Origin of the sequence: Streptomyces sp. NPDC086554, assembly GCF_040686095.1 — a bacterium.
Classification (GTDB): domain Bacteria; phylum Actinomycetota; class Actinomycetes; order Streptomycetales; family Streptomycetaceae; genus Streptomyces.
The window spans coordinates 1-113,824 of the sequence record NZ_JBFBJK010000024.1; the positions used below are offsets into that span (position 1 = coordinate 1).

Below are 113,824 nucleotides of genomic sequence, written 5' to 3' on the forward strand. Positions count from 1 at the left end.
CCCGGCCGGTGGCGCCACCGGCACCGACGTGACGCTGCCCGCCCTTGGCGAGTCCGTCACCGAGGGCACCGTCACCCGCTGGCTGAAGGCCGTGGGCGAAGAGGTCGCCGAGGACGAGCCGCTGCTCGAGGTCTCCACGGACAAGGTCGACACCGAGATCCCCTCCCCGGCCGCGGGCGTGCTGCTCGAGATCGTCGTGGGCGAGGACGAGACCGCCGAGGTCGGCGCCAAGCTCGCCGTCATCGGCGCCGCGGGTGCCGCTCCGGCGGCTGCGGCTCCGGCCGCCCCGGCCGCTCCGGCTCCGGCTCCGGCTCCGGCCGCGCCTGCTGCTCCGGCTGCCCCCGCCGCTCCGGCCCCGGCCCCGGCCCCGGCCGCGCCTGCTGCCCCGGTCGCGCCCGCCGCTCCGGCCCCGGTGGCCCCGGCCCCCGTCGCCCCGGCTGCTCCGGCCGCGCCCGCCGCGACCTCGCCCGCCGACGACGGCGCGTACGTCACTCCGCTGGTCCGCAAGCTCGCGGGTGAGCACGGCGTGAACCTCGCGGACGTCAAGGGCACCGGCGTCGGTGGCCGCATCCGCAAGCAGGACGTCATCGCCGCCGCCGAGGCCAGGAAGGCCGCCCCGGCTCCGGCCGCCGCCACGGGTTCTGCCGCTGGCCATGCCGCGTCGAAGGCCCCGGCCCTGGAGGTCTCTCCCCTCCGCGGCCAGACGGTCAAGATGACCCGCATGCGCAAGGTCATCGGCGACAACATGATGAAGGCGCTGCACTCGCAGGCCCAGCTGACCTCGGTCGTCGAGGTCGACATCACGAAGCTGATGAAGCTGCGCGCCAAGGCGAAGGACTCGTTCGCGGCTCGCGAGGGCGTCAAGCTCTCCCCGATGCCGTTCTTCGTCAAGGCCGCCGCCCAGGCGCTGAAGGCCCACCCGGTCGTCAACGCCCGGATCAACGACGACGAAGGCACCATCACGTACTTCGACTCGGAGAACATCGGCATCGCCGTTGACGCCGAGAAGGGTCTGATGACGCCGGTCATCAAGGGTGCGGGCGACCTGAACATCGCCGGTATCTCGAAGAAGACCGCCGAGCTGGCCGGCAAGGCCCGTGGCGGTGGCCTCACCCCGGACGACATGTCCGGCGCCACCTTCACGATCTCCAACACCGGTTCGCGCGGCGCCCTGTTCGACACGGTCATCGTGCCGCCGAACCAGGCCGCGATCCTGGGCATCGGTGCCACGGTGAAGCGTCCGGTCGTCATCAACCACCCGGACCTCGGCGAGACCATCGCCGTCCGTGACATGACGTACCTGTCGCTCTCCTACGACCACCGTCTGGTGGACGGCGCGGACGCCGCCCGTTACCTGACCGCGGTCAAGGCGATCCTGGAGGCCGGCGAGTTCGAGGTCGAGCTCGGTCTGTAGTCCTACCGCCCCGTAGGGCTGTAAGACTCGTCTCATCAGCGCGTACGCCCCCGTCCGGAGTCTTCCGGACGGGGGCGTCGCCGTATTGTCTAGGGGTCACCACGCCCTGGGGCGCTGCCCCTGCCGGAGGAGCCCACATGACCGCGCCCGTTGTTCACTCGCTGCGCGAACAGATCCGCGAGCACATCGTGGAGGGGATCGTCAGCGGGCGCTGGAAGCCGGGCGAGCGGATCGTGGAGCGCCGGATCGCCGTGGAGCTTGAGGTCTCGCAGACCCCCGTCCGTGAAGCTCTCCGGGAGCTCGAGACGCTGCGGCTCATCGAGTCCGCGCCCAACAAGGGTGTACGCGTACGCAACTTGACGGCGGCTGACCTGGAGGAGAGCTACCCGGTCCGTGCGGGCCTCGAGGCGATCGCCGCGGAGCTCGCGGCCGAGAGCCTGGCCGAGGACTGCTCGGCCCTCGAGCCCCATGTGGCCGCCCTGTACGAGGCCGACCGGGCCGCGGACGGCACCGCGCAGGTGCGGCACACGGTCGGCTTCCACCGGGAGCTGGTGCGGGCCGCGGACAACTCCGTGCTCCTGCACACCTGGGAGGGCCTCGGCATCGAGGTCTTCACCGCGCTGTCGATCCGCTGGCTGGGGACTGTGCAGCAGTCGTACGCGGAGGAGCACGAGGCCTTGGTGTCGGCCTTCCGGAGGCGTGACCCCGCGATCGCGGAGCTGGTGAAGGCGCACGTGCTCGGCTGCGCGCCGCGCGCCTGACGCCCCTCCCGTAGCGGTCCCGCTCATCCGTGGCCGCACCCCTGCAAACGTGCCCTCACCTGCGTAAACCCTTCAAATCCAAGGCACCGGGTGCCCGCTTTCCTGGCACCGGATGCCTACTTTCTGAATATGAAGGAGTTTTCGCCTTCAACCCTTTGATCGATCATCGATCACGGAGTTAGAGTCTTCGACGGGCCCTCACCAGAGCCCCAGCCCTGTCCTGCCAAAGACCTAGGGCACCCCCACCCCTTACCGAAACAGGGGACCCCCTCCGACTCAGGAAGGCGGCGACATGACCGACCCCTCCGCAATCCAGCCGAGCGAGCTCGACCAGCTCCCGGACCGCGACCCCGAGGAGACCGCCGAATGGCAGGCCTCCCTGGACGCCGTTACGCAGGCGGCCGGGCCGCACCGTGCCGCATACCTGATGCGCCGCACGCTGGAGCGCGCCGAGGGCGCGGGCCTGGCGCTGCCCAAGCTCCTTGAGACCGACTACGTCAACACCATCCCCACCTCCGCCGAGCCGTCCATCGACGGCGACGAGGAGATGGAGCGGAAGATCGCCGCGTGGAACCGCTGGAACGCGGCCGCGATGGTCACCCGGGGCAGCAAGCACGGCGTCGGCGGCCACATCGCCACCTTCGCCTCGGCCGCCTGGCTGTACGAGACCGGCTTCAACCACTTCTTCAAGGGCAAGGAGTCCGGGGAAGCCGCCGGATCGGGTGACCAGCTGTACATCCAGGGCCACGCATCCCCCGGCATCTACGCCCGCGCCTTCCTCGACGGCCGTCTGAACGAGACGCACCTCGACAACTTCCGGCAGGAGGCGGGCGGCAACGGCCTCCCCTCCTACCCGCACCCGCGCCGTCTGCCCTGGCTGTGGGAGTTCCCGACCGTGTCGATGGGTCTGGGTCCGCTCTCCGCCATCTACCAGGCGCGTTTCAACCGCTACCTCACCAACCGCGGCATCAAGGACGTCTCCGCCTCGCACGTATGGGCGTTCCTCGGTGACGGCGAGATGGACGAGCCCGAGTCGACGGCGGCCCTCGCACTGGCCGCGCGCGAGGGTCTCGACAACCTCACCTACGTCATCAACTGCAACCTGCAGCGCCTCGACGGCCCGGTCCGCGCCAACTTCCGCGTGGTGCAGGAGCTGGAGGCCCAGTTCCGCGGCGCCGGCTGGAACGTCATCAAGGTGCTGTGGGGCAACGCCTGGGACGAGCTGTTCCAGCTGGACACGACCGGTGCCCTCGTACGTCGCCTGCGCGAGGTGCCGGACGCCCAGTTCCAGACGTACGCGACGCGCGACGCCGCCTACATCCGCGAGCACTTCTTCGGCGCCGAGCCCGCGCTCGTCGCCCTCGGCCAGCTGCTCAGCGACGACAAGATCAGCGAGTGCTTCCACCTCTCGCGCGGCGGCCACGAGGCCCGCAAGGTCTACGCGGCCTACCGTGCGGCGCTGACCCACACGGGCACGCCGACCGTGATCCTCGCGCAGACGGTCAAGGGCTTCACGCTCGGCAAGGGCTTCGAGTCCAAGAACGCCAACCACCAGATGAAGAAGCTGACGGTGGACGAGTTCAAGGACATGCGTGACCTCCTTGAACTGCCCATCACCGACAGCCAGTTCATCGACGGCCAGGTGCCTTACGGCCACCCGGGCGCCGACTCCCCCGAGGTCCGCTACCTCCAGGAGCGCCGCGCGGCCCTCGGCGGTCCGGCCCCGGCCCGCCGCACGCAGCCCCTCGCGCCGCTGCCCGCCCCCGCCGACAAGGCCTTCGCCTCGTTCGACAAGGGCTCCGGCAGCCAGTCCATCGCGACGACCATGGCGTTCGTACGTCTCGTCAAGGACCTGATCCGCGACAAGGAGACCGGCAAGCGCTGGGTGCCGATCGTCCCCGACGAGGCGCGCACCTTCGGCATGGAGTCGCTCTTCCCGTCGCTCGGCATCTACTCGCCCAAGGGCCAGAACTACGAGCCGGTCGACCGCGACCAGCTGATGTACTACCGCGAGGCGAAGGACGGCCAGATCCTCAACGAGGGGATCACCGAGGCCGGGTCCATGGCGGACTTCATCGCCGCGTCGTCGTCGTACGCGACGCACGGCGAAGCCATGATCCCCTTCTACATCTTCTACTCGATGTTCGGCTGGCAGCGGACCGCCGACCAGATGTGGCAGCTCGGCGACCAGCTCGGCCGCGGCTTCCTCGTCGGCGCCACCGCAGGGCGTACGACGCTGACGGGTGAGGGTCTGCAGCACGCGGACGGCCACTCGCCGGTGATCGCCGCGACGAACCCCGCCGCGATGTCGTACGACCCTGCCTTCGCCTACGAGGTCGCGGCGATCGTCAAGGACGGTCTGCGCCGGATGTACGGCGATGCGGCCCCCGGTGAGGACCAGAACGTCTTCTACTACCTCACCGTCTACAACGAGCCGATGCCGCAGCCCGCGAAGCCCGCGGGTGTGGACGAGGGCATCGTGCGCGGTCTCTACCGGTTCAACACCGCCGAGACGGCCGGGCTCTCCCCCGCAGCCAACGCCGCGCGCATCCAGCTGCTCGGCTCGGGCACGGCCATCCACTGGACGCTTGCGGCGCAGAAACTGCTCGCCGAGGAGTGGGGCGTGGCCGCCGACGTGTGGTCCGCGACCTCCTGGACCGAGCTGCGCCGCGACGCCCTGGAGGCGGACGAGGCGATCCTGCGCGGCGAGGAGCGTACTCCCTACGTGCGTACGGCACTTGAGGGTGCGCAGGGTCCCGTGCTTGCCGTCTCCGACTACATGCGGCAGGTCCCCGACCAGATCGCTCAGTGGGTCGAGCAGGACTACTCCTCGCTCGGTGCGGACGGCTTCGGCCTCTCCGACACGCGTGACGCCGCGCGTCGCCACTTCGGCATCGACGCGGAGTCGATCGTCGTGGCCGCGCTGGCTCAGCTCGCCCGTCGTGGCGAGGTGCCCGCTGCCGCGGTGAAGGAAGCCCGGGCCAAGTACGGCCTGTAAGCCTTCGGCTTGTTGTGTGTGCGGGCCCCTGCCGGGTGGCAGGGGCCCGCGCCTGTATGCCCGCACCGGCATCATGGGTCCATGCGCGCTGCCCGCCTCATCAAAATGGTGCTGCTGCTTCAGGCACGGCCCTCCATGACCGCCGCCGAGCTTGCCGCCGAGCTCGAAGTGTCCGAGCGGACCATCACGCGGGACGCGCAGGCGCTGTCGGAGGCGGGTGTTCCGGTGTACGCCGACCGGGGCAGGACCGGTGGCTATCGGCTCATCGGCGGGTATCGCACGCGGCTGACGGGGCTCGGGCGCAGCGAGGCGGAGGCGCTGTTTCTGTCCGGAGTGCCGGGCGCACTGCGGGAGATGGGCCTTGAGGACGCGGCGTCGGCGGCCCGTCTGAAGGTGTCGGCGGCGCTGATGCCCTCGCTGCGGGACGCGTCGCAGAACGCCTCGCAGCGGTTCCATCTGGACGCGCCGGGGTGGTTCAAGGAGACGCCCGCTCCCGAACTGCTGCCCGCGATCGCGGACGCGGTGTGGGACGACCGCCGGGTCACCGCCCGCTACCGGCGCCAAGAGGCCGAGGTGGAGCGGGAGTTGGAGCCCTACGGGCTCGTACTCAAGGCGGGCGTCTGGTACTTGTGCGCGCGGGTTCCCGACTCCGGGGCGTACCGCGTGTACCGCATCGACCGGTTCGCCTCGGTCGCCGCCGGCGAGGAACGCTTCGTACGCGACGAGGAGTTCGACCTGCCGGGCTTCTGGGAGGAGCGGGCGGCACAGTTCGCGCGGGCGATCCTGCGGTCCGAGGTCGTGGTGCGGCTCTCCGAGGCGGGGGTGCGGCACCTTCCGTACGCCACCGATCCCACGTCCGCGCGCGAGGCGATGGAGTCGGCGGGCGAGCCCGACGCCGCGGGCCGGGTGCGCGTCACGCTGCCCGTCGAGAACGAGGACGTGGCGTTCACCCAGCTCATGGCGCTCGGGCCGGAGGCGGAGGTGATCGCGCCCGCTGGTCTGCGGGCGCGATTCACGCAGGCGGCGGCGCGGATGGCCGGGCTCTACGGCTCCTGAACCCTTGGTTTACCGGTAGCCGGTGACGTCGGCGGTCTTGCTCTCCTGGTCGACCTCCGTGAGGTAGCGCCAGGCGTCGGGGGCCGAACCGTCGACGTCCGTGAAGCCGTACTCCTTGGCGAGGCCGCCGCTGGAGAGCGACTTTCCGTTCCAGCGGGCCACCTCGGGGTCGGAGGCGAGCGCGGCGAGGGCGCGGCCCACGAAGGTCGGCGTCTCGGAGATCGCGAAGTGCGGGTTCTGCTTGCGGCCGTCGAGCCAGTTCTCCTCGGTGACCTTGAAGTGGGTGTCGAGCATCGCCTCGGAGCGCAGCCAGCCGGGGGTCAGACAGAGCGCCGTGCAGCCGTACTCCTTGACCTCCTCGGCGAGGCCGCGTGTCATCCGCAGCGGGGCCGACTTGGCCAGGTCGTAGTAGAAGGGCTTGCGGTAGTTGCTGCCGTTGTACTCCGCGGTGCCGTCGGTGACCTCGACGACCAGGCCGCCGGGGTTCCTGATGAGCAGCGGCAGCGCGTACCGGCTGGTGATGATGTGTGTCTCGACGCCGAGGCGCAGGGCGCGCATCCCCTTGTCGAGGTCGTGCTCCCACATCTTCTTGTCCCAGTCGACATAGCCGTCGCCGCCCCAGATGTCGTTGACCAGGATGTCGAGGCGACCCTGCTCCCGGTCGATCCGCTCGACCAGGGCTTCGACCTGCTCGGGCTCCAGATGATCGGTGGGTACGGCGATGCCCTTGCCGCCGGCAGCGTCGACAAGCTCCGCGGTCTCCTCGATGGTCTCGGTGGCGCGGCCGACCTCACTGGTGTGCTCGCGGGTCGTCCGTCCCGTCACATACACGGTGGCCCCGGCGCGGCCGAGCTCCACGGCCATGGCCCGGCCCGCGCCACGGGTGGCACCGGCGACGAGGGCGATCTTTCCGGTCAGTGCGTGCGGCAGTGCGCTTGTGTTGTCCATACTCCGAGGCTTCCACCCAATGCCGACATCTGCTGTCGGGTTTTCCATGGGCATGTGCACGCATAACGAGACAGTCGCATCCGCCGCACTCCGCGTGCGTACCCATCCCCCAGGACCGATGCTTGTCCCGTGATGGACGAGACGGAGTTCTGGGAGATCGTGGACCGCACCCGCGTGGCCGCCGAGGGCGACCCCGAGTACCACGCCGACCTGCTCACCGAGAGGTTGCTCGAACTCGAGCCGGACATGGTGCTCGACTTCGCCCGTCACTTCGAGGCGCGCTACAACCGCGCCTACCGCTGGGACCTTTGGGGCGCCGCCTGGATCCTGCTCGGCGGCGCGAGCGACGACGCCTTCGACTACTTCCGGTGCTGGCTGATCGGCCAGGGGCGTGAGGTCTTCGAGGGCGCCCTGCACGACCCCGACTCGCTTGCGGATCTCCTGGAGGACTTCGACGAGGAGATCGACGGTGACGGCGAGGAGCTCGGGTACGCCGCGGACGAGGCGTACGAGCAGCTCACCGGCGTCGTCACCCCCGACCTCGGCATCGCACCGGCCCCGCCGGAGCCGGAGGGCACACCGCTCGACTTCGAGGACGAAAGCGCGATGACACAGCGCTACCCGAAGCTCTGGGTTGCGTTCGGCGGCGTCGACTAGCCGTTGGCTTGACTGGCCCGCGGCCCGGGGCTGGCTCGTGGCCCTTGGCCCGCTGGCCCGTGGCCCGGCTGGCCCGTGGCCCGGCTGGCTCGTGCGGGGGCTTGGGCTCGTGCGGGGGCTCGGCTCGTGAATGGCTCGTGCGAGGCTCGGCCCGTGCAGGGCTCGGCCCGTGCAGCTCGGCTCGTGCGAGGCTCGGCCCGTCCGCTCGCGTTCCGCGTTATCGGCTCTGCAGTCTCGCCGCCTTCTCCCTGATCGCAGGGAGGGCAGCCGTCAGGGCCGCGCCCGGGCAGTACGTGTAGTAGCCGTCTTTGTGCGCGGAGATCGCCCGGAAGAGGCCGCTGCTGCCCGCCCGGTATTTGCTGAGGCTGTGTGTGGAGACCAGCCGCACCGTCGACCGCGGGTCGACGCCCGACAGCCCGAGCTTCCACGCGGCCAGCGCCGCCACCGCGTCGGTCATGGCCCGGGGAACCGGTGTCCCCTCCGTGAACGTCCCGATCGCCGCGATCCCCACCGACCCCCGGTTGAAGCCCTGCGTGTGCGCCCCCACCACGGCTCTGTCGATCCCGCCCGCCCTCCCCTCGTAGATGGTCCCGCACCGGTCGACCAGGAAGTTGTAACCGATGTCGTCCCAGTCCCTGCCCTCCGCCTGCCCCACGTACAGATAGCGGATGATGCGCGGGGCATCCGCGCAGTCGTAACCGTTCGGCGAGTCCGTGTGGTGCACGAAGACCGCGTCGACCCGGTCCGCGTACCGGGCGGGCGGCGGATCCTGCACCCCGTCGGCCAGCCAGTCGGCGCGGAGCACCACGGGAGGCTGCGCCGCCGGATGCCGGGCGGGCCGCCGCACCCGCGTCGCCGCCGCCGGCATCAGGGAGTCCCGCCCCTTCACGCCGACCGCCGCCCCGGTGACCCCGCCGAACTCCACCGGCCCGCCGGCCCACGCCGCTGTCCCCGGCCCCACGGACACCGCACATATCAGGAGCAGCGACACGGCCGCAGCCCCTGGCACACAGCACAGCACGACACGCGCCGCTCGGGCCGCCGGCGCCGACCGGCCTGCCGCCACCGCTCGGGCCCCCGCAGCACGCACCGAGGACGGCACGCGCCTCACGGGTATACCTCGGAAGACACGCATGGCCCGACTCTCCGCCCGGTCGGCCCCACCCGCGATCCGCGGTATGCCACTTGGCTGAACGGGCACCCGGCATGGATTGGCCGAGCGACACCCGGCGCGGCTCGTCCCGAAGCGGCTCCCGCTCGGACCCCGCCCGTGCCGCCGTCCGTCAGAAGTGGGTGCCGCCGTCGATGCGGACCTCGGTGCCGGTGATGAACTTGCCGTCCTCGGAGCCGAGCATCGCGACCACGGAGGCCACGGACTCCGGTCCCGCGAAGCCCTGGCCGATGGCCGGGGCGAGCTTCATGAACAGGCTCATGTCCGCGTCCTCGGGCAGGCCCGGGCCCACGCTCTGCCTGCTGGCGCCGCTGCCGTCGGTCATGCCGCTGGAGATGGAGCCGGGCTGGACGGCGGTGAAGCGGATGCCCTGCTTGCCGTACTCACTGGCCAGCGCGTGCGTCATGGACTGGATGCCGCCCTTGCTCGCCGCGTACGCCGCCATGTACGGGTGCGCGAACATCGCGGACGTGGAGCTGAAGTTGACGACCGCCGCGCCGTCGCCCTGAAGCAGGGCCGGTATCGCCTCGCGGATCACCAGGAACGTACCGACCAGGTTGACCTGGATGACGCGGTTGAAGGAGTCCAGGCTCGTCTCGTGCGTGTGCGAGGAGCGGAGCACACCCGCCGCGTTCACCAGTACGTCAAGGCCGCGGCCGCCGAGCGCGGTGACCGCCGCGGCGACACCCTCGCGCACCGAGGTCTCGTCGGAGATGTCGACGACAAGCGTGGTGAGCCGGTCGGCCGCCGCGCCCGCCTTCTCGACGGTGTCCTTCAGGCCGGCCTCGCTGACGTCGGCGGCCACGACCTTGCCGCCCTCCTCGAGGATCCGCAGGACGGTGGCCTGGCCGATGCCCGAGCCGCCACCGGTGATGAGTGCGCGACGGCCTTCGTAGCGGTTCATGAAATTGCCTCCGATCAGCTCCGGGCCCCCGGGTCCGTCGATGGCCCCGGCCCTCCCGGTCTCATTTCAATGTACGCCCGAGTGGCATGTTTTGCCATGTCGACAATTCATGTATCAGGGTGATGTCCACGCGTAGGCTGCGGGCGTGAGCACCCAACCGACGCAGCCATCGCAACCGTCGCTGACCGAGCGCCGCAAAGCGGCCACGCAGCTCGACATCGCCCGCGCCGCCGCCGAGCTCTTCGCCGAGCGCGGCCCGGACGGCACCACGGCCGAGGAGATCGCGGGCCGGGCCGGGGTGGCACTGCGCACCTTCTACCGGTACTTCCGCAACAAGCAGGACGCGGTCGGCCCGCTCCTCGCGGGCGGCGGCGCCCAGTGGCGCACCCACCTGGCCGGGCTCGACCCGGCCGCCGGGGTGGCGACGGCCCTGGAGCGGTCCATCGCCGACGCGCTCACCGCGGCGGACGACCGCGCCGTCGAGTCCCTGGAGTGGACGCGGGGCCTGCTGCGCGCCGCGCAGGACGATCCGGCCCTGCGTGCCGTCTGGTACCGCGTGAACCAGGAGTCCGAGGAGCAGCTGGTCCCCGTGCTCGCCCGGCTCGCCGGGGACGCCGCCGACCCACTGGACGTACGCCTGGCGGCGGCCGCCGCCACGGACGCCGTCCGCCTGGCTCTGGAGACCTGGGCCGCCACGGACGCGCCCGCCGAAGGACCCGGCTCCCCCGCAGCCCTCGCGGTGCACTGCCTGCGGGAGCTGACGGGCGGCCTGCGGCTCCTCGCCGCTCCCCAGAACCCGCAGGTTCCCCCGGCTCCCCCCGCTCCCCCGGCTCCCCGCGCCTAGAGCTCCACCGCGAACGCCAGCAGCGCCACGTCGTCCCCGACCCCGCCGGAGAACCGCACGAGGTCCCGCCAGACCGCGGACGTCAGCACCGCCGGGTTGTCCCACACCTCCACGGGGAACGTCGAGAGGCGTTCGGCCAGCGGATAGAAGGCGCCGGACGCGTCCCGCGCCTCGGTCACCCCGTCGGTGACCGCAAGCAGCCGGTCACCGGGCTTCAGCGCCACGCTCACTTCCTCAGGCGGCGCGACACCGGCGATCCCCAGACCCAGCGGTGGTCCCGGTGCCACATCGAGCTCCTCCACGGTGCCGCCGCGCAGCAACAGCGGCGGCGGGTGACCGCAGGAGACGAGCCGCACCTCGGCGGCGTCGTCGCGGAACTCCAGGAGCACGGCGGTGGCGAAGAGTTCGGCGTGTTCGGCCTGCTCGGAGTCGACCACGAGACGGCGGTCGAGCCGTCCGGCCACCCCCTCCAGGTCGGGCTGGTCGAGCACCGCCTCCCTGAAGGCGCCGAGCAGCGAGGCGACCGTGCCCACGGCCTCCAGACCGTGCCCCTGCACATCGCCGACAAGGGCCCGTACGCCACACGGCCCCTTGCGTACGTCGAAGAGATCGCCGCCCACCAGGGTCCCGCCCTGTGCCGCGCGGTAGAGCCCGGCGCAGCGCACCGGGCCCACGCGTTCCGGCAGCGGCGGAAGGACGGCGAACTGGGCGGCCTCCGCGACGGTGCGGACGGTCACGAGCTGGGCGTCGCGCCGGCTGCGCACCCAGGCGAACACGATGCTGAGCAACGCCGCGAAGGCGACGGTCAGCAGATCGCTCTCCCCGGGGCGGCCGAGACCGAAGCCCGGCAAGGAGAGCAGGATGATCACGATGCCGCCGAAGAGGGCCGTGGCGGACGCGCCGTACGAAAGCGCCGCCATCGGCGGGACGGCCGCGAGCAGGAAGCTAAGGTCGACCGCCTCCGGGGTGGCCAGCTGGATCACGCAGATCGCGGCGAGGAGCAGCGGCGGAGCCCCGCGCACCCAGCGGGGCCGCGGCGCTTCGCGCAGCCGGCTCGGCTCCTCGCGGTCCCGACGACTGGCCGCGGCCCTGATCATCGGTTCGCTCCTTCCGGGTTACCTCTTCACGCTCCTACGCGCGCGTGGCGACCGCACGCCGGGCCGGTCCTTCAGGGGGCCGGTCTCCGGTGCGTCAGGGAGTGGTGCGTCAGAGGGGGCGGCCCATCAGCACGTCGTCCACGTAGGCACCGTCCAGGAGGAACTCGCCCGGCAGCACTCCCTCGACCACGAACCCCTCGGACTCGTAGAGCGTCCGGGCCGGAGTGTTGTGGCCGAGGACCCGCAGGGTGATGCGCCGCGCGCCCTGCCGTCGGGCCTCCTCCACCACGGCCCTGACCAGGCCACGCCCGATGCCCTTGCCGCGCGCCTTGTCGGTGACGGCGAAGCCCAGGATCTGGCGTACGTGGGCGTTGGCGAGCAGGGGCGTGGGATAGCCGAGCCTGATGTACCCGACGACCTCGCCGTGCAGTTCGGCGACCAGATGGTCGTGGGGGCCGAAGCGTTCGTTGAAGAAGGGCGGATGTGGCGGCTGCGGCGCCGGCTGCACCGCGTGCAGCGTGGACCAGGTGGCGCGGTCGATACGGCCGAGGGCTTCTTCGTCGTCCGGCAGAGCGGTGCGTATGTGCATATCCGGCATGGGCGCAACTGTACGGCGGCCCCCTGAGGCCCCGAGGTGCGATTTCACGGCAGGATGGCTCCATGGAGCCCACCGAGCCCAGGAAATCAGCAGCGTCGGCGTCGTCAGGGCGACGGCTGCGCATCGCGGTCGCCGGTGCGTCCGGCCTCATCGGGACGGCGCTGACCCGCGCCCTCGCCGACGACGGACATGAGGTGGTGCGGCTCGTGCGGCGCGCACCTCGTACGAAGGACGAGGTGCGCTGGGACCCCGAGGAGGGGTACGTCGACACGGCGGGGCTCGCGGGCTGCGACGCGCTGGTCAATCTGGCGGGGGCCGGGGTCGGCGACCACCGCTGGACGGACGCGTACAAGCAGGAGATCCGCGACAGCAGGGTCCTCGGCACCGCGACGCTCGCCGCCGCCGCTGCCGCGCTCGACGAGCCGCCGCGGGTGTTCCTGTCCGCCAGCGCGATCGGCTACTACGGAGACACCGGTCAGCGCGCGGTGGACGAGAGCGCACCTCCTGGAGAGGGCTTCCTGCCGTCGCTGTGCGTGGAGTGGGAGGGCGCCGCGGCCGCCGCCCAGGACGCCGGCATCCGCACGGTGTTCGCGCGCAACGGCCTGGTGGTGGCGCGTGAGGGCGGCGCCTGGGGGCGGCTGTTCCCGCTCTTCAAGGCGGGGCTCGGCGGACGCCTGGGCAACGGCCGCCAGTACTGGAGCTTCATCTCGCTGCACGACGAGGTCGCCGCGCTGCGCCACCTCCTGGACCGGGACGACCTGTCGGGGCCGTTCAACCTGACGGCGCCCGATCCGCTCACCAACCGTGAGGTGACGGCCGCGATGGGTCGGGTGCTGCACCGGCCCACGTTCTTCACGGCTCCGGAGCCCGCGCTGCGGATCGTGCTCGGCGAGATGGCCGGTGATGTGCTCGGCAGCCAGCGGGTACTGCCGACCCGGCTCCTGGAGTCCGGATTCTCGTTCGCGTTCCCCGGCATCGAGGAGACGATCCGCGCGGCACTGCGGCGATGACTCCGCGCGGCATCAAGGCAACGACGGCACGCCCCTGATCGCCGTGCGACCGTCGTGCGACCGTGCCCGGTCGATGCGCGACTGCCGCTGGCCGGTCCGGCTCCTACCCTCGTGCGGAACTCGGGTATTCCGGAGCCCTGTTGAGGGCATGACGTCCCCAGCAGCCGCGCAACCTCGGGGAGGGGCACGTGCTAGACCCTGCGCACCAAGCGGATGTCGTCGTCGTGGGAGCGGGGGTCGCGGGACTGGCGGCCGCCCACCAGCTGACCAGCGCCGGTGTAACGACCGTAGTCCTGGAGGCCGCCCCTTACGTCGGCGGACGGATGTCCACGGAGAAGGTCGACGGGTTCCGGCTCGACAGGGTCGGTCAGCTGCTCACCACGTCGTATCCCGAACTGCGTCACACGCCGGCGCTCGACGCCCTCGTGCTGCGGCCCTTCGCCCCCGCCATCCTGGTGCACAGCGACGGCCGGCACCACCGCGCCGTCGAGCCCACGAGCACACGGGGCGCAAGGGGCGCACTCACGACGGCGCGCGCCCTCGCGAGCGCCCCCCGAGTTCCGCGAGCCACGAGGACCGCGCCCCGCGCCGCCCCGCTCGGCGGCGCCCTCGACCAGGCCCGCCTCGCCGCGGCGCTCGCCAGGCTCGCGGCGACGCCCGTGGAGCGCATCCTCGCGCGCCCCGAACTCCCCGCGGCGGACGCCCTCTTCGCCCGCGGCCTGCCGCCGCGCACCGTCAACGGCTTCCTGCGCCCGCTGCTCTCGGCCCTCCTGTGCGACCCGGACCTGACCACGTCGAGCCGGTGCGCGGACCTCGCCCTGCACTCCTACGCGCGCGGCCGCCTGTGCCTGCCCGAGGGCGGCGCCGAAGTGGTCCCCGAGCTCCTTGCGGCCGCGCTGCCGCCGGGGACGGTGCGCACCGGCGTACGCGTCACCGACGTGTCCACCACCTCGGTCACGACGGCGGACCACGGCGAACTGCCCTGCCGCGCCGTCCTGCTCGCCACCGACGCCCGTGCCGCCGCCGAGCTCCTGCCCGGCCTGCGCGTGCCGTCCTTCCACCCGGTGACCGTCCTGCACCACGCCGCGCCCGAGCCGCCGCTCGCCGAGCCCGCGCTGCTGCTCGACGCCGACCGCTCGGGCCCTGTCGCGCACACGGCCGTCGTCAGCCACGTCGACCCCTCGCGCGCGCCCGCGGGACGCGCCCTCATCTCCTCGACGGTCCTCGGCCCGCCGCCCGACGAGCGGGCCGTCCTCGCCCATCTCGCCGACCTCTACGGCACGTCGACGGCCCGCTGGGAGCCGCTCGCCGTCCAGCACACCCGCGAGGCCGTGCCCGCGATGCCGCCCCCGCACGACCTGCGCCGCCCGGTGCGGCTGCTCTCGGGGCTCTACGTGTGCGGGGACCACCGGGACACCAGCACGGTGCAAGGGGCCCTGCACTCGGGGCGCCGCGCGGCGCGGGCGGCGCTCGCGGACTTCGGCGTGCACCCCCCGTACGGGGCGAGTCCTCTGCCGCTCGCGGCCTGACGCGCCTCTGAGTCGCCCCCATCCATCCGATCTCTGGGCCACTCCCCCGGAAGCCCCCGTGCCCCCACACGGGGGCTTCCCCCCTCCCGTACGCCATCTTCGTACGATCAATGGGACCTCACCCACCCCTGCAACTTCCCTTGCCACACCGGTATCCCACAGCTACGGTCCCACCGGATCGCCAAGCCGCGGGAGGACTCGCATGCGTCGCACCATGCCGGTGATATCGCTCATCCTCGGCCTATTCATGGGAGGTCTCTCTTTGCCAACCGCCACAGCCGCCGAGGACACCTCAGTCCCCTCCGTGGTCCCCCGCCCCACCGACTGGACCGCGCTCGACGGCCGTACGCAGATCACCGAACGCACCCGCATCCTGATCGACCCACGGACCGAATCCACCACCGCGCTCCCCTCGGGACGCAGTGAACTGCCGGGCCCCGCACGACAGTCCGTACAGCAGCTCGCCACCCAGCTCCGTACGGAGATCAAGCAGGTCACGGGCATCACACCCCGCATCAGCGACGACACGGGGCGCCCCGCCGACGGCGACATCACGCTCGGCCTCACCGCCGACGGCCAACTCGGCGCCGAGGGCTACGCCTTCGACAGCGCGAGCCCGATCCGCATCAGGGCCGCGTCCACCCACGGCCTGTACTACGGCACGCGCACCCTCCTCCAACTCCTGCGCGCCACCGACACGAAGGACCACCGCGAGGTCCCCCGCGCCCGCTCCACCGACCGCCCCGCGCAGGCCGTCCGCATGGTCCATCTCGACGCGGGCCGCAAGTACTGGAAGATCTCCTACCTGGAGAACCTGATCCGCAGGATGGGCGACCAGAAGCTCAACACCCTCTTCCTGCACCTCTCCGAGTCCGAGGGCTTCCGCCTCTACAGCCCCAAGTTCCCGGGCCTCGCCGACCCCGAGCACAGCTACAGCCGCGCCGACATCGAGCACCTGAAGTCCTTCGCGGCCCGCCACCACGTCCAGCTGATGCCCGGCCTCGAACTCCCCGGCCATGCCACCGTGATCAGCGAGGCCTTCGGCATCGGCTTCGGTTCCGGCGCCAACGCCTGCACGGGGGCGCACACGCACTCGCATCTCACGCCCGACTGGATCATCGACATGACCAGCGACAAGGCGGTCGCGAAGTCGAAGGAGATCGTCGACGAGTTCGCGGGCTGGTTTGACGCGCCGCTCTTCTCGATCGGCGCGGAGGAAGTGCCCGGCCAGCTGGCCGAGTGCCCGCGCGTGAAGGACTACCTCGCGTCGGCCCCCGACGTCTCCACCCTCGGCGACCTGCTCAACCGCTACATCAACACCCTGGACGACGTGGTCGCTTCGCACGGCAAGCGCACCGCCGTCTACAACGGCTCCGAGCACCTCACCGCGCCCCAGCAGAAGGTGCACGCCCCCGTCGTCTTCCTCACCTGGGAGGGCACGGGCGCCGAGCCCGCCATCCCCGGCCACGACGAGATCGCCATCGGCCCGTTCTACGACACCCCGAACAACTACCACCACCTCTACCCGGACGAGCCCTGGATGTACGACAGCTGGGCCCCGAACACCGACCCCGACATGCTCGGCTCCGGCCTCACCAACTGGGCGGACTACAACTTCTGGGCCGACGACGGCTACTTCGAGAAGAGCATGGCGGGCGCCCGCGCGATCCTCGCCGACCGCGCCTGGAACAAGTCCGCGACACCGGACACGCTCGCCGACTTCAGGGCACGCGCCGCCCGCATCGGAGACCCTCCGGGAACGACGCCCGCGCCGGTCCCGCCGCGCGTCGAGGGGCGCCCCAGCCACCACTGGACCTTTGACGACGCGTCGTACCCGAGCGGCTGGACGTACGCGGGAAGCCCCGGCAACACGATCTTCGCCGAGGACACGGCGGGCGCCCTGCCCGGCACCTCCTACATCATCGACAACCCGACGCCCGTGCCCGGCGTGCGCGGTCAGGCCTGGCGCTTCGACTCCGACCGGGACGGCGTGGGCTTCGGCGGTCTCGACGTCGCCGAGCCCTGGACGGTGTCGGTCCGGGTCCGCCCTTCGGCCCGGACCACCGACCAGGTGCTCCTCAGCTCCAAGGCGGGCGCCCTGAAGCTGATGCAGCACGGCACCGGCAAGGTCGGCTTCACGCGCTACGGCTCGGCGGACCACAGCTTCGACTACACCGTTCCCCTGGACCGCTGGACACGACTGACCTGGGTGACGACCGAGGGTCGCACCACGTTGTACGCCGAAGGAGAGCGGGTCGGGTCGGTCGCGGCGTCGATCCCGCTGCCGTTGCGGTCCATCGGGACGGAGACCGCGAGCCTGCGGGGCGACCTCGATGAACTGACCACGTGGGACGAGGCGTTGAGCCCGGAGGCGGTCGCGCGCCTGAAGTGACGTACAAGGAGCGACGTGTAAGGGGCGGGGCACCAAGTGCCCCGCCCCTTACTTCTTACGTCGCGCCACGTACCGGCGGCCCCGGACTCACCCCAGCGCCGCCACCTTGTCCCGGTACCCCCGCACCGGTGCCGCGTCGCGGTACGGCTCAAGGCGCCGCTCGAAGTCCCGTACGTACTCGACCGCGCGGACGCTCCGCATCTCGCCCGCCGCCTGCGCCGCCTCCGCGCCCAACTGGCAGGCCTGCTCCAGCTCGCCCAGGGCGAGGCGCGCGGAGGCGAGCACCACCCGGCAGAAGAGCCGACTGCGGGCATAGCCGGCGCCCCGCAGCTGAAGCGAGCGCTCCGCGTGCTGGGCGGCCACCCGGTACTGCTGGAGGTCCCGGTGGCAGTGGCCGAACTCGTCCGCGAGCTGAGCCTCGTCGAAGAACCGCGCCCAGTAAGGGACCTCGTCACCGGGCCGCGCGGTTTCGAGCGCACGCTCGGCCCGCACCATCGACGCCGTGCACGCCCGCACCTCCCCGAGCACCCCGTGCCCCCGCGCCTCCACGGAGTGCAGCAGGGCCTGCACGACGGGCGGCGCCGCGGAGCCGACGCCCTGCTGCGCCACCCGCGCCAGCTGGACCGCCTCGCGCCCGTGCCCGAGGTAGACGGCCTGGCGGCTCATCGTGACCAGGACATAACTGCCGTACGCCCGGTCCCCCGCCGCCTGCGAGAGGCGCAGCGCCTGGACGTAGTACCGCTGGGCCAGGCCGTGCGCCGCGATGTCGTACGAGGTCCAGCCCGCGAGCCGGGTCAGGTCTGCGGCGGCCGCGAAGAGCCGCCGCCCGGCCTGCTCGCCGTAGCTGCCGCGCAGCATCGGCTCGGCCTCGTGCTCCAGATAGCGCACGAGCGCCTGCCGGGCGTGCCCGCCGCCGTACGCGTGGTCGAGCGCGCGGAAGAGCTCGCCGACGGAGCGCAGGGCGGCGATGTCACCGCTGCTCACCTTCGCCCCGGCACCGCGCTCGGGCTCCTTGCGCTGACGCGGTATGGCCGGACGCCCCTGCGAGGGCACGCGGAGGCCTCCGGTGCCGTGGTCGCCGCGGCCCACCCGGTCGTCGGCGCGGCCGATCAGCCAGTCCCTGCTGGGGACGACGAGCCCGGCCGGGGTGAACGCGATCTTCCGCAGCTCGGCATGGCTCCCGGAGTCCTTGCGCCAGAGCCCACCGACGATGTCGATGGCCTCCTCGGGTGTGGCCGCGAACTCCAGCCCTGCGTACACCGGCGCGCACGCGTCGAGCCCCAGGTCCTGGGCGGACAGGCGCCGGCCGAGCCGCCGGGTGAAGACCTCGGCGATCAGGGCGGGCGTGGTGCCGCGCGGCTGCTGCCCGCGCAGCCAGCGGGTCACCGATGTCTTGTCGTACCGCAGATCGAGACCGTGCTCGAGCCCCAGCTGATCGACGCGGCGCGCGAGCCCCGCATTGGAGAAGCCGGCTTCTGAGATGAGCGCGGCTAGCTGGCGGTTGGGCGTGCGCTGCGGAGGTCGTTCCGTCATCAGCTGTGCGGTCTCCTGCCTTTCGGGCGTTGCCTTGAGCAGCCCTTATGGCTCTGTGAACGGCGTGAATGTAGCCGCCCTCAACGCCCTCATCGCGACCTTCGACCTGCATTCATCCGATCGTGTGAGGATTGACCGGAGGACTGACGGGAATCTGCTGCCCGTACAGTGGCTCGGGGCGCGATATGTGCACGGTGAAGGTTTTAGGGAGGCACTTGCCGTGAGTGAGATTGAGTTCGTCCGGCTGGGCTTCGGCCCGGACTCCGTCGAGTACCAGGAGGCCTGGGACGAGCAGCGCCGCGTACACGCCGCCCGCTTCGCCGACGAGCTCCCCGACACCTGCCTGCTCCTCGAGCACCCGCCGGTCTACACGGCGGGCCGCCGTACGGACCCCAGTGAGCGCCCGCTGGACGGCACCCCCGTCATCGACGTGGACCGCGGCGGAAAGATCACCTGGCACGGCCCGGGCCAGCTCGTGGGCTACCCGATCCAGAAGCTGCCGCGCCCGGTGGACGTCGTAGCACATGTGCGCCGTCTGGAAGAGGCACTTATCCGTACGTGTGCGGAGTTCGGCCTGGAGACCTCGCGGGTCGAGGGACGCAGCGGCGTATGGGTTCTCGGCGACCCTGTGGAGAAGCGCCCGGCGCTCGGCGGGCTGAACCTGGACTTCGACCCGCGGGTCGCGGACGAGGAGTTCGACCCCCGGCTCAACGGCCCGGAGTACGCACCGTCCAACGCGGGCCAGCGCCGCGAGGACCGCAAGATCGCCGCGATCGGCATCCGCGTCGCCAAGGGCGTGACGATGCACGGCTTCGCGCTCAACGTGAACCCGGACAGCACCTGGTTCGACAAGATCATCCCGTGCGGCATCCGCGACGCGGGCGTGACTTCGCTCTCGTACGAAATGGGCCGCGAGATCACGATCGCCGACGTACTGCCTGTCGCCGAGCGGCATCTGCGGGACATCCTGGAGAACGCGGAGCTCAAGCCGCGCCTCATCGAGAGTGCCAAGCAGCCCGAGGCCGAGAAGGCCACCGCCTAGGGAATGCACCCCGTCGGCCAGAGGTTGGCCGAACGTAAGCCCAACGACATCACGGGCGTACCCTGATGTACGCCGAAGAATCGAAGCTACAGGGAGCCGATGTGTCCGCAGTCGCACCCGACGGACGCAAGATGCTGCGCCTGGAGGTCCGGAACGCTCAGACCCCCATCGAGCGCAAGCCCGAGTGGATCAAGACCCGGGCGAAAATGGGCCCCGAGTACACCAAGATGCAGAACCTCGTGAAGAGCGAGGGTCTGCACACGGTCTGCCAGGAGGCGGGCTGTCCCAACATCTACGAGTGCTGGGAAGACCGCGAGGCCACCTTCCTCATCGGCGGTGACCAGTGCACCCGGCGCTGCGACTTCTGCCAGATCGACACGGGCAAGCCGCAGGCCCTGGACCGCGACGAGCCGCGACGCGTGGGCGAGTCCGTCGTCACGATGGACCTGAACTACGCCACGATCACCGGCGTCGCCCGCGACGACCTGGAGGACGGCGGCGCCTGGCTGTACGCGGAGACCGTGCGCCAGATCCACGCGATGACGGCGGAGCGCGCCGAGGGCAAGACCAAGGTCGAGCTGCTCATCCCCGACTTCAACGCGGACCCCGACCAGCTGGCCGAGGTCTTCTCCTCGCGCCCCGAGGTCCTCGGGCACAACGTGGAGACCGTGCCGCGCATCTTCAAGCGCATCCGCCCCGGCTTCCGCTTCGAGCGCTCGCTCGAGGTCATCACGCGGGCCCGTGAGGCCGGTCTGGTCACCAAGTCGAACCTCATCCTCGGCATGGGCGAGGAGCGCGAGGAGATCAGCGAGGCGCTGCACGCCCTGCACGACGCGGGCTGCGAGCTCATCACGATCACGCAGTACCTGCGCCCGACTCCGCGCCACCACCCCGTGGAGCGCTGGGCCAAGCCGGCGGAGTTCGTGGAGCTGAAGGAGGAGGCCGAGGAGATCGGCTTCTCCGGGGTCATGTCCGGGCCGCTGGTCCGCTCCTCGTACCGCGCCGGGCGCCTGTACCAGATGGCGATCGAGAAGCGCGGTTCGTACGTGGCGGCGCAGGCGGTCTGATCCGGGCGGGCCCGGTCGTCCGAACCGGGCGAGCCGGTGGTCCGATCCGGACGAGCCGGTGGTCCGAACCGGACGAGCCAGGTGGTCCGAACCGGACGACAGGCCGACTGTGTGAATCGGCGCACAAGCGGCTACCACCGAGTAGAGGCTGATATGACGCGGCCCATACGGTCCCCGCAGGTGAGGGGACCGTATGGGCCGCGTCAGCGTTTTGCGGCTCAGCGTCAAGGCTTCATCGGTGTTTGACCGGTCGGTCACGCCCTGGTAACACCAATCAGTGACCCTGGAATTACCCCACGTACAGCCCTACCCATAGCCGCTCAGGAGGGCCCCACCATGCAGGCCGCGCCCGTACGCGCCACCGCCATCCCGTCCGTCACCGACGCACTGCGTGCCGTCGAGTCGCTGCTCATGAGCGGCGGCCAGCGCACCGCACGCCGCAACGCCTGGACGTCCGTGCTCGACGACCGGCGCCGCGCCAAGGACCGGGCCGAGGCGCTGCGCGTGCTCGAAGAGGCGATGACAACCCGCACGTCGTAGTCACTTCCAGGGACACGTAGACTTCAGGACATGGCGAGGAAGGAAACCGCGGCGGACGCCGCGAACCCCGGGCGACTCAAGCAGATCGCACTGACCTACAAGATGACCCGCAAGGCCGATCCGCGGATCGGGCTTGTCATCGCGGCTGTGGGAATCGTCACCTTCGGTGTCTTCCTCGCGATCGGCTTCGGGATCGGTCACCCGATCTATCTCGGCATTCTGGGCTTTGTGCTCGCCTTCCTCGCGATGGCGATCGTCTTCGGGCGCAGGGCCGAGCGTGCCGCCTTCGGGCAGATGGAAGGCCAGCCCGGTGCGGCGGCCGCGGTGCTCGACAAGATCGGCCGTGGCTGGACGACGACTCCGGCGGTGGCGATGAACCGCAGCCAGGACGTCGTGCACCGCACGGTCGGCAAGGCGGGCATCGTGCTCGTGGCCGAGGGCAACCCGAACCGGGTGAAGAGCCTGCTGGCCGCCGAGAAGAAGAAGATGGCGCGCGTCGTCTCGGACGTCCCGGTGCATGACGTCATCGTCGGCACCGGCGAGGGCGAGGTCCCGCTGAAGAAGCTGCGTACGACGCTTCTGAAGCTCCCCCGCGTCCTCCAGGGCCCGCAGGTCACGGCGACCAACGACCGGCTGCGCGCGATGGGCGACCTGATGAGCAACATGCCGCTGCCGAAGGGGCCGATGCCGAAGGGCATGCGGATGCCTCGCGGCGGACCGAAGATGCGCTGACTTTCCTTCCTGCTGCTTCCCCCTTCTTTTCTTTCTCCTACGTCGACGAAGGCCCCGGAACCAATTGGTTCCGGGGCCTTCGCCATGCCAGGCGTGGGGGCGGTGCTCAGCTCAGATCCGCACCTGGACCGCGCGGGCGAGGCGGTCGTGGAGGCCGCGGCCGTCGCGGTCCCAGATCAGGGCCGGGATGGCGACGCACAGCAGCAGGCTGCGGACCAGGACCCTGCCGATGCCGACTCGGCCGCCCTGCTCGGCGATGACGCGCAGCCTGAAGAGCGCCTTGCCCGGGGTGCAGCCGACCGTGCCGACGGTCAGCACGTTGAGCACGAAGAAGATGCCCAGGGCCCAGTTGCCCATCGCCTGCTGGTCACCGCGAGCGAACAGGCCGTATGCGATAACCATGCACAGGGCCCAGTCGACGGCGACGGCGCCGATGCGCCGGCCGGGCCGCGCGATCGAGCCCGGCCCCTCCTCCGGCAGGCCGAGCTGCTCGCCCCGGTAGCCGAAATCGACGCCCGCGTCCTCTGCCGCCGCACGCGGGCCGGACAGCCACGATCCGATTGCTTGCCTGTTGTCCACCCGACCACGGTACTGCGCCCGATTTCGTACGAGGACGGGCGGGGTAGGACGAATGGCGCCCGATGCAGACCCGGCCCGGTTAACTTCGGCGAAACAAATGGGTCATGCTTGAGAAATCCCCCGTCCCTATGGTCGGGTCCCAGCGTGTGCCACCGCACTGGCCGCACAACGAGCTGCAACCCCGTACCCACCTGGGGGCCGGGAGTAGGAGGAGTTGGATGTTCCAGAACGCCGACGACGCAAAGAAGTTCATCGCGGACGAGGACGTGAAGTTCGTAGATGTCCGGTTCTGCGACCTGCCCGGAGTGATGCAGCACTTCACCATCCCGGCAGCGGCGTTCGACCCGAACGAGGAGCTGGCCTTCGACGGTTCGTCGATCCGCGGCTTCCAGGCCATCCACGAGTCCGACATGGCGCTCCGCGCGGACCTGTCGACCGCCCGGGTCGACCCCTTCCGCCGCGACAAGACGGTCAACATCAACTTCTTCATCCACGACCCGATCACGGGCGAGCAGTACAGCCGTGACCCGCGGAACGTGGCGAAGAAGGCGGAGGCGTACCTGGCCTCGACGGGCATCGCCGACACCGCGTACTTCGGCCCCGAGGCCGAGTTCTACGTCTTCGACAACGTCCGCTTCCAGACGTCGGCGAACGAGAGCTTCTACCACATCGACTCCGAGGCCGGCGCCTGGAACACCGGTGCGGTCGAGAACAACCGCGGCTACAAGGTCCGCTACAAGGGCGGCTACTTCCCGGCCCCGCCGGTCGACCACTTCGCCGACCTGCGCGCGGAGATCTCTCTGGAGCTGGACAAGAACGGCCTCCAGGTCGAGCGCCAGCACCACGAGGTCGGCACGGCCGGCCAGGCGGAGATCAACTACAAGTTCAACACGCTGCTCGCCGCGGCCGACGACCTGATGCTCTTCAAGTACATCGTGAAGAACGTCGCCTGGCGCAACGACAAGACCGCGACCTTCATGCCGAAGCCGATCTTCGGTGACAACGGCTCGGGCATGCACGTCCACCAGTCGCTGTGGGCCAACGGCGACCCGCTGTTCTACGACGAGCAGGGCTACGCCGGTCTCTCGGACACCGCCCGCTACTACATCGGCGGCATCCTCAAGCACGCCCCGTCGCTGCTCGCCTTCACCAACCCGACGGTGAACTCGTACCACCGCCTGGTCCCGGGCTTCGAGGCCCCGGTCAACATGGTGTACTCGCAGCGCAACCGCTCCGCGGCGATGCGTATCCCGATCACGGGCTCGAACCCGAAGGCCAAGCGCGTCGAGTTCCGCGCGCCTGACCCGTCCTCGAACCCGTACCTGGCCTTCTCCGCGCTCCTCCTCGCGGGCCTGGACGGCGTCAAGAACAAGATCGAGCCGCCGGAGCCGATCGACAAGGACCTCTACGAGCTCGCCCCCGAGGAGCACGCGGGCGTCGCCCAGGTCCCGACCTCCCTCCCCGCGGTCCTCGACGCCCTCGAGGCGGACAACGAGTACCTGCAGGCGGGCGGCGTCTTCACGTCCGACCTGATCGAGACGTGGATCGACTACAAGCGCACGAACGAGATCGCCCCGATCCAGCTGCGGCCGCACCCGCACGAGTTCGAGCTGTACTTCGACATCTAAAGATCAGGTCTGGGCGACCTGGGCGGGGATACTGAAAACCTGCGTTGACCTGCGAAAAAACTGCTCAGCAGTGCTCGCTGTTCCCGCTTGTTTCCCGCTCTCTTGTGCACCGCGTGTGCACCGCCGGACCGATCCTCTGACGTAGCGTCAGTAACAGTGAGGCCGCCACTCCCATCGGGGTGGCGGCCTTGCTCTGTAGCGTGCGTCCCTACCGATCCTTGTCGTGTGCGGGCCATCAAGGAAAAGGGCGAGCTTCAACCCAGGCGCCGGTGACATTCTGTGTTGGTGGACATAGTCTTCCCCGACCAACTGGGTACGGTCGAACGAGAATCCCGTGCCGCTGCGCAAGCACTGATCGGACGTCTGAAGCTCACCGCACCTCATGCGCTGCCGCCGGAGCAACAGGATGTTGCCTTCATACCGGTGACCCGTGCGCAGTGGAAGTCCGTGCTGAAGGACGCCGACCTGCCCAGGCTTCAGCAGATAACCGACGAGACAGCGATGGAAATCCTGCTCCTGCGGACCGCCTCCGGCGCGACGGTCGGGAAGCGACTTCCAGAGTTGTTGCAGCGCCTCGGCAGGTCTGTTGTCGCCCTTAGCACCGTCGCGGGTGAGGTATCCCGGTTCAGTCCTTCCCGGACCAGCGCGGCTGAGCGACGCTTGGCTGCTGACCTGGCGCAAGCGAATCAATGCGAGGCCCAAGCACTGTTCGCCTGCCTCAAACAGGGGTGGCTGGAGTCCGCTTGGGCTCCGGTACAAAGGCATGCCCAAGCTTGCCCAAGCAATTGCGCGGGCCCTGGAGACGGCAACCAGGAATCATCATCAGGCCAGCGTTCCTGACGAGGACACCTACCGGCGAACGCTGGGACTGTCGGACGAGGAAATGAGTCACGGCTCGGGTGTAGCAGTACGGGCTCGTTTGCTGGCTGCCTGGGCGAAGAATCCAAAGAACCTCGATCGTCGGCTGCGCCGAAGCATGAAGCATTTGATCGACGACTCGCTACCGCTGACGGTGAAACTACTCAATCACCTAGCCATGCTCGCACTGTCCGACCGCCCTTTGGAGGCGCACCGCGCCACACTTCTATCGCGAGATCTGGTGGCGTCCCATCTCAAGTCGGAACCAGAGCTTACGTGTTCGGTGATGGCACGGCATGTCAGCCAAGAACGGGAGTTGCTGTCCTCCCACCGCGGACAGATCGCCTACCGCGATGCCTACAACCGGGCGGAGCACCATGAAGAGAAGGCGCGTGCGGCCTTGGACATGCATCGAGCCGCGCTCGAAGGCGACGTCAAGCGCACTGCCACTGTGGTATTGGAACTGCTGGGCAGGACAATCCCACAAGGGGCCTCTCTCTCGACCATACGAGACCTACTCGTGGCCCAGGGGGAACAGCCGCTGTGCAAATTGCTCGCTTCCACGATCCACTCCGATTGGCGCAACGCGAACGCACACGAGGAATTCCGCTGGGACCCCGTCGACGGCACGCTCCTTCTGGGCGGCCAGCCGACTGACCTGCAGGCGGTACTGGACGCTGTAATCCGAGCCCGCACCATCTGCCACGGGTTCGAGCACGGAGTCGCCGTGGCCTACGCGCAGAACGCATCCTTGATCAATTGGGGCGCGGAGGAGGCAACCTACGTCAGCCGAGACTTCGCCATACTTCAAGCCGCTGGAGAGGTCGGATTCTCAGTGCTGGACATTCGACGCCAAGGTAGTCTCGTGCGCTTGGACGTTCTCGATCTCTCCATCAACGATGTGCGAGAGGGACTGTCCTAAAGATTGTGTATGCCCCGGTGTGACCTAGATGGCATGAGACGTGGTCTCTGCCGGGAAGGATCACCATGGGGATCAAAGGCGGAAACCCCCGCGAGAGTGCGAACAATGTGCAGACGGGGGCGGAGTTGGCGAGACGGGCCGAGCTGGACCGCGAGATGGCCGAGCAGTTGGTGACCCGGGCCCGCGCCGAGGGGCTGAACCTGGTCGGGGAGAACGGGCTGTTGAAGGGGCTGGTGAAGCTGGTCCTGGAAGGCGCGCTGGAGGCGGAGATGAGCGAGCATCTCGGCTACGAGCGTGGTGATCGGGCCGGGGCGGGGTCGGGCAACTCCCGCAACGGCACCTCGAAGAAGAGGGTGCTGACCGATGTCGGGCCGGTCGATCTGGAGGTGCCGCGGGATCGGACGGGCAGCTTCGAGCCGCAGATCGTGCCCAAGCACACGCGGCGGGTGGAGGGCTTCGACGAGGCCATCGTGTCGCTGTATGCGAAGGGCCTGACCACGGGCGAGATCCAGGCTCATCTCGCGGAGATCTACGACATGGAGGTCTCCCGGGACCTGATCTCCCGGGCCACCGCCAAGGTCACCGCCGAACTCGATGCCTGGCGCCAGCGCCCGCTGGACCGCGTCTACGCGGTCGTCATGATCGACGCCATCGTCGTCAAAATCCGTGATGGCGCGGTCGCCAACCGTCCGTCTACATCGCCGTCGGTATCAGCCTCGAGGGCGAGCGCGACGTGCTGGGCATGTGGGTCGGCAGCGGCGGGGAAGGTGCCAAGACCTGGATGACCTGGCTGGCGGAGCTGAAGAACCGCGGCATCCAGGACGTCCTGATCGCTTGCTGTGACGGCCTGAAGGGCCTGCCCGAATCGATCCAGAACATCTGGCCGCTGGCCGATGTCCAGCTGTGTGTGGTCCACATGGTCCGCGCCAGCCTCCGCTTCGCCTCCACCAAGGACTGGTCGGTCCTGGCCAAGGAGCTCCGGCAGGTCTACACCGCCGTCAACGCGGACGCGGCCGAGGCCCGCTTCACCGAGTTCGAGGCCGAATGGGGCGACCGATACCCGGCCTTGATCGCGACCTGGCGCCGCAGCTGGGAACACTTCGTGGTCTTCCTCCGGTTCCCGCCTGAGATCCGCAAGGTCGTCTACACAACCAACATGATCGAGAGTCTCAACTCCCGCATCCGTCAGGCCACTCGGCGCCGCGGCCACTTCCCGACGGAGGAAGCCGCCCTGAAAGTGCTCTACCTCGTGATCAGAGACCGACGGCCCAACCAGCCGAACGTGACCGGCCAGACCCGCAACTGGAAGACGGCCATCAACACCCTCGCCGGCTTCTACGGCGACCGCGTCACCGACAACCAGTAGCACCCACACACGACCCAGAAGAAGCGTCAACACCAGGCCTACACAAAGGAAAAGACACTCCCGTGCGAGAGGCATTCCGCGCAATTCTTAGGGGATCCATAGCTGACCCTGGTGTCGAGCGTTGGGAGTTGCGGCAACGCTCACGTGGCCGGCCGCCACTATGCGTGGACAGCACGGGAATAGGAGCCGGGCTCCGAGTCTCGGAACCCCTATGGGAGACCGCCGACCCGCTCCCATTCGCTGAGCTCCCCCTGTTGGCAAACGCCATGACCAATGCAGGAGAGTCGGCCGAGACCGCAGCCTCATCGATTCTCTTTCTCGCTGCAGCCCATGTAACTGGAGAGCGAGACCGCTTGTCGCGCGCTCTTGCGCACGGGGATTCAGCCGCAAAGAAGGAACTGATCAGCACCACTAGGCTGATCAGCAGCGGCGCCAAGGCCGCAGCCGACCTGCTTGAGAACCAAGCCCGACGCAAGTTGCTGGCCTTTGCCGAAGTTCTGGCAGGAGAGTGCCACCGTCTGGATAACGCTCCCCTCTGGGACCTCGCCCGGAGCTTCGTACCTGCCGATCGGACCCTGCGCAGGCACGTACCTTGCCTGCCGTGGATTGCAGAAATCGAAGGCTGACCCAACCCTGGCTGGGTCGCCAAAGCCCTTGTATGACCCGCGTCCTCTCAGTCAAGGCGTTCCATCTCGATGGCGAGGGCGCCGAGGGCTTCCTTCTCTGGTGGGTAGATGGCGCGGATGTTGGCGAGCTGCTCATCGCGGATGGCACTGGGGTTCACCTTGGCGGGGCCCTCGCCGTCGAGGAGAGCCTCGAAGGACTCGTACTCGGCGACGCGCAAGACGCGGACGTCGCAGGTCTCCTCGGTGCCCTTGATGCGGAACCGGATGGTGTCGCCGGCTGCGAGGCCTTCCAGGTGTGGATACTTCACCCGCACCTCGATGGTCTTGGTGCCCGCAGCCACGAGCTCGAAATACTTGCGGTAGAGGTGGAGTTCGCGGACGCGGGCGGTGGTGTCGGTCATGGGGCGGGGACGCTCCTGGGTGCTGGTGCCGTCATCATGCGGCCGATCTCAGCGGCCGAGTACGAGCGGAAGAAGTGGCGGGGGTCGGACAGCAGGGTCTCGGTCAGGGTGAGCAGTTGCTCGGCGTACTGGGGCAACGAGCCGGGCCACTGCCGGGTGTCGAGCATCCAGGCGGTGGCACCGTCGGGCAAGGGCGTGTGGCCCTCGCGCATCAGGGACTTGGACAGCTTTGCGCCGGTGTCGGTGACGATCTGGGGGCAGAAGAGGCGGGCGGGGAGCTGGGCTCGGGTGAGGCCCACCGCTTGGAGGGCTTCGTCGACGAGGTGGGAGCCGAAGACCCAGTCGCCGCCCTTGACCATGACGTGGAGCGTGCCACGTGGGCTGGACAGGGCGAGTTCCTTGACGAGGTTGCGGTACAGAGTGGCCAGGTCCAGGTACGCGCCTGTGGTCGGCCTGATGGTCGTCTCGTAGGGGCCGTGGTGTAGGCAGACAGCAGTCACCCTTGCGGCGTCCGGGCCGACGAGGTACACCCGGGTGCGTTCGGCATGCTTCTCGGCCCAGCCGCAGCCGAGGTGCGGGCACGGGACGCGGATGTGCGGGGTGCCGGTGGAGGGAGCAAGCCACCAACGGGCGGCGTCGATGCGCGGCAGGACTTGTAACCAAGTGCGGCGGAAGTGCTCGCCGGCCTGCTGCTGGGTGTACGTCTCGACGCGGAATGGGATGCCCAGGCGCCGGGACAGCGCGGTGAACAGCGGCTCGTACAGGGCGGCGACGAGGTCGGTGAGGGCTTGATCGCCGAGGGCTTGGGCGTAGGCGCGCTGGTAGCGGTGGCCGGTCGCAGGGTCGGTGGCCAGGTCATACGGCGCGTTGTCGAGGGCGCTGAAGAGGACTTCCGCCGGCAGGCCGAACCGGGCGCGGAGACGGGCGGCCATGGCGAAGGCGAGGGACTGGACCAGCGAAGTGCCGAGGTGTGGGGCGCCGTTGATCTGGGTGCCGACGACGAGCACGATCCTTCCCCAAGCTCTCGGCTTCGCTCGAGCAGGGGAGGCCCCATTCGGCGGCCCGGCCAGGATGCGCGGGGTGAGGACGTCCTCGGCGTGGTGGAGGGCGTTGGCGAGCACGGTGTTCGGTGAGACGGGGTGCATGGTCACGGCGGATTCCCTTGCGTTGGGGAGCAGTTCACTCGGTCCGGGTGTGGCCGAAGAGGAGCCGTTGCTGATGCGTGGCGCGGTCGAGGTAGGCGTCGATCTCGGCGGGAGCGGCGGCGCGCGAGAGGGCGTCGAGGCCCAGCACGAGGGCGGCCGGTGTCTGCCGGCGCAGGAGCAGCGTCCAGGGCCTGCCTGCGGGTATGCGCTTGCGGTACGGGGTGCCGTCGAAGCGCAGGACGACGTCCGTCGGGCCGAGGGGGCGCAGGCGCGGGCCGATATCGGGTGGCGGGGCTGCGGCCGGGCCGAGGCCGAGTGCGGCGGCGACGGTGCGCATGCGCTGCTCGGTGATCACGGGCGTCTCGTACGGGCTGCGGGGTGGCTGCGGCACAAGGAGCAGGCAGCACAGCGTGGCGCCGGTCGGGTCTGTGTCCAGCCAGGTAGCCGTGGCCAGGGAGGCGATCAATCCAGCGGACAGGGCGTATGGCTCGGCGGCGCGGGCGGGGATCAACATGTGGTCACCACCAGGTCCTTGAAGGCCACCCAGACGCGTTTGCCTGGACCTTCGCGGGACGCAACGCCCCAGCGTCGGCGACGGCGGAGACCAGGAACAGGCCGCGTCCGTCATCGCTGGTGTCCTGGACTTGGCGTTGCCTGGGCATGCCGTCGCCGCCGTCGTGGACTTCGATGAGCAACTGGGCGTCGTGGAATTCGATGCGCACGCGGATTACGTCGTCGGTAGACGTCCCATGCAGCAGGGCGTTCGTCACCAGTTCCGATGTGCAGAGCCGGACGTCGTCGAGGCGTTCGCCGCAGCCCCACTGGGTAAGGGTCTCGGCGACGAACTCACGGGCAACGCGTGCGGTGGTCTTGCGTCGGCCGAAGAGCATGGTGCGCTGCGTCGCGGCGCCTGCGGCGTGATCCGGCTCGGCCGCCTTTGGCTCATCGCGTGGTCTGCTGGGCATGTCCAACAGCCAACCGCCGTCGCTCGTTTGGGTCGGGAGCCAGCGCGGGGGCCAAGCCGGGGGCCACTATGGGGGCCAGAACCACCTGCTCCGGGGAAATGGGATGGGCGACACGGGTATCGGTGCCTTGCTCCTTGGTCTCCGCATAGAGCGCGGCTGGACCCAGCAGAAGGTCGCCGACACATACAACGCCCTGGAGGGGCGTGCGGCGATGACCGGCAAGGAGGTCGGGCGCTACGAGCGTGAAGCGCGCATCCCGGTCCCCTACACCCGAGGTCACTTGGCCCAGGTCTTCGCGGTCGAGGTGGGCGTCCTCGACCGCGCTGTCGCGGTCACCAGGCGACGTGGCGATGGGGACGGAGCGGAGGGCGCGGACGGTCTGGTGGTGCCGAGCCCGGCCGAGCGGTCCGTGGCCGGCGCCGTGTCGGCGGACGCCTCGTCGTCGGCCGAGTTCGCCAGGTTCATCGCGCAGCGCAACGCCGACGAGCTGGTCGTCAAGCAGCTGGAGGCCGATGTGGCGCGGCTGGCGCACTCGTACGTCAGCCACCCCCTGCTGGAGCTATACGTCGAGATCAAGCAGTTACGGGATGGCGTCTTCAAGCTGCTGCGCGGGCGTCAACGGCCTCGGCAGACCAGTGACTTGTACGTCTCGGCCTCCAGGCTGTGCGGGCTATGTGCCCACGTCTGCCTGGATCTGGGGCATTACGACTCGGCGGCCACCCATGCCCGTGCCGCCCGTGCGTGCGCCGAGGCGGCCGGGCACGAGGCAATGCTGGCCTGGGTGCGGGCGGTGGAGTCGCTTATCGCCTACTGGACGGGGCGCTACGAGCAGGCGGCCGACCTCGCTCAGGCGGGGCGCCAGCACCGAGCGGGCGGAAGCATCGGCGCCCGGCTCGCAAGCCTGGAGGCGCGTTCACTGGCGATAGCAGGTGACGGGGCGGGCGCCGCAATCGCCTTGGCGGCCGCGGAGCGCTCCCGCGAAGGAACGCTCGGGCACGACGACGCCCCGGGAGTCTTCGCCGTTCCCGCCGCCAAGCAGTTCGCGTATGCCAGTACGACGCACCTGGCCATCGGCGGTCGCGCCCACGTCCAGCAGGCAATCGCCAGCACTGACACGGCGATCCGGCTCTACCGCGGCGCCGAGGCCGACGACCAGTCGGTCGGCGACCTCTTCGCGGCCCATCTCGACCTTGCCCGTGGCCACATGCTCTTGGACGACCTCGACGGCACCGAGGCGATGGCCGGCTTCGTGCTCGAGGCGCCACTGGAGAGGCTGTCGGCGAGCATCGTTCGGAGGTTGGTTGATCTCTGCCGGGAGCTGGGCGGGCGGCAGTACGGTGGGACCGTGCAGGTGACCCAGCTGTGCGAGCGCATCCAGCACACGGCCGTCCTCGCGGCCTCTCCCGCTGCCCGTCCACCGGAGCTGCCGACGTGACCGACCTCTCCGCCGCCCACGACGCCGCTGTCACCGACCGCGCCCGCCTCGCCGGGAGCGCCTATAACGGGGATCGGGACCTCGCTGCCCGGCAGTCTCTCTATCAGTGGCAGACGCCGCGCCATGACCTGCCGGGCATCGTCACCGAGCAGCTGGGAGATGTGCGTGGGCGGGTCGTCGATGTCGGTTGCGGGAACGGCAAGTTCATCAAGCGGCTGCGTCAGGACCGGCCCGATCTCGAACTGCTGGGTCTGGACATTGCGCCCGGCATCCTCACCGACGTACCCGGAGCCGTCGCGGTGGCGGACGTGGCCAGGCTTCCGCTCTCCACGTCGGGTGTCGATGCCGCCTTGGCGCTGCACATGCTCTACCACGCGCCAGACATCCCTCAGGCTGTGCGCGAGCTTTCTCGCGTCGTCACCACCGACGGCCTGCTGATCGCCTCCACCAACAGCGACCGCGACAAGGCCGAGCTGGACGAGCTGTGGATGCGCGCGGCCGGTGACGTCCTTGGCACCGACCGCGGCCCCGCGCGCATCTCGCTCAGCGCCCGGTTCTCCCTGGAGAAGGCGCCAGCCTTTCTCGGAGAGGAGTTCGGCCGCGTCGAGTCGATCGAACTGCCCGGCATCATCAATGTCCGCGACGCCGGACCCGTGGTCGCGCACGTGGCCTCGTACCAGGCATGGGCGGACCAGCACGACGTACCCTTCAAAACCACGATCGAGCGGGCCCGCACCATCGTGGACGAGCACATCGCCCGGCATGGGGCGTTCGAGATCCACTGCCTTGGCGGCATCCTCGTCTGCCGTCGCTAGTGCCGTGACCGCGAAGGTTCACCGGGTTGGTACGGGGGACCCAGCCACGTCAGTTGAAGACGACTGGGCAACAATGCAGCCATGACTGACCAGGCCCGGACCACCGTCCGCCCGCTTCTGCGCCGCCCCCAGGACGGCGAACTCATCGACGTCGCCGGTGTCAAGCACTTCTTCCGGCTTACCGGCGAGCACACTGGCGGGCACTTCGCTTTCGAGGAGTTCAGCCTTGCCCCCGGCACCATTGGCGCCCGGCCGCACGTGCACGACGGACACGACGAGTACTTCTACGTTCTCGAGGGCGAGCTGACACTCCACACCGGAGACGGCGAGGTCACAGCCGGCGCCGGGCACCTGCTCGCCGCCACCCGCGGCACCCCGCACGGCTTCCGGAACGCGGGCCCGGTCCCCGCGCGCGCCCTGTGTCTCTACACTCCCGCCGGCTACGAAAACTACTTTCGTGACGTCCACGCCGCCGTGAGCGCCGGGGCCGAGGCGACCGACGACCTCCTGGCCGAGTTCCGCAGCCGTTACCGCACCAGCTCCTACCAGGCCACCCCGGACGCACCGCAGTAGCTCGCCCGACCGCAACGCGAGTACCAACCCGGTGAACCTCCACGGTCACGGCACTAGCGACGGCGAGCGCGTTCCTCATGGTGCCTGTGCGGCGGGGTGGAAACGGGCTGCGGTGCTGACGTATCCGCTGCAGTACGGCTCCTGCTTTGTGCGCGTGCTGCCTGTGCGCGCTTGTTCGGCTGAGCAGTGATGCGCCAGTTGAGGACCTCGGCAGGGCGCTCGGCAGAGTCGAGCTCGCGGCTGGCCGCCACCTCGGTAAGTAGCCGCCGGGTGTTGTGGCCGGCGGATTCCGCTCGGGCGAGGGTGGTGGCCAAGGCCGGCCAGGCGGGGTCGGCCAGAATGCGTTCGGCATGGTCGGGGACAGCTCGGCGGACAGCGGCCTGCAGGTGCTCGACGAGACGACCGTCGGGCTGATCTTCACGCACCTGTCATCGATCCTGGCCATGGCCGTGGACGACGACCTGATCGCCAAGAATCCTTGCGATACCGGTTCGGTGAAGCGCGTGAAGCCCCGACGGTCGAAGAAGGCCGCGAAGGACGTACTGCTGTCGTGGGAGCAGAGGCCCTGCTCCTGCGACCGGCCAATGGAGCGCAGCGGCCGAATCTGGTCGGCGTGTGGCGCTCCACCTCCCCTTGCCACCATTGCGATGACATGATCGCGTGGTTCCCTGGGCCCAACGGCCGGCAGAGGTCGTGCCAGTCGGGGGCAGAGGATCTTGCGCAACCCGCCATCGTGCCGAGCCGACGGTGATGGAATGAGCTATGTCCACACCCCCAGCTCAATGGCCGCCAACAGCCCAGCAGTTATGGCACGCGATGCGGGCGGGGCTGGCTTTGGACCTCTCCGCCCCTACGTCCGAGAGCACGACCGGGCAGGACCGGGAAGTAGCTGCAGCAGCCATCGCCCAGCTCCTGCTACAGCCTCCGCTTCCGGAACCTGGTGCAGTGCTACGACTGCATTTGATCGGCGCCACGATCACGGGAAGCCTTCAGCTGTCGCACGCGAGAGTTGAGATACCTGTGACCTTCGTCAACTGTCATTTCGACAGCCCGATCGATCTGAGCGACTCTTCGCTCTGCTCTGTTGACCTTACTGGCGCCACACTTTCGGCCTTGAATGCAAACAGAGCAAAGATTGAGGGCGATCTGAAGCTTTCCCGAATGACCAGCGGAGCCGTATCTCTGTTCAGATCGGACATCAGCGGTGACGTGTGGCTCAATGGTGCCGAGTTGGTCAGCGAGGATGCAGGGTACGCCTTGCGCGCTCCCCAACTACGCGTCGGCGGTGGGCTGTACGCGCGGGCCATCAACGCCGCGGGCGGGATCAACCTCTGGGGGGCTCAGGTCTTCACCCTTGAGGTGATCAAAGGGTGTCTGAGCAGCACAACTCATGCGGCCCTTCGCTGCGACGGCCTCCGTATCGCCCAGGACCTTCACTGCACGGAACTGTCCGTCGACGGGGGTGGAATCTCCCTCTTCGGGGCAACAGTCGGCGGCCAATGCTGGCTCAACAAGGCTGAGATACGCAGCCATAGCGGGTGGGCTGTGAATGCCCCTTCAGTAGCGATTGGCGGAGGTATCTACGGCAACGGCATGAAGACTCAAGGTGGGGTCAATCTCTTCGCCGCCAGCGTCGGCGAATCAATTGAACTCTCCGGATGCGCTCTCACTGCACAAGGCGATCACGCACTACGCGCCCCAGGAGCGCACGTTGAAGCAAACCTCAACTTGGGTGACGGAGCGACCTTCACGGGCTCCGTCACCCTGCCACGCACCACGATCAAGGGCACCCTGCGCTTGTCTACTTCTACGTTCTCCGACGCGTCGAACATCGATTTGCAACATGCAGTCCTGGGCGTCCTGGACATGACTTCTACCAGCACCCGGCCCTCCTCGTACGACCTTCGCGCCGCAACCATCGGGCGTATCAACGATTCCCCCGCCGCTTGGCCGTCGCGAATCGAGCTGGACGGATTGACCTATCAAGACCTCCGCCCCCTGCTCCCGGCCGCCCAACGTCTGGCATGGCTTGATCGCAACAGTGAGTACAGCCCTCTCGCGTACGAGCGCTTGGCCACCTACTACCGACAGCGCGGCCATGACGACGATGCCCAAGCCGTGCAGCTGGCCCGCCACCGAAGGCGGCGCACCTCCGCACAACTGCCCGCCCGGCTCTGGGGATACTTCGAAGACCTCACCGTTGGCTACGGCTACCGCCCGGGACGCGCTCTCGGATGGCTCTTCGCCCTCACGGCACTTGCCGCCATCACCTTCGCGGCAGTACCACCACGGCCCGTCCGCGCCAACGGTCCGGCCTTCCAGCCCGTCGCGTTCGCACTCGACGTCATCCTGCCCATCCTGGACCTCGGCCAGGAGAAGGCATTCACGCCCACCGGCAACACTGCATGGGTCGCCTGGGCAAGTGCGATAGCCGGTTGGCTCCTGGCCACCACCGTCATTGCCGGCCTCACCCGGCGCCTTTCCCGCTCCGGACACTGAACCCCGCGAGATGTGCACCGGATGTGCACCGGTCCCGGCAAGTGCGACTGATCGCTGCAGGTCAGAGCATTATCCAAGCTGTACTTCGACATCTAAGCCGCTGGGTCGTGACCTGCGGAAATCAGTGAGGGCCGCCGCCTTGGTACGAGGTGGCGGCCCTCACTGCTCTGCCGGAAGCTCGGCCCCGTTCTGCGTGGCCGTGCGGGCGGTCCGCAGTTCGGTGATGGATCGGTGTACCTCCGCGTCGACCAGGTCGTGGTTGAGTGCGAAGGCCGCTGCCGCGCCCATGCCCGCGGCGGAGATCACCAGCGATCGCGAGTCGCCGACGTTGCCGACGGCCCAGATGCCCGGGACGCTGGTGCGCCCCGCGCTGTCCGTCGTCATAAAGCCGGCCTCGTTGCGGTCGCAGCCGAGACCGTCGAGGACGCCGTCGTTCGGGACCATCCGAGGGAAGAGGAAGGCGACCTCGCACGGCACCACGGTCCCGTTCGCGAGCTCCACACCGTGCAACCGGTCGTCCTTGGTCACCACCTGGACGATCGCACCGGCGGCGGCGATCCGCACCCCGCGGGCGTCCAGGCGTTCGCGGTCGTCGTCCGTGAGCGGGCGGGTGCCCGGGACGTAGACGATGTCTTCGGACCACTGCCGCACGAGCAGTGCCTGGTTGACCGAGTTCGGGTGCGTGCCGAGCACCGCGAAGGGGCGGTCCCTGACCTCGTATCCATGGCAGTACGGGCAGTGCAGCACATCCCGTCCCCATCGCTCCCGTATGCCGGGGATCTCCGGCAGTTCGTCGCGCAGTCCGGTCGCCAGCACCACGTGCCGGGTGCGCAGGACCGGCCCGCCCGCCAGTTGGAGGGAGAAGGAGCGGGGTTCGGGCTGCACGGTTTCCGCCTTTCCCTCGATCAAGTGGACCCCGTATCCGGATACTTCCGCACGGCCGACATCCAGCAGCGCCGCGGGGGGCATGCCGTCGCGGGAGAGGAAGCCCTGCATGTGTGCGGCGGGGGCGTTGCGTGGCTCCCCGGCGTCGATCACGGCCACCTTGCGGCGGGCGCGGCCCAGTACGAGAGCGGCGCTGAGGCCACTTGCGCCGCCCCCGATGACGACTGCGTCGTACATGTCCTGCCCGCTCGCCTGCCCGTTCTTCTGCGTGTCGCTCATGGCGATCACCTCCTGGGCACAGGCTGCGCCGGCCGTACCCCAGTCGGCCATTTCTGTTGCCGATTCCGGGACAGTCCGTTGCGCGTCAGCGCCGAGGGGATCGGAAGTGGATGCGCTCGCCCTGTTTCCCGAAGAGGCTGAGCACCTCGACGCTGCCCTGGCCGGCCGCGCCGAACCAGTGCGGGATGTTGCAGTCGAACTCGGCCGCCTCGCCGGCTCCGATGACCAAGTCGCCGTCGCCCAGTCTTACGCGCAGCCGCCCGCGGAGCACGTAGAGCCATTCGTGGCCCGCGTGGGTGCGCGGATGGGGTTCGGTGTCGTGCGCCGGAATCGTCAACTTGTAGGCACGTGGCTCCGCTTGCTGCCGTGACAGCGGGATCAGCACGCGGCCGTCCTTCCTTGTGGGCTGTTGCGGCACGCGCGGATCGAGGATCCGTGGTGCGGCGACGATCTCGTCGAGCGGGGTGCCGAGGGCCGCGGTGATCGGCAGGAGGAGTTCGAGGCTCGGCTTTCGCTGAGCGGATTCCAGTCGGGACAGCGTGCTGGTCGAGATGCCCGTGACGCGGGCGAGGTCGGCCAGGCTGATGTCCTTCTTCTCGCGGGCGCGTCGCAGGCGGGGGGCGATCTGCTCGATCACGGCATCGACGCTCGGTTGCTGGTCCATGGTCGGCAGGGAACCAGCATGTCCCGGAAACGGCAACGGTTTTTGTCGGGGGCGGGGGGATCTCCCGATCCTGTGGGCGCCGAGGTGATCCGGATGGTCACCACGACTACGGACTCTACGACGAGGGTGGGCATCAATGGTCAGCACCGAACCGATGACGTCCCGGAGCACTGGTTCCGGGCTTCTGCCCGCAGGCGTGTACCTGCTGGGCTTCAGCCTGTTCGCCATGGGAAGCGCGGAGTTCCTGCTCGCGGGTGTACTGCCCGCCGTCGCCGACGACTTGGACGTTTCGCTGTCCTCCGCCGGGCTGCTCATCACCGCGTTCGCCGTCGGTGTCGTGGCCGGAGGGCCGCCGTTCGCCGTGCTCAGCCTGCGCTGGCCGCGCCGCACCGCGCTGGTGGCCACCCAGGCCGTCTTCGCGGCCGGGGTGGCCGCCGGGCTGCTCGGCGGCTACGAGGTTCTGCTGATCTCCCGGGTCGTGTCGGGCATCGCCTACGCGGGGTTCTTCGCCGTCGCGTCCGTGACCGCGATCAGCCTGGTGACGCCGGACCGCAATGCCCGCGCCTCCGGAGTCGTGGTCAGCGGCCTCAGCCTGGCGATGGTCGCCGGCGGTCCTGCGGGCACACTGCTGAGCCACTTCACCGACTGGCGCGGCGGCTTCTGGGCCGTCGTCGCCCTGACGGTCGCCGGGATGGCCGGCTGTCTGCTCGGGTTGCCCGCCACCACCGGATCGGACCGCCCCTCGGCGGCCGTCGCGCCGCGTGTGTCCGCCGAGTTGGCCACGATGCGCAGGCCCGCGCTCTGGAGCATGTACGCGATCACTGTCCTGACCACCGCGGCGTACATGATCTCGTTCAACTATCTGGCGGCGATGCTCACGGACATCACCGCCCTTCCCGAGGTCTGGGTCCCGGCGATCCTCGCGCTGTTCGGAATCGGCTCCTTTGTAGGTCTGTCCATCGGCGGGCGTGTCTCCGACCGGCGCCCCCACCTTGCGCTGCTCACCGGCGCGTCCGCGATCGTGCTCCTGTCGGTCGTGCTGGTCGTGGCGGTCGAGGAGGTCTGGGCCGTGGTGCCGACCGTGTTCCTGCTCGGTGTCGCCGCGTTCGTGCTGAACCCCGCGATCTACGGGCGCGTCTTCGCCATCGCGGCCGATGCCCCGACCCTTGCCGGCGCCACCACCGTGTCGGCGTTCCAGCTGGGCATCAGCATCACCCCCGTCCTGGCAGCCGCCGCATTCGCCCAAGGCGCCTCGCTCACCTCGGTCAGCTGGATCGGAGCCGCCCTCGCCGTGGCCGCTGTTCCGCTCGTCCTCCTCGACCGGGCGCGCCGGACCGGCTGAGGCTGGGGGGCTGTGGGGCTGTGGCGAGGGCCGCCATCCCGGTCGGGTGGTCGAGCAGCAGGGCGCCGTCGGCGTACGCGCTCTTGCTGCCCACGTACTTCTTCGCCGTGGACGTGGTCCACGAGCCGTTGCCGCTGCCGTTCATGGCCGCCAGGTTGTCCTGGATGTAGAACGTCTTCTGGCCCAGGACGGTGTCCGCGCCGCCGTCGGCGTGCTTGACGTGGGCGCGGCGCCGGCCAGTCCTGCCTCGCCGGCGCTGATCACGCTCATGTTCCCCGGCCCCGAGGAGCGGGCCATGGCGCTTGGCCTGTGGGGCGGCATCGCGGCCCTCGGCGGCTCGTCGGGGCTTGTGATCTCGGGGGTGCTGACCGGGCCGGCCTCCTGGCGCTGGATCTTCCTCATCAATCTGCCGGTGGCGCTCGTGACCCTCGTACTGATGCCGCGTCTGGTCGCCGAGAGCCGGGCGCGGCGGAGGGTGCGCCTTGACGTGCCCGGCGCGGTTCTGGGGACCGGCGCCCTGCTCTGTCTCGTCTACGGCCTGCTGCGGAGCGGGGATGTCGGCTGGGGCAGGCCGGGCTCGGTCTGGCCGCTGGTCCTTGCCGTCGCCCTCGCGGCCGCGTTCCTTGCCGTGGAGGCGCGGGCCGCCGAGCCGCTCGTGCCGCTCGCGTTCCTGTCCTTCCGGGTCCGCGCGGTCGCGAACGGCCCGTCCTTGTTGTTCTCCGCGTTGTTCTCCGCCGCCTTCTTCGCCATGGCGTTCCTGCTGATGCTGCACCTGCAGACCGTCCTCGGCTACGGTCCGCTCGCCGCCGGTTCGCCTACCTTCCCTTCGGCGGCGGCATCCTCACGGGGATGTGGCTCTCCTCCCGTGCGGTGATCAGGCTGGGGATCCGGGGACCCTCGTCACCGGGTTTCTGGTCAGTGCGGCCGGTCTGCTGCTGCTCTCCGGTGTGGCGCCGGGCGACGGCTACGCGTTCGGGGTGCTGCCTGGCCTGGTTGTATCGGTTCGGCCGTGTTGAGCGCGGTCCAACAGCTCGGCGGGGCGGTGGGGTTGGCGGTTCTGGTGGCCCTTGCCGCGCGGTGCGGCGCGGTGCGGCGCGGTGCGGCGCGGGTCTGGAGGGCTCGCTCGGTGCGCATGCCGCCGCGACAGAGGGCTTCTCGCTCGGCTCACCGTGGGCGCGGCGCTGCTCGTCGCGGGGGCCGCCTTGGTCGCCGCCCTGCTCCGGGGCGGCCGGAGCTGAGCCGAACGGAACCTCTCAGCCGGCATTCGCCCCTGTACGTCGGGCGTACGCACGGGCCGCCCGGGCGCGGTCGCCGCAGCGGGTCGAGCACCAGTGGCGGCGGCCGTGTCGCAGCAGGTAGCGGTTGCAGGGGGCGGAGCCGCAGGCGGTGAGGCGGTCGGCGTCGGGGCCGGTGAGCAGGTCGGCGGCGTCGGCGGCGAGGGTCGCCAGGGCGCGCTCGACGATCTGTGTGACGGGGTAGGAGGCGGCCCGGTACAGGCCGCGCGCGGGGGCCCAGTGCAGCAGGGTCGCCGCGGGCGCTCTGGTCAGGGCCTCGTTGACGGCGGTGAGCGCGCTCGCCGGGGGCGGGCATCCGTCGACCCGGGCGGCGAGCAGGGAGCGGATCTGCTCCCGCAGGGTGCGCAGTTGGGCCGTACACATTTCCTGGAGTCCGGCGTCGGCCGGGGCGAGGTCGTGCGCGAGGAGCCACTGGTTGGCGGCGGCCGGGGTGCCGAGGAGATCGGTGAACTGGCCGCCGGGCAGGGCGATGGCACTGTTGGCGAAGTCGAGGGCGGGGTACTGGTCCGCGCCGGGGGCGGGTGGGGGCGTCGGCTGAGCAGTTTCGGCGGGCGGCGGCTCGGCAGCACCCGGCATGGCCCGCCCGGCAGCACCCGACGCCGCCCGCCCGGCAGCACCCGACGCCGCCCGCCCGGCAGCACCCGACGCCGCCCGCCCGGCAGCACCCGACGCCGCCCGCCCGGCAGCACCCGACGTCGCCCGCCCGGCAGCACCCGACGTCGCCCGCCCGGCAGCACCCGACGTCGCCCGCCCGACAGCACCCGGCGCCGACTCCTCGGCGATCGCAGTCTCCTTGAGCTTCACGTGTCTCATGGTACGTCTTGCCCTCATCCGTGAGACACGACTACCGTTCCTCACGGATAACTCAACCCCCATCCGTGAGGTGTGTTTCTGCATGGCTGCTTCCATGGCTGCTTCCGGCACGGCCGACGACCAGCTCCCCGTACGCGTCTTCGGCGGCCCGACCGCTCTCTTCGAGTACGGCGGACTGAGGTTTCTCACCGACCCCACCTTCGACGCGCCAGGCGACTACTTCCCGGTGCCGGGCGGCCCGGGCCTGACCAAGACCGCGCCCGCCGCCTGCTCCCCCGGCGACCTCGGCGACGTCGACGTGGTCCTGCTCTCGCACGACGAACACCCCGACAACCTCGACGACTCCGGCCGCGCCCTGCTCGCCGACGTGCCGCTCACCCTCACCACCCCGGGCGGCGGGCGGCGCCTGGGGGACAGAGCCAGGGGTCTCGCCGACTGGGAGTCCACAGAGCTAGAGCGGCCCGGCGGCGGACGGGTGACCGTGACGGGCGTGCCCGCCGTCCACGGTCCCGGGCCGCGCGCGCAGGTCGAGGCGGTGACCGGCGAGGTCGTCGGTTTCGTCCTGACCGGGGAAGGGCTTCCGACGGTCTACGTCAGTGGCGACAATGCCTCGCTCGGCGCGGTGGAGGAGATTGCGGGGCGGTTCGGTCCTGTCGACACCGCCGTGCTGTTCGCCGGGGCTCCCCGCTTCCCGTTTCTGTTCGACGGTGCGCCCATAGTTCTCGACAGCGCCCAGGCCGCCGAGGCCGCCAGGATTCTCGGGGCGCGCCGGGTCGTTCCCGTCCACTTCGACAGCTGGGCCCATTTCACCGAGGGGCGCGACGAGTTGGTCTCCGCCTTCACCGAAGCAGGGCTCGCCGACCGGCTCGACCTGGTCTGAGGCGACGTATCACGACAGCACAACAAAAGCTCGGCGATCACCCATGTCTCCCTCCGGCAAAGGGAGTTACCGTGTGACGATGCTCTAGCGAGAGTCTCCCGGACAGGTCGGCATCGAGATTCGGTTGGTCAGGTGACAGAAGCTCTTCCGATGCGCACGGTGGTCATCCTTACGGCACTTCGGCTGGAGTACGAGGCCGTACGAAGTCATCTCACCGACCCCCAGCCACAGTGGCACGCCGACGGCACCTTCGTGGAGGTCGGGTCCCACCGGGGCGACCATGCCACCTGGCGGGTTGCCCTCGCCGAGATCGGCGAGGGCAACCAGGCCGCCGCAGCGCTGACGGGGCAACTGCGCGCCTGGCTGCAGCCCGACGCGCTGTTCTTCGTCGGGATCGCGGGCGGCGTGAAGAGCGACATACAGCTTGGGGACGTCGTCGTCGCGACCCGTGTGCACGCGGTCCACGGAGGCAAGGAGTCCGCCGAGGGCTTCAAGTCGCGCCCACGGAGCTGGGAAGCCTCGCACCGGCTGCTGCAGGCCGCGAAGTTCGCTCTGCGCGGCGCGAACTGGCGCGGCACGGTTCACTTCAAGCCGGTCGCGGCCGGTGAAGTCGTACTCAACAGCCCGGACTCCGCCCTCGCCGCGCAGCTCGACGAGCGGTTCAACGACGCCGTGGCCATCGAGATGGAGAGCGCAGGCGTCGCCCAGGCGGCCCACCTCGCCGGCACGCTCTGGCTCACCATCCGTGGCATCAGCGACAAGGCCGACGGCCGCAAGCACATCGCCGACGCCGCCGGTTCCCAGCCGACCGCCGCCGGGAACGCGGCCGAGGCCGCCTTCGCCGTCCTGAGCGCGCTCATGCCGGCGCCGCCCGGCGAAGTGCAGCACGGAGCATCGCACGGAACACCGCACGGAGCGCCTCCCGGAGCGCCGCCCGGCGAAGCCCCCCACGAGAGACCGACCAGGCCAACGCCCGTCAGTCAGGCGCAGAGCGAGCCGACTCCGGAGCGGCCGGAGAGCGAACGGGCCCACCCTCCGACACCGGCCACCGGCACCACCGCCCTTCCCCCGCCACCCGCCGAACCCCAAGGGCCGCCCAGCGTGCCTCCACCGCACCCGCACCCGCACCGCAGACGTGCGCTGGGAGCCTCGCTGCGCAGCAGACGCAGGCCGCTCCTCATCTCCGCGGCGATCCTCGCCCTCGCGGGCATCACCACGCCCATCGTTGTCTCGTGTCAGGGCGGCGGCACGGACGACAAGGGACCGGCCTCCCCCGCCGCGCTCCCGAAGTGTGCGGACGCGGACACCACCGTGCGGATCGCCGCCTCCGTCGATCTGTCGGAGTCCCTGGAGAAGGCGGCGAGCGACTACGGGAACCGCGCCGGCGAAGGCAAGTGCGTCAGGGTCCAGGTCGTCGGGGTCAATTCGGGCACCGCGATGCGCGCCCTCGCAGACGGGTGGGACGAGTCCGACGGGGACAAGCCCAACGTGTGGTCGCCCGCCGGGAGTTCGTGGCTCTCGCTGGCCCGCAGCCGCGCGAAGGGAACGACGAAAGAGCTGTTCCCGGAGCAGGAGCAGGAGCAGGCGAAGCCGATCGTGCAGAGCCCCCTGACCATCGCGATGCCCAAGCCCATGGCCGAGGAGCTCGGCTGGCCCGAGCGGACAATCAGCTGGAAGGAGCTCGCGGACTGGTCGAAGGACGCCGACGGGTTCTGGAAGGAGCACAGCCGGCCGGAGTGGGGCGCCTTCAAGCTCGGGAAGACCAACCCCGGCTATTCGACGTCCGGGCTCAACGCCACCGTCGCCGCCTTCTTCGCCAAGACGGGCACCAGCAGCGAACTGAGCACCCCGCACATCGACAAGCCCGCCAACCAGGACTTCGTCAAGAGCATCGAGAAGTCGGCGGTCCACTACGGCGACACGACCCTGACGTTCCTCGCCAACCTCCGCGAGGCGAGCGAGGCGGGCCCCGACAAGGCCATGTCGTACATCTCCGCCGTCACGCTGGAGGAGAACACCGTCGTGGCGTACAACGCCGGTTACCCGTGCGGGGCTCCGAGCGACGACAAGGGCTGCGCGAGGACCAGCAAGCCGCACACCCCGCTGGCCTCCTTCTATCCGAAGGACGGGGTCCCGTTCTCCGAGCACCCCTACATCGAGCTGAACGGCATGACCGGGGCGCAGAAGGCGGTCTCCGGTGACTTCCTCGACTATCTGCGCACTCCCGCGGTGTTCAAGGAGCACTTCGCGCCGTACGGCTACCGCACCCACGAGGGCAAGGTCCTCAAGGGAACCGGGCAGGTCGCCGAGGCCAACGGAGTCCTGCCCGATGCCCCCTTCACCCCCATGCGGATGCCCGAGGGCGAGGTGCTCGACCGGCTGCTCGAACTCTGGCCCACGCTCCGCAGACGCGCCAATGTCCTCACCGTCATCGACACGTCCGAGTCGATGAACAGCGAGGTGCCGGGTACGGGCGACACGAAGATGGAGCTGCTCAAGCGGGCCGAGCCCGCCCTGTTCGGGGAGTTCGACAAGAGCGACCGGGTCGGCCTCTGGAAGTTCTCGGACGCCGATGTCCTCGGCGGCGGCAAGGACTACAAGGAACTCGTGCCGGTCGGCCCGTTCGACGGAAAGCTGGTCGCGCCGTCCGGCTCGACCCGCTCGAAGGCGCTGACCGACAACGTCGCCGGTCTTGAGCCGGGCGGCGCGACCGGCCTCTACGACACCCTGGACGCCGCCGTGAAGACCCTGCGCGAGGACTACGACCCGGCGGCCATCAACGCGGTCGTGCTGCTGACCGACGGCGTCAATGAGGACAGCAACAGCCTGTCCCTCGCCAAGCTCCTGAAGCGGATCGGCGATCGGGGACAGCCGCAGATCCGGGTGTTCACGATTGCCTACGGCGACAAGGCGGACGAGAAGGACGCCGGGGGCAGGACCGTCCTCCAGGAGGTCGCCTCGGCCACCGGGGGACGGGCGTACGACGCGAAGAACCCCAAGATGATCAATGACGTGATCACCAGCGTGATCTCCAATTTCTGACCCTCATCCCCGGAGAAACCGCACCGACGGCCGCCCGTCCACGGCCCCGGTCACCACCGCCCGCACCCCGTACACCTTCGCGATCAGCTCCTCGGTGAGCACATCGGCGGGGGTGCCCGCCGCGTAGGCCGTGCCCTCGTGCAGGACAAGGAGCTGGTCGCAGAACATCGCCGCCAGGTTGAGGTCGTGCAGGGCGATGACGCTGGTCACGTGGAGGTCGGCCACCAGGGAGAGGAGGTCCAGCTGGTGGTGGATGTCCAGGTGGTTGGTGGGTTCGTCCAGGAGGAGTTCGCGGGGGTTCTGGGCCAACGCGCGGGCTATCTGGACGCGTTGGCGTTCGCCGCCGGAGAGGGTGTGCCAGGACTGGGCGGCGCGGTCGGTGAGGCCGGTGCGGGCGAGGGCCTCGGACACCGCCTCGTCGTCCTGCGCCGAGGGCGGGGACCAGGCCCTGCGGTGCGGGATGCGACCCAGGCGTACGACATCTCGTACGGTCAAGTCGACCTGGGCCACGGCGTGTTGGTCGACCACGGCCACTCTGCGCGCCACCGTGCGGCGGCCGAGTTCCGGCAGCGGGCGGCCGTCCAGGGTGACCACCCCCGAGGCCGGGGAGAGGACACCGGCGAGCAGGCGCAGGAGGGTGGACTTGCCCGAGCCGTTGGGGCCGAGGAGACCGACCGTCGCGCCCGGCGGCGGGGCGATGCTCACCCCGTCGACGATGAGGCGCCCGCCCGCCCGACGGCTGACCCGGTGCGCCGACAGGCCGGTGGTCATAGGGCAGCCTTCCGAGTGCGGTAGAGGACCAGGACGAACGCGGGGACGCCGATCAGGGACGTCACGACTCCCACCGGGACCTCCTGCGGGTCAAGGACCGTGCGGGCCAGTGTGTCCACCCACACCAGGAACACCGCGCCCGCCAGCGCCGTGACCGGGAGCAGTCGCGCGTGCCCGGAGCCGACCACCGCGCGGGCCGCATGCGGCAGGACCAGGCCGACGAAGCCGATCGCGCCCGCGCTGCTGACCAGGACCGCCGTCAGCAGGGCGGTGACGGAGAGCAGGATCAGACGGGTGCGGGCCACGTGGACACCCAGCGTCGCCGCCGCGTCCTGGCCGAACGCGAAGGCGTCCAGGGTGCGGGCCTGCGCCAGGCAGACGGTGAGCGCCGCCAGGAGGACCGCCGCGCAGATCCATACGTCCGTCCAGCCCACCCCGCTGAGCGAGCCGAGCAGCCAGAAAAGGACACCGCGCGTCGTCTCCGCGTCGGCCGCCGTCAGGATCACGAACGAAGTGAGCGCCGAGAACAGCTGCATGGCCGCGACCCCGGAGAGCACGACGCGGTCCGCGCTCCCGCCCAGCGCATGACTGAGCAGCAGGACCAGGGCGAACGAGCAGATGGCGCCGGCGAAGGCACCCGCCGAGACCGACACGACTCCCCCGCCGACCCCGAGGACGACGACCGCGACGGCTCCCGTGGACGCACCGGAGGAGACGCCGAGGACGAAGGGGTCCGCGAGCGGGTTGCGCAGCAGGGACTGGAGGACCGTCCCGCAGACCGCGAGGCCCGCGCCGCACACCGCGGCGAGCAGCGTGCGCGGCATCCGCAGGTTCCAGACGATGCCGTCCCGCAGCGGTGTGAGCCGTGTCTCTCCCCCGCCGAGGTGCGCCGCGACCGCCGAGAACACATCCGGTACGGAGATGGCGGCGGGGCCGATGGTGACGGCCACCGCCATGGAGAGCGCGAGCGCGGCGGCGCCCGCCGCCCACAGGAGGGCGCCGCGCGCATGCGTCACTTGGCGAGCCCGAACTCGCGCAGCGCGTCCGCCACTTGCTCCACCCCGTCCACCGTCCGGATCGTGGGGTTCATCGCCTGGCCGCTGAGCAGGACGTACCGCTTCTTCTTCACGGCGGTCAGATTCTTGGTGACCGGGTTGGACTCCAGGAACTTGATCTTGTTCTTCGCGCTCTCGGCCGTCTGCGACTTGCGGGTGAGGTCGCCGATGACCAGGACGTCGGGGTCACGGTCCGCCACCGTCTCCCAGTTGATCTGGGGCCACTCCTCGCGGGTGTCGTCGAAGACGTTCTCGGCGCCGAGCTCGCGCGTGATGATGCCGGGGGCGCCGCAGCAGCCCGCGATGTAGGGGGCCTTGGAGTCGGAGAACCAGTAGAGGAGCGTGGTGTCGGACGCGTCGATGTCCTGCTTGGCCTTCGCCAGGCGGGACTTCAGGTCGGCGACCAGGCGCTCGCCGCGCTTCTGCACCCCGAACGCCCGCGCAAGGTCACGCACTTCGCCGTACACGGTGTCCATGGTGAGCGTCTTGACGCGGCGGCCGTCGCCGTCGCCGGTGTTGTCCTTGCCCGCACAGTCGGTGGGCGAGACGTACGAGGGGACGCCGAGCTCGGTGAACTTGGCGCGGTCGGCGACGCCGCCCTTGCTCACCGTCGCCAGGAAGGAGGCGGTGACGAAGTCCGGCTCCTGGGCGAGGACCTTCTCGAAGGAGGGGTAGCGGTCGGAGAGGCGCTCGACCTTGGCGTTGTCCTTCTCCAGGCCCTTCAGGACCGGGTCGGTCCAGGTGCCGGTGCCTGCCATGCGGTCGGCGAGGCCGAGAGAGAGCAGGATCTCCGTGGAGCCCTGGTCGAGGGAGACCGCCCGCTGCGGCGGCGCCTCGATCTCCGACTTCTTGCCGCAGGAGGTGAGCGTCAGTGGATAGCCGGCGGCCTTCTTGTCCGCGGTGGAGGGCGTCGACGAGCCGCCGCAGGAGGTCAGCGTGACGGCCAGGGCCGTGCTGAGGAGGACGGACATACGTACACGACGGGCTGTGGAGGACACACGATCCCTTGAGTCTCATGGCTCATACGCGGAGCCCGGCCTGCTTGATCACCTCCGCCGCCCGGTGCGCGGACAGAGGTGCCAGCAGGTCTTCGGACTCGGGGATCGGCCGGACGGAGCGCCTTCCCAGGCGTCCGTGGACGCCCAGTGGCCTTGGCCCCGCCCGTTCCCCCTCACCGCTGCGCGTCAGTTCCGGATTCGCACCGGATTCCCTGGCCCTGGTGTGGGTTTGACTGGCGTGCGCAAATTATCACGCGGGCCGCGGCGAGCCGCGGTAGGTGCCGAAGGACCACTTGTTGCCCTCGGGGTCGGCGATGGCGAACTCCCGGCTGCCGTACGGCTCGTCCACGATCTCGCGGATGATCTTCACTCCGGCGTCGGTGAGGCGCCGGTAGAGGTCGTCGACGTGGTCGGTGACGACGTACGCCCCGAAGGTGCCCGGCCTCAGGCACCAGTCCTGGGACTTCTCGTCGTACGAGCCGAGCATGACGGCGCCGCCCTCGGGCCAGTCGAGCTCGGCGTGGGCCACGCGGTCGCCGTCCTCGTAGACGGCGGTGCGCAGGAAGCCGACCGTGCCGACGAGGAAGTCGATCAGGGCGGGTGCGTCGTTGGCCTGGAGGGTCGGCCAGACGTCGGGGGCGCGCTCGGCGGGGGTGGATGTGGGCTTGGTCTGTTGCTTCTCGGTGGTGTTCATGGCTCCTACTCTTCGCCCCCGCCATGGCTCCCGGCTTGGATATTCCGGCACTCTTCGGCCAGCCAGCCGCTGGGGCTCGTGCCGGTGTACTGACGGAAGTCCCGCACCAGATGGGAGTGGTCGTAATAGCCGCAGTCCGCGGCGACCCGCGCCAGATCGGGCGGGGCGCCCGCGGCGACGGAGCGCACGACGGTGTTCCGCGCGCGCTGGAAGCGCATCAGACGGGAGGCCTGCTTGGGGCTGAGCCCGGTCTCGGCGCGGAAGAGTGCGGTGAGCCTGCGCTCGCTGAGCGCGACGTGCCGGGAGAGACCGCCGAGTGTGCCCGCGCCCCGGTGCCTGGCCAGCCAGGTCCAGGCCTCGGCGACCTCGGGGCGGACGGATCCGGCGGCGTCCTCGGTGGCCACGCGCTGCCTCAAGTAGGCGGACAGGGCGGCGAATCGCTCCTCCCAGCTGTCCCGCTCGCACAGCAGCTCCCGTACATCGGCGGCGCGGCGCCCCATCACATCGGCGCCGGACGTGACGATGTCGCCGGCGAGCTCGGCGGCCGGGACGCCGAACAGGGCGCGGGCGGCGAGCGGATGCACGGCGAGCTGGATGCCCGCCTCGTGCTCGGGCCTGACTACGTACGCCGGTGACTGGTGCAGTCCGCCCAGGACGATGTCCGTGCTGATCGCGTCGGCGCCGCCCGCCTGCTCGGGGGTGAGGCCGCTGACGACCGGGCCGTCGAGCGAGAAGATCAGGGTCAGATACGGCGACGGCAGGCCACGGTGCAGGCCAGGACGCTCGCCCGTGGTGCGGTAGCCGACGGCGGACACGACCATGCCGTCGAGCCGCGGGGCGGCCCGCACGAACTCTCGGGAGCCGGTCTCCATACGTTCCAGTATGCGATGGACGGGGCCCCGGCGCGGGGCGGAAGCGTTCGATGCTGCTACCCGCGCGGGGCCGCTCCATGCCCGTCACGACCGGTGACATCGCTCATGGGAATCCGGTGTCTGACCTCGTACGATGACCCGCCGCTCCGGACGGGGCGCAGACCGCTCTCAGGGGGCAGAAAAACATGGCAGTAGGAGCAAAGGGCAAGCTCGCGGTTCTCGGCACGGCGGGCGCGCTCACCGCGGCGGTGCTCGCGGGGACGGCGCTCTGGCCGGGCACGGAGGCGACGGCGGCGGGCTCCTCCGTCAAGACCGCGGCCGAGCTTCCGCACTGGCCGAAGCCGGTCGCCGCGAAGCTCGGCAAGGTGATCTCGGAGAACGGCCACAAGGGTGCGTACGCCGTCTTCGACGCGGACAACACGACGTACCGCAACGACCTGGAGGAGTCGCTCCTCCCCTTCCTGGAGATGAAGGGGGTGCTGACCCGCGCGTCGATGGACCCGTCCCTCAAGGTCATCCCCTTCAAGGACACGGCGCAGCACAAGGAGAGCCTGTACAGCTACTACAACCGGCTGTGCGAGGTCGACGACCAGGTCTGCTACCCGTGGGCCGCGCAGATCTTCTCCGGTTTCACGCTGAAGGAGCTCAAGGGGTACGTCGACGATCTCCTCGCCTACGACAAGCCGATACCGGCCGAGTACTACGAGGACGGCAAGCTGACCAGGACCGAGGTCGAGGCGCCCGAGTTCTTCACCGGCATGCAGGAGCTCTACAAGTCGCTGCGCAAGCACGGCATAGAGGTCTACGTCGTCAGCGCGGCCAGCGAGGACCTGGTGCGGATGGTCCTCTCCGACCCCAAGTACGGCTACAACGTGAAGCCCGAGAACGTCATCGGCGTCGGCCTGCAGCTCAAGGACCGCAAGACCGGTGAAGTCACCAGCTCCCGCAAGGAGATCGCCGAGGGCCGCTTCGACGAGAAGAAGCTCGCCGGGCGCGAGCTGACGCCCAACCTGTGGGCGCCGCTGACCTGGTATCAGGGCAAGCCCGCGGCCATCAACACGTACATCGACGAGTGGCGGAAGCCGGTTCTGGTGGCGGGCGACACCCCGGTGAGCGACGGCCCGATGCTGTTCCACTCCGCCGATGTGGAGCATGGCGGGGTGCGGGTCTGGGTCAACCGCAAGGAGAAGTACATGCAGCAGATGAACGAGATGAAGCGCACCAACGCCGACCGGCAGCGTGAGCTCGGCCAGAAGGTCACCGCCGACAAGCGGTGGCTGACGGTGGTGCCGGACGAGATCCGCTAGGCCTCGACCGCCTCCACCACGCCCGTGGCGATCGCCTCTCCCAGGGCCGAGTGATCCGCCGCGTTCTGGGCGGCGTACCGCAGCGCGAAATCCGCCACGGCGCGGTCGAACGTGTCGGCGCCGCCCAGGTACGCGGCGATCGCGATGCGGTCGCCGGAGCGGGCGTGTGCGCGGGCCAGGGCCGTGCCGCACAGGGCGGCGTAGAGGGACAGTTCCGATGGCTTCATGGACGTCACGTCCGCCGAGCCCTTCATGTCGCGGAGCTGGCGCCAGTAGAAGGCGCGTCCCTGGGGTCCTGTCATCCAGCCCAGGAAGATGTCGCCCGCGGCCTGCAGCAGCCGCTGCCCCGAGACCACGCGGTGCCCGGGGTGGCGGTACGGGCCCTGCGGCAGGTGGTCCTCGAGGACCGATCGCATCGCCTCCTTGATCTGGAGGAAGAGCGGGTCGGCGGCGTCGCGGCCCGCAAGGAGGACGATGAAGCAGCGGGTGCCCACGCTGCCGACGCCGACCACCTTCCGCGCGGCGTCCACGAAGTGGTACCGGTCGAGGAGGATCCTGCGCTCCTCGGAGAGCGTGGAGCGGTAGTCGCCGAAGATCTTCCGCAGCGCCGCCATGTCGGGCACGGCCACCCTCTCCAGGAGCGGCGGATCCTGGACGATACGGCGCTCTCCGTCCACCTCCTCGGTCAGCTTGCCGAGCGCCTGGAGGCTGGTGCGCCGCCGCGCGCGGTCGAGGGCCGTCGTCACGCGCTTGCGGTCGCGGGTGGAGTCGATGAGGGTCAACAGGTCGTGGGCGTCGGTCCGTTCGTACCAGACGGCGAGTTCGCCGAGCCCGGCGAGGCGTCGCATCGAGGTCCGGTACGCCGCCACCGCGGCGAGGACCGCGTCGTGGGCGGCGTGCTCCGTGTGGCCGTTGTCGCCTGCGGCCACGGCGACGCTCGCGGCGAGGCGTTTGACGTCCCATTCGAAGGGGCCGGGGTAGGTCTCGTCGAAGTCGTTGAGGTCGAAGAGCAGGGCGCGTTCCGGCGAGGCGAACAGGCCGAAGTTCAACAGGTGGGCGTCGCCGCAGAGTTGGACCGTCAGGCCGGTGTCCCGCTGGACGGCGAGGTCCCCTGTCATGACGGCGGCGGCACCGCGCAGGAAGGCGAAGGGGGACGCGGACATCCTGCCGTAGCGGATGGGGAGGAGTTCCTGGACGCGGTCCTTGCCCTGGCGTTCCAGGACGGCCACCGGGTCGGGGCGGTCGGCCGAGGGTATCCAGGCTCCGTGCGAGGAGCGGGACGCCCGTTTGCGGGCCGCCTTGCCTAGCCGCGCGCGTTCGGCCGGGATGGTCATGACCCTCTCCCCTCTCCGATCCCCTCTCCGATGGTGGCTCCCGGCAACAGCCTCCTCTCAGGGGCAGCCAATGCCGCCACGGGCGCGTACGCATGCCGGGTACGGCAAACGGGTGACGCGCCCCTCCTCTCCCGACGCCCCGCCGATCAGCACCGACCAGCCGCCACCCTCCTGCCTGGAGTCGTGGCGGCGCATAAGGAGAGCTCCCAGCACCTTTCCGCCGAGGCGATCGACCGCCGAGGCGAAGACCAGGCCGTCGCCCCTCCAGCGCCCACCTCCCGACCGGCCCCGGTCGGCACCAGACCAGCCGCCGCCCTCCTGAGTGGAGTCGTGGCAGCGCGTGAGGAGAGCTCCCAGCACCTTTCCGCCGAGGCGATCGACCGCCGAGGCGAGGACCAGGCCGTCACCCTCCGGCTCCCACCTCCCGACCGGCCCCGGTGTCCGCGCCGGTCAGCCGCCGCCCGGGGGCGCCCAGGCCGCCACCCGCTTGGCGAGCACCCCTCCGGACCGCGTCCACGCGAAGTGGTCGAGCCTGTTGCCGGCCTCCTGCCTGGAGTACCGGATGCGGGTGACGCGGGCCTCCGGCACCTTGCCGACCAGGTGGTCGAGGGCGGGTGCGGGCGCCCAGGTGTCGCCCTCGACGGAGACCGCGAGGACGGGCAGGTCGAGGGTGCGCAGGGCGGCCTCGTAGTCGCGGGTTGAGCCGGTGGCGGAGTAGCGGCCCGTGCGGCCCTGGCGGGCCCAGTCCCGCATGACGCCCTTGGGCTGGTTGCCGCCGAAGCCGAGCCGGACGCCGGGCCACCGGCCGAGCAGGGTCGACGCCGTGGCGGCGAACAGCTGGCCGAGCAGCAGCAGGGGCCCGCGCAGCCGTCCGTACGCACGGAACCAGACCGATCCGGAGGCCACCAGGGCGACTCCGTCGACACCTGGACCGATCCTCAACGCGGCATACACCAGGCCCAGTTGGCCGCCCAGGCTGTGTCCGAGGAGGTACAGCGGGGGTTCGGGGCCGAGTTCTGCGCGTATCGCGTCGACGACGGCCACCAGGTCCTGCTCCACGATCACGCCGTAGCCGTGCTCGACGGCGGCGGCGTCCGTCACGCGCGGAGTGCTCTCGCCCTGCCCCCGCAGGTCCACGGTGAGCGCGGTGAGGCCCTCGGCGTGCAACTGGTGGGCGAAGGCGCGGTAGTAGCGGGCGGGCGTGCCCATGGCGGGCAGGATCAGGACGGCCGGCGCGGGACCGTCCGGCGCCTCTGCCCTGCGCAGGGCGCGGACGGGAAACCGTGCCCCGTCCGGGAGTTGAACGGTGACGAGCAGCGGCAGCTCGCCGCCTTGCTCCGCCCCGCCCGCGGCGGGCTGCTGCTCCGAGGCTGGTTCCTGCTGTGTCATGCGGCCAGCATGAACCACGCGTACGGGCGGGAACCCGCGGGCCCCCACCCGTACCGCTCACCTCAACGCCTCAGCGGCTGTACCGCATCAGCGCGCGCACCATATGGCAGGTGATGTCCGACGGCGGATGGATTCCCACGTCCTCCGCCATGCTGCGGATCCTTGTGTTGCTCGCTTGGTTGGGTACGTAGACACCCGCGTCGAGCAGGGCTATCGCCAGGCGCATGGCCTTCAGGCGCCGGTTGTGCGTGATGTACCACTCCCGCGGCCGGCCGGCCGGGAGCGGCCTCTTCTCCAGTGGTGCGTACGTCAGGTCGATCAGCACGGGCCGGGAAGCGTTGCGCTTCGACTTCGATGTGAGTGCGGCAGCGGGCACAGGCATCCTCCTGTCGCGGTCAGGAACCCCATCGGGAACCCCGCCGGGAACCTCTCGAACATTGCTTCAATTCTACTGCCCGGCACTGACAATCGCCGCTGGCCAGACGGGCTTTGGGGCGCTGTGACGGGTGGGTCGCGGGTAGCGTGTGCGGCATGGAGATCTGGATCAATCCCGCCTGCTCGAAGTGCCGCAGCGCGCTCACCCTGCTCGACGCGGAGGGCGCCGACTACACCGTCCGCCGCTACCTCGACGACGTACCCACCGAGGCCGAGATCGGCGACGTACTCGAACGTCTCGGCCTCGAGCCCTGGGACATCACACGGACCCAGGAACAGGCCGCCAAGGACCTGAACCTGAAGGACCGCGATGCATGGCCGCGCGACGCCTCCGGCCGCGCCCGCTGGATCAAGGCTCTCGCCGAGCACCCCAAGCTCATCCAGCGCCCCATCATCACCGCCGACGACGGCACGGCGCTGGTGGCCCGCACGGACGAAGCGGTACGGGACGCGCTGTCCCGCTAGCCCCTCACCCGAGGAACTCGGCGACCATGCGGTTCAGTTCGGCCGCGCCGGTGTGCGGCAGCGCATGGTGGCCGGCTCCCGGCAGCACGGCCGTCCGCACATCGGGCAGCAGCTCGGCGGCGCGGGCGGCCACCTTGCCCGCGTCGTGCGCGCGGCCGCTCCCGGCGAGCAGGACCAGGACGGGGAGCCGCAGGGTGCGCAGCGCGTCGGGGGCCGGACGCGGGCCGGTGACCGGCTTCACCGAGGGGAAATCGGCCGCGCACTCCTGGAGCCGGAGCCAGTCGGCGTCCAGCGGGATGCCGCCGGTCTCCCAGGTGAGGAACGCGCGCGTGCGCCGGGCCGAAGGACGCAGCAGCGTCGGCAGGGCGTGCAGCAGATAGCCCGCCCGGAACCCGGCGAAGCACTGCGTCGGGTCGACGAGGACCAGGCGCCGGACGCGGTGAGGTGCGTGCAGGGCGTAATGGAGCGCGATCCAGGCGCCGTACGAGTGTCCGCACAGGTCGACCGCATCGCCTCCGACCCGGTCGAGGAGCGCGTCGAGGAGCGCGTCCAGCCAGCCCGTCAAGTCGGCCACGGACCGGATCGGCCGGCTCGGGTCGGGCACGCTGCGCCCCGCCTCACCGATCAGGTCGACGGCGAACACGCGCCGCGTGCGCGCCAGTTCGGCGACGTTCGCGAACCAGCTCCCTGCGGTCGCGCCGCCGCCGGGCAGCAGGACGAGGGGCGGGGCGTCGGCCGGACCGCAGACCGTGACGTGCGTGTCCCCGAAGGGGGTCGGGACGGCGCGGTGCACGGTCCCCTCGGGCCATTTCCCGAGAACCTTGTCGTACGCCGTGCGGAACGCGTCGATGTCAGCCATGGGTCGGATCTCCTCCACGTCGCCTATTATCTCGCTGAGCGAGAGAATAGGCGAGTGATGGGCGAGTGATGGGCGAGGTGGATCATGCGGGACAGTGCTGCCGGTGACGCGATGGACATCGTGCATCTGCTGCGCGCGGTCACCGTCGAACTGAGCCTGCGCAACGCCGAGTTCGCCGCGAGCAACGGCATGCACGGCACGGACGTACGCGCCCTGATCTGCCTCATGGATGCCCTGCGGTCCGGTACGGACATGACGGCGGGCCGGCTCGGCGAGCAGCTCGGCCTGAACTCGGCGGGGACGACCGGCCTCGTCGACCGCCTGGAGCGGCTCGGTCATGTCCGCCGAGTACGGGACGAGCGCGACCGGCGCCGCGTCCTGATCGAGATCGACGAACGGGCCGTCGCACTGGGGCAGTCCTTCTTCGGCCCGCTGATCGCGCGGACGGTGGAGCTCCTCGACGGGTACGACGAGCGCGACCGCGCGGCGGTGAAGAGGTTCCTGACCGGGACGCTCAGGGCGGCGGAACAGCGGTCCTGAGCGGCTCGAAGATGACCGCCGACGAAGGATCCGGGCAACGGGAAGGAGTGCACCGTGCGGAGCCTGATGTTCCCAGGCGTATACGGATCACGGTGACCGCCGGCACGGCCGCTCTCGCGCACGGCTACGCACACCACATGTCCACGCACCGGCCGTGCTCGTGCTCGCCGGGATCTTCGGCTGGCCCGAGCCGCCCGTCACGTACTCCGCGCTCCTCCTGAACGCGGCGCTCCTCCTCGGCTGGGGCACCTTCGCCGCGCTCCGGGCGGGCTACCGGCGGCGCTCGGCCGTGCTGCTCGGCACGGCGGACGCGACGCTGGGGCTGCTGATCGCGGCGGCCAACGCCGTCATCAAATGACGCGGGGCGTGAAGTGAGCCACATCCACCGCAGGTAACACGGGGTTCACATTCGAGCAATGGACGGGAAATCGCGCGTTGGCAGGCTGCGCGGCATCACCACGGCACCGCAGCACCCGCACGTTCTGCGCCGTACCGAGCGTTTTAAGGATGAGCCCCGTGACCTTCAAGGCCGAGTACATCTGGATCGACGGCACCGAGCCGACCGCCAAGCTCCGTTCGAAGACGAAGATTCTTAGCGACGGCGCGGAGCTCCCCACCTGGGGCTTCGACGGATCCAGCACCAACCAGGCCGAGGGTCACGCCTCCGACCGCGTGCTCAAGCCGGTCTTCAGCTGCCCGGACCCGATCCGCGGCGGCGACGACGTACTCGTGCTGTGCGAGGTCCTCAACACGGACATGACGCCGCACGAGTCCAACACCCGTGCCGCGCTCGCCGAGGTCGAGGAGCGCTTCGGCTCGCAGGAGCCGATCTTCGGTATCGAGCAGGAGTACACCTTCTTCGAGGGCGACCGCCCGCTCGGCTTCCCGGTCGGCGGCTTCCCCGCCGCGCAGGGCGGCTACTACTGCGGTGTCGGCTCGGACGAGATCTTCGGCCGTGACGTCGTCGAGGCGCACCTGGAGAACTGTCTCAAGGCCGGCCTCGGCATCTCCGGCATCAACGCCGAGGTCATGCCCGGCCAGTGGGAGTTCCAGGTCGGCCCGCTCGCGCCGCTGGAGGTCTCCGACCAGCTGTGGATCGCCCGTTGGCTGCTCTACCGCACCGCCGAGGACTTCAAGGTGTCCGCCACCCTGGACCCGAAGCCGGTGAAGGGCGACTGGAACGGCGCCGGCGCGCACACCAACTTCTCCACGAAGGCGATGCGCGAGGGTTACGACGCGATCATCACCGCGTGCGAGTCCCTCGGTGAGGGCTCCAAGCCGATGGACCACGTCAAGCACTACGGCGCGGGCATCGACGACCGCCTCACCGGCCTGCACGAGACCGCCCCGTGGAACGAGTACAGCTACGGCGTCTCCGACCGCGGCGCGTCGGTCCGCATCCCGTGGCAGGTCGAGGTGGAGCAGAAGGGCTACATCGAGGACCGCCGCCCGAACGCCAACGTCGACCCGTACGTCGTGACCCGACTGCTCGTCGACACGTGCTGCTCCGCCCTGGAGAAGGCCGGTCAGGTCTGATCCCGTACGTTCCTGAAGGGGGCGCCCGCCGAACCGGCGGGCGCCCCCTTCGACATGGGAGACGGCTGCCGCTCCCCTCTCCCATCTGCTTCAATGGGGGCATGGACAGCCACGGGAACACAGCGACAGGTCGGCATCACGACCTCGAGCCGTTCTGGCCTTCCCGTCAGCACCATGACTTCGACCGGGTGTGTTGCCGCGCGACGAACGCGCAGGCCCGCTAAAGCCGTTCACCCGGCCTTCGCCTGACGCGCACGACGTACGTACGTCCTCGACGACTGACGACTCCTTCGCGCGAAAGAGCTGACCTCCCATGGCGAACTCCCGTTCCTTCTCCGCATCCACCGCGTCCACCGCATCGACCGCCGCCGCGTCGCCGCTCACCAGCCCCGCCCGTGGCCGCCTTCGGGCCGTAGATCCCGACGAGGTGGTGCAGCTCACCGACTTCCTGCCGCCCGGCGCGACCTGGCTGCCCGCGCCCCAGCACACGCTGCCCACGCTGCCGGGCCAGCCGCCGATGATCGGCTACCTGGTGCTCGTACCGGCCGGGCATGAGCCGGTGGCCGTGGCCGGGCCCGAGCCCCGGCAGGAGGCCGCGGGTCCGGGTGCCGGACCCGTGTGGATCGATCCCGTGCAGCGTGCTGCGCAGGTCGACGGGCGGCCGCTCGACCTCACCTATCTGGAGTTCGAGCTGCTCGCGCATCTCGTCGCGCACCCCCACCGGGTGCACACGCGCGACCAGTTGGTGACCACGGTGTGGGGGTACGGGCACGTGGGCGACGGGCGGACCGTCGACGTCCACATCGCCCGGCTCCGGCGCAAGCTGGGGGCCGAGCACCGCACGACGATCCAGACGGTACGCCGCGTGGGCTACAAGTACGCGCCGCCGGCACCGCGCTGACCTCAGGGTTCCCGGTCGGGGCCGGGCTCTGCCAGGAGCAGAACCCGGTTCCCGCGGCGGGCCGCGGCGGGCAGAGTCATCGCCATGAGACTTCTGATGCTGGGCGGTACGGAGTTCGTGGGTCGGGCCGTGGTCGATGCGGCGCTCGCGCGTGGCTGGGAAGTGACGGTCTTCCACCGCGGGCGCCACGAGGCCCCCGCCGGTGTGACCTCCCTGCACGGGGACCGCACGGCCGATGACGGGCTCGCGGCGCTGTCCGCCTCCGACGCGGAGTGGGACCTCGTCGTCGACACCTGGTCGGGGGCGCCGAGCGCCGTGCGTGATGCGGCGCGGGTCCTCGCGGGGCGTGCGGGGAGGTATGTGTATGTGTCGAGCGGCTCGGTGTACCAATATCCGGGAGCGGCCGGTTCCGACGAGTCGTATCCGCTGGTGGAGGGCGATCCGGACGCGCAGTCCGTGGCGTACGCGCAGGACAAGCGGGGCGGGGAGCTCGCCGCCGTCGCGGAGTTCGGTGCGGAGCGGGTGGTGCTTGCGCGGGCCGGGCTGATCCTCGGGCCTTACGAGAACATCGGGCGGCTGCCGTGGTGGCTGAACCGTGTGGCGCGGGGCGGGCCCGTACTGGCCCCTGGGCCCCGGGAGTCGGACATCCAGTACATCGACGTCCGGGACCTCGCCGAGTGGGTCCTGGACGCGGGCTTCGCGGGGCTGCACGGGGCGTACAACATCGTCTCCCCCATCGCGCACACCACGATGGGGGATTTCCTGGAGGCGTGTGTCGCCGTGGCCGGGGCGGACGACGTGGAGCTGCGGTGGACGGATCCCTCGGTGATCGCCGATGCGGGGATCGAGCCGTGGATGGAGCTTCCCGTGTGGCTGCCGCCGGGGGAACTCCACGACACGATGCATCGCACGTCCACGGAGAAGGCGGTGGCCGCGGGGCTGCGGGCGCGTCCGGTCGCGCAGACCGTGGCGGATACGTGGGAGTGGCTGCGGTCCATCGGCGGGGTGGCTCCGCAGCGGCCGGACCGTCCGGTGGTGGGTCTTGCCGCGGAGAAGGAGGCGAAGGTGCTGGGGGTGTAGCCCCGATACCGGGGCTCGGTACCGGGGCTACACCCCCAGACCCCGCTCCTCAGACGCCGGAGGGGCTGAATTCTTCAGCCCGCTCCCGCGGCGCTCCCTCGTCATGCGAGATCCGCGGCAGCCACGAAAGCCAGCCCGGCGTATGCCAGTTGCGGTCTCCCAGGAGTGTCATCAGGGACGGCAGCAGGACCATCCGGACGAGGGTCGCGTCCAGGAGGACCGCCACGCCCAGGCCCACGCCCATCTGCTGCATGTCCTGCATGGACAGCGTCCCGAAGACCGCGAAGACCGCCACCATGATCACGGCCGCGCCCGTCACCGCTCCCGCGGTCCGCGTGATGCCCTCCCGGATCGCCGAGCGGTTGTCCAGGCCCCGGTCCCGCGCCTCACGGATCCGGGAGACGACGAACACGTGGTAGTCCATCGACAGGCCGAAGAGGACCACGAGGACGAACAGCGGCATCCAGTTCTCGATCGCGCCGACCTTCTCCGAGCCGATCAGCTCCGCGCCCCAGCCGTGCTGGAAGACCGCGGTCATCACGCCGTACGCCGCCCCCACCGAAAGGAGGTTGAGGGCGATGGACGTCACCGCGATCACCACCGAGCGGAAGCTGAACAGCATCAGGAGGAAGGTCACCGCGGCGATGAAGGCGAAGACCGGCACGATGCCCCTGCCGAGCTGATCGCTGAAGTCCTCGGACTCGGCCAGGTCACCGCCCACATAGGCGTCGGCCGCGGGCACACCGTCGAACGCCTCCGGCACGACGGAGTCGCGCAGCGAGCCAAGCGCCTTCTTCGACTCGGCGTCACTGCCGTTGCCGGGCAGCGGTACGTCGATCTCGGCGACGTCCGCGCCCTTGTGGACCGTGAGTTCGGCTCCGCGACCCGCCTCCCGGACCACCGCCGCAAGGGCGTCCCGCACCTGCCGCGCCTCGATGTCGTCCGCCTCGACGACCACCCGGGCGGGCGAAGGACCGCCGGGGAACTCCTCGGTGATCTTCTTGTACGAGACGGACAGCGGGGCGTCGGAGCCGAACTGCTTCTCCAGGCCGAGCTGTTCGGTCTTCATGCCGAGCGCGGGCGCGGCGAGCGCGAGCAGCAGTACCGCCGCGCCGACCGCGAAGAACTTCGGCCTGGCGAGGACCGGCCGCAGCAGCAGGACCGCGATGCCGCCGCTGGCGTGCGCGCCCCTCTTGGAGCGGCGGTTCAGGAACGGGATGCGCCCGGCGTCGATACGGTCGCCGAGCCCCGCGAGCAGCGCGGGGAGCACCGTCACCGAGCCGAGCATCGCCACGCACACCACCAGGATCGTGGCGACGGCGAAGCCCTTGAAGAGGAGGAGTCCGGACAGGAACATGCCGGCCATCGCGACCATCACGGTGAGCCCGGAGACCAGCACGGCACGGCCGCTCGTCGCCGCCGCGATCCGCAGCGCGGTGTCCGCGTCCGCCCCCGCGGCCCGCTCGTCCCGCTCGCGCCGCAGATAGAACAGGCAGTAGTCGACGCCGACGGCGAGGCCCATCAGGAACATCACCGAGTACGTCGTCTCGAAGAGGTGCAGCTGGTGGCTGGCGAGCGAGAGCAGGCCGAAGGCCGCCACACACGCGGTCAGCGCGAGGCCCACCGGGAGCAGCGCCGCGACCACGGCACCGAAGGCGACCAGGAGGATGCCCAGGGCAAGCGGCACTGCGGTGAACTCGGCCTTGGTGAGGTCGTCGGAGAGCAGGTCGCTCAGCTGCTTCTCGGAGCTCGCGTCGCCGAACTGGTGGACCGATACGCCCTGCCAGGACCCCGCTTCGTCCGCCTTCGCCACCGCGTCGAGCACCGGCTGCACACGGTCGGCCGCGTCGTCGGACGCGCCCTTCATCTCGAAGCGGAGGAGCGCGTCCCTGCCGTCCTCGGAGGGCAGCGGTGCCTGGACGTCACGTACCTCTCCGGTCGCGGTCAGCGCCTTGGACAGGTCGCCCGCCACGTCCCGCCAGCCGTCCGGGGTCCGGGCGGCGACCATGACCAGTTCGCCCGCGGGCTCCTCGACCCCCGCATCGTCGAGGATCCGCGCCGCCCGGCCCGAGTCGCCGACCCCCATCTCGTCGTCGGACGCGGTGACCATGCCCGAGGCCCCTCCGATGGTCGTGGCGAGCACGACGAAAAGCAGCCAGCCCAGGATGGCCGTCTTGCGATGGTGTGCGCTCCACACACCCAGTCGTGCCGCGAGGTTTGGCCGCATGGCCTTTTCGCCCCCATAGGTAAGCGCCAGAAGCGCAAGCAAGTAAGCGTCGGATAAACCGCCTTGATGACGTCGACAACGCTAGAAATCCGGGGCCGCCCCACCCAGCCGCCGAAGCCCCCTCCCGCCGAAGCACAGGGCGAGGCACCGGGGTGTCGCCAGGTACACCCCCCGCTCGGGTGCCGGACCCAATGACCCGCGCCGATCTCAGCAGGGAGAATGTGGCCATGACGCTGGAAGAGATGGGGACCAGAAAATGACGAGGGTACGAGAATCCGTGATCGCGGGAGCCCGGGGGCTCTACTTGGCGATCGCCACACTCGCCGGTTCGATCACTCTCTTTGTGCTGTCGGTCCTTTCGATCGTCTTCATCGTGCTCGGCATCGGCGTCTTCACGACTCCGGTGGTCCTGACCGGCGTACGCAAGTGGGCCGACCTGCGCCGTGCCCAGGCCGACGCGTGGTCGGACGTGAGCATCCCGAGTCCCTACCGCCCCTTCCCCTCGGACCTGCGCAGTGGCGTCACCGGGCAGGTGGAGCGCACCACGCTGATGCTGAAGGACCCGGCGACCTGGCGTGATCTGCAGTGGCTGCTCGTCGACATGACCGCCGGTTTCATCACGGTGATCTTCACGCCCTCGCTGCTGCTCTACTGGGTCTACGGCTACGTCCTCGCCCTCGGCGTCTGGGAGCCGATCTACAACGCGGGCGGCGGCGAGTGGTACGCCTTCATCCACGTCACCTCACAGGACACCGCCAACATGGCAGCCCTGCTCGGCACCGCCCTCGGTATCGTCGGCATCTTTGCCAACCCCTCCATCCTGCGCGGCCACTTCCTGCTCGCCAGGACCCTGCTCGCGCCGACCGCCTCCATGCGGGAGCGTGAACTGGCCCGGCGCGTGGACCGGTTGACCGAGACGCGGCACGACGCCGTGGACTCGTCGGCCGCCGAGCTGCGCCGCATCGAGCGGGATCTGCACGACGGGGCGCAGGCCCGTCTCGTGGCAATGGGCATGGACCTGGGCACCATCGAGGCGATGATCGAGAAGGACCCCGCGAAGGCCAAGGAGCTGATCTCCAAGGCGCGGCAGAACTCCGGCGAGGCACTGACCGAGCTGCGCGACCTGGTGCGCGGCATCCACCCGCCGGTGCTCGCCGAGCGTGGCCTCGGCGACGCGGTGAAGGCGCTCGCGCTGCGGCTTCCGGTGCGTACGGACGTCGACGTGGAGCTGGTGGGGCGGCCCGAGGCTCCGGTGGAGTCCGCCGCGTACTTCGCGGTGAGCGAGGCCCTGACGAACACCATCAAGCACGCGGGCGCGGACCACGTCTGGGTGGATGTGCACCACGCGCAGGGCATGCTGCGGATCGCCGTCACGGACAACGGCAAGGGCGGCGCTTCCATCGGGGCGGGGTCGGGGCTGAGCGGGATCGAACGCCGACTCGGTACATTCGACGGCGTACTGGCCGTCAGCAGTCCGGCGGGCGGCCCGACCATGGTGACCATGGAGATCCCTTGCGAGTTGTCCTAGCCGAAGATCTCTTCCTGCTGCGTGACGGTCTGGTCCGGATGCTGGAGGCATTCGACTTCGAGATCGCCGCCGCTGTCGAGACCGGGCCCGAACTCACCAAGGCCCTGGCCGAGTTGGAGCCGGACGACGATGCCGTGGCCATTGTCGATGTACGGCTCCCGCCGTCCCACACGGACGAGGGGCTGCAGTGCGCGCTGGCCGCGCGGCGGGCACGGCCCGGGCTTCCCGTCCTCGTGCTCTCCCAGCACGTGGAGCAGCTGTACGCGCGCGAGCTGCTCGCCGACGGGAACGGCGGGATCGGGTATCTCCTGAAGGACCGCGTCTTCGACGCCGAGCAGTTCATCGACGCGGTACGCCGGGTCGCCGCGGGCGGCACCGCGATGGACCCGCAGGTGATCCAGCAGCTGCTCTCGCGGCGTTCGGCGGACCAGCCGCTCGGCAAGCTGACGCCGCGCGAACGCGAGGTGCTCGAACTCATGGCGCAGGGACGGTCGAACGCGGCGATCGCGGGGCAGCTCGTGGTGACGGAACGGGCGATCGCCAAGCACACGTCCAATATCTTCGGGAAACTGGACCTGCCGGTCTCCGACGACGACAACCGGCGTGTGCTCGCGGTCATCGCTTATCTCGATCAAGGTCGTTGAATCAGCCGTCGGGAAATTCCGGTTGTGATTGAACGGGGCGGGCTCCTGTTGCGTACGTAGTCGCATGGGACGCACACCACGACGCACACAAAGAAAACGATCAAAGCTCGCCGGGCGGGCGATCGCCGCATCGGCTGCGCTCATCCTGGGCGGCGGCGGAATGGTCGCGGTGAATGTCTACGCGAACGCCGAGGAAAGCACCGATCCGCCCGTCTCCGCGCAGTCCGGCGAGCAGGGTTCCGGTCCCGGGTTTTCCACCATCAGCTGCCCGGACGTGGGAAATCAGCTGCCGGAAGTGCCGGACGGCGCTCGCGAGGACGTCGACCGGCGGCTCGCGGACCTGGACAGTCAGATCACCGCCGCCTACGAGAACTTCGCCGACGCGCAGGACGCCGAGCAGGCCCAGGCCGTGCTCGGCCCGCTGGAGGATGAACGGCGGCCGGTCATCCAGGAGATCGGCTCCGCCATCGACCAGGCGGGCGGTCAGCTGCCCGACGGGCTCGACTCCATGGCGGCGTGCACCATGCGCGCCGGGGACGAGGCCGGGGACGGCGCCTGGGGCAAGCAGCCGCCCGAGGAAGGGCAGGACGGCGGCGGCGAGCAGCCCCCGGAAGAGGGAGGTGACGGTGAACAGCAGCCGCCCGGTGACGGCGGGCAGCAGAACGGCAATGGTCCGGTAGCCGACGATTTCGCCGACATCAACTCCATTGAGCCCAATGTGAACCGCCCAGAGAAGCAGGAGGGCGCATCACGCGGAACGTTCACCACGGAATGCGGGAAGAACGAGAACGGCAAGTTCAATCCGGACAATGTCATCGTCGCGCCCGGTGTGAGCAATGGCGCCCACCATATGCACGATTACGTCGGCAATCAGGCCAATGATGCCTTCGCAAGCGACGACGATCTCGCGAACGGCGACACCAGTTGCCAGAACCAGGGCGACAAGTCCACCTATTACTGGCCGGTCCTGCGCCTGCAGAACGGACAGGACGAGGCGGACGCCGACGCGGACGGCGGCGGCAAGGACCAGAATGTCGGGGAGATCCAGACCCCGGCGTCCGTCACCCTGAAATTCGTCGGAAGCCCGGTGGGCGATGTCGTCGAGATGCCGCGCTTCCTGCGCATCATCACCGGCGACGCCAAGGCGTTCACCAATGGTGACGCGAACGCCAACGCGTCCTGGAGCTGCACCGGATTCGAGGACCGGCAGCTGAAGGACAAGTATCCGATCTGCCCCGAAGGCAGCAAGGTCGTCAGGACCTTCAACTTCCAGAGCTGCTGGGACGGACAGAACACCGACAGCGCCAACCACCGTACGCACGTGGCCTTCGCCGACCAGGAGAGCGGCGCCTGTCCACAAGGGTTCCAGGCCATTCCGCAGCTGGTGCAGCGCATCGTGTACGACGTGCCGCCCGGCCCGGGATTCGCCGTCGACTCGTTCCCCGAACAGCTGCACAAACCCGTCACTGACCACGGCGACTTCATCAACGTCTTCGACGAGCAGTTGATGCAGCGCGTCACCGACTGCATCAACGAAGGTCAGCGCTGCACCTGATCTGCCGCGCTGACCCCCGTACCGCTGCGCGGTCAGCTCGTGCGGTGACCGGAGTGGCCCGAGTGCCCCGGGCCCGAGTCCTCGTGATCCCCACCACCGCTACTCCCCGAGTGGTGCGAGGCCTCCTCCACCGTCCCGCCGAGCCGGCCGCGCAGCCGCGCGACCACCTTCTGGTCGCCGACCGCGATCCACTTCTTGCCGATGAGGTACGTGCCGCCGTAGTCGGCCGCCTCGTCGAGCCATTCGGCCTGGCCACGGGCATTTGTAAAGGTTACGAGGACGTAGCGGCGGGCACCGTGACCACAGGTGGCCTGCCGCAGTTCGGCCGCGTCCGTCTGGATGTCGGGCTCGCACCGCGCCTTGGCCGCCAACTGCTCCAGGCTGCCGCTCGCCGTCTCCGGTGCGTCGTCGCCGTCCGAGCCGCACGCCACCAGTACCAGCAGCAGTCCCACACCCATGCCTGTACGCATGCGCCCCCGCATGCTCCGACGCCTGCCCGAAAGCGTGTCCCGCGCTGCCCTCATCGTCGTCCCACCAGTCCCTTCAGGCGAGCCCAACTCGCCTTCTCCGTATGCACCGTTGAGCACGGGCAGCCGCACGGATACCGTGCGCCGCAGCATTCGACCCAGGGGGTTCACATGACCGACCTGTCCCGACGTTCCGTCCTCGGCACCGCCGGAGCCATCGGCATCGGCTGTGCCATCGGCGGTATGGCCGTTCCGTCCCACGCCGCCGAAGGGCCCGCCAAGGGCCCCGCCTTCGATACGGATTCCGCGCGCTCAGCGCTCAACAGACTCCTGCCGCATCACGCGGAACAGTTCCGCCTCAGACTCGTCCCCGGCACGGGCGGCAAGGACCGCTTCCGGGTCACGGGCGGCGCCGCCGGACGCATCGAGGTGTCCGGCACGACGCCCGCCGTGCTGCTCACCGGGGTCCACTGGTATCTGAAATACGTCTGCGGCACCCATATCACCTGGAACGGCAGCCAGTTGGACCTGCCGCGACGTCTTCCGGCGCCCGCGCGGCCGCTGGAGCGGTCGACCGCGCTGCCCCACCGGTTCGCCCTGAACGACACCAACGACGGGTACACCGCGCCGTACGCCGACTGGGCGTACTGGGAGCGCATGATCGACGTACTCGCCCTGCACGGCTGCAACGAAGTCCTGGTGATCGCCGGGGCGGAGGCCGTCTACCACCGGGTCCTTCAGGACTTCGGGTACAGCGACGCCGAAGCGCGCGCCTGGCTGCCCGCACCCTCGCACCAGGCGTGGTGGCTGCTGCAGAACCTGTCCGGGTACGGCGGCCCCCTCTCGCCCGAACTCATCGACAAGCGGGCCGAGTTGGGCCGCAAGATCGTGGAACGGCTGCGCTCGTTGGGGATCGCGCCGGTGTTTCCCGGCTACTACGGGCACGTCCCGGACGGCTTCGTGGCGCGCAACGGCGGGGACGCGCGGGTGGTGCCGCAGGGCAACTGGCACGGCTTCAAGCGCCCCGACTGGCTCGACCCGCGCACCTCCTCCTTCGGGAAGGTCGCCGCCTCCTTCTACCGGCACCAGGAGCAACTCTTCGGCCCCGCCCAGCACTTCAAGATGGACCTGCTGCACGAAGGCGGCACCGCGGGCGACGTCCCCGTGCCCGCGGCGGCGCGCGGCGTCGAGGCCGCCCTGCGGAAGGCCCGCCCCGGTGCGACCTGGGTGATCCTTGGCTGGGAGGCCAACCCGCTGCCCGAACTGCTCGACGCGATCGACCGGCGGCGGATGCTGATCGTCGACGGCGTCTCCGACCGGTTCACGAGCGTCACCGACCGCGAGAAGGACTGGGGCGGCACGCCGTACGCGTTCGGGACCATCCCCAACTTCGGGGGGCGTACGACGATCGGGGCACGGGCGCACATCTGGAACGAGAAGTTCTTCGCGTGGCGGGACAAGGGCGGCAGCGCGCTGGCCGGTACGGCGTTCATGCCGGAGGCCACGGACCGCGACCCGGCCGCCTTCGAGCTCTTCTCCGAACTGGCGTGGACCGAGGAGCCGTTGGACCTCGAAGCCTGGTTCTCGGACTACTCCGGCTTCCGGTACGGCGGCCGTGACCGGGACGCGCGGGGCGCCTGGCAGGCGCTGCACGACACCGCCTACCGGCACACCGCCGTCGAGCGCAGCGACCCGCACGACTCCCTGTACGCCGCCCGGCCCGATCTCGCGGCCAACCGCGCCGCCGAGTACGCGCCGCGCGCGCTGACCTACGACCCCGGGCGCTTCGACGCGGCGTTCGCCGGTCTTCTCGGGGTCGCGCCCGGGCTGCGGGGCAGCGCCGCGTACCGGTACGACCTGGTGGACGTGGCCCGGCAGGCCCTTGCCCACCGCAGCAGGCAGCTCCTTCCGCAGCTTCGGGCCGCGTACGGCAGGAAGGACCAGGAGACCTTCCGCGCCCTTTCGACGCTGTGGCTGCGGCTGATGCGGCTCTCGGACGACGTGACGGCGACCAACTCGGCCTTCCTCCTCGGCCCTTGGGTGGATGCCGCCCGGCGGCTCGGCACGAACGACGCCGAGCGCGCCGAGTTCGAGCGGACCGCGAAGGTCCTGATCACCGTGTGGGGCGGCCGGGCCACGTCCGACGCCGGAAAGCTGCACGAGTACGGCAACCGCGAATGGGCGGGCCTGATGGCCGACTTCTACGTCCCGCGCTGGCAGAAGTGGCTCGACGAGCTGGCCGACGCGCTGGCCGCCGGGCGGGAGCCACGGGCGGTCGACTGGTTCGCGGTGGAGGAGCCGTGGACCCGCGAGCGCAAGGACTATCCGCTGCGGGCCACCGGCGATCCGTACCGTACTGCGGGGCGGGTCCGTGACGTCCTGGCCCGCGCTCCCTACCAGGGCTCCCTCACTGTGTCCGCGACACCGCCCGCCTTCCCGCCCGGCGGGCACGCGCGCGTGGAGGCCGTGTTCCGGAACGTCAACGGGCTGCGGGACACGGGCCGTGTCGACTTCGAGCTCAGCGGGATCGACGCGGAGCCGGAGGGCGCGGTGTCGCTGCCGCGGGTCGAGGCGGGGGGCTCGGGGAAGGTGGCCTGGCGTGCGCGGGCCACGGGCGAACCCCTCGACGAGCCGTTGCGGGCACTGCCGTACGAAATCGCCGTACGGTACGGGCCGCGGGGCGAGGCACGGGTGCGGTCCGTGCACGAGGGGACGCTGTACGAGGCGGGCCCTGTGGGGCCGGACTGGAAGACGTACACAAACAATGCGGCGGTCTTCGGCGAGCTGGAAGGTCGGTACGCGATCAACGGGGGCGGGGCCGACCTGTGGAAGGGCACGACGGAGTTCGGGGCGCTGTACCGGGAGGGGGCGCTGCGGGACGGGGTCTCGGTGACGGTCCGGGTGGACACCCAGGCGGCGACCGGCCCGTGGGCCAGAGCGGGACTCATCGCCCGCAACCGGTTGAGGGAGGCGGGTGCGGCGGGCTTCGTCAACCTCGCCGTGACACCGGCCAACGGGGTCGTCCTCTCGTACGACACGAATGGCGACGGAACACTGGACACGTACAAACGCATCACGGGGATCAAGGCACCGGTGCTGCTGCGGTTGAGCCGGGCGGGCGATGTGGTGACGGGGGCGTGCTCGACGGATGACGGGGCCAGTTGGCGGGTGGTGGCGAGCGTGGCTGTGGCGGGGGTTGCGGGGGCGCAGGATGTGGGGCTGTTCATGAGTGCGACCAACGGGGGTGACGGGGAGCGCGGGACGGTGGGGTTCAGCAGGTGGGGGGTTGTTTGAGGGGTTGCCGCCCACGGCCCCGGTCCAAGGGCAGCCCCAACGGCAAGTGACCATACGAGGATTCGCTCGTTTTGCTGAACGTGTCGTCGCATGTGCAGTCCCCGTCGCAGGATGCCCCCGGCATCGTAGATGTCGAGCAGGCCGAAGCCGCCCTCGTCGAGCACTATCCCCGGCTGGTGCGCCTCGCCTACCTGGTGCTGCCGCCCAGCCTCGGCCGCAACCGCCGGGTCCTGACCGCCCATTCGCTCACCCAGCGCGCACTGCCCCGCAGCCGCACGTCGGGAGACGAGGCGGCCGTCCCCGTGCAGCGCGCGGGTGACGGCCGCCGCCAGGGCGATCCGGGGTACGCGTACGTGCGACTCCGCGTCGTGCGCACCGCCCTGGAGACGGGGCTGCCCCTGCGCTGGACGGCCCTCCCCAAGCGCTCGCAGTTCCCTCCGCTGCTGCCCCAGGTCCGGGGTCTGCGCCTCTTCCCCCGCTCAGGAGGCGCCGACGAACTCGCCCTGGACCAACGCCTTTCCGCCCTCTCCGGTGCGGCCCGCGCCGCATACGTACTGCGCGGACTCGAGGGCCTGGAGGACGGCGACGTACGCAAGGTGCTCGGCGCGGCGGGTGTCGACGACCCGGGCGGCGCGCTCGCCGATGCCGACGGTGTCGAGGCGCGTTACGAACTGCTCACCTCGCCCGAGTTCGACCCCTGCTCCCTTCAGGCGCGGCCCACCGATCTGATGCGGCGCAGGCAGCACATGAAGGCAGCGGGCGTGGCGGTGGCCGCCGCGCTGGTGTGCGGGGCGCTGCTCGGGCTTCCGGGCGACGGATGGGGGCCGGACGGGGCTGCGGCTCCCTCGTACGCGAAGAACCCCGCAGGGCAAGCCGCCCTGGATCCGGGGAAGTTGACGCTGGTCGGCGCCGCCGAGTGGAAGCGTTCCGCCAGGACCGACTTCTCCGCGTGGCCCGCCCGGGGTGAACTGACCGGCGACAAGGCCCTGTTGCGCCGGGCCCTGGCGGTATGGGCGCGGCCCGGCGAGTCGGTGCAGGTGTCCGCCACGCCGGGCACGGCCGCCGGCGCTCCTCCCGGCCCCGCGCAGCTGCTCTTCGCGGGCGAGGTCGACGCGGCCCGTGTCGTGCTCCTCTACGACGGTCTTCGCGTCGTCCGTTACGCCGAGCCGAAGGACGGCACCAGCGGCGCCGCGCTCGACTTCGCGCGCGTGGACGGCGCGGACAGCACCGAGGCCGGTGCCGTGATCGTCAACCGCACCGACGGCAACGTGCGCTATTTGACGGCGCCTTGGGTGAAGGGTGCGGCAGTGCGCGATCTGATCAAGGGTTCCGCCGCAACCGCCCTCAAACGGGACAAGTCAGGCGTCACCGAACCCTTCGCCAGCCCCGCGCAGGCGAGTTCGTGCACGTCCTGGAACGCGCTGCAACTGCGGGACAACTCCGGCACGGACCGCCTCTCCACCGACCTGGGCGAGCTCGTCCCCGCCCACCTGACGGCCGGCCGGCCGCAGGCCCCGCGCGAGGCCACCGCCGCGGACTGGTCCACGACCGCGTGCTCGCTGTCCGCTGCGCGGTCGAACGGGGTACGGACCGTGAACGCGTGGGCGTACGCGCGCCAGGCGCTGCCCGAGGGCAACGGCCTCGCCCAGTGGGTGTGCACGCGGGCCGACACCTGGCGGGGCGGCGGCAGCAGGACCCTCGCGCAGATCCAGGCACCGGGGTCGGCGGCCGCCGCCGTCGCGGCGAAGGCGGAGGACACACCGGCCTGCGGCGGGCGCGAGCCCGCGGTGCTCGCCGGGGTGCGCTGGAAGTCACGGGGCGGGACCTGGTACCTGCTGGGCGGCGGCAGCAAGGAGGTCGCATCGATCACCGCGTCGGGCGGCACGAAGGCACCCGGCAACACCTTGGCCACACCGGTCGAGCGAGGCAACCGAGCGGCCCTGAACGGCAGACTCACCGACGGCACCAAGATCTCCACGCTGCGCTGAGGCGCGTACCGGTCTCGTCCGGGGCAAGCACCGGACGAGACGGGTACGCCCGGATCCCACCGGAACGAGACGGACACGCCCCGGCCCCACCGGACAAGACCGGCACACCCCGGCTCCACCGGACAAGACCGGCACGCCCCGGCCCCACCGGACAGCCGTCGTCCAGGCCCGCCAGAGCGGCCGCTCCCGTCCAGGCGGATGCTGCCGCAGCCTCACCGGACCAGGGGTCCCCGGCCTCGCCGGGGCAAGCGCCGGACAAGACCGGTACGCCCGGCCCTACCGGAACAAGACGGGCACGCCCCGATCCCACCGGACAGCCGTCGTCCAGGCCCCGCCAGAGCGGCCGCTCCCGTCCAGGCGGATACTGCCGCAGTCTCACCGGACCAAGGGTCCCCGGCCTCGCCGGGGCAAGCGCCGGACAAGACCGGTACGCCCGGATACCACCGGACAAGACGGGCACACCCCGGATCCCACCGGACAAGACCGGTACGCCCTGCTCCACCGGACAAGACCGGCACGCCCCGGCCCCACCGGACAAGACCGGCAACGCCCCGATCCCGCCGGACAGCCGTCGTCCAGGCCCCGACCGAGCGGCTGCTCCCGTCCAGGCAGGTGTTGCCGCGGCCCCACCGGACCGGGCGCGGAACCGCGGTCCCAGCCCCGCCGGGGGCCGTCCTTCACTCCAGCTGCTTCTCCAGCAGCAGCACCCCGTAGGTGCTGCCGTCCGCCGCTACCTTTCCCGGCAGCTCCCCCACCACCGTGTAACCCGCGGCCTCGTAGTAGTCGCGCAGGCGGGGGTTGGACGTCACGCAGTCCAGGCGGCAGCGGGCCAGGCCCGTCTCGGCGATGCGTTGTTCGGCGCGGGACAGGAGCGCGCGGCCCGTGCCGGGCGGGGCGCCGCGGCGGGTCATCAGGCGGTGCACATATCCGGCGACCGGCGGCTGGACGCCCCAGGCGGGCTCGTCCGCCCACCAGATTTCGTACGCCCCGGCGACGGTCGCGCCGTCGTACGCGAGCCAGACCTCGTCCGATGCGATCCGCTGCCGGAAGTGCTCCTCGCCCTTGCCGCCCGGCTTCCACTGGTCGATGCCCCGCTCCAGCATCCAGCGCGCCGCGCCGTCGTAGAGGGCGACCAGCGTGGTGATGTCCTCCTCGTCGGCCGGGCGGTGGGTCAGCCGCGCTGCGGCGTCCGTCGTCGTCATGGGGGGAATCTACGACGGGCGGCAGGTCAGGACTGCTGCGGGGCCAGTTCGATCAGGCGGGTGATCAGCTCGGCGAAGAGGCCGTCCGCCGGTTCGTCGGCGAGCACGGTGCGCAGGATGTCCGCCATCTCCTCGTCGAATGCCGCGCTCACCGCGGTCAACGCCGCGAAGTCGTGGACCAGTTGGAGTTCGAGCTCGGCGCGCGGCATGCGGCGTCCGTCGAGCCAGATCAGCGCCGTGGACTCGGCGAGCGAGATCCAGGAGCGGATGACGAGTTCGAGCCGCGCAGGCGGGTCCGTGACGCCCAGGTGGGCGAGGATCTGGACGTACGCGGCCTGGCGCACCGAATCGATCAGCGCGTTCGTCGTCGACGAGCCGACCGCGGGGCCGCCGCGCATCAACGCGGAGAAGCCAGGTCCGTGGCCGTCGACGAAATCGAAGAAGCGGCCCATCACCCGCAGCAGCCGAGCCCCCAGCGGGCCCTCCCGCGGCTCCACGAAACGCTCGGCGAGATCGTCGGCCGCGCGCTGCAACGCCGCTTCGTACAGGCTGAGTTTGCCCGGGAAGTAGTGGTAGACCAGCGGTCGCGAGATGCCCGCGGCCGCCGCTATCTCGTCGATGGACACATCGTCGGGCGAGCGGTGGCTGAACAGGTCGAGGGCGACCCCGATCAGCTGCTGCCGCCGCTCTTCGACACCCATTCTGCGGCGCACCCCGGTAGTCATGCGAACACCTTACCGAGCGGATCCGGCCGTCCAAGGGCCGGTCCGCCCCAACTGTTCACATGTCGAGGACGATTGTTCACATGTCGAGGACGATGCGGCCCCCGTTCGCCCGTGACACGCATATCAGCATCGAGTCCGCGCGCTCCGCGTCCGTGAGCAGCTCGTCGCGGTGGTCGATCTCCCCTTCCAGGACTCGCTGTTGGCACGTTCCGCAGAATCCCTGCTCGCAGGAGTACAGGGTGTCGGGCAGCTCCGCGCGCACCGCGGCGAGGACCGTGGAGTCGGCGGGCACGTCGATCGTCCGTCCGCTGCGGCGCAGTTCGACCTCGAAGGGTTCGTTGCCCTCGGTGGACGTATGGGGCGTGAACCGCTCCAGGTGGAGTGCGCAGCCTTCGGGGACGCGCTCGGCGACCGCGTCCATCAGGCCCTCGGGACCGCAGACGTACACAGCGGTGCCCGGCCGCAGTCCGGCCAGGAATCCGGTCAGGTCCGGTTGGCCGCCCTCGTCGTCGGCGGCGACCGTGACCCGGTCCGCCGCCGCGCCGCCCAGCTTCTCGACGTCCTCTAGGAACGGCATGGAGGCACGCGAACGGCCCCCGTACAGCAACCGCCATGCGCGCCCCGCGGCCTCGACGGCCCGCAGCATCGGGAGGATCGGCGTGATGCCGATGCCGCCCGCGACAAAGACGTACGCATCGGCGTCGGCCAGCGGGAAGCGGTTGCGTGGCCCGCGGATCTCGACCTCCACCCCCTCCTGAAGCTGCTCGTGCACCTCGCGCGAGCCGCCGCGGCCGCCCTGCTCCGCGCCGATAAGACGGGTCGCGACGGTGTACGAGGACGAGTCCTCGGGGTCCCCGCACAGCGAGTACTGGCGGACGAGACCCGACGGCAGCACGAGGTCGAGGTGGGCGCCCGGCTCCCACGGCGGCAAGTCATCGCCTTCCAGGCGCAGTTGTACGACACCGTCGGCGACCTTCTCGTGGCGGGTGACCAGGAGCCGCAGCGCGCGGGAGCGCGGGCGTCCCGATATCGGCTCCTCCAGGGCGGGCAGCGGCCACAGCGGCGAGGCGTCGATGCGGCGCCGCATCGCCCGCCTTGCGAGGACGGCCGCGCCCGCGACGAGCAGGACGGTGCGGATGCGGGGCATGTCAGCGGGCTCCGTTCGTCGCGGCGCCGGCGGCGGTCGCCGCGGGCGATGAGGCGAGATAGGCGAGAGCCTGCTCGGTGCTGCCCTCCTGGGAGGGGTGGTAGCCGCGGCTCAGATAGCGCGGGATGGAGCGGATCATGTCCTGGGTCGTCGGCAGCGTGCCCTGCCTGCCGCTCTTGTAGAAGTCCTTGAACGAGGCCTTGCCGCCGATCAGCGTCGGGTCGTTCTCCATGAAGAACCGCGCCCCGCGCTGCCAGAGGAACACCAGGGCGGTGAAGGCCGTGGCCCAGGTCCTCGCGCGCCGCCGGTAGCTGCCGTCGACGTGCATGAACAGCTCGAAGGCGACGGAGCGGTGCTCGACCTCCTCCGCGCCGTGCCAGCGCAGCAGATCCAGCATGGTCGGATCGGCGCCGCGCCGGTCCAACTCCTCGGCGTTCAGGACCCAGTTGCCGAGGAAGGCGGTGTAGTGCTCGATCGCCGCGATCATCGCGACGCGCTCCATGAGCCACCATTTGCGGGCCTTGCCCGGCGGCAGCGTCCTGTCGCCGAGCAGCTTCTCGAAGAGCCAGTCGACCTGGGCGGTGTACGGCGTCGGGTCGAGGCCCTGCTCCTTGAGGTGGGGCAGCACCTCGTCGTGGGCCTGCGAGTGCATGGCCTCCTGGCCGATGAAGCCGATCACGTCCTCGCGGAGCCGCTCGTCGCGTATGTACGGAAGCACTTGCTTGTACACGTGGACGAACCAGCGTTCACCGGCGGGCAGCAGCAGGTGGAGGACGTTGATCGTGTGCGTGACGAAGGGGTCGCCCGGCACCCAGTGGAGCGGGGTGTTCTCCCAGGAGAAGGAGACTTTGCGTGCCTTGAGCGCGGTGTGCTCGGACGCGACGGGCTCGGGCGCCCGGCTCTGCGTATTAGACATGGCGTCAATGTACTGATGGGTAAGTCTCCGGGTACAGGTGTGTGCAGCGGTTTCTTCGGCGGCTGCGCTAGCGGCCCGAGGACAGCCGCAGGGCCAGCAACGCGACGTCGTCCTCGCGGTCCCGGCCGAAGCAGGCCAGGAGGCTGTCGCACAGGGCGGCGAGACCGGCCGGCGCGGCCGCCGCCGCGATGCGCAGGCGTTCCATCGAGACCGCCAGGTCCGTACCCCGTGTCTCGATGAGCCCGTCGGTGACCATCAGGAGGCGGTCCTTCGCCGCGAGCACCATCTCGCTCGGCGGCGGCCTGTCGAGGCCGAGCCCTAGCAGCGGGCCCCGCGCCGACACGTACGCCGCCACGCCCTCGTCCCGCACGAGCAGCGGCGGGATGTGCCCGGCGTTGGCGATCAGCATGCGCCCGGTCGCGGGGTCGACCAGGCTGAGGCACATCGTGGCCGTCACGTCCGGGTGGTAGTGCTGGAGCATCCGGTCGAGGCGGCGGGTGAGCGCTCCGGGGTCGGGGTCCTCGACGCAGTAGGCGCGCAGCGCGTGGCGGATCTCCACCATCACGGTGGCCGCGTCGAGCGAGTGCCCCACGACGTCGCCGATGCCGGTGAGGACGCCGGCGGGCGTGGCGAGCGCCGCGTAGAAGTCGCCGCCGATCTCGGTCTGGCGGGACGCGGGTTCATAGCGGACGACGACGTCCGTGCCCGGCAGCCTGGGCAACTTGCCCGGCAGGAAGCTGCGTTGGAGGGTGAGGGCGATATGGCGTTCCTCTTGGTACATCAGCAGCGGCTCCGCGGCGAGTGCGGTGGCGTGCGCGAGCCGTCCGACGAGCCGGGCGGCCTCAGCGGGCCCCTCCTCGCCGTACGCGGGGGTCGCGAGGGAGACCAGCGTGCGCCCTTCGCGCAGGCGGGCCAGGACGAGGCGGGCGTTCTCCGGCGTCCCGTCGCACCACTGTCCGGTGCGCCCCACCGGCCGGAAGAACCCGGGCGGCCACAGCGGCGCGGGCACCACCGTGTCGCGCACGCCCGTCCGCCCCGCCATGACGCGGCGCATCAGCCGGCCCACCGCCTCGTGCGCCGCGTCGTCCGGCAGCGAGGTGGCGAGCCTGGTCCGGGAGAGCCCCCGGTACAGCTCGCCGTCGTCGTCGAGCACGAACGCGGCGGCGGGCGCGGCGGTCAGCCGCTCCGTACCGGCCGCCGCCGCGTCGGCGAGCTCGCCCAGGCAGCGCGCCGACTGCACCTCACGGATGAGACCGGCGAGCAACGCGAGGCGCCCCGCCCGCAGTTGGGCATCGCTGCGGCAGCGCGCCCCGCGCGCGGCGGCCCGTACGACCGCCTGGATCTCCTCGGGTTCGGCGGGCACCGTCAGATAGGACTCGCCGCCCACGTCGAGCCCCTGGCAGCGCTCGGCCGCCTCGCGCGCCACCGCGGAGAAGTGGACGACCGGCAGGGCGGCGATCGGCGGCGACAGCTTCATGCGGCGGCAGAGTTCGTAGCCGCTCATGTCGGGCAGGCCGACGTCCACGAGCGCGACGTCCGGCAGCTGCCCGGCGCGCAGCAGGGTGTCGAGCTCCGTCAGGGCCTCGCGCGCGCTGGCGGCGAGGACCACCCGGTGTCCCGCCCTGCGCAGGACCGCGCTGAGGGCGTATCTGGTGGCGGCCACGTCGTCGACCACCAAGACCGTGCTGACCGTACCCACTGCCGTGCTCTCGACGCTCACGCGGACCGCCCCTCGGGGCGCGGACGGGGCGGACCCCCTCGGCCCGCCCCACCACGCTATCGCTCCTGGTCACCCTCCGGGGGCGGACGGGAACACTGCGCCCCCGTGACACTCCAACTGCAAGAAGGCCTCGTGACCTTCGCCTTCCGCCCGACGTTCATCGAGATGTCCGCACCCCGTATCCCCGAGGGACTTCATGACCCAGCACCTCACGGCCGCCCTTCCCGCCGACGCCTCGTCCGACGCCGCCGCGCGCCGTGAGTGGTGGCGCGAGGCCGTCATCTACCAGGTCTATCCGCGCAGTTTCGCCGACGGCGACGGCGACGGCATGGGCGATCTGCCGGGCGTCACGGCCCGCCTCCCCCATCTGCGGCGGCTCGGCGTCGACGCGGTGTGGCTCTCCCCCTTCTATGTGTCCCCGCAGGCCGACGCCGGGTACGACGTGGCGGACTACCGCGCGGTCGACCCGATCTTCGGGACCCTGCCGGACGCCGACGATCTCGTACGGGAAGCGCACGCGCTGGGCCTGCGGGTGATCGTCGACGTGGTGCCCAACCACTGCTCGGAGCAGCACGACTGGTTCACGCGGGCGCTGCGCGAGGGCCCGGGTTCGGCGTGGCGGGAGCGCTTCCACTTCCGTCCCGGCAAGGGCCCGGACGGCTCCGAGCCGCCCAACGACTGGGAGTCCGTCTTCGGCGGCCCGGCGTGGACGCGGGTGGCGGACGGCGACTGGTATCTGCACCTCTTCGCGCCCGAGCAGCCCGACTTCAACTGGGAACACCCGGCGGTGCACGAGGAGTTCCGCTCCGTCCTGCGCTTCTGGCTCGACCTCGGCGTCGACGGCTTCCGCATCGATGTGGCGCACGGCCTGATCAAGGCGGCGGGCCTGCCCGACATCGGCCACGCCGAGCAGGTGAAGCTGCTCGGCAAGCAGGCGGTGCCGTACTTCGACCAGGACGGCGTGCACGAGATCTACCGCGAGTGGCGCCAGATTCTCGATACGTACGCAGGTGAACGCGTTGCCGTCGCCGAGGCGTGGACGCCGACGGTGGAGCGCAGCGCGCTGTACATCCGCCCGGACGAACTGCACCAGGCCTTCAACTTCGAGTATCTGACGACGGGTTGGGACGCCGCCGCGCTGCGTGCCGTCATCGACCGCTCCCTCGACGCGATGAACGCCGTGCACGCGCCCGCGACCTGGGTGCTCTCCAACCACGACGTCGTACGGCACTCCACCCGCTTCGCCGACGGCGACGCGGCCCGCGGCCTGCGCCGGGCCAGGGCGGCGACGCTCCTGATGCTGGCGCTGCCCGGCTCGGCCTACCTCTACCAGGGCGAGGAGCTCGGCCTGCCCGAGGTCACCGAACTGCCGGACGAGGTGCGCCAGGATCCCGCGTTCTTCCGTACGACGGGGCAGGATGGGACGCGCGACGGGTGCCGGGTGCCGCTGCCCTGGTCCGGGGAGCGTGCGCCGTTCGGCTTCGGTCCTGTCGAGGGCGGCCCGAGCTGGCTTCCGCAGCCGGACAGCTGGAAGGACCTGTCCGTGGCGGCCCAGGAGGGCGACCCCGGCTCCACCCTGGAGTTCTACCGCCGTGCGCTCGCCGTGCGCCGCGAGCACCCGGCGCTCGGCGCGGGCCGCCAGGTGGAGTGGCTCGACGCTCCCGAAGGCGTCCTGGCCTTCCGCCGCACGACGCCCGGCGGCACGCTCGTCTGCACGGTGAACCTCACCTCCGAAGCCGTCACGATCCCCACGCCCGGCAGCGTGCTCCTGTCGAGCGCGGACCTGGATCCTGCCTCCGCCGAAGCGGCCGTCCCCGCGGATTCGACGGTCTGGTGGGCAGCCTGAGATGTGACCGGTACAGTCCAATCCTGTGACCGCACGACTGGCCGACATCGCAGCGCAGGCGGGGGTCAGCGAGGCGACGGTCAGCCGGGTGCTCAACGGCAAACCGGGCGTCGCCGCGGCCACCCGCCAGTCCGTGCTTGCCGCGCTCGACGTGCTGGGCTACGAACGTCCGGTGCGGCTGCGGCAGCGCAGCGCGGGTCTCGTCGGCCTGATCACCCCGGAGCTGGAGAACCCGATCTTCCCCGCGCTCGCCCAGGTCATCGGCCAGGCCCTGACCCGCCAGGGGTACACACCGGTGCTCGCGACGCAGACGCCGGGCGGCTCCACGGAGGACGAGCTGACGGAGATGCTGGTGGACCGCGGCGTCAGCGGCATCATCTTCGTCTCGGGCCTGCACGCCGACACCACGGCCGACATGGGGCGTTACGACCAGCTGCGCGCCCAGGGCGTGCCGTTCGTCCTGGTCGACGGCTTCTCCCCCAAGGTGCGGGCGCCCTTCATCTCGCCGGACGACCGCGCGGCGACGCGCCTCGCGGTCACCCACCTCGTCTCCCTCGGTCATACGCGCATCGGGCTCGCCCTGGGCCCGAAGCGGTTCGTGCCCGTACAGCGGAAGATCGAGGGCTTCGTACGCACGATGCGGGACCAGCTCGCCCTGACCCCCGAGGCCATCGAGTCGGAACTCGTCGAACACTCGCTGTACACGCTGGAGGGCGGACAGGCAGCGGCGTCCGCTCTTCTCGACCGCGGCTGCACGGCCGTCGTCTGCGCCAGCGACATGATGGCGCTCGGGGCGATCCGGGCGGCACGGCAGCGCGGACTCGAGGTCCCGGACGACGTCTCGGTGGTCGGTTTCGACGACTCCCCCCTGATCGCGTTCACCGATCCGCCGCTTACCACGGTGCGCAAACCGGTGCCGGCCATGGGCCAGGCGGCGGTGCGTACACTCCTCGAGGAGATCGGCGGCACCCCCGCTCCGCACAGTGAATTCGTGTTCCTGCCCGAGCTGGTGGTTCGGGGTTCAACAGCCTCTGCCCCTGGGGGACGAACTCGTCCATAGGGCGTAGGGAATGCGACCTGAACCAGACCTTGGGATGATCGGTCATAGGGTGGGAATCTGGCAGACTCTGTGCCTATGGGTGAGATGACGTGACGACACTGGAAGGCCGGGAGCGGCCCACCACATCACCCAATGCGGGCGAGGAGACCGACCGCACGGGGCGGACATTCGTGAGCCGGTTGCGCACGCCCCGGCGCCCGCGCCTCTGGTTCGAGATCCTGCTGATCGCGGTGAGTTACTGGACGTACTCCCTGATCCGCAACGCCGTGCCGGAACAGAGGTCACAGGCCCTGAGCAACGCCGACTGGATCTGGCAGGTGGAGCACCACCTGGGTCTTGCCATCGAGGAGAGCGTCAACCACGCGGTGAACTCGGTGACATGGCTCATCGTCGGCATGAACTACTACTACGCGACGCTGCACTTCGTGGTGACGCTGGGTGTCCTGGTGTGGCTGTTCCGTAAGCATCCGGGTCGTTATGCGGCGACGCGCATGGTGCTCTTCGCGACGACGGCGGTGGCCCTGCTCGGCTACTACCTGTATCCGCTCGCACCCCCGCGCCTGATGAACGGCAACGACTTCATCGACACGGTCCTGGTCCACCAGACCTGGGGCTCCATGGCCTCCGGCGACCTCAAGCACATGTCGAACCAGTACGCCGCGATGCCGTCGATGCACATCGGCTGGTCCCTGTGGTGCGGCCTGACGATCTTCGCCCTGGCCTCGGTGCCATGGGCGAAGGTGCTGGGCCTGCTCTACCCGACGGTGACGCTGGTCGTCATCGTGGCGACCGCCAACCACTTCTGGCTGGACGCGGTGGGCGGCATGATCTGCCTCGCGTTCGGCTTCGCGGTGGCGTGGGTCTGGTACGGGAGCATGCCGTACTCGCTGCCGAGGGAAGTCGCGCTGCGGGACGAGAGGGCTTCCCTCGCCCCACCACTGAAGGTGTGAGGCGCGGTGCAGCCTTCGAGCGCCTGGAGCCCCGTGCCCCCCTGCGAGGGACCGGCCGCCCCGCGGGTCTCGATGTGCTCGATCCGGTGCGCGAGGCGCCCGCTCGGGCCGAGCCCCGCGACGGTGTCGAGCACGTGCCGCACGGCGTACGTGTACGCCGCCGGGTCCGGTGTCCATCACATGGGCGCCGGTCAGGCCGGTGGCCGCCATGCCGGAGAGCAGCTCGACCAGGCGGGTGCGGCGCTCGGCGTACGAGGGCTTGGGCGGCGTGCTCGATGAGGTGACCGGTAGGGCGCCCCCGCGCGTCGCAGACGACGCCGGCCCGCTGGGCGAACTCGCGCGGTCCTTCGCCCCCCGCCGCGCGCAGGGCGGTGCGGAGCTCATGGTGCTCGGCTCGGCGCTCGATCCGGCCGCGCCGGGCGGCCGCCGGGTGCGCGTGCGAAGCGGCGGCATACTCTGGGCGCCCGTCCGCACTGTCTGGGAGAGTCATGACAAGTAGGTTCACCGAGCTGGCCGTTGACTGTCACGATCCGGAGAGGCTCGCGGAATTCTGGTGCGAGGTCCTGGGCTTCAAGGTGATCGACCGGAACGAGGGCAAGGTCGAGATCGGCTCCTGGGTACCGACCGTCGAGGATGTCCGGGCCCGCCAGATGCCGCCCACCCTGGTGTTCCTCCAGGTGCCCGAGGGTAAGTCGGTGAAGAACCGGCTGCACCTCGATGTCAGTCCGATCGACCGCAGCACCGATGACGAGGTGACCAGGCTGCTCGCCCTCGGCGCCACCACAACGGATGTGGGCCAGGGATCGGACCGCAACTGGGTGGTCATGGCCGACCCCGAGGGCAACGAGTTCTGCGTCCTGCGCACGCTCGCGCCGCAGAGCTAGGGCGCGCAGGCACCCCCCCTACGCCCCGTAGAACCTCTCCTCCACCACGGCCCGCGCCCGCCGCGTGATGCGGCGGTAGTCGTCCAGCATGTCGCCCACATGCCCGGGGCCGTAGCCCAAGTACCGTCCTACGGCGGCCAGTTCACGGCCGTCCGACGGGAACGTGTCGCCCGCCCGGCCGCGCACCAGCATCACCGCGTTCCGTACGCGCGTCGCGAGCACCCAGGCCTCGTCCAGGATCGCCGCGTCCTCCGTCGGGATCAGCTCGGCCGCGCAGGCCGCCGCCAGGGCCTCGCGGGTGCGGGTGGTGCGCAGGCCCGGTTCGGCCCAGCCCTGCTCCAACTGCAGGAGCTGGACGGTCCATTCGACGTCCGAGAGGCCGCCGCGGCCCAGCTTGGCGTGCAGCGTCGGGTCGGCGCCGCGCGGCATCCGCTCGGCCTCCATACGGGCCTTGAGGCGGCGGATCTCACGGACCGCGTCCTCGCCGAGACCCTCGGCCGGATAGCGCAGGGTGTCGATCAGATCGATGAAGGCGCGGCCCAACTCGGCGTCGCCCGCGACCGGTTCGGCGCGAAGGAGCGCCTGGGACTCCCAGACGAGGGACCAGCGGCGGTAGTAGGCCTCGTACGACTTGAGCGTACGCACCAGGGGACCGCTCCTGCCCTCCGGGCGCAGGTCGGTGTCGATGAGCAACGGCGGGTCGGAGGAGGGGAGTTGGAGCAGTCGGCGCATCTCGGAGACCACCTTGGCGGCGGCCTTCGCGGCCGAGTGCTCGTCGACTCCCTCGCGGGGCTCGTGGACGAACAGGACGTCGGCGTCCGAGCCGTAGCCCAGTTCGTGGCCGCCGAAGCGGCCCATGCCGATGACCGCGAAACGGGTGGGCAGCTCGTCGCCCCAGCCCTCGCGGACCACCGCGCGCAGGGTGCCCGCGATCGTCGCCGCCGTCAGGTCCGAGACCGCGTCGCCCACCAGGTCGACGAGCGCCCCGGGATCGGCCTCAGCGGGGCTCTCCTCGGTGCCGTACGACCCGATGATGTCGGCGGCGGCGGTGCGGAACAGTTCGCGGCGGCGGACCCCGCGCGCGGCGGTCACCGCCTGCTCGGCGCCGTCCGCACGGCCGACCGCCGCGAGGACCTCCTGCTCCAGGTGGGCGTGGTCGCGGGGTTCGAGGCCGCGGGGGTCGCCGAGGAGGGCGACCGCCTCGGGGGCGCGCAGGAGGAGGTCGGGAGCGAGGCGGCCCGCGGACAGGACGCGGGCGAGGTTCTCGGCCGCCGCGCCCTCGTCCCTCAACAGCCGTAGGTACCAAGGGGTCTTGCCGAGCGCGTCGGACACCTTGCGGAAGTTCAGCAGGCCCGCGTCGGGCTCCGCCGAGTCCGCGAACCAGCCGAGGAGGACCGGGAGCAGGGTTCGCTGGATCGCCGCCTTGCGGGTGACGCCGGAGGCGAGCGCCTCCAGGTGGCGCAGGGCCGCCGACGGGTCCGCGTAGCCGAGGGCCACCAGGCGTTGGCGGGCCGCCTCCGCGCTCAACCGGATCTCGCCGGGGGCGAGTTGGGCCACCGCGTCGAGGAGCGGGCGGTAGAAGAGCTTCTCGTGCAGGCGCCGCACGACCGTCGTGTGCCGCTTCCAGGCGCGGTTCAGCTCGGTGATCGGTTCCGTCCGCATGCCCAGGGAGCGGCCGATGCGCCGCAGGTCGGCGTCGTCCTCGGGGACCAGATGCGTGCGCCGCAGCTTGAAGAGCTGGATGCGGTGCTCCAGGGAGCGCAGGAAACGGTAGGCGTCGTCGAGCTGGACGGCGTCCACCCGGCCCACATAACCGCCGGCGGCCAGCGCGCCGAGGGCCTCAAGGGTCGAGCCGCTGCGCAGCGACATGTCGCTGCGCCCGTGCACCAACTGCAGGAGCTGTACGGCGAATTCGACGTCCCGCAGGCCGCCGGGACCCAGCTTCAGCTCACGGTCGACCTCGCCCGCCGGAATGTTCTCGACGACCCTGCGGCGCATCTTCTGCACGTCGGGGACGAAGTTGTCGCGCTCTGCCGCGTGCCAGACGAGCGGCGCGAGCGTGGCGACGTACTCCTCACCGAGCTCCAGGTCACCGGCGACCGGGCGGGCCTTCAGGAGCGCCTGGAACTCCCAGGTCTTGGCCCACCGCTGGTAGTAGGCGAGGTGGCTGCTGAGCGTGCGCACCAGCGGCCCATTGCGCCCCTCCGGGCGGAGGTTGGCGTCGACCGGCCAGATCGTGCCCTCGACCGTGGTCTCCGAGCAGATCCGCATCATGTGCGAGGCGAGCCGCGTGGCGGCCTGCAGCGCCTTGCCCTCGTCGGCGCCGTCGGCCGCCTCGCCGACGAAGATCACGTCGACGTCCGACACGTAATTCAACTCATGTCCACCGCACTTGCCCATCGCGATGACCGCGAGCCTGCACTGCGCGGCGTCCGCGGGCGCCGCAGTCCTGGCCATGGCGAGCGCCGCGCGCAGCGTCGCCGTCGCCAGGTCGGCGAGCTCGGCCGCGGCCTCTGCGACGTTCGTCGTGCCGCAGACGTCGCGGGCCGCGATGGCGAGCAGACAGCGGCGGTAGGAGACCCGCAGTGAGACCGGGTCGGTGGCGTCGGCGAGGCCGCGCTCGAACTCCTCGACACCGGGGTGCAGATCGGCCGCCTCGTACGTGACAAGGGCCCGCCAGTCACCGGGATGCCGGGCCAGATGGTCGGCGAGGGCCTCGGACGCGCCGAGCACCCCGAGCAGCCGGTCACGCAGCGGCTTGGCGCTGACCAGAGTGTCGAGCAACTCGCGGCGGCTCGTCTCGTCCGGCTGCGCCTCGACGAGCCGGACCAGACCGAGCAGCGCCAGATCCGGGTCGGCGGCCACGCCCAGGGCGTCGAGCAGCAGCGGGTCGGAGCGCAGCGCGGCCAGCTCGGGGGCGCCGAGCAGCCGCTCGGCGGCCGACGGGTCGGTGAAACCATGCCGCAGCAGCCGCGTGAACGTACTGCTTCTGCGCCCTTGCGGCACCGTCATGCCCGCCTCCGTTCGATCACTCCTCGCCCGAGCCTACGGCCTCACCGATGAGTTCCGCCCGCGTGCGCGGTCCGTACTTGGACGGGAGCATGGTGGCGGTGACAGGAGGCGGATCATGACCGGCAGGCAACCGCGTACCGAACTGGACGCCCGGTACAGCAGCGAGGGCGCGTCCGCGACGCCGTGGCCCGACGCGCTGCGGCAGCTGCGCACGGCCGAGCTGTTCTGGATCTCAACCGTGCGTCCCGACGGACGCCCACACGTCACCCCGCTGCCCGCGGTGTGGCTGGACGGCGCCCTGCACTTCACCACAGGCCCCGAGGAACGCAAGGCGAGGAACCTCGCGGCCAACCCCGAGGTGGTGCTGACCACCGGCACCAACCGCTGGGACAAGGGGTACGACCTGGTCGTCGAGGGCGCCGCGGTCCGCATCACCGACGAGGACCGGCTTCGGGTCCTCGCGGCGGCCTGGGAGGAGAAGTACGGCAGCTTCTGGCACTACGAGGTGCGCGACGGCTGCTTCCACCACGGCGCCGGCCACGCGTACGTCTTCGAGGTGGCACCCCGCACCGCCTTCGGCTTCGGCAAGGGCGAGCCCTTCAGCCAGACGCGGTGGCGTTTCAAGCGCTGACAGCGGGGCCAGTCCCTGCTGTACTGCCGCACATGGAATACACACTCGAGGTGATCCCGCTCCCCGTCAGCGACGTCGACCGGGCCAAGGAGTTCTACCGCGACAAGCTCGGCTTCCATGTGGACATCGACACGGAGGTCATGCCGGGCATGCGCATCGTCCAGCTGACCCCGCCGGGCTCCGGCTGTTCCATCGCCCTGGCCGACACGCTCTGGGACACGATGGAAGGACCGACGCCGGCCGCGGGCTCGTACCAGGGCCTCCAGTTGTGCGTCTCGGACGCGAAGGCGGCGTATGCCGAGCTGACAGCACGCGGGTTGGACATCACCGAGCCAGTGGCTCACGCGCCGCAGGATGGCGGGACGTTCATGTACTTCAAGGATCCCGATGGCAATGGCTGGGCCATCCAGGAGTACAGGGTGCGGGCGTCTACACCTCTGCGGGACGCGATCGTCAGCGCCCCGTAGGGGCGCGGGGAACTGCGCGCTCAGCCGACGAAAAGCCGCAGTCGCGTCTGCCGAATTGCTCGGCCGACGCGACTGCGGCTTTTCTGTGGTTGCTCGCGCAGTTCCCCGCGCCCCTTACGGGGCTTTACAGCACCGGCAGGTTCTTCCTCAGCTCAAAGGCCGTGACCTCACTCCGGTACTCCTCCCACTCCTGCTTCTTGTTCCGCAGGAAGAAGTCGTAGACGTGCTCGCCGAGCGTCTCGGCGACCAGCTCGCTGCGCTCCATCAGCGCAATCGCCTCCCCCAGGTTCTGCGGGAGCGGCTCGATGCCCATCGCGCGACGCTCGCCGTCACTCAGCGCCCAGACGTCGTCATCGGCGCCCGGCGGCAGCTCGTAGCCCTCCTCGATGCCCTTGAGGCCCGCGGCGAGCAGCACGGCGTACGTCAGGTACGGGTTCGCGCCCGAGTCGATCGAGCGGACCTCCACCCGTGCCGAGCCGGTCTTGCCGGGCTTGTACATCGGGACGCGGATCAGCGCGGAGCGGTTGTTGTGGCCCCAGCAGATGTACGAGGGTGCCTCGCCGCCCGCGCCCGCCGTGCGCTCCGAGCCGCCCCAGATGCGCTTGTAGGAGTTCACCCACTGGTTGGTGACCGCGGAGATCTCGGCGGCGTGCTTCAGGAGGCCCGCGATGAAGGAGCGGCCGACCTTGGAGAGCTGGTACTCGGAGCCCGACTCGTAGAACGCGTTGCGGTCGCCCTCGAACAGCGACAGGTGCGTGTGCATACCGCTGCCCGGGTGCTCGGAGAACGGCTTCGGCATGAAGGTCGCCTGCACGCCCTGCTCCAGGGCGACCTGCTTCATGACCAGGCGGAAGGTCATGATGTTGTCGGCCGTGGACAGCGCGTCCGCGTACCGGAGGTCGATCTCCTGCTGGCCGGGAGCCCCCTCGTGGTGGCTGAACTCGACCGAGATGCCCATCGATTCGAGCATGGTGATCGCCTGCCGGCGGAAGTCCATGCCCACGTTCTGCGGGGTGTGGTCGAAGTAGCCGGAGTTGTCGGCGGGGGTGGGCCGCGAGCCGTCCAGCGGCTTGTCCTTCAGGAGGAAGAACTCGATCTCGGGGTGGGTGTAGAAGGTGAACCCGAGGTCCGAGGTCTTGGCGAGGGCCCGCTTCAGGACGTAGCGCGGGTCCGCGAAGGACGGTGAGCCGTCCGGCATGAGGATGTCGCAGAACATCCGGGCGGTGCCGGGTGCCTCCGCGCGCCAGGGCAGGACCTGGAAGGTCGAGGGGTCCGGCTTGGCGATCATGTCCGATTCGTACACCCGGGCGAAGCCCTCGATGGCCGAGCCGTCGAAGCCGATGCCCTCGTCGAAGGCCTGCTCCAGCTCGGCGGGTGCCACCGCGACCGATTTCAGGAAGCCGAGGACATCCGTGAACCACAGGCGTACGAACCGGATGTCGCGCTCCTCCAGAGTCCGGAGCACGAATTCCTGCTGCTTGTCCATCTTCCGCTTCCACCCATCCTTGCTGGTCAGGCCGCCTGCGTCCGCGCTGTGTTCGCGCTGTGTTCGTACCTGGGGACACATCGGGGCTCATGAGCATCCCACCACACGGTTTCGAGCGCATTGCGGAGCTCGTGCCGCCCTGTGCCCATAGTGCCTGCTGATCGGCGCCCCCGTAACAGCGGGCCGCCCTTGAGTCCCCCTACAGCCCGTCCGGCCCGGCCACTACCATCGGCGGGCCGAGCGCGCCCGAGACCGCAGGGGCCGCGGAACGCCGTGCACTCCCTCGTACGTCCAGGGCAAGCAGACCCCTGAGCCGGCGTCCACCACCAGCAGGCCGTCGAGATGTCGTACATCGTGCGGGACCGCACCGAGGGATGGCGACGAATACGGAGCCGGACACTTTCAGCCCGGGCTACGCCAGCCTCGGCAACTCCTCCCGCGACAACCGCCCCCACATCCGCTCCCCCCGCACAAACCGCTCCACCTCCCCCACCGCGTACTCCCCCAACCTCCGCACCTCACTCCCCTGAGCCCCCGCGATATGCGGGGTCACCAGTACGTTCGGAAGCACAAGCAGCGGATGGCCCACCGGCAGCGGCTCCGGGTCCGTGACGTCCAGGAAGGCGTCCAGGCGCCCCGCCCCGCACTCATCGGCCAACGCCTCCGTATCGACGAGCGAGCCCCGCGCCGTGTTGATCAACGTCCCCCCGTCCGGAATCAGCTTCAGCATCTCCGCGCTCACCATCCCCCGCGTCTCGGGCAGTTGGGGCGCATGGACGCTGACGATCGAGCTGCGGCGGCACAGCTCGGACAGTTCCACCAGCTCCGCGCCGAGCCCGGCGGCCTCGTCCGCGGTGACGTAGGGGTCGGTGAGCAGCACGCGCCACCCCACGTCGGACGTCCGCAGCCCGGCGATCACCCCGCGCCCGATCCGGGACGCCCCGATGACGCCGACGGTACGGGCGTCCGCGCCCACCCGCCCGGTGAACGGCGGCCACCCCGCGCTGTAGCCGGCGGCGGTGGACAGCGCCCCCTTCGCGGCGAAGGTGATCGCGGCGAGGGTGTACGCGACGGCAGGACCCGCGTTGGCGTCGGCCGCCGAGGACACGACCACACCGCGGTCCCAGAGCGCATCCGTCACCACGGGTTTCACCGATCCGGCGGCATGCACGAGGGCCCGCAGCCGGGGCGCGTACGCAAGGACCTCCGCCGTGACCGGCGGGCAGTTCCAGCCGGTGACCAGGATCTCCGTCTGTGCGAGCACCGCCCGCGCATCGGGCCCGGTGAGCGACCCGGTGAGCAGGGCGGGCGCCAACTCCACGCTGTGGGCGAGCCGTTCGCGGATGTCCGGCGCGAACACCCGCTCCGCCACATCGGCGCTCATGGCGAGTGCCGTGATCGGCGGGCCCGACAACCGGCCCGCCCACTGGCCCGTCAGCTCTGCCTGGTCTGCCTGGTCTGCCTGGTCTGCCACGCGTGACCGCCCATCGTAGTAACCGTTTACCCAACAGCGCCTGGAGGCTAGGCCGAAGTCGGGACGGTGGTCAAGAGATCGCGGGGCCAAGGGAGTTGACCTGGGTTAGTAACCGCTTTAGATTCCGGTCACCTTGTTCCGACGACGGAGGGGCTGCCGTGTCAGCGGTGACGAAGGAGCGGACGGAAACCGAGGCGGTGAAGCCGCCCGGCAAGCGCAGCACCATGCCAAATGGCAACAAAACCAGGCGTGATGAGCGATGGAAGCGGTTTCGCGCCTCGCGGGTCCTGCTGCTGCTCATGGTCCCGGGGGTCGCGTACTTCCTGGTCTTCCACTACGGCGCGTTCATCGGCAACGCCGTCGCCTTCAAGGAGTACGTCCCCTTCGACGGCCTGTGGGCAAGCCCCTGGGTCGGCCTCGAGAACTTCGACCGGATGTTCGGCGATCCGGATTTCTGGCACGCGACCTGGAACACCCTCTTCCTCGCGGTGCTCCAGCTGGTCTTCTTCTTCCCGGTCCCGCTCGGCCTCGCCCTGCTCCTGCACAGCCTGACCTCGGACCTGACGCGGCGCTTCGTGCAGTCGGTGGTCTATCTGCCGCACTTCCTGTCGTGGGTCATCGTCGTCGCCCTCTTCCAGCAGGTGCTCGCCGACACGGGCCTGCTCAACTCCGTACTCGGGCAGGCCGGTCTGCACTCCGTCGACATCATCGGCAACCCGGACGCGTACCCCGCGCTCGTCGTCGCGCAGGTCGTCTGGAAGGACGCGGGCTGGGGCACGATCATCTTCCTCGCCGCGCTGATGCAGGTGGACGAGCAGCAGTACGAGGCCGCCGCCATCGACGGCGCGGGGCCCTTGCGCCGCTTCTGGCACGTGACGCTGCCCGCGATCCGGCCGGTCGTCATCCTGCTGCTGATCATGCGGCTCGGCGACATTCTCTCCGTCGGCTTCGAACAGATGCTGCTGCAACGGCAGTCGGTCGGTCCTGAGGCCGGAGAGGTCCTGGACACCTTCGTCTTCTGGCAGGGCATCGTCGGCGGCGACACCGGATACGCCGCGGCCGCCGGCCTGTTCAAGGGCGTGGTCGGCGCGATTCTCGTCTTCGCGGCCAACAAGGTCGCCCACCGCCTCGGCGAGCAGGGGGTCTACAAGTGAGCACGACGACCGTGAAGTCCGCCCGAGCCACGAAATCCGCCGCGGCACGCCCCATACGCCCCGCCTGGATGGAGCGGCCGAAGCCCGTCACCCAGGTCGCCAAGTTCCTCGCGATCATCACCATCCTGGTCCTGGTCTTCGTCCCCTTCCTCGTCATCATCTCGACGTCGTTCGCATCGAACCGCGAGGTCGTCGCCAACGGCGGCTGGGTGCTCTGGCCCGAGCACCCGACCCTGCGCGCCTACGAGCAGGTCTTCGCGGGCGGCATCGTCTCCAAGGCGCTCGGGGTGAGCACCGGCGTGACGATCATCGGCACCCTCGCCTCGCTCGCGTGCACCACGTTCCTGGCGTACGCACTGAGCCGCCCGAACGTGTACGGCGGGAAGCCGATCCTGCTCGTCGTCCTGTTCACGTTCCTCTTCCCGCCCGGCATGATCCCCGCGTTCCTGCTGGTCAAGGGCGCGGGAATGCTGGAGAGCTACAGCGCGCTGATCGTTCCCGTACTCATCAACGTCTTCAATCTCGTCGTGCTCCGCGGCTTCTTCCAGGGGATCCCCGAGGAGATGTACGAGGCGGCGCGGCTCGACGGCGCGGGCGACTGGCAGATCCTGTGGCGGATCGTGCTCCCGCTCTCCAAGGCGGCCCTCGCGGTCGTCGGCCTCTTCTACGCGGTCAGCTACTGGAACGCCTGGTTCCATGCCTCGATCTATCTGGAGTCCGACCACTGGCCGCTCCAGCAGGTCCTTCGTACGTACGTGATGGGCGGCTCCCAGATCGCCGATACGGGACTGAGCGACGCCTCGAACGTCTCGGCCCCGCAGACGATGCAGATGGCCGTCCTGGTGATCGCGACCGTGCCGATCCTGATCGTCTACCCCTTCCTGCAGAAGTACTTCACCAAGGGCGTGCTCACCGGCGCCATCAAGAGCTGAGCCACCTCCCGCATCCAGAACTGAGCCAACTCCCGTGATCCCCCGAAAGGTTGACACCGTGTCCGGTTCCTCGATGTCGCGCCGTACGCTGCTGCGTTCCATAGCCGTCGGCGGTGCCGCCGTCGCCGCGCCCTCCCTGCTCACCGCCTGTTCCACCGAATCCGGCGGCGGCGGTTCGGTCTCCAACGCCAACAAGAAGGCCGCGCCCTGGCCGACGTACACGGCCGCCAAGGGCCCGACGCCCGATCTCGCGCCGAGCGCCGACGGCGTACAGCCCGGCTTCACGAAGTACCCCGAGAAGCTGGTGCGGGCCACGGCCGAGAAGCCGGGCACCGGCAAGCAGAAGATCAAGGTCATGACCATCACCTACGGCACCCCGCCGAAGCCGGTCGGATCGAACAAGTTCTGGCAGGCGATGAACGAGGCGCTCGGCGTCGAGGTCGAGTTCTCGGTGGTGCCGGACGCGGACTTCCGCTCCAAGATGTCCACGCTGATGTCGGGCGACGACCTCCCCGACATGATCAACTTCGGTGGCGGGTACGTCCTGCCGCGCGAGTCGCAGTTCGTGAAGTCCCGGTGCGCGGACCTGTCGGAGTATCTGTCCGGGGACGCGGTCAAGGACTACCCGAACCTCGCCAACATCCCCACGTACGCCTGGGAAGGCATGGGCCGGGTCGCGGGGCGCATCTACGGCCTTCCGGTCGAGCGGGCCAAGGTGCAGGGCGCGATGTTCATCAACCGCGAGGCCTTCGACAAGGCGGGCTACAAGCCGGGGATGGCGGCGACCGACTTCCGGACGATGGCCGAGGAGGCGTCGCAGAACAAGAAGTACGGGCTCGGTGCCTCGTCGGTCGGCTTCTTCGGCTATCTCTACCACGCGATGTGGCACGGGGCGCCGAACCAGTGGCAGATCAAGAACGGCAAGGTCACCGACATGTACGGGACCGACGAGTTCAGGGCCGCGCTGGAGTTCATGTCCAAGATGCGCAAGGCCGGATCGTACAACTCCGACGCCACCTCGATCTCCCAGGTGGACCTCAAGACCCAGTTCTACAACGGCACGGTCCGCTCGATGACGGACGGCTGGGGCGCGGCGCTCTCCAACGCGCAGGGCATCAAGGACGAGTTCACGCTGGACACCGCCGTTCCGTACGTGGTCGACGGCGCGACGCCGGTCTACCAGCAGAACCGCGGCTGTTTCGGCTACACCGTCATCAAGAAGGCCTCCAAGGACCGCGTCAAGCTGATGCTGCGGGTCCTGGACTGGCTGGCGTCCCCCTTCGGCTCGAAGGAGTACGAGCTGATGCACTCGGGCGTCGAGGGCACGCACTTCGAGTACGACAAGAACGGCGACCCCATCCCCAACTCCCTGGGCCTGGTGGAGAACAGGACGAACCTGCCGTTCTCCTACCTCATGGACGCGCCGCAGCCCCTCTACTTCCCCGGCTTCCCCGACCTCACCGAGCGGCTGCACACCTGGGAGAAGGCGGTCGTGCCGAACCTCGTGCGCGACGACCACTGGGGTCTGATGTCGGACACGTACAACCGGCAGGGCGCGTCGATGCAGCAGATCATCGACGACGGGGTCACCGCGATCGTCTCCGGCCGCAAGAAGCTGTCGGACTGGGACGCCGTCTACCAGAAGTGGCAGGCGCAGGGTGGCGACAAGTCGCACGAGGAGTTCGCCAAGGAGTACGAGGCCGCGCACTGACGCGGGCCGTAGGGGCGGGATGATGGCCCCGGACACTGCCTACTTGACGTACTCGACGTACTTGGCGCTTTTGAGGAGACACTGTGGGTGAGCGGGTCACCATCCGTGATGTGGCGGCGCGCGCCGGAGTCTCCGTCGCGACCGTCTCGCGGGTGCTCGCGGGCAACTATCCGACGTCCACGGCGTCGCGGGGCAAGGTCCTGCGGGCCGTCAAGGACCTCGACTACGTCGCCAACGCGCACGCGCGCGCGTTGGCGGGCGCGGGCCGCAAGACGATCGCGGTGCTCACCTTCGACGTGGTGAGCTCCTTCTTCGCGCATGTCGCGCAGGGCGTGGAGATGGAGGCCGCCCAGCGCGACAGGCTCACGCTGGTCGCGTCGACGGGCAATGATCCGGCCCGTGAACTGGCCCTGGTCCAGATGATGCGCGAGCAGGCGGCCGAGGCGGTGATCCTGGTGGGCGGGGTCATCGAGGACGACGAGTACCGCGAGCGGATGGCGCGGTACGCGGAAGCGCTGGCAGCGGCCGGCTCCCGGCTCGTCCTGTGCGGTCGTCCGGCGCCGGCCCCGGACGTCCCCGCGCTGGTCGTCGAGTACGACAACGAGGCGGGCGCGTACGCGATCACGAGCCACCTGCTCGGGGCAGGCCACCGCAAGATTGCCCTGATCGGCTACCAGCCCGGCCACACGACGGGCGAGGACCGGGTCGCCGGCTACCTCCGCGCGCTGTCCGACCACGGGGTGCCGCGCGAGGAGGCGATCCTGCACGGGATCGGCTTCGGCCAGCACAACGGGTACGAGGCGATACGGGACCTTCTGGAGAAGGCGGACGGGCGGCCGGAGTTCAGCGCGGTGTTCGCGGGCGACGACAGGGTGGCCGCGGCTACGGTGGTGGCCCTGCGGGAGCGGGGGCTTCGGGTGCCGGAGGACATCTCGGTGGTCGGCTACAACGACGACCCCGTGGCGGCGGACATCACTCCCGGGCTCACCACGGTCCACATCCCCGCGGAGGAGATGGGCCGCACGGCCGTGCGACTTGCGTTGAGCGGGTCGCCCCGGGCGGGGCAGGAGAGGCATCTCCTGGGGACGCATATTGTGATTCGGGAGAGTGTGCGGGGGCTTCGACTGGGCTGACTCACCCACCCACCCGCCCGATCACCCCGCAGCCTCGCCTGCACGAACAGACCTCTCCCACCCACCCACCCGATCACCCGGCAGTTACCCGCCTCCCCCGGAGTGGGCGGGTACCCCCGGTATGGGCGGGCACCCCACACGGGCAGATCCCACCCGGGCCGTCCTCGTTGTGGGCAGGGGCCCGCACGGGCAGATCCCACCCAGGCCGTCCCCGTCGTCCGCAGGGGTTCCGCACGGGCGGGTCCCACCCTGCCCGCCTCGTCGTGGGCAGGGGTTCCGCACGGGCGGCCCCACCCAGGCCGTCCCCCTCGTTGCGGGCAGGCGCCCCGCACGGCAGATCCCACCCAGGCCATCCCCGTCGCCGGCAGGGGTTCCGCACGGGGCGGACCCCACCCAGGCCGCCCTCCCCGTCGTGGCCACGCACCCCGCACGGCAGATCCCACCCAGGCCATCCCCGTCGTCCGCAGGCACCCCGCATGGGGCGGGTCCCGCCCAGGCCGTCCTCCTCGTTGTGGGCAGGTGTTCCGTGCGGCGGAACGGGTGGGCGCAACGGCGTCGCTGCCGGGGCCAGGTGGCGCGTGCCGGGCTCAGTGTGGGGTGGCCAGTACCGCATCCGCCACGTCCGCAGGGCTGTCCCGCATCACCAGGTGGCCCGAAGGCTCCGCGACACGGAACTCCGCGCCGAGCGCCGCGGCCAGTCCCCGCTGCCGGTAGAGCCACCGCACCGAACCCCGGGAGTACGCGGCGAGCACCGTCACCGGCAGCCCCTCCGGGAGGGGGAACTTCCCCCGCAGAGCGGCCAGTTCGCGTGCGATGTCGCCGTACGTCGCGTACTCGAGAAGTGCACCCGGCACCAGGACACGCCGCACCCCTACCGGCCCCGCCACCCGAGACACCCCCACCCCCCGCAGCACGGCCCCGCCGACCCGCGCACCCCCCACCCGCACCCCGCGAGGCACCCGCACCCGCCCCAGACGACCCTCGACGCTGGAGTCGACGAGGACGAGCCCCGCCGTACGCGCCGGGTACAGCCGGGCGAACGACTCGGCGTGGAACCCGGCGAGTGAATGTCCGACCACCGTGACCGGCCCCGGAAGCCCCAACGCGTCCAGTACCCCGGCGATCCGCCCCGCCTCACCCGCCAGGGAAGGCGGCACGCGCGCGTGCCCGCTGAGCCCGAGCCCCGGCCGGTCGAAGCGGACGACGGTCCGCCACGGGGAGAGCAGCTCCGCCACCGCGTCCCAGTCGGACGAAACCAGGCCGAGCCCCGCGCTCAGCACACACACCGGCCCCTGCCCGGCCACCTCCACGTGATGCCGCACTCCCCCGACCCTGACGAACGACGACGTCACGAGCGCACTCGCCACCGCCGCGCCACCGCCCGGGCGAGCAGCCCGAGCCACACCGCGATCAACAGCACCTGAAGCCGCTGCCCGAGCCCCGGCGCCCCTGTCCCGCGCCCCGCGTCGAAGGCGGCCATGGCGGCCAAAGTCCAGGCGGTGGCCGCCAGTTCGAGGAGGACCAGGACGACGCCGAGTGGTCCCGCCAGGGACGGCAGGATCCCGCACCGGCGGGAGGCGATCGTCAGCAGAACCATCCCCGCCAGCGCCCCCGCCACGGCGACCCCGCTGCTGCCCACGTGCGCGGCATGCGTCCAGGGCACCCGCCCCGCCCCCTCCCTGGCCGCGCACGCCGCGTCGGCGGTCGGCGTACAGCTCAGCGGCAGCCGCGAGTCGACTGCGGTGGCAGCCCCGAAGAGGGCGAGCCCCGCCCACCCGAGGACGGCGAGCAGCCTGCGCCGCAGCCGCAGCCGCAGCCGCAGCAGCGCACCGACCGCTCCGGCCAGGATCAGCACCCCGGCGATCAGGTCGGTCGTACGCAGCAGCGTCCCGTAGGGCTGGTCCTGGGCGGCGAGTTCACTCACGTACGAACTGACCGGCGAGAGCCCTGTGTCGAGGGGGATCTCCAGCAGCCAGGCGCTGTAGGCGACCGCGCCGAGTGCCAGCAGGAGCGCGACGGGAGCGGCACTCCCGGGGGTGGCGACACGAGGCTCCGTCGACCTGGTCCGCATGGACGCGTACGCGCTACTCGGCGACACGAGCGTCCCCGAAGCCCGCACCGTCCTGTTTGTCCGTAGTCGTCATGGGCTCATGATCAGTGGAGTCCCGGGGGCCCGCATGTCGCGCGATACCCGGCGGGGGTAGGGTTCGCCCATGGCGACGACGAGGAGAACGGCGAAGGGCCGACAGCTGCTGCTGCTCGCCGCGCTCCTCCTCGGCATCGTGACGATGCATACGCTGGGTCATCCGACGGGGCACGGGAGCGGGGCCGAACAGGCGTCGGCCCGGCACGAGATGAGCGCGGGCGCCCCGGCGGCGGGCCCTGCCGCGGGGCGGCACGGCGCGGCGTCGGCCGACACGGCGAGCGGCGCCACGGCGAGCGGCGCCGCTGCGTCGGCCGGTATGTCGGGCACTGCCCCGGACCACCGGCACGCGGCCAAGGCGGCCGGCGGCGCTCCCGCCGCTCAAGACGCTCATCACGCGCGCGTTCCCATGCCCCCGCCGCCCCCGCGCACCTCGGGCGACGACGTCCTCGCCGGACCGGCCACGGCGGCCGCGTCCGCGCCCGCCGGGCTCCACGGGATGGATCCGCTGTCCGTGTGCCTCGCGGTGCTCGGCGCGTTCACCCTCGCCCTGCTCCTGAAGGCGGGCCTGCTGCGCCCCGGCGGCTTCGCCGTCCCCGCGCGGGCGCTCGCCCGGCTGCTCGACGGCCTGCGACCCAATCCGCCGCCGCCCCGCATACTCCTCGCCAGTCTTTCCGTGCTGCGCATTTAGGCCGGCGCACCGGCTGCTTCGCCCTGCCCGCGACCGAGGGACGCCCGATGGGAACCTCCGGGCGTCGAGCGGTGTATCAGAAGCAGCAGATGCGCCCATCTGCACGCACCACCAAGACGAGGTGTTATTCAGCCATGCGCACTCAACCCCTGCGCACCCCTTCGCGCCGTGCCCTGCTCGGCGCCGCGACCGCCGTCGCCGGTTCGGGAATCCTGACGGCCTGTTCCGGCTCGGGCGCGGGCCACGGCGGACACGGAGGCGGCACGGAAGGCGGCTCCGCGCCCACGGGCTATGTCGACCCGTCCGGCAAGGAAGTCGCCGCCGCGGAGAAGAAGCGAGAAGGCGGCGCGGTCCGCGAGGTGAAGCTCATGGCCATGACGGCCAAGCTCGACCTCGGCGGCCGCTCGGTCAGGACCTGGGCGTACGGCGACCGGCTGCCCGGCAAGGAAGTCCGCGTCACCGCGGGCGACACGCTCGCCCTCACACTCGCCAACCATCTCCCCGAGCCCACGTCCCTGCACTGGCACGGCCTGGCCCTGCGCAACGACATGGACGGCGTCCCCGGGCTCACCCAGCAGGCGATCAAACCCGGCGCGGACTTCACCTACCGCTTCGCGGTGCCGCACCCGGGGACGTACTGGTTCCATCCCCACTCGGGCACCCAGCAGGACCGCGGTCTGTACGCGCCACTGATCGTGGAGGACCCCAAGGAGCCCTTGAAGTACGACAAGGAGTGGGTCGTCGTCCTCGACGACTGGGTCGACGGGGTCGACGGCTCGACGCCGGACGCCGTCCTCGCGGAGCTCAGCAAGGGCATGGGCGGCCATGACATGAGCGGGGACGGCGAGGAGGGGGGTGACACGGGCGGCATGGACCACGGCGGCCACGACATGTCGAACATGTCCAACATGTCGATGCGCACGGACAAATCCCCCAAGCCCTCCGGTCCCTCCGGCCCCTCCCGCATGATGACGGGCGCCAAGAGCGACCTGCTCGGCGGCGACGCGGGCGATGTGGCCTACCCGCACTACCTGATCAACGGCCGTACGCCGGACGCGCCTTCGTCGTTCAAGGCACGCCCCGGCGACCGCATCCGCCTGCGCATCATCAACGCGGGCGGCGACACGGCCTTCCGGGTGGCGCTCGGCGGCCACGAGATGACGGTGACGCACACGGACGGCTTCCCCGTGGAGCACGCGAAGACGGACTCGCTGCTGCTCGGCATGGGCGAGCGCTATGACGTCCTGGTCACCGCCAAGGACGGGGCGTTCCCGCTGACCGCGGCGGCCGAGGGCAAGAAGGCAGCGGCGCTCGCGGTCCTGCGCACGGGCAGCGGCGCGGCACCCTCCCCCTCGGTCCGCCCCGAGGAGCTCAAGGGCCGCCTCCTGACGGCGGACAAGCTGCGGGCGGCGGAGTCGGTCGCGCTCCCGACACGCAAGCCGGACCGCACGATCAGGATCCGGCTGACGGGCGGTATGGCCAAGTACGACTGGGCGTTCGACAAGAAGCCCTACGACCCCGACGAGCGCCACCCCGTCCGCGCGGGCGAGCGCGTCCGTCTCGTCTTCGCCAACTCCACGTCGATGTGGCACCCGGTCCATCTGCACGGCCACACCTTCGCCCTGGCGAACGTGGCGGGCGGCCCCCGCAAGGACACCGCGGTCATCCTGCCGAACGGCACACTGACGGTGGACTTCGAAGCCGACAACCCGGGCCTGTGGATGATCCACTGCCACAACGTGTACCACTCGGAGGCCGGGATGATGACGGTCCTCGGCTACCGCCGCTGACGCCTCGGCGGGCCCGGCACCCCAAGGGGGATGCCGGGCCCGCCGGGCCGCCGACGTGGGGCGCCACACACCCGACCCAGAGGGCATCGCGTCGCTTTGACGATTACACTGGGCCGCGTGCCTCAACTACGCCTCGCCCTGAATCAGATCGACTCGACGGTCGGCGATCTCGCCGGGAACGCCGAGGCGATCGTCCATTGGACCCGGCACTCCGCCGAGCAGGGGGCGCACCTTGTCGCGTTCCCCGAGATGGCGCTGACCGGCTATCCCGTCGAGGACCTCGCGCTGCGACCGTCCTTCGTGCAGGCCTCGCGGTACGCGCTGTGTGCGCTCGCCGCGCGTCTTGCGGACGAAGGCTTCGGAGAGCTGCCGGTCGTCGTCGGCTATCTCGACCGCACCGAGGAGGCCAAGCCGAAGTACGGCCAGCCGGCGGGCGCCCCGCGCAACGCCGCCGCCGTGCTGCACCGCGGCGAGGCCGTGCTCACCTTCTCCAAGCACCACCTCCCCAACTACGGGGTCTTCGACGAGTTCCGCTACTTCGTGCCGGGCGAGACCCTGCCGATCGTGCGGGTGCGGGGCGTCGACGTGGCGCTCGCCATTTGCGAGGACCTCTGGCAGGACGGCGGCCGCGTGCCCGCGACGCGCACGGCAGGGGCGGGCCTGCTGCTCTCCGTCAACGCGTCGCCGTACGAGCGCAACAAGGACGACCAGCGGCTCGAACTCGTCCGCAAGCGCGCCCAGGAGGCGGGCTGCACCACCGCGTACCTCGCCATGATCGGCGGCCAGGACGAGCTCGTCTTCGACGGCGACTCGATCGTCGTGGACCGGGACGGCGAAGTCATCGCGCGGGCGCCGCAGTTCGCCGAGGGCTGCGTCGTCCTCGATCTTGAGCTGCCCGCGGCCGGTGCCGTTCCGTCGGGCGTCGTGGACGACGGCCTGCGCATCGAGCACGTCACGGTCTCAGAAGAGCCCGTCCCCCCGTTCAAGCCGGAGCTCACCGGCGGGTATGCCGAACGGCTCGACGACGACGAGGAGGTGTACTCGGCGCTGGTCGTCGGCCTGCGGGCGTATGCCGCGAAGAACGGCTTCAGCACCGTCCTGATCGGGCTCTCCGGCGGCATCGACTCCGCGCTCGTCGCCGCGATCGCCTGCGACGCGCTCGGCGCGCAGAACGTGTACGGCGTGGCCATGCCCTCCCGCTACTCCTCCGACCACTCCATCGGCGACGCGGAGGAGCTGGCGCGGCGTACGGGGCTGAACTTCCGGACCGTGCCGATCGCGCCGATGTTCGACGCGTACATGGGGTCGCTCGGTCTGACCGGGCTCGCCGAGGAGAATTTGCAGTCGCGGCTCCGCGGCACGATGCTGATGGCGATCTCCAACCAGGAGGGCCACATCGTCCTGGCCCCCGGCAACAAGTCCGAGCTTGCGGTGGGCTATTCGACGCTGTACGGCGACTCGGTCGGGGCGTACGGTCCGATCAAGGACGTGTACAAGACCCTGATCTTCCGGCTCGCCGAGTGGCGCAACCGCGCGGCGGTCGAGCGGGGCCGGACCCCGCCGATCCCGGAGAACTCCATCACCAAGCCGCCGAGCGCGGAGCTGCGGCCGGACCAGGTGGACACGGACTCGCTCCCGGACTACCCCGTCCTCGACGCGATCCTGGAGATGTACGTCGACCGGGACCAGGGCGCGGACGCGATCGTCGCCGCCGGGTACGAGCGGGAGCTTGTGGTGAAGACCCTGCGGATGGTCGACACCGCCGAGTACAAGCGCCGCCAGTACCCGCCGGGCACGAAGATCTCCGCCAAGGGCTTCGGCAAGGACCGCCGCCTCCCGATCACCAATCGCTGGCGGGAGTCGGTCTGACGGGCCTTTCCCACCCGCCCGCCCGTTCCCCGGGTAAACGGGCGGGCGGGAAAAGCCGTCGCAGGGTGAACGGGTGGGTGGGCGGGGAAAATCCGCCGCGAAGCGGCGGCCCGGTCAGAACCCCGAAGTCACGGGGCAAACGGGTGGGTGGGCGGGAAAGATCCGCCGCGAAGCGGCGGGACAGAACCGCCCACCCAGGTGTCACCGGCGAGAAGGCTCCGGGCGAGGCGAGTGCGAGGCCACCAACCGCTCACTGCCCACCGCAGGTGCCCGCAGGTCCACGAGATAGGCCACTCCGGCCACCCCGAGCCCCAGCACAGCCAGCGCCGCGCCCGTCACCGCAGGGGACGTCACCCCGAAGCCCGCCGCCAGGGCAAGGCCACCGACCCACGCGCCGCCGGCGTTCGCGAGGTTGAACGCCGCCTGATTGGCGGAGGACGCCAGGGACGGGGCCGCCGACGCCTTCTCCATGACCATCAGCTGCAGCGGCGACCCCGTCGTGAACGCCGCCATGCCGAGGAGCACCACGGCCAACGCAGCGCTCCACGCGGCGCTCATCAGCAGCGGGAACAGCGCGAGGACGACCACCAGCGACGCCAGGCCGCCGAACAGCGTCCCCCGCAGCGAGTGGTCCGCGAGGCGACCGCCCAGCAGATTGCCCGCGGTCGCGCCGACACCGAACAGCGCCAGGAGCAACGTAACGCTGGATTCGGCGTAGCCCGCCGCGTCCGTGAGCATGGGCGTCACATAGCTGTACGCCGAGAACAGCGCCCCGAAGCCCGCGACCGTCGTGCCGAGCGCCAGCCACACCGGAACGCTGCCGAGCGCCCGGAGCTCTCCGCGCAGGCCGCCGTGCTCGCCGTGGCCGTGGTCGGCGGGGACGAGCAGGGCGAGCGCTGCTATCGCCGCGAGGCCGATCGCGCTGACCGCGAGGAACGTCGCACGCCAGCCAAGCTGCTGCCCCATCGCCGTGGCCACCGGCACGCCCACGATGTTGGCGACGGTCAGGCCGAGGAACATCAGGGACACCGAGCGGGCCTTGCGCTCGGGGGCGACGAGGCCGGTCGCGACGACCGCGCCGACGCCGAAGAACGCGCCGTGCGGAAGTCCGCTGAGGAAGCGGGCGGCCATCAGCCAGTGGTAGTCGGGTGCGGCGGCCGACAGCGCGTTGCCGACCACGAAAAGCACCATGAGGCCGATCAGGACCCGCCGCCGCCGCATCCGCGCGGTGACCGCGGCGAGCAGCGGGGCGCCGATGACGACACCGAGGGCGTACGCCGAGACCAGGTGTCCGGCGGTGGGGATGGATATGTCCAGGTCGTCCGCGACGTTGGGCAGCAGGCCCATCATCACGAACTCGGTCGTACCGATGCCGAAGGCGCCCACGGCGAGGGCGAGCAGGGCCAGGGGCATGAAGAACCTTCCGGGGGAGCGCATGAGGGGGTGGTGTTCCGTAAGTTTACGTACGGAACAAAGCCTCTCAGGCCCAGTATTCCGTGAGGTTAAGAGCGGATGTGCGGTGCACTAAAGGCTAAAGCTCGACCCGCGCCGCGATCGGCAGATGATCGCTGCCCGTCTCCGGCAGCGTCCACGACGACACCGGCTCGACGCCCTTGACCATGATCTGGTCGATCCGCGCCATCGGGAACGACGCGGGCCAGCTGAACCCGAAGCCGTCGCCCGCCGCGCCCTGCGTGGAGCGCATCTGGGAGGTGACCGCGTTCAGGGCGCGGTCGTTCATCGTGCCGTTCAGGTCGCCGAGCAGCACCACCTTGGAGACCCGCTCGCCGGCGATCGCCTCGCCGAGCGCGTCCGCGCTCGCGTCACGCTGGTTGGCGGTGAAGCCCGCGTCCAGCTTGACCCGCACCGACGGCAGATGGGCGACGTACACGGCGACCTCGCCCTTGGGGCTGTTGACCGTCGTCCGCATCGCGCGGGTCCAGCCGAGCTTGATGTCGACGGGCAAGGTGTCGGTCAGCGGGTACTTGCTCCACAGGCCGACCGTGCCCTGCACCGAGTGGTACTTGTAGGTGCCCGCGAGGGCCTTCTCGTACGTCGGGACGGCGTCCGCCGTGAGCTCTTCGAGGGCCACGACGTCGGCGCCGGACGCGGCGACGTCACGTGCGGTGCCCGCCGGGTCCGCGTTCTCCGCGTTCACGTTGTGCGTGGCGACGGTGAGATCGCCGCCGGTGCCTGAGGACTTGGTGGTGATCAGACCGCCGAAGGAGCCGGTCCAGATGACCGCGGGCAGCAGCACGGCGATCAGCGCGGTCGCCGACTTGCGGACGAAGCCGATGACGAACAGCACGGGGATCAGCACGCCGAGCCAGGGCAGGAACGTCTCGATGAGGCTGCCGAGGTTGCCGATGCCGTTCGGGATCTGTGCGTGGAAGAGCATCACCAGGGCGAGCAGCACCGCGACCGCCGCGGTGACGATCCCGCGCCGCCAGATGCCCCGGTCGCCGCGCCAGCCGTCGGCCAGGCGCCGGAGCCGGGACCCCTGGCGGTCGGGGCCCGAGCCGCCGCTGCCGGTCTCCGTCACATACGCCTGCGCCATACGCTCGTCGCCTCAACTCTGCCGTGCAACCGTCTTCGCCCCTGAAACCCTAGGCGATGATCGGGTGTCCTCCCCGCCGTCCGTGACGGCCGTACGGGACGAGGACGAGCGGCGCGGCACGGCAGGTTCCACATCCCCCCGCACAACGGGCCGCTGTGACGAAACGCGCACATTCACCCCGTGGGCCGCAGCCCGTCGAGAACGGTGTCCACCATCCGCTCGGCGAGGTCCTCGTCGAGCGGCGCGTCGGAGCGCATGACGGTGCGCACGAGCATGGGTCCGACGAACAGATCGTTGGCCAGAAGGATGTCGACGTCGGCGCGCAATTCGCCGTTCTCGACGCCCCGCCTCAGCACGTCGAGCATGACGCGGCGCTGCGGCGCGACGACGGTGGCGTGGTAGGCGTCCCACAGCTTCGGCAGGCTCTTCATCTGCGCGAACACGTTGTGCAGCATCGCGGAGGCGCGCATGTTCACACCGCGCCTGCGCATGTGGTCGAGGAGGGTGATGAGATCGCCGCGCATCGATTCCCCTGCCAGCTCGGGCGGCGGGTCGTCCACCGAGCGCATGATGTCGACGAAGAGTTCCTCCTTGCCGCTCCAGCGCCGGTAGATGGTGGCCTTGCCGACGCCGGCGGTGCGCGCGATCCGCTCGATGGAGAGCTCGGCGAGCGGCACACCCTCCTCGATCAGCTTCAGTGCGCCCTCGAAGATGGCCCGCTCCACGGCCTCGCTGCGGGGACGCCCCCGGACACCTCTGGCTGTGTGGACCACATCTGCTCCGTCTCTCGCATCCGGCGTACCGCCAGGCCGATTGTCCCTTCCCGGCCCGGCGCCCCGGTCAACGCCCCGCGCCCACCGGCTCCGCCTCCTTGTGCTCGGCCTCCGGCTCCTGCGGTGCGCGGCCCGGCAGGAACAGGGCGACGGTCACGACGCCGATCAGGGCGACGCCCGCGCCGCAGAGCGCGGTGATGTGCATGGCGTGCAGGAAGGAGTCGTGGGCCGCGGACACCAGCGGTTCGCCGCGCGGGCCGAGCTCGGCCGCGACGCCGAGCGTGGCCTCGATGGACTCGCCCGCGGTGTGCCGCACCCCGGCGGGCAGCAGGGTGAGCTTGTCCTCGACGCCGCTGCGGTAGGCGGCGGAGAGCACGGAACCGAGGACGGCGATACCGAGTGCGCCGCCCACCTGGCGGAAGGTGTTGCTGAGCGCGGATGCGGAGCCTGCCTTCTCGCGGGGCAGCGCCTGCATGATGACGACGCTCACGGGCGTCATGACGTGCGCCATCCCGGTGCCCATCAGGAAGAAGACGACCTCCAGGATCCAGATCGGCGTATCGGCGTCGAGGACCGTGAACGCGGCGAGCATCGCGGCGATGGTGAGCAGCCCGGCCGCGACGGTGGCGCGGACGCCGAAGCGGTCGACGACGAGCCGGGCGCGCGGCGCGAAGATGAGCTGGGCGACGGCGAGCGGCAGCATCAACAGGCCGGTCTGCAGCGGCGAGTAGCCGCGCACGCTCTGCGTGTAGAAGACGGCGAAGAAGGTCACGCCCATCAGCGCGAAGAAGACGAGCGCGAGGGCGCTGATCGCCGCCGAGAAGACCCGGTTCTTGAAGTACGAGATGTCGATGGACGGGTGGTCGCTGCGCTTCTCGTGCAGGACGAAGACGACGAGTACGGCGAGGCCCGCGGCGACCGTCGCGAGGACCGCGGGGTCGGTGAAGTCGGCGAGCTGGCCGCCCTTGATGATGCCGTAGACCAGCAGCACGAGGCCGACGACGGACAGGCCGACGCCGACCAGGTCGATACGGCCCGGCTTCGGGTCGCGGGAGTCGGGCACGAGCCAGATCATCAGCCCGATCGCGAGGATCACGATGGGCACGTTGACCAGGAAGACCGAGCCCCACCAGAAGTGGTCGAGGAGCACGCCGCCGGTGATGGGGCCGATCGCGATGGCGAGGCCGACGCCGCCCGCCCAGATGCCGATGGCCTTGGGCTGCTCGTCACGCTCGAAGACGTTCATCAGGACGGCGAGCGTGGCGGGCATCACGAAGGCGGCGCCGAGGCCCATCACCGCGCGGAACAGGATGAGTTGGACGGGCGAGCCGGACTCGGCGGCGAGCGCGGAGCCGATGCCGAAGACGGCGAGGCCCGCGATGAGGACCTTCTTGCGGCCGATGCGGTCACCGAGCAGGCCTGCGGTGAAGAGCAGCCCCGCGAAGACCAGGGTGTAGGAGTTGATGGCCCATTCCAGGTCGCCCTGGGTGGCGCCGAGGCCGGTGGGGGCCGGGGTCGAGATCGTCTTGATGGCGACGTTCAGGATCGAGTTGTCGAGCACCACGATCAGCAGGCTCAGCATCAGCACACCGAGGATCGCCCAGCGGCGCCGGTGCACGGCTTCCGGTATGCGTGGGGTCGTGACGGCAGGAGAAGTCATGGCCCCACCCTAGAGCCATTTCGATACGAGACCGTCTCGTATTGGAAAGAATTTACCCGCGGCCCGGTGCTCGCCGCCCGGATGGGCCGGATCACTCAGGGGTGCACTAGCCGTCGGGCGGCACACGGTGCCACCATGGACGTGATCCGGGGACGCCGTGAGGGCGCCTCGAGATGAGAGAAGGAGCCGTTGCGATGACGCAACTTTCGGCTGCCCAGAAGCCGGCAGAGGGTGCCGCCCAGAAGTCCGACAGCAGCAAGGCGCTGTACGGGGGCAAGAGCACCCGCCGCATCACCGTCCGGGACATCACCGCCGCCAAGGAGCGCGGCGAGAAGTGGCCCATGCTCACCGCGTACGACGCGATGACCGCGTCCGTATTCGACGAGGCCGGCATCCCCGTGATGCTGGTCGGCGACTCGGCGGGCAACTGTCACCTCGGGTACGAGACGACCGTGCCCGTCACGCTCGACGAGATGACCATGCTGTCCGCGGCCGTCGTACGGGGTACGTCGCGTGCCCTGATCGTCGGCGACCTGCCCTTCGGGTCGTACCAGGAAGGCGCCGTCCAGGCCCTCCGTTCGGCGACCCGCCTGGTCAAGGAGGCGGGGGTCGGCGCGGTGAAGCTGGAGGGCGGCGAGCGTTCGCTCCCCCAGACCGAGCTGCTCGTCTCATCGGGCATCCCCGTCATGTCCCACCTCGGCCTCACCCCGCAGTCCGTGAACACCATGGGCTACCGCGTGCAGGGCCGCGGCGACGAGGCGGCGCACCGGCTGCTCAGCGACGCGAAGGCCGCGCAGGACGCGGGCGCGTTCGCGGTCGTCCTCGAGCTGGTCCCGGAGGAACTGGCCGCCGAGGTCACCCGCTCCCTGCACATCCCGACCGTCGGGATCGGGGCCGGGGCCGGGTGCGACGCCCAGGTCCTGGTCTGGACGGACATGCTGGGCCTCACCGGCGGCAAGATGCCGCGCTTCGTGAAGCAGTACGCGGACCTGCGGGGCGTGATGGCCGGCGCGGCGAAGGCGTTCGCGGAGGACGTGGTCGGCGGGGCGTTCCCCGCGGCGGAGCACGCCGTGCACTAGAGCCATCGCGGCACCACGGCAGCCCGTCGATCTTCCCCCGTCGACGGGCTGCCCTTTTTTCCGCCGCTTCGCGGCGATGTTTCCCGCCCGCCCACCCATTACTGGCAGCTGTAGGTCGGCTGTCGGTGGTTTGTCGGTGGGGGATGACACCTTGGGGGCATGACGCGAATCGACAAGAACCCCGGAGGCGCAGCGAGCGCCATCACCGTGCGGGGACTGGTCAAGCACTACGGCGAGACCAAAGCACTGGACGGCGTGGACCTCGACGTACGCGAAGGAACGGTCGTCGGCGTGCTCGGGCCCAACGGCGCCGGCAAGACCACCCTCGTACGCTGCCTGTCCACCCTCATCACCCCGGACTCGGGCCTGGCCCACGTCGCCGGGTACGACGTGGTGAAGCAGCCCCGCCAGCTCCGCCGCGTGATAGGCCTCACCGGCCAGTACGCATCGGTGGACGAGAAGCTCTCCGGCCGCGAGAACCTGTACATGATCGGGCGGCTGCTCGACCTGTCCCGCAAGGACGCCAGGTCGAGGGCCGACGGTCTGCTCGAGCGGTTCTCCCTCACCGAGGCCGCAGGACGCCAGGCCAAGACGTACTCCGGCGGCATGCGCCGCCGCCTCGACCTCGCCGCCTCGATGATCGGCAGCCCGGCCGTCCTCTACCTGGACGAGCCGACGACCGGCCTCGACCCCCGCACCCGCAACGAGGTGTGGGCCGAGGTCAAGCGCATGGTCGGCGACGGCGTCACCGTGCTGCTCACCACGCAGTACATGGAAGAGGCCGAGCAGCTGGCGTCCGAGCTGACGGTCATCGACCGCGGCAAGGTCATCGCCAACGGCCGCATCGACGAGCTGAAGGCGAAAGTCGGCGGCCGCACCCTGCGCATCCGCCCGGCCGACCCGCTGGAGCTGCGCCCGCTGGCGAACGCGCTCGACGACCTGGGCCTGACCGGCCTCGCCACCTCGACCGTGGACGCCGAGACCGGCACGGTCCTGGTGCCGATCCTCAGCGACGAGCAGCTGACCGCGGTGGTCGGCGCGGTCACCGCGCGCGGCATCACGATCGGCTCGATCGCCACCGAACTGCCCAGCCTGGACGAGGTGTTCCTCTCCATCACCGGCCAGAAGGCCAGCACCCCGCAGGACGTCCGTCCCGCCGAACTCGAGGAGGTCACCGTATGAGTGCCACCACCGCAACGGCCCACCTGCCCGGGGCCGGCCAGGCCGACGGCCGCATAGGCCTGCGCGGCCACGTGCGCCACACCGGCGCGCTGGTCCGCCGCAATCTGCAGTGGATCCGGGCCGATCCCGAGTCGATGTTCGACGCGGTGCTCATGCCCATCGTCTTCACGCTGCTGTTCGTGTACGTCTTCGGCGGCTCCATCGGGCAGGCGCTCGGCGGCGGTCAGGACGCGTATGTGCAGTACGTGGTGCCGGGCATGATGGCGATGATGTCCCTGAACATCGCCATGGCCGTCGGCACGGGCTTCAACCAGGACTTCCAGAACGGCATCATGGACCGCTTCCGGACCCTGCCGATCGGCCAGGGCTCGGTCCTCTTCGCCAAGATCGTGGTGGAGCTGATGCGGATGCTCGTCGCGACGACGATCATGATGATCGTCGGTGTCCTGGTGGGCTTCGACATCACCAACTGGGGCGGTCTGTTCGCCGCCGTGGGCCTGACCGCGCTCTTCGGCTCGTCCGTCATGTGGATCTTCCTGGTACTCGGCGTCACCATGAAGAGCGCGCAGTCCGTGCAGGCGATGGGCTTCCTGGTCCTGATGCCGCTGCAGTTCGGCTCGTCGATCTTCGCGCCGACGCAGTCCATGCCGGGCTGGCTGGAGGCCTTCACCGACTACAACCCGCTGTCCACGCTCGCGGACTCCGCGCGCGGCCTGATGGTGGGCGGCCCCGCAGCACACGACGTGTGGGTGACGATCGGCTGGTCGGTGGCGCTCACGCTGGTGATGGCGCCGATCGCGATCCACAAGTTCCGTACGAAGAGCTGATCGACACGGAGAGCTGAGCGCCCGGCGCTTCAGTCGACGTACGTGTCGCAGAGGGCGGCGGCCTCCTCGATGGGGAGGCCGCCGCCCTCCGCGTACGCGGCCTCGTACGCGGCGTCCCCGAGCACGGCGCGCACCGCCGCGACGGCGGCCGCCTTGATGTCGCGCTCCACACCGGCCGGGAAGTGGCCGGGCGGGAGATCACGGTCGGCGGCGGCGATCAGCCGGGCGGCGTCGCGGGCACGCCGACCGCCGCCGAGACCGGTCAGGGCGTGGGCGGCAATGGTGAGTTGATGGGCGGTCACATGCGGGGCGATCATCTTGGTCAGCGGATCGATGGACTTCTCCACGGCCGCGCACGCCTTGCGGAAGGCCTCGGCGTAACGGCCGTCCTGAGTGTCGAGCCAGGCCTCGGCGCCGAGCATGAAACTGTCGAAGACCGCGAAGTCGGCGACCTTGAACTCCTCGCGCAGCAGCCGTAGTTGCTCACGGGCCTCGGCGGTGCGCCCGGCGCGCCCGAGCACGTCGACGAGGAAGAAACGGGCGGTGGGCATGGACTCGCTGGAGTGGCCGCCCTGGACCTTCTGGTCCAGGACGCCCCAGAGCAGCCGCTCGCCCCGTTCCGGTTCGCCCGCCTCGACGAGGACCGCGCCGAGGCGCGCCGTGAGCACGGTCACCTGGGCGGGCGCGCCGAGCTGCTGCGCGTACTCGATGGCGGCACTGAAGTCCTCGGCGGCGCGGTCGAAGGCGCCCCGCCGCTCGTGCGCCTCGCCGCGCGAGGAGAGCGCCTCGGCCGTGCCCCACACATCGCCGAGCCGGGTGAAGATCTCCAGGGACTCGTCAGCGTCACGGCCCGCGTCGCGGGCCCAGTCCGTGCGGTTGGCGCGGATGTTGGCGCGCTGCTGGAGCGCCGATGCGAGCTCCCACTCGTAACCGCGTTCCCGGCAGGTGGCGATGGTCGCGTCGATGATGGTGTGCAGCCGGCCGATGTCACCGCCGAAGAGCACCGCGAAGAACCACAGGCTCCCCGGCGACCAGCAGGTCTGCGGCAGCCCGGGACGGTACGCCTCCCTGATGCCCGCGAGCTTCTCGGCGGCCTCGGGCGTCTGCCAGGCCTCCATGTTCATGTCCATGCAGGAGAGCTGGATGAGATGCACCCCGCGCCGCGCCTCCGCGAGCACCTCGGGGCGCATGGGGAGCGGGGCGTCCGTGCACCGTTCGTAGAGCGGTTCCACGGGTGCGACCGGGCGGGCGAAGGGGTCAGGACCGAGAGCGATGACATCGCGGGACCAGTTGCGGGTCTCGATGCGCAGATCGCGGATCTGCCAGAACCAGGAGAGCGAGAGGACGAGACAGAGCGCCTCCTGCTCGTCCCGCGCCGCGACGGCGTGCCGCAGGGCGGTGCGCAGATTCTCGTACTCGACCTCGAGCCGCTCGACGGCGTCCCGCTGGCCCGCGCCGCGCAGCCGCGGTTCGGTGACGCGGGCGAACTCCCGGAAGTACACGAGGTGCGCCCGCTCGGCGGCCGCCCGGTCGGCGGCCTCGTCGAGCCGCTCCGCCGCGTACTCGCCGACGGTCTCCAGGAGCCGGTAGCGCATGCCGCCCTGCGGCGCGGGGGCCGCGACGACGAGCGACTTGTCGACGAGGGAGCCCAGTACGTCGGCGACGTCGGCGGGATGGCTCCCCGGGACACCGACGGTCGCACCGCACACCGCCTCCGCCGCCGCCAGGTCGCAGCCGCCCGCGAAGACGGAGAGGCGGCGCAGGACGGTCCGCTCGGCTTCGTCGAGGAGGTCCCAGGACCAGTCGACGACCGCGCGCAGGGTCTGCTGGCGGGGCAGCACCGTGCGTGCGCCGTTGGTGAGGAGCCGGAAGCGGTCGTCCAGGCGGTCGGCGATCTGCCGCGGGGTGAGCATCCGCAGCCGGGCCGCCGCGAGTTCGATGGCCAGCGGAAGACCGTCGAGCCGCCGGCAGATCTCGGCTGCCGCCGACCGGTCGCCTTCGATGCTGAAGCCCGGCCGCGCCGCCGCGCCGCGGTCGGCGAGCAGCCGCAGCGCGATCGGCTCCGGCAGGGGTTCCACGGGGCGCAGCAACTCCCCCGGCACGCCCAGGGGTTCACGGCTGGTGGCGAGGACCGTGAGGCCGGGGCAGTGCGCGAGCAGCTGTTCCGCGAGGCGGGCCGCGGCGTCGATGACGTGCTCGCAGTTGTCGAGGACCAGGAGCATCCGGCGGGGCGCGCAGTGCTCGGTGAGGCGTACGACAGGGTCGTCGCCGTGCCGGTCGGACACCGCCCGCATCTCCTCGGCGCCGGCGCCGCGCAGCACCGTCTCGCGGGCGCCGAGCGCGGTCAGAACGGCCTCGGGCACCGCGTCCGGATCCTCCACCGGGGCCAGCTCGGCCAGCCATACGCCGTCCGGCTCCACGTCGGCGACGGACTCCGCGGCCTCCTGCGAGAGCCGGGTCTTGCCCGCGCCGCCGGGCCCGAGCAGCGTGACGAGGCGGGCCCGCTCCAGGTCGCCCCGGATGGCCTCTATGTCGGCTTCCCTGCCGACGAAGGAGGTGAGCCTGGCACGGAGGTTGCCGGGGGTGTGCGGGCGGCTCACCGGCGGTTCGGTCCGCTCCGGCGCGTTCCCCGGCGCCGTGTGGTGCAGCAACTCCTCGTGGAGGGCGCGGAGTTCGGGGCCGGGGTCGGCGCCGATGCGGTCCGCTATGAGGCGGCGTATGCCGTCGTAGGCGGCGAGGGCCTGAGCCGGGCGGCCCGCGTCGCGCAGCGCCCGCAGCCGCAGGGCCTGCAGCGGCTCGTCCAGGGGGTGGCTCTCGCAGAGGGCGGTCAGCTCGGGCAGCGCCTGCTCGGCCCGGCCGAGCGCGAGTGCCGCCGTCAGCCGGGCGCGGCAGGCGTCGAGGCGGCGCGCCTCCCAGCGGGACGCCTGCGCGGTGCGGTCGGGCAGGTCGGCGAGGGCCTGACCGTCCTGCCAGAGCGCCAGCGCGTCGTCCAGGACCGTCGCCGCCTTCTCGGCGTCGCCGTCCGCGAGGGCGCGGGAGCCTTCGTCGGCGAGGCGCTCGAAGCGGTACAGGTCGATGTCGTCCGGGGCCGCGGCGAGGCGGTAGCCGCCGTCGGCCGAGGCGATCGCTTCGGCGCCGATGGCTCGGCGGAGGCGGCCGATCAGCGCCTGCAGCGCGGCGGGGGCGTCCGCGGGTGGGTTGCCGTCCCACACCTCGTCGACCAGGGCGGATACGGGGACGGTGCGGGGGGCTCCCAGGGCGAGGACCGTGAGGAGGGCGCGCAGCCTTGGGCCGCCGATGGGGGCCTGGGTCCCGTCGGTGCGGAATGCCTGGGTGGTGCCGAGGATGCGGTAGCGCACGGGGTCCATTGTCTCTGGTGTCTTGGGTGGCGGTGGCGGGGACGGGTGCCGGGCCGTGGGTGGGGCCTCCGGCGGTTCCTTCCCCCATCCCGCCCCTTCCCGGCTGTGACAATTTGCGGCTCCGCCGCGTGGTCCGGCTTCGCCGCCGTACGGGCTGAATAGTTCAGCCCCTCACCCTCCCCGGAACTCCCCACCCCACGCGAGTCGTTTTCGCCGTACGTCGGGGTACGGTCCCGTACGACAACCGGCCCGCCCGCCATCCCAGGAGCCCCGCCCCATGACCACCGCTCCCGCCCGACGCAGTGACTCGCGGATCAGTCCCGTCTTTCTCGGGATCGCCGCCGTCACCGCGGTCTCCGGCTGGGCCGCCTGGACCGGATTCGCCGACAACCCGGGGCTTGCGGTCTTCCTCTTCGTGACGGCCGCCTGGATCGTCTCGCTCTGTCTGCACGAGTACGCGCACGCCCGCACCGCCCTGCACAGCGGCGACATCTCCATCGGGGCGAAGGGATATCTGACCCTCAACCCGCTGAAGTACACGCACGCCCTGCTCAGCATCGTGCTGCCGGTGCTCTTCGTGATCATGGGTGGCATCGGCCTGCCCGGCGGGGCGGTCTTCATCGAGCGGGGCCGGATCAGGGGGAAATGGAGGCACAGTCTGATTTCTGCCGCCGGCCCGCTGACGAACGTGCTCTTCGCCGTGGTCTGCACGGCGCCCTTCTGGCTGGACGCGCTCTCCGGCGTCCCGGACACCTTCCGGTACGCGCTCGGCTTCCTCGCCCTGCTCCAGGTGACGGCCGCGATCCTGAACTCGCTGCCCATCCCGGGCCTGGACGGCTACGGCGTCATCGAGCCGTGGCTCTCGCACAAGATCCGCCGCCAGGTGGAGCCCTTCGCGCCGTTCGGCCTGATCGCCGTCTTCGGCATCCTGTGGATCCCCGAAGTCAACGTGGCCTTCTTCGACGCGATCGACGCGATCCTGCGCGGGCTCGGCGTCAGCGAATGGGACACGTACTGGGGCCTGGAGCTGTACCGCTTCTGGGACGGGGCGCCGGACATCCCGGACGTCGTCAGCCCGTAGCCATCCGCCCGTAGCCGTCAGCCCGTGGCGGCGGCGTCCCGCTCGATCTTCGCGCGCCGCAGGTAGTACCACGCCATGTTCGACGAGAGCCCGGCGATCAGCACCCAGACGATGCCGAGCCAGTGGCCCTGGACGAAGGAGACCACGGCCGCGACGACGGCGAGGACGCAGACCGTGAGGGCGTAGAGAGCGAGGCGGGGCATGGGGGTCGGCTCCTGATCGGGTGTCGGGGTGCGTCGTGACGTACGCCCTCCAGTGTCCCCCATGCCCGTCCATGCCCGTCGGTGGACTAGACGTCGGTGACCCGCAGCCCCGCGTGCGCCTTGTAGCGGCGGTTCACCGAGATCAGGTTGGCCACAAGGGACTCGACCTGGTGTGCGTTGCGCAGGCGGCCCGCGAAGACACCCCGCATGCCGGGGATGCGGGCGGCGAGCGCCTGGACGATGTCCGTGTCGGCGCGGGCCTCGCCGAGCACCATCACATCGGTGTCGATCTCCGCCACGTCCGCGTCCTGGAGCAGGACCGCCGACAGGTGGTGGAAGGCGGCCGTGACCCTGGAGTCCGGCAGCAGGGCGGCGGCCTGCTCGGCGGCGCTGCCCTCCTCGGGCTTCAGGGCGTAGGCGCCCTTCTTGTCGAAGCCCAGCGGGTTCACGCAGTCGACGACGAGCTTGCCGCTCAGCTCCTCGCGCAGGGACTCCAGGGTCTTCCCATGTCCCTCCCACGGCACGGCGACGATCACGATGTCGCTGCGCCGCGCGCACTCCGCGTTCTCGGCGCCCTCGACGCCGAGGCCGAGCTCGTCGGCCGCGGTCTGCGCGCGCTCGGCCGCACGGGAGCCGATGATCACCTTCTGGCCGGCGCGGGCCAGGCGGTAGGCGAGGCCGCGGCCCTGGTCGCCGGTGCCGCCGAGCACGCCGACGACGAGCCCGGAGACGTCGGGCAGCTCCCAGGGATCCTTGGCGGGAGCCTTCTGCACACTGTCGTTAGAGGTCATACGGCCGACCTTACTCACCGCCCGCACGCGGCCTCCGTCAGGCCAGCGCCCCCACCGGTATCCGCCGGAAGGTGATGGTCTCGTACGCGCTGAAGTCGCCCGTCTCGTAGAGGAGTCCGACGGTC

At 70.5% G+C, this 113,824-nt stretch carries 98 protein-coding genes, 4 pseudogenes and 1 riboswitch (1 of these 103 cut by a window edge); of the genes and pseudogenes, 57 read left to right on the forward strand and 45 right to left on the reverse strand.

Features of this window, described 5'->3' with window-relative positions; genetic code table 11:
* The 4 genes from sucB to AB0O76_RS32910 all read left to right on the forward strand — a co-directional run.
* Positions 1-1,414: 2-oxoglutarate dehydrogenase, E2 component, dihydrolipoamide succinyltransferase (sucB, locus tag AB0O76_RS32895; RefSeq protein WP_365498772.1), on the forward strand; the 1,414-nt coding region annotated here is incomplete at its 5' end.
* 137 nt (positions 1,415-1,551) lie between these two features.
* Positions 1,552-2,175 (forward strand): GntR family transcriptional regulator, encoded by a 624-nt coding sequence (locus tag AB0O76_RS32900; RefSeq protein WP_135328877.1) that lies wholly within the window; start codon positions 1,552-1,554, stop codon positions 2,173-2,175.
* 292 nt (positions 2,176-2,467) lie between these two features.
* The gene (aceE, locus tag AB0O76_RS32905) at positions 2,468-5,173 is read left to right on the forward strand and encodes a pyruvate dehydrogenase (acetyl-transferring), homodimeric type (RefSeq protein ID WP_365498776.1); all 2,706 of its coding nucleotides are present in this window, start codon (positions 2,468-2,470) and stop codon (positions 5,171-5,173) included.
* Positions 5,174-5,254: 81 nt separating this feature from the next.
* On the forward strand, positions 5,255-6,229 hold the full coding sequence (locus AB0O76_RS32910) for a WYL domain-containing protein (RefSeq protein WP_365498779.1): 975 nt from the start codon (positions 5,255-5,257) through the stop codon (positions 6,227-6,229).
* Positions 6,230-6,238: 9 nt separating this feature from the next.
* Here the strand turns inward: AB0O76_RS32910 and AB0O76_RS32915 are convergent, their stop codons facing one another.
* Positions 6,239-7,177: an SDR family oxidoreductase gene (locus tag AB0O76_RS32915; protein ID WP_365498782.1), complete on the reverse strand. Its 939-nt coding sequence runs from the start codon at positions 7,175-7,177 to the stop codon at positions 6,239-6,241.
* A gap of 132 nt (positions 7,178-7,309) precedes the next feature.
* Here AB0O76_RS32915 and AB0O76_RS32920 point away from each other — a divergent pair, with 132 nt between their 5' ends.
* Positions 7,310-7,834, forward strand: a complete 525-nt coding sequence (locus tag AB0O76_RS32920) for a DUF4240 domain-containing protein (protein ID WP_365499114.1) — start codon at positions 7,310-7,312, stop codon at positions 7,832-7,834.
* A 217-nt stretch (positions 7,835-8,051) separates the two neighbouring features.
* Here the strand turns inward: AB0O76_RS32920 and AB0O76_RS32925 are convergent, their stop codons facing one another.
* Positions 8,052-8,825 carry a peptidoglycan recognition protein gene (locus tag AB0O76_RS32925; RefSeq protein ID WP_365498785.1) on the reverse strand — a complete coding sequence of 258 codons (774 nt, stop codon included), beginning with the start codon at positions 8,823-8,825 and terminating at the stop codon, positions 8,052-8,054.
* A gap of 292 nt (positions 8,826-9,117) precedes the next feature.
* Entirely contained in the window at positions 9,118-9,909 is a 792-nt protein-coding gene (locus AB0O76_RS32930; protein ID WP_365498788.1) for an SDR family NAD(P)-dependent oxidoreductase, read from the reverse strand.
* 145 nt (positions 9,910-10,054) lie between these two features.
* Here AB0O76_RS32930 and AB0O76_RS32935 point away from each other — a divergent pair, with 145 nt between their 5' ends.
* The gene (locus AB0O76_RS32935) at positions 10,055-10,753 is read left to right on the forward strand and encodes a TetR family transcriptional regulator (RefSeq protein ID WP_365498791.1); all 699 of its coding nucleotides are present in this window, start codon (positions 10,055-10,057) and stop codon (positions 10,751-10,753) included.
* Here AB0O76_RS32935 and AB0O76_RS32940 read toward each other — a convergent pair.
* Positions 10,750-11,850, reverse strand: coding sequence for a PP2C family protein-serine/threonine phosphatase (locus tag AB0O76_RS32940; RefSeq protein WP_365498794.1), 1,101 nt, complete (start codon positions 11,848-11,850; stop codon positions 10,750-10,752). The genes AB0O76_RS32935 and AB0O76_RS32940 overlap by 4 nt on opposite strands.
* A 109-nt stretch (positions 11,851-11,959) precedes the next feature.
* Entirely contained in the window at positions 11,960-12,448 is a 489-nt protein-coding gene (locus AB0O76_RS32945; protein ID WP_365498797.1) for a GNAT family N-acetyltransferase, read from the reverse strand.
* Positions 12,449-12,510: 62 nt separating this feature from the next.
* Here AB0O76_RS32945 and AB0O76_RS32950 point away from each other — a divergent pair, with 62 nt between their 5' ends.
* The 3 genes from AB0O76_RS32950 to AB0O76_RS32960 all read left to right on the forward strand — a co-directional run bounded on the left by AB0O76_RS32950 (position 12,511) and on the right by AB0O76_RS32960 (position 17,379).
* Positions 12,511-13,458: a TIGR01777 family oxidoreductase gene (locus tag AB0O76_RS32950; RefSeq protein ID WP_365498800.1), complete on the forward strand. Its 948-nt coding sequence runs from the start codon at positions 12,511-12,513 to the stop codon at positions 13,456-13,458.
* 188 nt (positions 13,459-13,646) lie between these two features.
* Complete coding sequence (locus AB0O76_RS32955) at positions 13,647-14,987, forward strand: NAD(P)/FAD-dependent oxidoreductase (RefSeq protein WP_365498803.1); 1,341 nt, start codon at positions 13,647-13,649, stop codon at positions 14,985-14,987.
* Between the two features lie 262 nt (positions 14,988-15,249).
* Positions 15,250-17,379, forward strand: coding sequence for a family 20 glycosylhydrolase (locus AB0O76_RS32960; protein ID WP_365498806.1), 2,130 nt, complete (start codon positions 15,250-15,252; stop codon positions 17,377-17,379).
* An 87-nt stretch (positions 17,380-17,466) separates the two neighbouring features.
* On the opposite strand, the gene AB0O76_RS32965 is transcribed toward AB0O76_RS32960, so the two are convergent.
* Complete coding sequence (locus tag AB0O76_RS32965) at positions 17,467-18,912, reverse strand: regulator (protein ID WP_365498809.1); 1,446 nt, start codon at positions 18,910-18,912, stop codon at positions 17,467-17,469.
* A 220-nt stretch (positions 18,913-19,132) separates the two neighbouring features.
* On the opposite strand from AB0O76_RS32965, the gene lipB reads away from it, so the two are divergent.
* From lipB to AB0O76_RS32985, 4 genes are all read left to right on the forward strand, one after another.
* Positions 19,133-19,954 (forward strand): lipoyl(octanoyl) transferase LipB, encoded by an 822-nt coding sequence (gene lipB, locus AB0O76_RS32970; protein WP_365498812.1) that lies wholly within the window; start codon positions 19,133-19,135, stop codon positions 19,952-19,954.
* A gap of 101 nt (positions 19,955-20,055) precedes the next feature.
* Positions 20,056-21,021, forward strand: coding sequence for a lipoyl synthase (locus AB0O76_RS32975; RefSeq protein ID WP_266867766.1), 966 nt, complete (start codon positions 20,056-20,058; stop codon positions 21,019-21,021).
* A 336-nt stretch (positions 21,022-21,357) separates the two neighbouring features.
* Positions 21,358-21,561, forward strand: a complete 204-nt coding sequence (locus AB0O76_RS32980; protein ID WP_135328862.1) for a hypothetical protein — start codon at positions 21,358-21,360, stop codon at positions 21,559-21,561.
* A gap of 30 nt (positions 21,562-21,591) precedes the next feature.
* Positions 21,592-22,293 carry a DUF4191 domain-containing protein gene (locus AB0O76_RS32985; RefSeq protein ID WP_360763057.1) on the forward strand — a complete coding sequence of 234 codons (702 nt, stop codon included), beginning with the start codon at positions 21,592-21,594 and terminating at the stop codon, positions 22,291-22,293.
* A gap of 111 nt (positions 22,294-22,404) precedes the next feature.
* On the opposite strand, the gene AB0O76_RS32990 is transcribed toward AB0O76_RS32985, so the two are convergent.
* A complete protein-coding gene (locus AB0O76_RS32990; protein WP_365498816.1) occupies positions 22,405-22,872 on the reverse strand; it encodes an RDD family protein in 468 nt (155 codons plus the stop codon).
* A gap of 218 nt (positions 22,873-23,090) precedes the next feature.
* Between AB0O76_RS32990 and glnA the strand changes: the two genes are divergently transcribed.
* From glnA to AB0O76_RS33015, 5 genes and pseudogenes are all read left to right on the forward strand, one after another.
* Positions 23,091-24,500: a type I glutamate--ammonia ligase gene (glnA, locus tag AB0O76_RS32995; RefSeq protein WP_360763051.1), complete on the forward strand. Its 1,410-nt coding sequence runs from the start codon at positions 23,091-23,093 to the stop codon at positions 24,498-24,500.
* Between the two features lie 285 nt (positions 24,501-24,785).
* Positions 24,786-25,340, forward strand: a complete 555-nt coding sequence (locus tag AB0O76_RS33000) for a hypothetical protein (RefSeq protein WP_365498819.1) — start codon at positions 24,786-24,788, stop codon at positions 25,338-25,340.
* Positions 25,264-26,280: a hypothetical protein gene (locus AB0O76_RS33005; RefSeq protein ID WP_365498822.1), complete on the forward strand. Its 1,017-nt coding sequence runs from the start codon at positions 25,264-25,266 to the stop codon at positions 26,278-26,280. The genes AB0O76_RS33000 and AB0O76_RS33005 overlap by 77 nt, the downstream gene beginning before the upstream one ends.
* Positions 26,281-26,435: 155 nt before the next feature.
* Positions 26,436-27,646, forward strand: a pseudogene (locus AB0O76_RS33010) (IS256 family transposase).
* 266 nt (positions 27,647-27,912) lie between these two features.
* On the forward strand, positions 27,913-28,272 hold the full coding sequence (locus tag AB0O76_RS33015) for a hypothetical protein (RefSeq protein WP_365498825.1): 360 nt from the start codon (positions 27,913-27,915) through the stop codon (positions 28,270-28,272).
* 47 nt (positions 28,273-28,319) lie between these two features.
* On the opposite strand, the gene AB0O76_RS33020 is transcribed toward AB0O76_RS33015, so the two are convergent.
* Genes AB0O76_RS33020 through AB0O76_RS33035 form a run of 4 tightly spaced genes read right to left on the reverse strand, consistent with a single transcriptional unit; the run spans position 28,320 to position 30,783 of the window.
* Positions 28,320-28,673, reverse strand: coding sequence for an ASCH domain-containing protein (locus AB0O76_RS33020; protein ID WP_365498828.1), 354 nt, complete (start codon positions 28,671-28,673; stop codon positions 28,320-28,322).
* Positions 28,670-29,824 carry a hypothetical protein gene (locus tag AB0O76_RS33025; protein WP_365498831.1) on the reverse strand — a complete coding sequence of 385 codons (1,155 nt, stop codon included), beginning with the start codon at positions 29,822-29,824 and terminating at the stop codon, positions 28,670-28,672. Before AB0O76_RS33025 ends, AB0O76_RS33020 begins: the two co-directional genes overlap by 4 nt.
* Before the next feature lie 28 nt (positions 29,825-29,852).
* A complete protein-coding gene (locus AB0O76_RS33030; protein WP_365498833.1) occupies positions 29,853-30,332 on the reverse strand; it encodes a hypothetical protein in 480 nt (159 codons plus the stop codon).
* Between the two features lie 4 nt (positions 30,333-30,336).
* Positions 30,337-30,783 carry an ATP-binding protein gene (locus AB0O76_RS33035; protein ID WP_365498836.1) on the reverse strand — a complete coding sequence of 149 codons (447 nt, stop codon included), beginning with the start codon at positions 30,781-30,783 and terminating at the stop codon, positions 30,337-30,339.
* 103 nt (positions 30,784-30,886) lie between these two features.
* On the opposite strand from AB0O76_RS33035, the gene AB0O76_RS33040 reads away from it, so the two are divergent.
* From AB0O76_RS33040 to AB0O76_RS33050, 3 genes are all read left to right on the forward strand, one after another.
* On the forward strand, positions 30,887-32,218 hold the full coding sequence (locus tag AB0O76_RS33040) for an XRE family transcriptional regulator (protein ID WP_365498839.1): 1,332 nt from the start codon (positions 30,887-30,889) through the stop codon (positions 32,216-32,218).
* Positions 32,215-33,033, forward strand: coding sequence for a class I SAM-dependent methyltransferase (locus AB0O76_RS33045; protein ID WP_365498842.1), 819 nt, complete (start codon positions 32,215-32,217; stop codon positions 33,031-33,033). Before AB0O76_RS33040 ends, AB0O76_RS33045 begins: the two co-directional genes overlap by 4 nt.
* A gap of 81 nt (positions 33,034-33,114) precedes the next feature.
* Complete coding sequence (locus AB0O76_RS33050; protein ID WP_365498845.1) at positions 33,115-33,606, forward strand: cupin domain-containing protein; 492 nt, start codon at positions 33,115-33,117, stop codon at positions 33,604-33,606.
* Positions 33,607-33,659: 53 nt separating this feature from the next.
* Here the strand turns inward: AB0O76_RS33050 and AB0O76_RS33055 are convergent.
* Positions 33,660-33,980, reverse strand: a pseudogene (locus AB0O76_RS33055) (mobilization protein); the annotation flags it as partial.
* Between AB0O76_RS33055 and AB0O76_RS33060 the strand changes: the two are divergent.
* Positions 33,957-34,262, forward strand: coding sequence for a hypothetical protein (locus AB0O76_RS33060; RefSeq protein ID WP_365499159.1), 306 nt, complete (start codon positions 33,957-33,959; stop codon positions 34,260-34,262). The pseudogene AB0O76_RS33055 and the gene AB0O76_RS33060 overlap by 24 nt on opposite strands.
* 364 nt (positions 34,263-34,626) lie before the next feature.
* Entirely contained in the window at positions 34,627-36,105 is a 1,479-nt protein-coding gene (locus AB0O76_RS33065; RefSeq protein ID WP_365498848.1) for a hypothetical protein, read from the forward strand.
* A 159-nt stretch (positions 36,106-36,264) separates the two neighbouring features.
* Here the strand turns inward: AB0O76_RS33065 and AB0O76_RS33070 are convergent, their stop codons facing one another.
* Positions 36,265-37,269: an NAD(P)/FAD-dependent oxidoreductase gene (locus tag AB0O76_RS33070; RefSeq protein ID WP_365498851.1), complete on the reverse strand. Its 1,005-nt coding sequence runs from the start codon at positions 37,267-37,269 to the stop codon at positions 36,265-36,267.
* A gap of 85 nt (positions 37,270-37,354) precedes the next feature.
* Entirely contained in the window at positions 37,355-37,933 is a 579-nt protein-coding gene (locus tag AB0O76_RS33075) for an XRE family transcriptional regulator (RefSeq protein ID WP_365498854.1), read from the reverse strand.
* Positions 37,934-38,069: 136 nt separating this feature from the next.
* On the opposite strand from AB0O76_RS33075, the gene AB0O76_RS33080 reads away from it, so the two are divergent.
* The 3 genes and pseudogenes from AB0O76_RS33080 to AB0O76_RS33090 all read left to right on the forward strand — a co-directional run.
* Positions 38,070-39,275, forward strand: coding sequence for an MFS transporter (locus tag AB0O76_RS33080; protein ID WP_365498857.1), 1,206 nt, complete (start codon positions 38,070-38,072; stop codon positions 39,273-39,275).
* Between the two features lie 20 nt (positions 39,276-39,295).
* Complete coding sequence (locus AB0O76_RS33085; protein ID WP_365498860.1) at positions 39,296-39,445, forward strand: hypothetical protein; 150 nt, start codon at positions 39,296-39,298, stop codon at positions 39,443-39,445.
* A gap of 56 nt (positions 39,446-39,501) precedes the next feature.
* Positions 39,502-40,353, forward strand: a pseudogene (locus tag AB0O76_RS33090) (MFS transporter); the annotation flags it as partial.
* Positions 40,354-40,528: 175 nt separating this feature from the next.
* On the opposite strand, the gene AB0O76_RS33095 reads toward AB0O76_RS33090, so the two are convergent.
* Positions 40,529-41,146 (reverse strand): ABATE domain-containing protein, encoded by a 618-nt coding sequence (locus tag AB0O76_RS33095; protein WP_365499117.1) that lies wholly within the window; start codon positions 41,144-41,146, stop codon positions 40,529-40,531.
* Positions 41,147-41,477: 331 nt separating this feature from the next.
* Here AB0O76_RS33095 and AB0O76_RS33100 point away from each other — a divergent pair, with 331 nt between their 5' ends.
* Entirely contained in the window at positions 41,478-42,263 is a 786-nt protein-coding gene (locus tag AB0O76_RS33100; RefSeq protein ID WP_365499120.1) for an MBL fold metallo-hydrolase, read from the forward strand.
* Between the two features lie 132 nt (positions 42,264-42,395).
* Positions 42,396-45,305 carry a VWA domain-containing protein gene (locus AB0O76_RS33105; RefSeq protein ID WP_365498863.1) on the forward strand — a complete coding sequence of 970 codons (2,910 nt, stop codon included), beginning with the start codon at positions 42,396-42,398 and terminating at the stop codon, positions 45,303-45,305.
* Between the two features lie 3 nt (positions 45,306-45,308).
* Here AB0O76_RS33105 and AB0O76_RS33110 read toward each other — a convergent pair whose 3' ends face one another.
* The 5 genes from AB0O76_RS33110 to AB0O76_RS33130 form a co-directional block, all read right to left on the reverse strand.
* The gene (locus AB0O76_RS33110; protein ID WP_365498866.1) at positions 45,309-46,076 is read right to left on the reverse strand and encodes an ABC transporter ATP-binding protein; all 768 of its coding nucleotides are present in this window, start codon (positions 46,074-46,076) and stop codon (positions 45,309-45,311) included.
* Positions 46,073-47,032 carry an iron chelate uptake ABC transporter family permease subunit gene (locus tag AB0O76_RS33115; protein ID WP_365499123.1) on the reverse strand — a complete coding sequence of 320 codons (960 nt, stop codon included), beginning with the start codon at positions 47,030-47,032 and terminating at the stop codon, positions 46,073-46,075. The genes AB0O76_RS33110 and AB0O76_RS33115 overlap by 4 nt, the downstream gene beginning before the upstream one ends.
* 56 nt (positions 47,033-47,088) lie before the next feature.
* Positions 47,089-48,102, reverse strand: a complete 1,014-nt coding sequence (locus AB0O76_RS33120; protein ID WP_365498869.1) for an ABC transporter substrate-binding protein — start codon at positions 48,100-48,102, stop codon at positions 47,089-47,091.
* 92 nt (positions 48,103-48,194) lie between these two features.
* A riboswitch (cobalamin riboswitch) is annotated at positions 48,195-48,382 on the reverse strand.
* Complete coding sequence (locus AB0O76_RS33125) at positions 48,380-48,823, reverse strand: VOC family protein (RefSeq protein ID WP_365498872.1); 444 nt, start codon at positions 48,821-48,823, stop codon at positions 48,380-48,382. Its footprint overlaps the riboswitch before it by 3 nt.
* Before the next feature lie 5 nt (positions 48,824-48,828).
* Positions 48,829-49,695: a helix-turn-helix domain-containing protein gene (locus tag AB0O76_RS33130; protein WP_365498876.1), complete on the reverse strand. Its 867-nt coding sequence runs from the start codon at positions 49,693-49,695 to the stop codon at positions 48,829-48,831.
* A gap of 185 nt (positions 49,696-49,880) precedes the next feature.
* On the opposite strand from AB0O76_RS33130, the gene AB0O76_RS33135 reads away from it, so the two are divergent.
* Complete coding sequence (locus tag AB0O76_RS33135; protein ID WP_365498879.1) at positions 49,881-51,002, forward strand: haloacid dehalogenase-like hydrolase; 1,122 nt, start codon at positions 49,881-49,883, stop codon at positions 51,000-51,002.
* On the opposite strand, the gene AB0O76_RS33140 is transcribed toward AB0O76_RS33135, so the two are convergent.
* The 3 genes from AB0O76_RS33140 to AB0O76_RS33150 form a co-directional block, all read right to left on the reverse strand.
* On the reverse strand, positions 50,999-52,336 hold the full coding sequence (locus AB0O76_RS33140; protein ID WP_365498882.1) for a DUF2252 domain-containing protein: 1,338 nt from the start codon (positions 52,334-52,336) through the stop codon (positions 50,999-51,001). The two genes, AB0O76_RS33135 and AB0O76_RS33140, sit on opposite strands and share 4 nt — an antisense overlap.
* Positions 52,337-52,786: 450 nt before the next feature.
* Positions 52,787-53,725 (reverse strand): alpha/beta fold hydrolase, encoded by a 939-nt coding sequence (locus tag AB0O76_RS33145; protein ID WP_365498885.1) that lies wholly within the window; start codon positions 53,723-53,725, stop codon positions 52,787-52,789.
* Between the two features lie 70 nt (positions 53,726-53,795).
* On the reverse strand, positions 53,796-54,101 hold the full coding sequence (locus AB0O76_RS33150; protein WP_365498888.1) for a hypothetical protein: 306 nt from the start codon (positions 54,099-54,101) through the stop codon (positions 53,796-53,798).
* 155 nt (positions 54,102-54,256) lie between these two features.
* Here AB0O76_RS33150 and AB0O76_RS33155 point away from each other — a divergent pair, with 155 nt between their 5' ends.
* Positions 54,257-54,625, forward strand: coding sequence for an arsenate reductase family protein (locus AB0O76_RS33155; RefSeq protein WP_365498891.1), 369 nt, complete (start codon positions 54,257-54,259; stop codon positions 54,623-54,625).
* 4 nt (positions 54,626-54,629) lie between these two features.
* Here AB0O76_RS33155 and AB0O76_RS33160 read toward each other — a convergent pair whose 3' ends face one another.
* Entirely contained in the window at positions 54,630-55,484 is an 855-nt protein-coding gene (locus tag AB0O76_RS33160) for an alpha/beta fold hydrolase (RefSeq protein WP_365498894.1), read from the reverse strand.
* A gap of 84 nt (positions 55,485-55,568) precedes the next feature.
* Between AB0O76_RS33160 and AB0O76_RS33165 the strand changes: the two genes are divergently transcribed.
* From AB0O76_RS33165 to AB0O76_RS33185, 5 genes are all read left to right on the forward strand, one after another.
* The gene (locus AB0O76_RS33165; RefSeq protein ID WP_365498897.1) at positions 55,569-56,024 is read left to right on the forward strand and encodes a MarR family transcriptional regulator; all 456 of its coding nucleotides are present in this window, start codon (positions 55,569-55,571) and stop codon (positions 56,022-56,024) included.
* A gap of 154 nt (positions 56,025-56,178) precedes the next feature.
* The gene (locus AB0O76_RS33170) at positions 56,179-56,382 is read left to right on the forward strand and encodes a hypothetical protein (protein ID WP_365498900.1); all 204 of its coding nucleotides are present in this window, start codon (positions 56,179-56,181) and stop codon (positions 56,380-56,382) included.
* 158 nt (positions 56,383-56,540) lie between these two features.
* Positions 56,541-57,560: a glutamine synthetase gene (glnII, locus tag AB0O76_RS33175; RefSeq protein WP_365499126.1), complete on the forward strand. Its 1,020-nt coding sequence runs from the start codon at positions 56,541-56,543 to the stop codon at positions 57,558-57,560.
* 313 nt (positions 57,561-57,873) lie between these two features.
* Complete coding sequence (locus tag AB0O76_RS33180) at positions 57,874-58,461, forward strand: winged helix-turn-helix domain-containing protein (RefSeq protein ID WP_365498903.1); 588 nt, start codon at positions 57,874-57,876, stop codon at positions 58,459-58,461.
* A gap of 84 nt (positions 58,462-58,545) precedes the next feature.
* Positions 58,546-59,541, forward strand: coding sequence for an NAD-dependent epimerase/dehydratase family protein (locus AB0O76_RS33185; protein WP_365498906.1), 996 nt, complete (start codon positions 58,546-58,548; stop codon positions 59,539-59,541).
* A 49-nt stretch (positions 59,542-59,590) separates the two neighbouring features.
* Here the strand turns inward: AB0O76_RS33185 and AB0O76_RS33190 are convergent, their stop codons facing one another.
* A complete protein-coding gene (locus AB0O76_RS33190) occupies positions 59,591-61,768 on the reverse strand; it encodes an MMPL family transporter (protein WP_365498909.1) in 2,178 nt (725 codons plus the stop codon).
* A gap of 256 nt (positions 61,769-62,024) precedes the next feature.
* Between AB0O76_RS33190 and AB0O76_RS33195 the strand changes: the two genes are divergently transcribed.
* The 3 genes from AB0O76_RS33195 to AB0O76_RS33205 all read left to right on the forward strand — a co-directional run bounded on the left by AB0O76_RS33195 (position 62,025) and on the right by AB0O76_RS33205 (position 65,495).
* Entirely contained in the window at positions 62,025-63,296 is a 1,272-nt protein-coding gene (locus AB0O76_RS33195; protein WP_365498912.1) for a sensor domain-containing protein, read from the forward strand.
* Complete coding sequence (locus tag AB0O76_RS33200) at positions 63,281-63,940, forward strand: response regulator transcription factor (RefSeq protein ID WP_365498915.1); 660 nt, start codon at positions 63,281-63,283, stop codon at positions 63,938-63,940. The genes AB0O76_RS33195 and AB0O76_RS33200 overlap by 16 nt, the downstream gene beginning before the upstream one ends.
* A 64-nt stretch (positions 63,941-64,004) precedes the next feature.
* Positions 64,005-65,495, forward strand: coding sequence for a DUF1996 domain-containing protein (locus tag AB0O76_RS33205; protein ID WP_365499129.1), 1,491 nt, complete (start codon positions 64,005-64,007; stop codon positions 65,493-65,495).
* A gap of 32 nt (positions 65,496-65,527) precedes the next feature.
* Here AB0O76_RS33205 and AB0O76_RS33210 read toward each other — a convergent pair whose 3' ends face one another.
* Positions 65,528-65,953: a hypothetical protein gene (locus AB0O76_RS33210; RefSeq protein WP_365499132.1), complete on the reverse strand. Its 426-nt coding sequence runs from the start codon at positions 65,951-65,953 to the stop codon at positions 65,528-65,530.
* 180 nt (positions 65,954-66,133) lie between these two features.
* Here AB0O76_RS33210 and AB0O76_RS33215 point away from each other — a divergent pair, with 180 nt between their 5' ends.
* Both AB0O76_RS33215 and AB0O76_RS33220 read left to right on the forward strand, forming a co-directional pair.
* Positions 66,134-69,256: an alpha-N-acetylglucosaminidase gene (locus AB0O76_RS33215; protein WP_365498918.1), complete on the forward strand. Its 3,123-nt coding sequence runs from the start codon at positions 66,134-66,136 to the stop codon at positions 69,254-69,256.
* Positions 69,257-69,327: 71 nt separating this feature from the next.
* On the forward strand, positions 69,328-71,244 hold the full coding sequence (locus AB0O76_RS33220; protein ID WP_365498921.1) for a hypothetical protein: 1,917 nt from the start codon (positions 69,328-69,330) through the stop codon (positions 71,242-71,244).
* 677 nt (positions 71,245-71,921) lie between these two features.
* Here AB0O76_RS33220 and AB0O76_RS33225 read toward each other — a convergent pair.
* From AB0O76_RS33225 to AB0O76_RS33245, 5 genes are all read right to left on the reverse strand, one after another.
* Positions 71,922-72,446: a GNAT family N-acetyltransferase gene (locus AB0O76_RS33225; protein ID WP_365498924.1), complete on the reverse strand. Its 525-nt coding sequence runs from the start codon at positions 72,444-72,446 to the stop codon at positions 71,922-71,924.
* Between the two features lie 26 nt (positions 72,447-72,472).
* Positions 72,473-73,171, reverse strand: coding sequence for a TetR/AcrR family transcriptional regulator (locus AB0O76_RS33230; RefSeq protein WP_365498927.1), 699 nt, complete (start codon positions 73,169-73,171; stop codon positions 72,473-72,475).
* A gap of 76 nt (positions 73,172-73,247) precedes the next feature.
* Positions 73,248-74,318, reverse strand: a complete 1,071-nt coding sequence (locus tag AB0O76_RS33235; protein WP_365498930.1) for a PDR/VanB family oxidoreductase — start codon at positions 74,316-74,318, stop codon at positions 73,248-73,250.
* Position 74,319: 1 nt separating this feature from the next.
* Positions 74,320-75,234 (reverse strand): metal-dependent hydrolase, encoded by a 915-nt coding sequence (locus AB0O76_RS33240; protein WP_365498932.1) that lies wholly within the window; start codon positions 75,232-75,234, stop codon positions 74,320-74,322.
* 67 nt (positions 75,235-75,301) lie between these two features.
* The gene (locus AB0O76_RS33245; protein ID WP_365498935.1) at positions 75,302-76,954 is read right to left on the reverse strand and encodes a fused response regulator/phosphatase; all 1,653 of its coding nucleotides are present in this window, start codon (positions 76,952-76,954) and stop codon (positions 75,302-75,304) included.
* 196 nt (positions 76,955-77,150) lie between these two features.
* Here AB0O76_RS33245 and AB0O76_RS33250 point away from each other — a divergent pair, with 196 nt between their 5' ends.
* From AB0O76_RS33250 to AB0O76_RS33260, 3 genes are all read left to right on the forward strand, one after another.
* Positions 77,151-78,800: a glycoside hydrolase family 13 protein gene (locus AB0O76_RS33250; protein ID WP_365498937.1), complete on the forward strand. Its 1,650-nt coding sequence runs from the start codon at positions 77,151-77,153 to the stop codon at positions 78,798-78,800.
* Positions 78,801-78,825: 25 nt separating this feature from the next.
* Complete coding sequence (locus AB0O76_RS33255; protein WP_365498940.1) at positions 78,826-79,860, forward strand: LacI family DNA-binding transcriptional regulator; 1,035 nt, start codon at positions 78,826-78,828, stop codon at positions 79,858-79,860.
* A gap of 89 nt (positions 79,861-79,949) precedes the next feature.
* On the forward strand, positions 79,950-80,810 hold the full coding sequence (locus AB0O76_RS33260; RefSeq protein WP_365498943.1) for a phosphatase PAP2 family protein: 861 nt from the start codon (positions 79,950-79,952) through the stop codon (positions 80,808-80,810).
* Positions 80,811-80,969: 159 nt separating this feature from the next.
* Here AB0O76_RS33260 and AB0O76_RS33265 read toward each other — a convergent pair.
* Positions 80,970-81,168, reverse strand: a pseudogene (locus AB0O76_RS33265) (amidohydrolase); the annotation flags it as partial.
* Positions 81,169-81,298: 130 nt separating this feature from the next.
* On the opposite strand from AB0O76_RS33265, the gene AB0O76_RS33270 reads away from it, so the two are divergent.
* The gene (locus tag AB0O76_RS33270) at positions 81,299-81,694 is read left to right on the forward strand and encodes a VOC family protein (protein WP_365498946.1); all 396 of its coding nucleotides are present in this window, start codon (positions 81,299-81,301) and stop codon (positions 81,692-81,694) included.
* 18 nt (positions 81,695-81,712) lie between these two features.
* On the opposite strand, the gene AB0O76_RS33275 is transcribed toward AB0O76_RS33270, so the two are convergent.
* On the reverse strand, positions 81,713-84,706 hold the full coding sequence (locus AB0O76_RS33275; protein WP_365498949.1) for a bifunctional [glutamine synthetase] adenylyltransferase/[glutamine synthetase]-adenylyl-L-tyrosine phosphorylase: 2,994 nt from the start codon (positions 84,704-84,706) through the stop codon (positions 81,713-81,715).
* A 115-nt stretch (positions 84,707-84,821) separates the two neighbouring features.
* On the opposite strand from AB0O76_RS33275, the gene AB0O76_RS33280 reads away from it, so the two are divergent.
* Together AB0O76_RS33280 and AB0O76_RS33285 are read left to right on the forward strand one after the other, a co-directional pair.
* Positions 84,822-85,337, forward strand: coding sequence for a pyridoxamine 5'-phosphate oxidase family protein (locus AB0O76_RS33280; protein ID WP_365498952.1), 516 nt, complete (start codon positions 84,822-84,824; stop codon positions 85,335-85,337).
* Between the two features lie 32 nt (positions 85,338-85,369).
* Complete coding sequence (locus AB0O76_RS33285) at positions 85,370-85,804, forward strand: VOC family protein (RefSeq protein ID WP_365498955.1); 435 nt, start codon at positions 85,370-85,372, stop codon at positions 85,802-85,804.
* 124 nt (positions 85,805-85,928) lie between these two features.
* Here the strand turns inward: AB0O76_RS33285 and AB0O76_RS33290 are convergent, their stop codons facing one another.
* Positions 85,929-87,290 carry a glutamine synthetase family protein gene (locus AB0O76_RS33290; RefSeq protein WP_135335056.1) on the reverse strand — a complete coding sequence of 454 codons (1,362 nt, stop codon included), beginning with the start codon at positions 87,288-87,290 and terminating at the stop codon, positions 85,929-85,931.
* Between the two features lie 412 nt (positions 87,291-87,702).
* Positions 87,703-88,764, reverse strand: a complete 1,062-nt coding sequence (locus AB0O76_RS33295) for a hydroxyacid dehydrogenase (protein WP_365498958.1) — start codon at positions 88,762-88,764, stop codon at positions 87,703-87,705.
* 299 nt (positions 88,765-89,063) lie between these two features.
* Between AB0O76_RS33295 and AB0O76_RS33300 the strand changes: the two genes are divergently transcribed.
* The 4 genes from AB0O76_RS33300 to AB0O76_RS33315 all read left to right on the forward strand — a co-directional run bounded on the left by AB0O76_RS33300 (position 89,064) and on the right by AB0O76_RS33315 (position 93,694).
* A complete protein-coding gene (locus AB0O76_RS33300) occupies positions 89,064-89,918 on the forward strand; it encodes an ABC transporter permease subunit (protein WP_365499135.1) in 855 nt (284 codons plus the stop codon).
* Between the two features lie 68 nt (positions 89,919-89,986).
* The gene (locus AB0O76_RS33305; protein WP_365499138.1) at positions 89,987-90,850 is read left to right on the forward strand and encodes a carbohydrate ABC transporter permease; all 864 of its coding nucleotides are present in this window, start codon (positions 89,987-89,989) and stop codon (positions 90,848-90,850) included.
* A gap of 58 nt (positions 90,851-90,908) precedes the next feature.
* On the forward strand, positions 90,909-92,561 hold the full coding sequence (locus AB0O76_RS33310) for an extracellular solute-binding protein (protein WP_365498961.1): 1,653 nt from the start codon (positions 90,909-90,911) through the stop codon (positions 92,559-92,561).
* Between the two features lie 83 nt (positions 92,562-92,644).
* Entirely contained in the window at positions 92,645-93,694 is a 1,050-nt protein-coding gene (locus AB0O76_RS33315) for a LacI family DNA-binding transcriptional regulator (protein ID WP_365498964.1), read from the forward strand.
* Positions 93,695-94,281: 587 nt separating this feature from the next.
* Here the strand turns inward: AB0O76_RS33315 and AB0O76_RS33320 are convergent.
* Both AB0O76_RS33320 and AB0O76_RS33325 read right to left on the reverse strand, forming a co-directional pair.
* Positions 94,282-95,016 carry an alpha/beta hydrolase gene (locus tag AB0O76_RS33320; protein WP_365498967.1) on the reverse strand — a complete coding sequence of 245 codons (735 nt, stop codon included), beginning with the start codon at positions 95,014-95,016 and terminating at the stop codon, positions 94,282-94,284.
* A gap of 26 nt (positions 95,017-95,042) precedes the next feature.
* A complete protein-coding gene (locus AB0O76_RS33325) occupies positions 95,043-95,765 on the reverse strand; it encodes a DUF998 domain-containing protein (protein WP_365499141.1) in 723 nt (240 codons plus the stop codon).
* 142 nt (positions 95,766-95,907) lie between these two features.
* On the opposite strand from AB0O76_RS33325, the gene AB0O76_RS33330 reads away from it, so the two are divergent.
* The 3 genes from AB0O76_RS33330 to AB0O76_RS33340 all read left to right on the forward strand — a co-directional run bounded on the left by AB0O76_RS33330 (position 95,908) and on the right by AB0O76_RS33340 (position 100,187).
* On the forward strand, positions 95,908-96,528 hold the full coding sequence (locus tag AB0O76_RS33330) for a hypothetical protein (protein ID WP_365498970.1): 621 nt from the start codon (positions 95,908-95,910) through the stop codon (positions 96,526-96,528).
* A 134-nt stretch (positions 96,529-96,662) separates the two neighbouring features.
* Entirely contained in the window at positions 96,663-98,318 is a 1,656-nt protein-coding gene (locus AB0O76_RS33335) for a multicopper oxidase family protein (protein ID WP_365498973.1), read from the forward strand.
* A 117-nt stretch (positions 98,319-98,435) separates the two neighbouring features.
* The gene (locus AB0O76_RS33340; protein WP_365498976.1) at positions 98,436-100,187 is read left to right on the forward strand and encodes an NAD+ synthase; all 1,752 of its coding nucleotides are present in this window, start codon (positions 98,436-98,438) and stop codon (positions 100,185-100,187) included.
* 201 nt (positions 100,188-100,388) lie between these two features.
* On the opposite strand, the gene AB0O76_RS33345 is transcribed toward AB0O76_RS33340, so the two are convergent.
* The 4 genes from AB0O76_RS33345 to AB0O76_RS33360 all read right to left on the reverse strand — a co-directional run bounded on the left by AB0O76_RS33345 (position 100,389) and on the right by AB0O76_RS33360 (position 105,177).
* Positions 100,389-101,600 carry an MFS transporter gene (locus AB0O76_RS33345; protein WP_365499144.1) on the reverse strand — a complete coding sequence of 404 codons (1,212 nt, stop codon included), beginning with the start codon at positions 101,598-101,600 and terminating at the stop codon, positions 100,389-100,391.
* Between the two features lie 118 nt (positions 101,601-101,718).
* A complete protein-coding gene (locus tag AB0O76_RS33350) occupies positions 101,719-102,744 on the reverse strand; it encodes an endonuclease/exonuclease/phosphatase family protein (RefSeq protein WP_365498979.1) in 1,026 nt (341 codons plus the stop codon).
* Between the two features lie 173 nt (positions 102,745-102,917).
* Entirely contained in the window at positions 102,918-103,517 is a 600-nt protein-coding gene (locus AB0O76_RS33355) for a TetR/AcrR family transcriptional regulator (RefSeq protein ID WP_365498982.1), read from the reverse strand.
* Between the two features lie 67 nt (positions 103,518-103,584).
* Positions 103,585-105,177 carry an MFS transporter gene (locus tag AB0O76_RS33360; protein WP_365498985.1) on the reverse strand — a complete coding sequence of 531 codons (1,593 nt, stop codon included), beginning with the start codon at positions 105,175-105,177 and terminating at the stop codon, positions 103,585-103,587.
* Between the two features lie 194 nt (positions 105,178-105,371).
* Here AB0O76_RS33360 and panB point away from each other — a divergent pair, with 194 nt between their 5' ends.
* From panB to AB0O76_RS33375, 3 genes are all read left to right on the forward strand, one after another.
* Positions 105,372-106,256 carry a 3-methyl-2-oxobutanoate hydroxymethyltransferase gene (gene panB, locus AB0O76_RS33365; RefSeq protein WP_365498988.1) on the forward strand — a complete coding sequence of 295 codons (885 nt, stop codon included), beginning with the start codon at positions 105,372-105,374 and terminating at the stop codon, positions 106,254-106,256.
* A 159-nt stretch (positions 106,257-106,415) separates the two neighbouring features.
* On the forward strand, positions 106,416-107,438 hold the full coding sequence (locus tag AB0O76_RS33370; RefSeq protein ID WP_365498991.1) for an ATP-binding cassette domain-containing protein: 1,023 nt from the start codon (positions 106,416-106,418) through the stop codon (positions 107,436-107,438).
* Positions 107,435-108,265, forward strand: a complete 831-nt coding sequence (locus tag AB0O76_RS33375; RefSeq protein WP_365498994.1) for an ABC transporter permease — start codon at positions 107,435-107,437, stop codon at positions 108,263-108,265. The genes AB0O76_RS33370 and AB0O76_RS33375 overlap by 4 nt, the downstream gene beginning before the upstream one ends.
* 29 nt (positions 108,266-108,294) lie before the next feature.
* Here AB0O76_RS33375 and AB0O76_RS33380 read toward each other — a convergent pair whose 3' ends face one another.
* On the reverse strand, positions 108,295-111,633 hold the full coding sequence (locus tag AB0O76_RS33380) for a BTAD domain-containing putative transcriptional regulator (RefSeq protein WP_365498997.1): 3,339 nt from the start codon (positions 111,631-111,633) through the stop codon (positions 108,295-108,297).
* A 268-nt stretch (positions 111,634-111,901) separates the two neighbouring features.
* On the opposite strand from AB0O76_RS33380, the gene AB0O76_RS33385 reads away from it, so the two are divergent.
* Positions 111,902-112,705: a site-2 protease family protein gene (locus tag AB0O76_RS33385; RefSeq protein ID WP_365499000.1), complete on the forward strand. Its 804-nt coding sequence runs from the start codon at positions 111,902-111,904 to the stop codon at positions 112,703-112,705.
* Positions 112,706-112,722: 17 nt separating this feature from the next.
* Here AB0O76_RS33385 and AB0O76_RS33390 read toward each other — a convergent pair whose 3' ends face one another.
* The 3 genes in view from AB0O76_RS33390 to AB0O76_RS33400 are tightly spaced (at most 37 nt apart) and all read right to left on the reverse strand, a layout consistent with a single transcriptional unit that may run on beyond the window.
* Positions 112,723-112,971, reverse strand: coding sequence for a hypothetical protein (locus tag AB0O76_RS33390; protein ID WP_266867658.1), 249 nt, complete (start codon positions 112,969-112,971; stop codon positions 112,723-112,725).
* Between the two features lie 23 nt (positions 112,972-112,994).
* Positions 112,995-113,699, reverse strand: a complete 705-nt coding sequence (gene npdG / locus AB0O76_RS33395) for an NADPH-dependent F420 reductase (protein WP_365499003.1) — start codon at positions 113,697-113,699, stop codon at positions 112,995-112,997.
* A 37-nt stretch (positions 113,700-113,736) separates the two neighbouring features.
* A protein-coding gene (locus tag AB0O76_RS33400) for a sialidase family protein (protein ID WP_365499006.1) crosses the window boundary here: on the reverse strand, positions 113,737-113,824 show its 3' end. Its footprint extends 989 nt past the window's final position; only the last 88 of its 1,077 coding nucleotides appear in the window; its start codon lies off the right edge, out of view — the gene reads right to left on this strand; it ends in the stop codon at positions 113,737-113,739.

Bases quoted from the DNA above. Each gene is read 5' to 3' on its own strand.
- AB0O76_RS32900 (WP_135328877.1), top strand. From the start codon at position 1,552: ATGACCGCGCCCGTTGTTCACTCGCTGCGCGAACAGATCCGCGAGCAC.
- aceE (WP_365498776.1), top strand. From the start codon at position 2,468: ATGACCGACCCCTCCGCAATCCAGCCGAGCGAGCTCGACCAGCTCCCG.
- AB0O76_RS32910 (WP_365498779.1), top strand. From the start codon at position 5,255: ATGCGCGCTGCCCGCCTCATCAAAATGGTGCTGCTGCTTCAGGCACGG.
- AB0O76_RS32915 (WP_365498782.1), bottom strand. From the start codon at position 7,177: ATGGACAACACAAGCGCACTGCCGCACGCACTGACCGGAAAGATCGCC.
- AB0O76_RS32920 (WP_365499114.1), top strand. From the start codon at position 7,310: ATGGACGAGACGGAGTTCTGGGAGATCGTGGACCGCACCCGCGTGGCC.
- AB0O76_RS32930 (WP_365498788.1), bottom strand. From the start codon at position 9,909: ATGAACCGCTACGAAGGCCGTCGCGCACTCATCACCGGTGGCGGCTCG.
- AB0O76_RS32940 (WP_365498794.1), bottom strand. From the start codon at position 11,850: ATGATCAGGGCCGCGGCCAGTCGTCGGGACCGCGAGGAGCCGAGCCGG.
- AB0O76_RS32945 (WP_365498797.1), bottom strand. From the start codon at position 12,448: ATGCCGGATATGCACATACGCACCGCTCTGCCGGACGACGAAGAAGCC.
- AB0O76_RS32950 (WP_365498800.1), top strand. From the start codon at position 12,511: ATGGAGCCCACCGAGCCCAGGAAATCAGCAGCGTCGGCGTCGTCAGGG.
- AB0O76_RS32965 (WP_365498809.1), bottom strand. From the start codon at position 18,912: ATGACGGAACGACCTCCGCAGCGCACGCCCAACCGCCAGCTAGCCGCG.
- AB0O76_RS32980 (WP_135328862.1), top strand. From the start codon at position 21,358: ATGCAGGCCGCGCCCGTACGCGCCACCGCCATCCCGTCCGTCACCGAC.
- AB0O76_RS32985 (WP_360763057.1), top strand. From the start codon at position 21,592: ATGGCGAGGAAGGAAACCGCGGCGGACGCCGCGAACCCCGGGCGACTC.
- glnA (WP_360763051.1), top strand. From the start codon at position 23,091: ATGTTCCAGAACGCCGACGACGCAAAGAAGTTCATCGCGGACGAGGAC.
- AB0O76_RS33005 (WP_365498822.1), top strand. From the start codon at position 25,264: ATGCCCAAGCTTGCCCAAGCAATTGCGCGGGCCCTGGAGACGGCAACC.
- AB0O76_RS33015 (WP_365498825.1), top strand. From the start codon at position 27,913: ATGACCAATGCAGGAGAGTCGGCCGAGACCGCAGCCTCATCGATTCTC.
- AB0O76_RS33020 (WP_365498828.1), bottom strand. From the start codon at position 28,673: ATGACCGACACCACCGCCCGCGTCCGCGAACTCCACCTCTACCGCAAG.
- AB0O76_RS33030 (WP_365498833.1), bottom strand. From the start codon at position 30,332: ATGTTGATCCCCGCCCGCGCCGCCGAGCCATACGCCCTGTCCGCTGGA.
- AB0O76_RS33035 (WP_365498836.1), bottom strand. From the start codon at position 30,783: ATGCCCAGCAGACCACGCGATGAGCCAAAGGCGGCCGAGCCGGATCAC.
- AB0O76_RS33040 (WP_365498839.1), top strand. From the start codon at position 30,887: ATGGGCGACACGGGTATCGGTGCCTTGCTCCTTGGTCTCCGCATAGAG.
- AB0O76_RS33050 (WP_365498845.1), top strand. From the start codon at position 33,115: ATGACTGACCAGGCCCGGACCACCGTCCGCCCGCTTCTGCGCCGCCCC.
- AB0O76_RS33060 (WP_365499159.1), top strand. From the start codon at position 33,957: ATGGTCGGGGACAGCTCGGCGGACAGCGGCCTGCAGGTGCTCGACGAG.
- AB0O76_RS33070 (WP_365498851.1), bottom strand. From the start codon at position 37,269: ATGAGCGACACGCAGAAGAACGGGCAGGCGAGCGGGCAGGACATGTAC.
- AB0O76_RS33075 (WP_365498854.1), bottom strand. From the start codon at position 37,933: ATGGACCAGCAACCGAGCGTCGATGCCGTGATCGAGCAGATCGCCCCC.
- AB0O76_RS33080 (WP_365498857.1), top strand. From the start codon at position 38,070: ATGGTCAGCACCGAACCGATGACGTCCCGGAGCACTGGTTCCGGGCTT.
- AB0O76_RS33095 (WP_365499117.1), bottom strand. From the start codon at position 41,146: ATGCCGGGTGCTGCCGAGCCGCCGCCCGCCGAAACTGCTCAGCCGACG.
- AB0O76_RS33100 (WP_365499120.1), top strand. From the start codon at position 41,478: ATGGCTGCTTCCGGCACGGCCGACGACCAGCTCCCCGTACGCGTCTTC.
- AB0O76_RS33110 (WP_365498866.1), bottom strand. From the start codon at position 46,076: ATGACCACCGGCCTGTCGGCGCACCGGGTCAGCCGTCGGGCGGGCGGG.
- AB0O76_RS33115 (WP_365499123.1), bottom strand. From the start codon at position 47,032: ATGGCGGTGGCCGTCACCATCGGCCCCGCCGCCATCTCCGTACCGGAT.
- AB0O76_RS33120 (WP_365498869.1), bottom strand. From the start codon at position 48,102: ATGTCCGTCCTCCTCAGCACGGCCCTGGCCGTCACGCTGACCTCCTGC.
- AB0O76_RS33125 (WP_365498872.1), bottom strand. From the start codon at position 48,823: ATGAACACCACCGAGAAGCAACAGACCAAGCCCACATCCACCCCCGCC.
- AB0O76_RS33130 (WP_365498876.1), bottom strand. From the start codon at position 49,695: ATGGAGACCGGCTCCCGAGAGTTCGTGCGGGCCGCCCCGCGGCTCGAC.
- AB0O76_RS33135 (WP_365498879.1), top strand. From the start codon at position 49,881: ATGGCAGTAGGAGCAAAGGGCAAGCTCGCGGTTCTCGGCACGGCGGGC.
- AB0O76_RS33140 (WP_365498882.1), bottom strand. From the start codon at position 52,336: ATGACCATCCCGGCCGAACGCGCGCGGCTAGGCAAGGCGGCCCGCAAA.
- AB0O76_RS33145 (WP_365498885.1), bottom strand. From the start codon at position 53,725: ATGACACAGCAGGAACCAGCCTCGGAGCAGCAGCCCGCCGCGGGCGGG.
- AB0O76_RS33155 (WP_365498891.1), top strand. From the start codon at position 54,257: ATGGAGATCTGGATCAATCCCGCCTGCTCGAAGTGCCGCAGCGCGCTC.
- AB0O76_RS33160 (WP_365498894.1), bottom strand. From the start codon at position 55,484: ATGGCTGACATCGACGCGTTCCGCACGGCGTACGACAAGGTTCTCGGG.
- AB0O76_RS33165 (WP_365498897.1), top strand. From the start codon at position 55,569: ATGCGGGACAGTGCTGCCGGTGACGCGATGGACATCGTGCATCTGCTG.
- AB0O76_RS33180 (WP_365498903.1), top strand. From the start codon at position 57,874: ATGGCGAACTCCCGTTCCTTCTCCGCATCCACCGCGTCCACCGCATCG.
- AB0O76_RS33185 (WP_365498906.1), top strand. From the start codon at position 58,546: ATGAGACTTCTGATGCTGGGCGGTACGGAGTTCGTGGGTCGGGCCGTG.
- AB0O76_RS33190 (WP_365498909.1), bottom strand. From the start codon at position 61,768: ATGCGGCCAAACCTCGCGGCACGACTGGGTGTGTGGAGCGCACACCAT.
- AB0O76_RS33195 (WP_365498912.1), top strand. From the start codon at position 62,025: ATGACGAGGGTACGAGAATCCGTGATCGCGGGAGCCCGGGGGCTCTAC.
- AB0O76_RS33205 (WP_365499129.1), top strand. From the start codon at position 64,005: ATGGGACGCACACCACGACGCACACAAAGAAAACGATCAAAGCTCGCC.
- AB0O76_RS33210 (WP_365499132.1), bottom strand. From the start codon at position 65,953: ATGGGTGTGGGACTGCTGCTGGTACTGGTGGCGTGCGGCTCGGACGGC.
- AB0O76_RS33215 (WP_365498918.1), top strand. From the start codon at position 66,134: ATGACCGACCTGTCCCGACGTTCCGTCCTCGGCACCGCCGGAGCCATC.
- AB0O76_RS33225 (WP_365498924.1), bottom strand. From the start codon at position 72,446: ATGACGACGACGGACGCCGCAGCGCGGCTGACCCACCGCCCGGCCGAC.
- AB0O76_RS33230 (WP_365498927.1), bottom strand. From the start codon at position 73,171: ATGACTACCGGGGTGCGCCGCAGAATGGGTGTCGAAGAGCGGCGGCAG.
- AB0O76_RS33235 (WP_365498930.1), bottom strand. From the start codon at position 74,318: ATGCCCCGCATCCGCACCGTCCTGCTCGTCGCGGGCGCGGCCGTCCTC.
- AB0O76_RS33240 (WP_365498932.1), bottom strand. From the start codon at position 75,234: ATGTCTAATACGCAGAGCCGGGCGCCCGAGCCCGTCGCGTCCGAGCAC.
- AB0O76_RS33250 (WP_365498937.1), top strand. From the start codon at position 77,151: ATGACCCAGCACCTCACGGCCGCCCTTCCCGCCGACGCCTCGTCCGAC.
- AB0O76_RS33270 (WP_365498946.1), top strand. From the start codon at position 81,299: ATGACAAGTAGGTTCACCGAGCTGGCCGTTGACTGTCACGATCCGGAG.
- AB0O76_RS33275 (WP_365498949.1), bottom strand. From the start codon at position 84,706: ATGACGGTGCCGCAAGGGCGCAGAAGCAGTACGTTCACGCGGCTGCTG.
- AB0O76_RS33280 (WP_365498952.1), top strand. From the start codon at position 84,822: ATGACCGGCAGGCAACCGCGTACCGAACTGGACGCCCGGTACAGCAGC.
- AB0O76_RS33285 (WP_365498955.1), top strand. From the start codon at position 85,370: ATGGAATACACACTCGAGGTGATCCCGCTCCCCGTCAGCGACGTCGAC.
- AB0O76_RS33290 (WP_135335056.1), bottom strand. From the start codon at position 87,290: ATGGACAAGCAGCAGGAATTCGTGCTCCGGACTCTGGAGGAGCGCGAC.
- AB0O76_RS33300 (WP_365499135.1), top strand. From the start codon at position 89,064: ATGGTCCCGGGGGTCGCGTACTTCCTGGTCTTCCACTACGGCGCGTTC.
- AB0O76_RS33305 (WP_365499138.1), top strand. From the start codon at position 89,987: ATGGAGCGGCCGAAGCCCGTCACCCAGGTCGCCAAGTTCCTCGCGATC.
- AB0O76_RS33325 (WP_365499141.1), bottom strand. From the start codon at position 95,765: ATGCGGACCAGGTCGACGGAGCCTCGTGTCGCCACCCCCGGGAGTGCC.
- AB0O76_RS33330 (WP_365498970.1), top strand. From the start codon at position 95,908: ATGGCGACGACGAGGAGAACGGCGAAGGGCCGACAGCTGCTGCTGCTC.
- AB0O76_RS33335 (WP_365498973.1), top strand. From the start codon at position 96,663: ATGCGCACTCAACCCCTGCGCACCCCTTCGCGCCGTGCCCTGCTCGGC.
- AB0O76_RS33345 (WP_365499144.1), bottom strand. From the start codon at position 101,600: ATGCCCCTGGCCCTGCTCGCCCTCGCCGTGGGCGCCTTCGGCATCGGT.
- AB0O76_RS33350 (WP_365498979.1), bottom strand. From the start codon at position 102,744: ATGGCGCAGGCGTATGTGACGGAGACCGGCAGCGGCGGCTCGGGCCCC.
- AB0O76_RS33360 (WP_365498985.1), bottom strand. From the start codon at position 105,177: ATGACTTCTCCTGCCGTCACGACCCCACGCATACCGGAAGCCGTGCAC.
- panB (WP_365498988.1), top strand. From the start codon at position 105,372: ATGACGCAACTTTCGGCTGCCCAGAAGCCGGCAGAGGGTGCCGCCCAG.
- AB0O76_RS33370 (WP_365498991.1), top strand. From the start codon at position 106,416: ATGACGCGAATCGACAAGAACCCCGGAGGCGCAGCGAGCGCCATCACC.
- AB0O76_RS33375 (WP_365498994.1), top strand. From the start codon at position 107,435: ATGAGTGCCACCACCGCAACGGCCCACCTGCCCGGGGCCGGCCAGGCC.
- AB0O76_RS33380 (WP_365498997.1), bottom strand. From the start codon at position 111,633: ATGGACCCCGTGCGCTACCGCATCCTCGGCACCACCCAGGCATTCCGC.
- AB0O76_RS33385 (WP_365499000.1), top strand. From the start codon at position 111,902: ATGACCACCGCTCCCGCCCGACGCAGTGACTCGCGGATCAGTCCCGTC.
- AB0O76_RS33390 (WP_266867658.1), bottom strand. From the start codon at position 112,971: ATGGGGGACACTGGAGGGCGTACGTCACGACGCACCCCGACACCCGAT.
- npdG (WP_365499003.1), bottom strand. From the start codon at position 113,699: ATGACCTCTAACGACAGTGTGCAGAAGGCTCCCGCCAAGGATCCCTGG.